At 35.5% G+C, this 115,343-nt stretch carries 100 protein-coding genes and 2 tRNA genes (1 of these 102 running past the window's edge); 61 read left to right on the plus strand and 41 right to left on the minus strand.

The window, feature by feature from the left end:
• Positions 1–282 precede the first annotated feature (282 nt).
• The 4 genes from AAEU33_RS05720 to AAEU33_RS05735 all read right to left on the minus strand — a co-directional run bounded on the left by AAEU33_RS05720 (position 283) and on the right by AAEU33_RS05735 (position 7,197).
• Positions 283–2,808, minus strand: a complete 2,526-nt coding sequence (locus tag AAEU33_RS05720) for a DUF5686 family protein (RefSeq protein WP_345991334.1) — start codon at positions 2,806–2,808, stop codon at positions 283–285.
• Between the two features lie 225 nt (positions 2,809–3,033).
• A tRNA-Asn gene (locus AAEU33_RS05725) sits at positions 3,034–3,107 on the minus strand.
• A 128-nt stretch (positions 3,108–3,235) separates the two neighbouring features.
• Positions 3,236–3,961: an AAA family ATPase gene (locus AAEU33_RS05730; RefSeq protein ID WP_345991336.1), complete on the minus strand. Its 726-nt coding sequence runs from the start codon at positions 3,959–3,961 to the stop codon at positions 3,236–3,238.
• A gap of 74 nt (positions 3,962–4,035) precedes the next feature.
• The gene (locus AAEU33_RS05735; protein WP_345991338.1) at positions 4,036–7,197 is read right to left on the minus strand and encodes a S41 family peptidase; all 3,162 of its coding nucleotides are present in this window, start codon (positions 7,195–7,197) and stop codon (positions 4,036–4,038) included.
• A gap of 344 nt (positions 7,198–7,541) precedes the next feature.
• Between AAEU33_RS05735 and AAEU33_RS05740 the strand changes: the two genes are divergently transcribed.
• The 5 genes from AAEU33_RS05740 to AAEU33_RS05760 are packed head-to-tail and all read left to right on the plus strand — an operon-like array spanning position 7,542 to position 12,975.
• Positions 7,542–10,646 (plus strand): DNA methyltransferase, encoded by a 3,105-nt coding sequence (locus AAEU33_RS05740; RefSeq protein WP_345991340.1) that lies wholly within the window; start codon positions 7,542–7,544, stop codon positions 10,644–10,646.
• On the plus strand, positions 10,639–11,361 hold the full coding sequence (locus AAEU33_RS05745; protein WP_345991342.1) for a hypothetical protein: 723 nt from the start codon (positions 10,639–10,641) through the stop codon (positions 11,359–11,361). Before AAEU33_RS05740 ends, AAEU33_RS05745 begins: the two co-directional genes overlap by 8 nt.
• Before the next feature lie 10 nt (positions 11,362–11,371).
• A complete protein-coding gene (locus tag AAEU33_RS05750; protein WP_345991344.1) occupies positions 11,372–12,061 on the plus strand; it encodes an HNH endonuclease in 690 nt (229 codons plus the stop codon).
• A 3-nt stretch (positions 12,062–12,064) separates the two neighbouring features.
• On the plus strand, positions 12,065–12,706 hold the full coding sequence (locus AAEU33_RS05755; protein ID WP_345991346.1) for a hypothetical protein: 642 nt from the start codon (positions 12,065–12,067) through the stop codon (positions 12,704–12,706).
• Positions 12,697–12,975 (plus strand): nucleotidyltransferase domain-containing protein, encoded by a 279-nt coding sequence (locus AAEU33_RS05760; RefSeq protein WP_345991347.1) that lies wholly within the window; start codon positions 12,697–12,699, stop codon positions 12,973–12,975. The genes AAEU33_RS05755 and AAEU33_RS05760 overlap by 10 nt, the downstream gene beginning before the upstream one ends.
• Positions 12,976–12,981: 6 nt before the next feature.
• On the opposite strand, the gene AAEU33_RS05765 is transcribed toward AAEU33_RS05760, so the two are convergent.
• The 7 genes from AAEU33_RS05765 to AAEU33_RS05795 form a co-directional block, all read right to left on the minus strand.
• Positions 12,982–13,473, minus strand: a complete 492-nt coding sequence (locus AAEU33_RS05765) for a hypothetical protein (protein WP_345991349.1) — start codon at positions 13,471–13,473, stop codon at positions 12,982–12,984.
• A gap of 368 nt (positions 13,474–13,841) precedes the next feature.
• Complete coding sequence (locus AAEU33_RS05770) at positions 13,842–14,399, minus strand: DUF6705 family protein (protein ID WP_345991351.1); 558 nt, start codon at positions 14,397–14,399, stop codon at positions 13,842–13,844.
• Between the two features lie 16 nt (positions 14,400–14,415).
• A complete protein-coding gene (locus AAEU33_RS05775) occupies positions 14,416–15,726 on the minus strand; it encodes a hypothetical protein (protein WP_345991353.1) in 1,311 nt (436 codons plus the stop codon).
• Positions 15,727–15,914: 188 nt separating this feature from the next.
• Positions 15,915–16,094 carry a hypothetical protein gene (locus AAEU33_RS05780; protein ID WP_345991354.1) on the minus strand — a complete coding sequence of 60 codons (180 nt, stop codon included), beginning with the start codon at positions 16,092–16,094 and terminating at the stop codon, positions 15,915–15,917.
• An 801-nt stretch (positions 16,095–16,895) separates the two neighbouring features.
• Positions 16,896–16,969 (minus strand) — tRNA-Asn (locus tag AAEU33_RS05785).
• An 81-nt stretch (positions 16,970–17,050) separates the two neighbouring features.
• Positions 17,051–18,400: an RIP metalloprotease RseP gene (rseP, locus tag AAEU33_RS05790; RefSeq protein ID WP_273650145.1), complete on the minus strand. Its 1,350-nt coding sequence runs from the start codon at positions 18,398–18,400 to the stop codon at positions 17,051–17,053.
• A gap of 104 nt (positions 18,401–18,504) precedes the next feature.
• Positions 18,505–18,945: a DUF6646 family protein gene (locus AAEU33_RS05795; RefSeq protein ID WP_172281420.1), complete on the minus strand. Its 441-nt coding sequence runs from the start codon at positions 18,943–18,945 to the stop codon at positions 18,505–18,507.
• A 103-nt stretch (positions 18,946–19,048) separates the two neighbouring features.
• Between AAEU33_RS05795 and AAEU33_RS05800 the strand changes: the two genes are divergently transcribed.
• On the plus strand, positions 19,049–19,801 hold the full coding sequence (locus tag AAEU33_RS05800; protein ID WP_273650143.1) for a nitrilase-related carbon-nitrogen hydrolase: 753 nt from the start codon (positions 19,049–19,051) through the stop codon (positions 19,799–19,801).
• 35 nt (positions 19,802–19,836) lie between these two features.
• On the opposite strand, the gene AAEU33_RS05805 is transcribed toward AAEU33_RS05800, so the two are convergent.
• From AAEU33_RS05805 to AAEU33_RS05815, 3 genes are read right to left on the minus strand one after another with little or no spacing between them, the layout of a single operon-like run.
• Positions 19,837–20,136, minus strand: coding sequence for a thioredoxin family protein (locus AAEU33_RS05805; RefSeq protein WP_172281416.1), 300 nt, complete (start codon positions 20,134–20,136; stop codon positions 19,837–19,839).
• 17 nt (positions 20,137–20,153) lie between these two features.
• Positions 20,154–20,531, minus strand: a complete 378-nt coding sequence (locus tag AAEU33_RS05810) for a rhodanese-like domain-containing protein (protein ID WP_345991357.1) — start codon at positions 20,529–20,531, stop codon at positions 20,154–20,156.
• An 8-nt stretch (positions 20,532–20,539) separates the two neighbouring features.
• Entirely contained in the window at positions 20,540–21,949 is a 1,410-nt protein-coding gene (locus tag AAEU33_RS05815; RefSeq protein ID WP_172281412.1) for an MBL fold metallo-hydrolase, read from the minus strand.
• A gap of 340 nt (positions 21,950–22,289) precedes the next feature.
• Here AAEU33_RS05815 and AAEU33_RS05820 point away from each other — a divergent pair, with 340 nt between their 5' ends.
• The 13 genes from AAEU33_RS05820 to AAEU33_RS05880 all read left to right on the plus strand — a co-directional run bounded on the left by AAEU33_RS05820 (position 22,290) and on the right by AAEU33_RS05880 (position 37,308).
• Positions 22,290–23,816: a helicase HerA-like domain-containing protein gene (locus AAEU33_RS05820; protein ID WP_172281410.1), complete on the plus strand. Its 1,527-nt coding sequence runs from the start codon at positions 22,290–22,292 to the stop codon at positions 23,814–23,816.
• Between the two features lie 33 nt (positions 23,817–23,849).
• Positions 23,850–24,209, plus strand: a complete 360-nt coding sequence (locus tag AAEU33_RS05825) for a hypothetical protein (protein ID WP_345991360.1) — start codon at positions 23,850–23,852, stop codon at positions 24,207–24,209.
• Positions 24,210–25,433: a 3'-5' exonuclease gene (locus tag AAEU33_RS05830; RefSeq protein WP_273650136.1), complete on the plus strand. Its 1,224-nt coding sequence runs from the start codon at positions 24,210–24,212 to the stop codon at positions 25,431–25,433.
• A gap of 237 nt (positions 25,434–25,670) precedes the next feature.
• Positions 25,671–26,870, plus strand: coding sequence for a diaminopimelate decarboxylase (gene lysA, locus AAEU33_RS05835; protein WP_345991362.1), 1,200 nt, complete (start codon positions 25,671–25,673; stop codon positions 26,868–26,870).
• Positions 26,871–27,073: 203 nt separating this feature from the next.
• A complete protein-coding gene (locus AAEU33_RS05840) occupies positions 27,074–28,807 on the plus strand; it encodes a thiamine pyrophosphate-dependent enzyme (RefSeq protein WP_345991364.1) in 1,734 nt (577 codons plus the stop codon).
• Positions 28,807–30,048 (plus strand): MFS transporter, encoded by a 1,242-nt coding sequence (locus AAEU33_RS05845; RefSeq protein ID WP_345991365.1) that lies wholly within the window; start codon positions 28,807–28,809, stop codon positions 30,046–30,048. Before AAEU33_RS05840 ends, AAEU33_RS05845 begins: the two co-directional genes overlap by 1 nt.
• Before the next feature lie 45 nt (positions 30,049–30,093).
• Positions 30,094–30,456, plus strand: a complete 363-nt coding sequence (locus AAEU33_RS05850; RefSeq protein WP_345991367.1) for a hypothetical protein — start codon at positions 30,094–30,096, stop codon at positions 30,454–30,456.
• A gap of 363 nt (positions 30,457–30,819) precedes the next feature.
• On the plus strand, positions 30,820–32,259 hold the full coding sequence (gene miaB, locus AAEU33_RS05855; RefSeq protein ID WP_345991369.1) for a tRNA (N6-isopentenyl adenosine(37)-C2)-methylthiotransferase MiaB: 1,440 nt from the start codon (positions 30,820–30,822) through the stop codon (positions 32,257–32,259).
• Positions 32,260–32,321: 62 nt separating this feature from the next.
• Positions 32,322–32,735, plus strand: a complete 414-nt coding sequence (locus AAEU33_RS05860) for a hypothetical protein (protein WP_345991371.1) — start codon at positions 32,322–32,324, stop codon at positions 32,733–32,735.
• A gap of 99 nt (positions 32,736–32,834) precedes the next feature.
• Positions 32,835–34,118, plus strand: coding sequence for a sigma-54 dependent transcriptional regulator (locus tag AAEU33_RS05865; protein WP_345991372.1), 1,284 nt, complete (start codon positions 32,835–32,837; stop codon positions 34,116–34,118).
• A 2-nt stretch (positions 34,119–34,120) separates the two neighbouring features.
• Positions 34,121–34,819 carry a hypothetical protein gene (locus tag AAEU33_RS05870; protein WP_345991374.1) on the plus strand — a complete coding sequence of 233 codons (699 nt, stop codon included), beginning with the start codon at positions 34,121–34,123 and terminating at the stop codon, positions 34,817–34,819.
• Positions 34,809–35,360: an LptE family protein gene (locus AAEU33_RS05875; protein WP_172281388.1), complete on the plus strand. Its 552-nt coding sequence runs from the start codon at positions 34,809–34,811 to the stop codon at positions 35,358–35,360. Before AAEU33_RS05870 ends, AAEU33_RS05875 begins: the two co-directional genes overlap by 11 nt.
• 1 nt (position 35,361) lies before the next feature.
• The gene (locus AAEU33_RS05880) at positions 35,362–37,308 is read left to right on the plus strand and encodes a hypothetical protein (RefSeq protein ID WP_345991376.1); all 1,947 of its coding nucleotides are present in this window, start codon (positions 35,362–35,364) and stop codon (positions 37,306–37,308) included.
• A 217-nt stretch (positions 37,309–37,525) separates the two neighbouring features.
• Here AAEU33_RS05880 and AAEU33_RS05885 read toward each other — a convergent pair whose 3' ends face one another.
• The 4 genes from AAEU33_RS05885 to AAEU33_RS05900 all read right to left on the minus strand — a co-directional run bounded on the left by AAEU33_RS05885 (position 37,526) and on the right by AAEU33_RS05900 (position 39,939).
• On the minus strand, positions 37,526–38,134 hold the full coding sequence (locus AAEU33_RS05885) for a DUF4126 domain-containing protein (RefSeq protein WP_345991378.1): 609 nt from the start codon (positions 38,132–38,134) through the stop codon (positions 37,526–37,528).
• Between the two features lie 83 nt (positions 38,135–38,217).
• Positions 38,218–38,592 (minus strand): ribonuclease P protein component, encoded by a 375-nt coding sequence (rnpA, locus tag AAEU33_RS05890; protein ID WP_345991379.1) that lies wholly within the window; start codon positions 38,590–38,592, stop codon positions 38,218–38,220.
• Positions 38,592–39,317, minus strand: a complete 726-nt coding sequence (locus AAEU33_RS05895) for a tRNA threonylcarbamoyladenosine dehydratase (RefSeq protein WP_273650114.1) — start codon at positions 39,315–39,317, stop codon at positions 38,592–38,594. The genes rnpA and AAEU33_RS05895 overlap by 1 nt, the downstream gene beginning before the upstream one ends.
• Positions 39,310–39,939 (minus strand): TatD family hydrolase, encoded by a 630-nt coding sequence (locus tag AAEU33_RS05900; RefSeq protein WP_345991382.1) that lies wholly within the window; start codon positions 39,937–39,939, stop codon positions 39,310–39,312. Before AAEU33_RS05900 ends, AAEU33_RS05895 begins: the two co-directional genes overlap by 8 nt.
• A gap of 95 nt (positions 39,940–40,034) precedes the next feature.
• Here AAEU33_RS05900 and AAEU33_RS05905 point away from each other — a divergent pair, with 95 nt between their 5' ends.
• The 12 genes from AAEU33_RS05905 to AAEU33_RS05960 all read left to right on the plus strand — a co-directional run bounded on the left by AAEU33_RS05905 (position 40,035) and on the right by AAEU33_RS05960 (position 51,635).
• Positions 40,035–40,664, plus strand: coding sequence for a TetR family transcriptional regulator (locus tag AAEU33_RS05905; protein WP_172281374.1), 630 nt, complete (start codon positions 40,035–40,037; stop codon positions 40,662–40,664).
• Between the two features lie 98 nt (positions 40,665–40,762).
• Positions 40,763–41,758, plus strand: a complete 996-nt coding sequence (gene bamD / locus AAEU33_RS05910; protein WP_172281372.1) for an outer membrane protein assembly factor BamD — start codon at positions 40,763–40,765, stop codon at positions 41,756–41,758.
• A 41-nt stretch (positions 41,759–41,799) separates the two neighbouring features.
• Positions 41,800–42,123 carry a DNA-directed RNA polymerase subunit omega gene (locus tag AAEU33_RS05915; RefSeq protein ID WP_034681463.1) on the plus strand — a complete coding sequence of 108 codons (324 nt, stop codon included), beginning with the start codon at positions 41,800–41,802 and terminating at the stop codon, positions 42,121–42,123.
• 122 nt (positions 42,124–42,245) lie between these two features.
• Complete coding sequence (gene coaBC, locus AAEU33_RS05920) at positions 42,246–43,451, plus strand: bifunctional phosphopantothenoylcysteine decarboxylase/phosphopantothenate--cysteine ligase CoaBC (protein WP_345991385.1); 1,206 nt, start codon at positions 42,246–42,248, stop codon at positions 43,449–43,451.
• 36 nt (positions 43,452–43,487) lie between these two features.
• Positions 43,488–44,393, plus strand: a complete 906-nt coding sequence (locus tag AAEU33_RS05925) for a DUF4835 family protein (protein WP_172281366.1) — start codon at positions 43,488–43,490, stop codon at positions 44,391–44,393.
• Between the two features lie 73 nt (positions 44,394–44,466).
• A complete protein-coding gene (locus tag AAEU33_RS05930) occupies positions 44,467–46,116 on the plus strand; it encodes a DNA repair protein RecN (protein WP_345991387.1) in 1,650 nt (549 codons plus the stop codon).
• 48 nt (positions 46,117–46,164) lie between these two features.
• Positions 46,165–47,631 (plus strand): DUF5687 family protein, encoded by a 1,467-nt coding sequence (locus AAEU33_RS05935; protein ID WP_345991389.1) that lies wholly within the window; start codon positions 46,165–46,167, stop codon positions 47,629–47,631.
• 4 nt (positions 47,632–47,635) lie between these two features.
• A complete protein-coding gene (locus AAEU33_RS05940) occupies positions 47,636–48,343 on the plus strand; it encodes an ABC transporter ATP-binding protein (protein WP_273650103.1) in 708 nt (235 codons plus the stop codon).
• Positions 48,344–48,367: 24 nt separating this feature from the next.
• Positions 48,368–49,303, plus strand: coding sequence for a Dyp-type peroxidase (locus AAEU33_RS05945; RefSeq protein ID WP_345991391.1), 936 nt, complete (start codon positions 48,368–48,370; stop codon positions 49,301–49,303).
• Positions 49,304–49,408: 105 nt separating this feature from the next.
• Positions 49,409–49,969 carry an RNA polymerase sigma factor gene (locus tag AAEU33_RS05950; RefSeq protein WP_345991394.1) on the plus strand — a complete coding sequence of 187 codons (561 nt, stop codon included), beginning with the start codon at positions 49,409–49,411 and terminating at the stop codon, positions 49,967–49,969.
• Entirely contained in the window at positions 49,956–50,570 is a 615-nt protein-coding gene (locus AAEU33_RS05955; RefSeq protein WP_345991396.1) for a hypothetical protein, read from the plus strand. Before AAEU33_RS05950 ends, AAEU33_RS05955 begins: the two co-directional genes overlap by 14 nt.
• Before the next feature lie 27 nt (positions 50,571–50,597).
• Positions 50,598–51,635 carry an outer membrane beta-barrel protein gene (locus AAEU33_RS05960; RefSeq protein WP_345991398.1) on the plus strand — a complete coding sequence of 346 codons (1,038 nt, stop codon included), beginning with the start codon at positions 50,598–50,600 and terminating at the stop codon, positions 51,633–51,635.
• Between the two features lie 71 nt (positions 51,636–51,706).
• On the opposite strand, the gene AAEU33_RS05965 is transcribed toward AAEU33_RS05960, so the two are convergent.
• Positions 51,707–51,901: a hypothetical protein gene (locus AAEU33_RS05965; protein ID WP_172281350.1), complete on the minus strand. Its 195-nt coding sequence runs from the start codon at positions 51,899–51,901 to the stop codon at positions 51,707–51,709.
• A 112-nt stretch (positions 51,902–52,013) separates the two neighbouring features.
• On the minus strand, positions 52,014–53,408 hold the full coding sequence (fumC, locus tag AAEU33_RS05970; RefSeq protein ID WP_345991400.1) for a class II fumarate hydratase: 1,395 nt from the start codon (positions 53,406–53,408) through the stop codon (positions 52,014–52,016).
• Positions 53,409–53,545: 137 nt separating this feature from the next.
• Between fumC and AAEU33_RS05975 the strand changes: the two genes are divergently transcribed.
• Together AAEU33_RS05975 and AAEU33_RS05980 are read left to right on the plus strand one after the other, a co-directional pair.
• A complete protein-coding gene (locus tag AAEU33_RS05975) occupies positions 53,546–55,153 on the plus strand; it encodes a fumarate hydratase (RefSeq protein WP_345991402.1) in 1,608 nt (535 codons plus the stop codon).
• Positions 55,154–55,248: 95 nt separating this feature from the next.
• Entirely contained in the window at positions 55,249–55,527 is a 279-nt protein-coding gene (locus AAEU33_RS05980) for a hypothetical protein (protein ID WP_172281344.1), read from the plus strand.
• Between the two features lie 98 nt (positions 55,528–55,625).
• On the opposite strand, the gene AAEU33_RS05985 is transcribed toward AAEU33_RS05980, so the two are convergent.
• On the minus strand, positions 55,626–56,492 hold the full coding sequence (locus tag AAEU33_RS05985; protein WP_345991404.1) for an AraC family transcriptional regulator: 867 nt from the start codon (positions 56,490–56,492) through the stop codon (positions 55,626–55,628).
• A gap of 150 nt (positions 56,493–56,642) precedes the next feature.
• Here AAEU33_RS05985 and AAEU33_RS05990 point away from each other — a divergent pair, with 150 nt between their 5' ends.
• Complete coding sequence (locus AAEU33_RS05990) at positions 56,643–58,703, plus strand: T9SS type A sorting domain-containing protein (protein ID WP_345991406.1); 2,061 nt, start codon at positions 56,643–56,645, stop codon at positions 58,701–58,703.
• Between the two features lie 173 nt (positions 58,704–58,876).
• Here AAEU33_RS05990 and AAEU33_RS05995 read toward each other — a convergent pair whose 3' ends face one another.
• On the minus strand, positions 58,877–59,902 hold the full coding sequence (locus tag AAEU33_RS05995) for an alpha/beta hydrolase (RefSeq protein ID WP_228457007.1): 1,026 nt from the start codon (positions 59,900–59,902) through the stop codon (positions 58,877–58,879).
• Positions 59,903–60,130: 228 nt separating this feature from the next.
• Here AAEU33_RS05995 and AAEU33_RS06000 point away from each other — a divergent pair, with 228 nt between their 5' ends.
• The 12 genes from AAEU33_RS06000 to AAEU33_RS06055 all read left to right on the plus strand — a co-directional run bounded on the left by AAEU33_RS06000 (position 60,131) and on the right by AAEU33_RS06055 (position 80,367).
• Positions 60,131–62,968: an alpha-amylase family glycosyl hydrolase gene (locus tag AAEU33_RS06000; protein WP_345991408.1), complete on the plus strand. Its 2,838-nt coding sequence runs from the start codon at positions 60,131–60,133 to the stop codon at positions 62,966–62,968.
• A 187-nt stretch (positions 62,969–63,155) separates the two neighbouring features.
• Positions 63,156–64,241 (plus strand): peptide chain release factor 1, encoded by a 1,086-nt coding sequence (gene prfA / locus AAEU33_RS06005; protein WP_172281336.1) that lies wholly within the window; start codon positions 63,156–63,158, stop codon positions 64,239–64,241.
• 321 nt (positions 64,242–64,562) lie between these two features.
• A complete protein-coding gene (locus AAEU33_RS06010) occupies positions 64,563–66,665 on the plus strand; it encodes a prolyl oligopeptidase family serine peptidase (RefSeq protein WP_345991410.1) in 2,103 nt (700 codons plus the stop codon).
• Between the two features lie 253 nt (positions 66,666–66,918).
• A complete protein-coding gene (locus AAEU33_RS06015; RefSeq protein WP_345991412.1) occupies positions 66,919–69,969 on the plus strand; it encodes a reprolysin-like metallopeptidase in 3,051 nt (1,016 codons plus the stop codon).
• 134 nt (positions 69,970–70,103) lie between these two features.
• Positions 70,104–72,227, plus strand: coding sequence for a methylmalonyl-CoA mutase (scpA, locus tag AAEU33_RS06020; protein WP_345991413.1), 2,124 nt, complete (start codon positions 70,104–70,106; stop codon positions 72,225–72,227).
• Positions 72,228–72,286: 59 nt separating this feature from the next.
• Positions 72,287–72,793 carry a hypothetical protein gene (locus AAEU33_RS06025; RefSeq protein ID WP_273650079.1) on the plus strand — a complete coding sequence of 169 codons (507 nt, stop codon included), beginning with the start codon at positions 72,287–72,289 and terminating at the stop codon, positions 72,791–72,793.
• A 556-nt stretch (positions 72,794–73,349) separates the two neighbouring features.
• Positions 73,350–74,741, plus strand: a complete 1,392-nt coding sequence (locus AAEU33_RS06030) for an RtcB family protein (protein WP_345991416.1) — start codon at positions 73,350–73,352, stop codon at positions 74,739–74,741.
• Between the two features lie 77 nt (positions 74,742–74,818).
• Positions 74,819–75,364, plus strand: a complete 546-nt coding sequence (locus AAEU33_RS06035) for a hypothetical protein (protein ID WP_345991418.1) — start codon at positions 74,819–74,821, stop codon at positions 75,362–75,364.
• Between the two features lies 1 nt (position 75,365).
• Positions 75,366–76,064, plus strand: a complete 699-nt coding sequence (prfH, locus tag AAEU33_RS06040) for a peptide chain release factor H (RefSeq protein WP_345991420.1) — start codon at positions 75,366–75,368, stop codon at positions 76,062–76,064.
• Entirely contained in the window at positions 76,051–76,536 is a 486-nt protein-coding gene (locus AAEU33_RS06045; RefSeq protein WP_273650071.1) for a hypothetical protein, read from the plus strand. The genes prfH and AAEU33_RS06045 overlap by 14 nt, the downstream gene beginning before the upstream one ends.
• 97 nt (positions 76,537–76,633) lie before the next feature.
• On the plus strand, positions 76,634–79,234 hold the full coding sequence (locus AAEU33_RS06050; RefSeq protein ID WP_345991422.1) for a T9SS-dependent M36 family metallopeptidase: 2,601 nt from the start codon (positions 76,634–76,636) through the stop codon (positions 79,232–79,234).
• 137 nt (positions 79,235–79,371) lie between these two features.
• Positions 79,372–80,367, plus strand: coding sequence for an enolase C-terminal domain-like protein (locus AAEU33_RS06055; RefSeq protein WP_345991424.1), 996 nt, complete (start codon positions 79,372–79,374; stop codon positions 80,365–80,367).
• A gap of 16 nt (positions 80,368–80,383) precedes the next feature.
• Here the strand turns inward: AAEU33_RS06055 and AAEU33_RS06060 are convergent, their stop codons facing one another.
• Positions 80,384–80,671 carry a cytochrome C gene (locus tag AAEU33_RS06060; RefSeq protein WP_172281318.1) on the minus strand — a complete coding sequence of 96 codons (288 nt, stop codon included), beginning with the start codon at positions 80,669–80,671 and terminating at the stop codon, positions 80,384–80,386.
• A gap of 20 nt (positions 80,672–80,691) precedes the next feature.
• Entirely contained in the window at positions 80,692–80,985 is a 294-nt protein-coding gene (locus tag AAEU33_RS06065; RefSeq protein ID WP_273650063.1) for a cytochrome c, read from the minus strand.
• A gap of 141 nt (positions 80,986–81,126) precedes the next feature.
• Between AAEU33_RS06065 and meaB the strand changes: the two genes are divergently transcribed.
• The gene (meaB, locus tag AAEU33_RS06070; protein ID WP_345991427.1) at positions 81,127–82,122 is read left to right on the plus strand and encodes a methylmalonyl Co-A mutase-associated GTPase MeaB; all 996 of its coding nucleotides are present in this window, start codon (positions 81,127–81,129) and stop codon (positions 82,120–82,122) included.
• On the opposite strand, the gene AAEU33_RS06075 is transcribed toward meaB, so the two are convergent.
• Positions 82,119–82,658, minus strand: a complete 540-nt coding sequence (locus AAEU33_RS06075; RefSeq protein ID WP_345991429.1) for a DUF4251 domain-containing protein — start codon at positions 82,656–82,658, stop codon at positions 82,119–82,121. The genes meaB and AAEU33_RS06075 overlap by 4 nt on opposite strands.
• A 106-nt stretch (positions 82,659–82,764) precedes the next feature.
• Here AAEU33_RS06075 and AAEU33_RS06080 point away from each other — a divergent pair, with 106 nt between their 5' ends.
• Together AAEU33_RS06080 and AAEU33_RS06085 are read left to right on the plus strand one after the other, a co-directional pair.
• The gene (locus tag AAEU33_RS06080) at positions 82,765–83,571 is read left to right on the plus strand and encodes a M48 family metallopeptidase (protein WP_345991431.1); all 807 of its coding nucleotides are present in this window, start codon (positions 82,765–82,767) and stop codon (positions 83,569–83,571) included.
• Between the two features lie 65 nt (positions 83,572–83,636).
• Entirely contained in the window at positions 83,637–83,948 is a 312-nt protein-coding gene (locus AAEU33_RS06085) for a hypothetical protein (protein WP_172281309.1), read from the plus strand.
• A gap of 38 nt (positions 83,949–83,986) precedes the next feature.
• Here AAEU33_RS06085 and AAEU33_RS06090 read toward each other — a convergent pair whose 3' ends face one another.
• From AAEU33_RS06090 to pgi, 7 genes are read right to left on the minus strand one after another with little or no spacing between them, the layout of a single operon-like run.
• Positions 83,987–84,604 carry an outer membrane beta-barrel protein gene (locus AAEU33_RS06090; RefSeq protein ID WP_172281307.1) on the minus strand — a complete coding sequence of 206 codons (618 nt, stop codon included), beginning with the start codon at positions 84,602–84,604 and terminating at the stop codon, positions 83,987–83,989.
• A complete protein-coding gene (locus AAEU33_RS06095; RefSeq protein ID WP_172281305.1) occupies positions 84,588–85,403 on the minus strand; it encodes an ATP-binding cassette domain-containing protein in 816 nt (271 codons plus the stop codon). The genes AAEU33_RS06090 and AAEU33_RS06095 overlap by 17 nt, the downstream gene beginning before the upstream one ends.
• A complete protein-coding gene (locus tag AAEU33_RS06100) occupies positions 85,403–86,155 on the minus strand; it encodes an ABC transporter permease (RefSeq protein ID WP_172281304.1) in 753 nt (250 codons plus the stop codon). The genes AAEU33_RS06095 and AAEU33_RS06100 overlap by 1 nt, the downstream gene beginning before the upstream one ends.
• A gap of 34 nt (positions 86,156–86,189) precedes the next feature.
• Positions 86,190–87,560, minus strand: a complete 1,371-nt coding sequence (locus tag AAEU33_RS06105) for an exopolysaccharide biosynthesis polyprenyl glycosylphosphotransferase (RefSeq protein WP_345991434.1) — start codon at positions 87,558–87,560, stop codon at positions 86,190–86,192.
• A gap of 43 nt (positions 87,561–87,603) precedes the next feature.
• Positions 87,604–88,233 carry a 7-carboxy-7-deazaguanine synthase QueE gene (locus AAEU33_RS06110; RefSeq protein ID WP_345991436.1) on the minus strand — a complete coding sequence of 210 codons (630 nt, stop codon included), beginning with the start codon at positions 88,231–88,233 and terminating at the stop codon, positions 87,604–87,606.
• Positions 88,234–88,240: 7 nt separating this feature from the next.
• On the minus strand, positions 88,241–89,125 hold the full coding sequence (locus AAEU33_RS06115; protein ID WP_172281290.1) for a bifunctional 5,10-methylenetetrahydrofolate dehydrogenase/5,10-methenyltetrahydrofolate cyclohydrolase: 885 nt from the start codon (positions 89,123–89,125) through the stop codon (positions 88,241–88,243).
• A 33-nt stretch (positions 89,126–89,158) separates the two neighbouring features.
• Positions 89,159–90,799, minus strand: a complete 1,641-nt coding sequence (pgi, locus tag AAEU33_RS06120) for a glucose-6-phosphate isomerase (RefSeq protein ID WP_345991438.1) — start codon at positions 90,797–90,799, stop codon at positions 89,159–89,161.
• Positions 90,800–91,149: 350 nt separating this feature from the next.
• On the opposite strand from pgi, the gene AAEU33_RS06125 reads away from it, so the two are divergent.
• On the plus strand, positions 91,150–92,889 hold the full coding sequence (locus tag AAEU33_RS06125) for a T9SS type A sorting domain-containing protein (protein ID WP_345991440.1): 1,740 nt from the start codon (positions 91,150–91,152) through the stop codon (positions 92,887–92,889).
• Positions 92,890–92,988: 99 nt separating this feature from the next.
• Here the strand turns inward: AAEU33_RS06125 and AAEU33_RS06130 are convergent, their stop codons facing one another.
• Positions 92,989–93,897 carry a DUF4349 domain-containing protein gene (locus AAEU33_RS06130; RefSeq protein WP_345991442.1) on the minus strand — a complete coding sequence of 303 codons (909 nt, stop codon included), beginning with the start codon at positions 93,895–93,897 and terminating at the stop codon, positions 92,989–92,991.
• A 197-nt stretch (positions 93,898–94,094) separates the two neighbouring features.
• Here AAEU33_RS06130 and AAEU33_RS06135 point away from each other — a divergent pair, with 197 nt between their 5' ends.
• Positions 94,095–95,453 (plus strand): acyl-CoA dehydrogenase family protein, encoded by a 1,359-nt coding sequence (locus AAEU33_RS06135; RefSeq protein WP_345991444.1) that lies wholly within the window; start codon positions 94,095–94,097, stop codon positions 95,451–95,453.
• Between the two features lie 25 nt (positions 95,454–95,478).
• Here AAEU33_RS06135 and AAEU33_RS06140 read toward each other — a convergent pair whose 3' ends face one another.
• From AAEU33_RS06140 to lon, 3 genes are all read right to left on the minus strand, one after another.
• Positions 95,479–95,856: a DoxX family protein gene (locus tag AAEU33_RS06140; RefSeq protein WP_345991446.1), complete on the minus strand. Its 378-nt coding sequence runs from the start codon at positions 95,854–95,856 to the stop codon at positions 95,479–95,481.
• Between the two features lie 123 nt (positions 95,857–95,979).
• Positions 95,980–97,092 (minus strand): AI-2E family transporter, encoded by a 1,113-nt coding sequence (locus AAEU33_RS06145; protein ID WP_345991448.1) that lies wholly within the window; start codon positions 97,090–97,092, stop codon positions 95,980–95,982.
• 246 nt (positions 97,093–97,338) lie between these two features.
• Positions 97,339–99,744, minus strand: a complete 2,406-nt coding sequence (lon, locus tag AAEU33_RS06150) for an endopeptidase La (RefSeq protein WP_172281276.1) — start codon at positions 99,742–99,744, stop codon at positions 97,339–97,341.
• A gap of 258 nt (positions 99,745–100,002) precedes the next feature.
• Between lon and AAEU33_RS06155 the strand changes: the two genes are divergently transcribed.
• From AAEU33_RS06155 to serS, 10 genes are all read left to right on the plus strand, one after another.
• The gene (locus AAEU33_RS06155; RefSeq protein ID WP_345991450.1) at positions 100,003–102,153 is read left to right on the plus strand and encodes a SurA N-terminal domain-containing protein; all 2,151 of its coding nucleotides are present in this window, start codon (positions 100,003–100,005) and stop codon (positions 102,151–102,153) included.
• Positions 102,154–102,283: 130 nt separating this feature from the next.
• The gene (locus AAEU33_RS06160) at positions 102,284–103,234 is read left to right on the plus strand and encodes an MlaD family protein (protein WP_172281272.1); all 951 of its coding nucleotides are present in this window, start codon (positions 102,284–102,286) and stop codon (positions 103,232–103,234) included.
• 12 nt (positions 103,235–103,246) lie between these two features.
• On the plus strand, positions 103,247–104,578 hold the full coding sequence (locus tag AAEU33_RS06165) for a (Fe-S)-binding protein (protein WP_172281270.1): 1,332 nt from the start codon (positions 103,247–103,249) through the stop codon (positions 104,576–104,578).
• A 92-nt stretch (positions 104,579–104,670) separates the two neighbouring features.
• Entirely contained in the window at positions 104,671–105,456 is a 786-nt protein-coding gene (locus AAEU33_RS06170) for a (Fe-S)-binding protein (RefSeq protein WP_172281268.1), read from the plus strand.
• Between the two features lie 32 nt (positions 105,457–105,488).
• Complete coding sequence (locus AAEU33_RS06175; protein WP_345991453.1) at positions 105,489–106,625, plus strand: hypothetical protein; 1,137 nt, start codon at positions 105,489–105,491, stop codon at positions 106,623–106,625.
• A gap of 23 nt (positions 106,626–106,648) precedes the next feature.
• Complete coding sequence (locus AAEU33_RS06180) at positions 106,649–107,137, plus strand: hypothetical protein (RefSeq protein WP_172281264.1); 489 nt, start codon at positions 106,649–106,651, stop codon at positions 107,135–107,137.
• 122 nt (positions 107,138–107,259) lie between these two features.
• Entirely contained in the window at positions 107,260–108,393 is a 1,134-nt protein-coding gene (locus AAEU33_RS06185) for a glycosyltransferase (RefSeq protein ID WP_345991455.1), read from the plus strand.
• 6 nt (positions 108,394–108,399) lie between these two features.
• Complete coding sequence (locus AAEU33_RS06190) at positions 108,400–109,662, plus strand: polysaccharide biosynthesis C-terminal domain-containing protein (protein ID WP_345991457.1); 1,263 nt, start codon at positions 108,400–108,402, stop codon at positions 109,660–109,662.
• Between the two features lie 23 nt (positions 109,663–109,685).
• A complete protein-coding gene (locus AAEU33_RS06195) occupies positions 109,686–110,189 on the plus strand; it encodes a hypothetical protein (protein ID WP_172281258.1) in 504 nt (167 codons plus the stop codon).
• A 72-nt stretch (positions 110,190–110,261) separates the two neighbouring features.
• Positions 110,262–111,530: a serine--tRNA ligase gene (serS, locus tag AAEU33_RS06200; protein ID WP_172281256.1), complete on the plus strand. Its 1,269-nt coding sequence runs from the start codon at positions 110,262–110,264 to the stop codon at positions 111,528–111,530.
• Between the two features lie 50 nt (positions 111,531–111,580).
• Here serS and AAEU33_RS06205 read toward each other — a convergent pair whose 3' ends face one another.
• The 5 genes from AAEU33_RS06205 to AAEU33_RS06225 form a co-directional block, all read right to left on the minus strand.
• Positions 111,581–112,318, minus strand: a complete 738-nt coding sequence (locus AAEU33_RS06205) for a hypothetical protein (RefSeq protein WP_345991459.1) — start codon at positions 112,316–112,318, stop codon at positions 111,581–111,583.
• Between the two features lie 17 nt (positions 112,319–112,335).
• The gene (locus AAEU33_RS06210) at positions 112,336–113,061 is read right to left on the minus strand and encodes a sulfite exporter TauE/SafE family protein (protein WP_345991461.1); all 726 of its coding nucleotides are present in this window, start codon (positions 113,059–113,061) and stop codon (positions 112,336–112,338) included.
• Positions 113,052–113,504: a FixH family protein gene (locus AAEU33_RS06215; RefSeq protein ID WP_345991463.1), complete on the minus strand. Its 453-nt coding sequence runs from the start codon at positions 113,502–113,504 to the stop codon at positions 113,052–113,054. The genes AAEU33_RS06210 and AAEU33_RS06215 overlap by 10 nt, the downstream gene beginning before the upstream one ends.
• A gap of 100 nt (positions 113,505–113,604) precedes the next feature.
• Entirely contained in the window at positions 113,605–115,059 is a 1,455-nt protein-coding gene (ccoG, locus tag AAEU33_RS06220; protein ID WP_172281248.1) for a cytochrome c oxidase accessory protein CcoG, read from the minus strand.
• A gap of 94 nt (positions 115,060–115,153) precedes the next feature.
• Positions 115,154–115,343, minus strand: partial view of a cbb3-type cytochrome c oxidase N-terminal domain-containing protein gene (locus AAEU33_RS06225; RefSeq protein WP_345991465.1) — the end only. The gene runs 692 nt beyond the window's last position; only the last 190 of its 882 coding nucleotides appear in the window; its start codon lies off the right edge, out of view; the stop codon is at positions 115,154–115,156.

Raw genomic sequence — 115,343 nt, forward strand, 5'->3', positions numbered from 1 at the left:
TCAACATTGTTGAGGCTTTTTTATATTTAAATGGTCTGGAATTTTTTCAATATCCTAATTTTGTCTTGAAAATCCGGGAAAGCCTACATAAAAGGATCTGAAAAAAATGATGTTGCTGATCTTGAGCTGTAATGATCTCCTCTAGTGTTTCTGGCTGTTCTAAACCGGCTTAGCTGTAGTAGCCTATATTGCCTTTAATCTATTTTGATAACGGAATAATGCGATATTCTTGAATGTTTTACTTGCTGATCAGATGGAAATTATTTGTCTTTCTAAAGTATTTTAAAAGCCTACCTGGAATCCTGCTTTTACACCAAATGTAGAAATGTCAGGCCTGTTGAGGTAGTTGCCTCTCCAGTTGAAATCTACCCTGAAGATCCTCAGGTTTCCAAATCCAATATTTTCAATTCCGAAACCGTATTCATAATAAATATGATCACTAGGAGCGGAATACTTAAAACCTTCAACGTTAATCTTTTTAGATGCATCGCTCAGTGTTCCGTATGCACTTCTGATAAATGCTATTTCTCTTAATTTGAGTTTCTTGATTAGTGGAATATAGGAAAGGATTTTACCATTGAAATGATGTTCCAGATGCAGCGTCGTATATGTATCTGCAACGAACTCATAATAATTAAGTTGTGCAAATGTATTTCCTACCAAACTATAAGATTGGTTTCCGGGAATTATATTTTGTAAGGCTAGCGGAACTGTATTGAAGTTTTTTCCTGCTTCAAAATTGATTAGTGTTTTTCCCCAGCTTCCGATTAATACCGGTTTGTAAAATAAGAATTGTAGTTTATTATAATTGAAATCAGCATTAAACAGGCCTTCCAGTCCTCTTGTGTACTTTAAAACAATAGTAGGAGCCAAGGTTCCATGTTCGTGTCTGTCAACTCCGGTTTGTGAAAATTTAGCACCAGGTCTTGCTATTAAGCTAAGGGTTACATGGGAATCATTAACGGTTTTTCTTAATTCTCCGTTTCTGTAATACATAAGGTTGAAGCCGTCAGGATTTGCTGATTTGATGCTTTGCATAGTTCCATCTACCCGTATTTGAAAGTTCTTCCATGGCTCAATAGAAGCAAATACATTAGTTTGATTCAGGGAGCTTAAAGAGGCATTATCTCCCCTTGCGAAGACTGTAGACGAGGCAAATGTACGAGACATGATTCCGTCATCAGTTGTTAGCTGAACACCGAGCTGCATAACATCTCTTCTGGTGCCAGCTCCGATCATAAACCGGTTGACTTTATTAAACATATATTTTGCTTCAACACCATATTTGAACTGCTGATCTTTAAATCCATATGCTGTATAAAACTGGATTCTCCAAGGATCGTTCATGGAAAAATAACTTCTCGCTCCCAGTCTTATTCTGTCTCCCTCTACTTCGTTTACTCCATAAACTGAAAAAATGGGACCCAAATCTATTCCCTTTGTTATGTTGTAGTATCCTGATCCAAGGGTTTCATATAACTTTACAATCCGGTTGAATTTCGGGACCTTCTGAAGCTTATCAAGCATATCATAGACTCCCTGTTCAGATTTGGATAGCGTATCAGGTCTCGCTTTAGCCCAGTAAGTATCATCCTTATCTACAAATTTATTGTCATACTCTTCCTCCTTTCGGGTGAAAACCGATGGAGCAAGTGGCTTGTTAAACTCATATTCCGAATAGTCTACAGTTCTTTTAGCGATGATACTTTTAGATGTTTTCTTTTTTGAGAAAGGGGTCAGCTCTACTACGGTTACAAATTTTCTAGGCAGGAAAGTATTTTCGTCGGGGTTGTCGTATTCCAGCTCTGTGGAAATCCCATTGACGAAATTTACATTCATTTTTTGTGTTGATTTTAACGTCGCTCCTAAAACTGCATAAGTGTCGGTATCAATATAAAGATAGCCCTGAAATGCTAAAATTTCTGTTCTTTTAGGCTGATACCTGATTTTATAAGCATTCTCACCATGTATAGCAATCGTATCGATCAGATTATAGTCATACGTACTAAAACCATCAGTTCCTACAGGACTTGGAAAACCAATATCAAAATAATTCAGGGTATTGTCATAGATATTGATGTCCCTGTAGAGATTTTTTGCCGTTAAAGTTACAATTTGATTATCCTGAAAACCAGATGTTTTTTGAGCTATTAAAAGCTTTTTGGTTTTCTTGCCGGGCTTATTTTCTCCGTAATTTTCATAAATTGATTCATTCAGGAAGATGGGCAGAGCCATTTTTCCACTTGCCGTTGAGTCGGCATAATCAAAGATAAAATCCAGCTTGTTGAAGATCTTTCTCTTCATAAAGGCGCTGTCCAGATTATTAGCGTCAAACTGTATTTTTTCGTATTCCTTATAAGTGTAGGTATCGAATTTACTTAGACCATTATTTCTTTTTCTTTTCCATACTTCCTGCATAATTGCATAAGCGGGATTTTCCTTCTTGTTTTTATATTTTGTTTTCTCGTTATGGATCACAACTTCTTCAATGTTTTCCACCTTTTCTTTGGAAAGCTTTACGAAGATATTATTGGCATTATCTGGAGTAACGTCTATACTTTGCAAGGCATAGCTTTTTCTTAAGAATTTTAATTTGTAAATAATACTGTCTGATTGAACGCTGAAGGCTCCCGTAGTTGTTGTTAAAAAAGGTTGATTACTATCATTGATAAATACATCCACCCCGGTAACTTCTTTATTGGTTTTGGCATCAACAATTTTGCCACTTGCAGCATTTTGTGCGCATACAATACCGGAAAATAAAAGAAAAAGGTAGAGATAGTGGTATTTAGAGTTATTAATTAACATTAGGTATTTCTTCAAGCATTTAGCATAAACAAAAAGTATGCTGTTTATTTAAAACGGATAAGATTTAAAAAAATTTCGTGTGTATTTACAAAAATGCAAATGTAACAAAAATAACAGGACCAATTTGATTAATTATGACCTATGATTTTAAAAGACAATAGGATAGAACAGAATTTATTCCGAATGAAAAATAAAAAAGACCTACATTTCTGTAAGTCTTTTTTGCTCCTCCTGCTGGGCTCGAACCAGCGACCCTCTGATTAACAGTCAGATGCTCTAACCAACTGAGCTAAGGAGGAATTTTCCTTTGTTTTAAGTGGTGCAAATATAATATGAATATTTATATCAAGCAAGTTTTACGTTGAATTATCAATGATTTTAAAGTAAATAGGTTGAAATTCAACAAGAAATATTTTGCTTGTCATTATTAAATGGGGTAATCTTCGAATAAATAACGGAAATACAATTCCGGGGATTCTAAAAAACTTTTTGTTAACTGATAATGCTCCGTTTCTTTATAATCAATCTGTTTAATTTTATCATCCAGTAAATAGACTTCAGCTTCCGGATAGCTCATCAAAATAGGTGAATGGCTGGAAATAATGAATTGGGCTTTTCCAGCTTTTTCCAGCTTGTGAATAATTGACAATAGGGAAAGTTGTCTTTGCGGAGAAAGGGCGGCTTCCGGCTCATCAAGGATATAAATGCCTTTCTGAAAATGGTTGTGAAATAATGATAAAAAAGCTTCACCATGGGATTGCTGATGAAGAGATTTTCCCCCGTAAGCATCTAAAACACTTCTGTCTTCTTCGGCTACTTCATCAATATATGTTGCGAAATTAAAAAAGCTTTCTGCCCTCATAAAAAAGCCTTGTGCTGTTTTGGTATCCCATGAAAGTTTAAGGTGTTCTGCCAGTTCGGATTCCGTTTTATGAAAATTATAATTATGATTTCTATTTCCTCCCGAGACATTGAAATCGCATTTTTCGGCAATAGCTTCTAGCAAAGTTGATTTTCCAATCCCATTTTCACCAACAAAGAAAGTGACATTGCTTCGAAGTCTGAGATTTAATCCACTACTCAAAAAAGGAAGGTTGAAGGGAAAATCCTTCGGATGGTCTTCGTTTAAATAAATCCTGGATAAATAAGGCATTTGTCTGTTTTTAGTTGATATTAAGCAAAATACATGCAAAAAACAAGACCTACATTTCTGTAAGTCTTGTTTTTTTATTTCTTTAAATCTTTAAGGATTTCCTGTACCGCTCTTTCCAGTTGCGGGTCATGATCTTGCTGTCGGTCTATGAATGTGTTTTTAATATAGATGTCCGGTTTTACACCTGTTTTTTCCAGGTTCTGGCCATCCAGAGTATACGTTCCCCATACAGGAAGCCTATAATAAGAGCCATCTACAAGACTTTTTCCGGAAGTGAAGATAATCCATCGATAGGTGTCCTGGCCAATGATTTTTCCTAATTTCAGAGCCTTGAAACCGGCAGCGGTCATTTCGGCATCACTCAGCGAAGCTTCGTTGATCAAAAGAACAATAGGCTTTCCGGAAGGTGCGAAATTGGGCTGTGTGGTCATTTTTCCTTCCCGGTATTTCCATTGTAAATAAGGTTTTTGAGAAAGGAAATTTAATACTTTATCATGAACGTTTCCGCCCGTATTATAGCGTAAATCGAGAATAACAGCTTCTTTTTGAATTTCCTGCTCCACCATATCCAGAAGGAAGCGGTCCAGTTCATCAGTAGTCATATTTTTCATATATGAATAGGCAATGCGGCTGTTGCTCATCTGATTTACGCGTTGCCGATTATTGAATATCCATTCGTCATACAAAAGTCCTTTTAATTCTGTATTTGAAATCGGATGTACCTTGGTGGTGATGTCCTTGCCATTGCGTGTGAAAGTAAGAATAACTTCTTCCTGCTTTTTAGGACTTGTAAAATAAGATTCACGATTTTCGTGTACGTCAATATTTTTTCCATTTACAGCAATCAATTGATCTCCTGCTTTAATGTCAACCCCGGAACGGAAAGCGGGTGATTTTCTTACAATACCTTCTACACTATAAGGCTGGTCCTTTTTAAAGATAATCCCTGTTTCATTGGTAAAATAATTCAGATATCTGGTTTCTTCCTTTCCTGTTGAGGAAAATCCCGTATGTGAAGAATTGAGTTCTCCCAACAGGTCATTCAATAAAATTCGCAGATCATTTCTGTTATTGATATACGGAAGATATTTAGCATACTGCTCCTTTTTTGCTTTCCAGTTGATGCCATGGAATTTTTCATCATAGAAATTTTCTTCAACCCCAGTCCATGTTTCATCATACATCTGGGTAAATTCAGAAGCGAGGTTTTTGTTAAAAGTATACTGGATATTTATCTTTTCTGGCTTTAATGTTGCTATGGCCATTTTATAAATGTTACCTTCTATTAATGTAAAAAAAGACTTGTCATTTTTGATGATATAGCTGGCTTCTTTATCGAAAACCTTTTCTGATTTAGCGGTTTCAAAATCCGTGAAAACCTTTTTGAAAAGTTGTTTCTTTCCATTATCCTGATTGGAATTAAAGAATAAAATTTCCTTTTTGTCGTCCATGAAAACGGTAGGATCTTCCTGGTATCCATACCTGTCTGTAATCAGCTCAATCCTTTCCAAAGTGTTTTCAGGATTAATTTTCAATTCTTTTACAACAATTTCTTTTTCTTCCTTTTTTTCTTTGTCTTCTTCTTTTTTATCCTTGTTTTCCTTTGTCGTTTCAGGTTTCTTTACCTCCTCAGTAAATAGCTTATCGAATCTTTCAGATTTGTAAGGCTCATCAAACCAATCCAGCGCCATTCTGTAAATATTAGATTTCTGCATACCTAGCGGATAAGAAGGGTTCGTTCGGTCACTTGTAAAATAAATATACTTACCATTGGGTGACCAAAAAGGATCTTCCTCTGAAACGCCGGTGTTGGTAAGATTTATGATTTTGCCTTTTCCGATATGATAAACAAAGATGTCCAGTTCAAAATTTCTTTTTGCAGAGAACAGTACGTATTCGTTATTGGGAGAAAAAGAAGGTTTTGAATTTTGAAAAGCCCAGATTTCATCTTTTACGATAGTTGTAGAGTGTAAACTCTTTAAGTCCATTAATCTTACTTCATCACGACCACTTAAATACACAGCTTTTGAAAGGTCGTTATTCAGGGTTATATTGCGGTTGTTACGCAAATCAGTAGTTAATTGCTTTACCTGGCCTTTTCCGTCTGCAGCAATACTAAACCAGTTTTGATATCCCTGGTAAGTCTGGTTAAAAAGTAATGTGCGATTGTCCTTCAGCCATTTTACTTCCATTACACGTTCCTTTCCGTCAGATATCTGTTGTGTAAACTTTCCTTCAATATCAGAAACAAAAAGAACACCACGGCTCACAAAAGCTATTTTCTTACCATCTGATGAAATATCATAATAAGAAATATTATTTTCTATATTAAAATTTTGTTCTTTCTCCAGTGTTTTATTTGTGTTAAGGCTTATATTAAGAGCTTTTATATCTTTTGTAGCTACGTCATAGGTGTAAAGCTGATAATCTTTTTCAAATATTACTTTGGATCCGTTAGCTGAAACAAATGGCTTTTTAATAGAGGTTTCAAATTGTGTTAAAGGTGCCTTTTTGCCATTTTTAAGTTCATAAAGATTATATTCATTGTTATTTTCATCAGAAATAAAATAAATAGTCCCATTTTTATCTACGCTCGGATTAAAATCTTTTCCTGCATAGTTCGTATATTGTTTAAAGGAATTGTTCTTGGGATTATAACCTAAAATATCAGGATTGTTTTCTCCTTTATAGTGTTTGCGATGTACCTGATTGGCGCTTTCTGATGAACTTGTGAAAAGATATTCACCCGCAGGAGTTTCTGCCAGGCCGTTTGTATTATTAAAGTAATTGTTGAAAAGCTTTTGTGGTGTTTTGCCTTCAATAGTAGTTTTAAAACTTCCAAAGTTATTATTCCTGTTTGAGGTAAAATAAATAGTTTTACTGTCCCATCCCCAGTTTTCTATTTCATCTTTTCCTGTGTGAAATGTTAACTGTTTAATGCTTCCTCCTTCAGCAGGCATCACATACACGTCATAATTTCCGTATTGATTGGAACTGAATGCAAGCCATTTTCCGTCTGGAGAAATGCGTGGATTAATTTCCTCTCCCTCCAGGGCTGTGATTCTTGAAGCGTTTCCGCCATTGGAGTCCACTTTCCAGATGTCTCCATCATAAGCAAAATAAGCGGTTTTCCCATCCGGGCTTAATGAAGGACTTGATAAAAAATAAGATTTTTCCTGTGCTGAAACTTGAATGCTAGCAAAGGCTGCTAATAACGAAATAAAGATTCTTTTCATGAGATAATTAGATATTCCTGGGGATATGTTGTCATACTTTGCGCTACAAAATATTTCCTCTTATAATTATTTAATAATAAGTTGCAAATATCTAGATTAAAAAATTATATTAAGGCTAAAAAGTTAGATAAAACCTTTATTTATCTTAAAAGTATGGTTATTCAGAAGTTTGATGAGTTATTTAAAGATTGTGATGAAAATTATCCAATTGTTATAGAGAATTAAAGAGAGTGATTGGTTTTACTATAGTGTAGTTGTAGTAAAACCAGTCATTTTCTTATAAAATTACACTTGATCTGAAAAAATAGAGAGTGTAAGATTTTACACGGAAAATGTGTAGAGGAATGAAACGATTTCAAGCAATTTATTGTAAATTTGCAAGTAAGGTGAGAAATTCTGAATTACATAAGTTATTGATAAAGTTGCAATTAGATAAGTCTGTTTTTTTAAAAAAAGAACATGAAAACTCTTATGGCTTTGATTTTCATCCTGATATATTAAATAAAATTAAAAGGATAAATCCAGATGCAATCTATGTTTTCAATAATCAACCTCTAATTCTATTCTTTGACTTAACGACAAACAAAGATTCAAATAAAGAATCTGAAATTCATAAACAAGTATGGTCTTTTGATAATTCGCCAATTGTATTTGTAATCAAAGATGAAGATGTTTCTGTTTATAATGCATTAAATTTTATTAAAGATAGAGACAATAAAGAAGGTTACCTTGAAAAACTAGAGCTTTCTGAAGAAGAAAGAAATGAGAAATTTTCTTTTTGGAATTTACAATCTGGTGAAACATGGGTTTGGTTTCAAGATGAATATTTGAGTAAAAAAAATGAAAACCAAAAACGTGTAAATCAGAGATTATTTCAAAATATAAAAGAAGTCAGAAACTATCTAACCGATGAAGTAAAACCTAATCATTTAGAAGAAAAGGCAGCTAATTCGTTAATTTTAAGATTAATTTTTATCAGGTACCTAATTGATAGAGACATTAAAATTGATGATAATTTTATATCAGGCAAAAACATAAATGATAAAAGAAAAAATTTTATTTTACTGATTTCTAACCCCAATAGATTAAATAAACTGTTTGAGCTATTGAATGAAAAATTTAATGGCGTTTTATTTAAAGAAACAGATATTAGATTAAATCAAATTCAATCAAACTATTTAGCCAATGTATTCAAAGGTGAATTAGAGCAACAAGGTTCACTGTTTGAAGGTTACTTTTTTGAAATCTTTGATTTTTCAATAATTCCTGTTGAAGTTATTTCAGGTATCTATGAATCTTTAATTGATGATGAGACAAAAGATTTAGATTCTGCAGTATATACCCCATCATTTCTTGTCGATTATATATTAACAGATACTGTTGATGAATATTTATGTAAGAAGAATGCCTCAGAATGCAAAATTTTTGAAGTAGCTGTAGGTTCAGGTATATTTTTGGTTCAATCTTTAAGAAGAATGATTGAAAAGGAGATTGAAATTAATGGTCTTGAGAACAAGAAAAAGTTTAGTAATAGAATTAGGGAAATTGCTAAGAATAACCTTTATGGAATTGATATAAATCTAGAGGCATTAAAGGTTACTTGTTTCTCAATATATATTGCATTATTAGATTATCAACAGCCAAAAGATATTGATAAATATCCTTTTCCAAACTTATTAGGGACTAATTTATTTGAAGCTAACTTTTTTGATACTACCCATGAGTTTAATAAAGTGGTGGCACAAAACACACCAGATTTCATATTGGGTAATCCACCATGGAAAAGTAAAAAAGAAGATAGTATTCATGTTAATTGGATAAAAAATAATAAAATAACGGTTGGTAGATTTGAAATAGCACAATCATTTCTTTTGAGAACTAAAGATTTTATGTCTGAGGAAACCAAATCGGCATTAATTGTTACAAGTACTATATTTTATAATGTTTCTGACAAAACGAGAAGTTTTAAAGACGAATTTTTAACTACATATTGTATTAAAAAGTTTTTCGATCTATCTCCAGTAAGAAGATTGATTTTTGAAAAGAAAAATAGCCCTGCAAGCATTATATATTATAAACTTTCTAAAAAAGAAGATTATTTAAATAATATTATAAAACATCAATCTGTTAAGTATAATCGTTTTATCAAATATTTCAAGATGTTAGTAATTGAAAAATTTGACCAAAAAGACTTGTTGCAAAAAGATTTTTTAGAAAATGATTGGATGTTTAAAGTAGCTTTGTATGGTAGTTACTTAGATTTAAAGTTTTTAAAAAAAATTAAACTTTCAAATATTAAATCCTTAATAGATAATAAAACTGTTTTTAAAGGAGCTGGTATTGAAAGAGGACAAAAGGCTCAGTATTTTCTTGATTTAATTGGAATGACCATAGTTGAAAACAGTCAAATACAACAGGGATTTACATATATTAATACAAATGAAACTTTAAAAAAAGAAGATGTTTTCTTATCAAGAGGGAGGGATAAAAATATTTTTTTAGGACATAAGATATTATTTAAAGAGCAAACACTAAATGAGACAGAACCTCTTATTTCATATTCTAATGATGATTTTGTTTTTAGAAAAGGAATATTTTCGGTTTCATCTCAAAATGAAAACTTGATAATGTTGCTTTATGCACTTTTCAAATCAGATTTTAGTAAGTACTATCTTTTTCTAATATCTGGAGCTTGGGGAGTAGGAACGAGACCTGCAATTAGATTTGATGAAGAATTATTAAACCTTCCATTGAAAGATTTTAAACAAGAAGAAGAGAAAATATTAATTGATAATGCAAAATTACTCATAAAATATTACATTGATTTTTTTAAAGATTTTAAACTAGGTGAACCAATTGGAAACCAATCTCTTCTTAAAATTATTAATGAAAGCGTTTATAAATCTTACGATGTTAAAGATTACGAAAAAGATTTGATAGATTATACTTTAAACATTTCTCGTTATCAGTTTCAACAAAGTAAGCAAAACCTTATAATTAATTTTAATAGTGCTGACCATAGAAATAAAGAAAATGTATTAGAAAGCTATGCTAATATTTACATTAAAGAATTTGAAAAAATATATTATGATGAATTTGTAAAAATAGAAATCTTCCCAATGAGACATTTCATTGCGATGAATTTTATTATTACGGACATAAAACCAAAAACAAAAATATATTATCACCAGAATTCCAACGAAAAAGAAGTTTTGGAAAAGTTAGCTAATAATTTGAGTATTGAAAAAATAACCAATAGTAGAGACCCCTCAAAAAATCTTTACATTCAAAAAGATATAAAAGGTTTTGAGAGTGATTCATTCTACATTATTAAGCCTAATGAATATAAATGTTGGCATCCTGCAATGGCATGGTATGATGTTGCTGAATTTAAACAAGCTATTCAAGAAGCGGAATTAGAACGATTAAATTCTTCTGCCGATGATTAATGGTGCTGTTGGTTTTAAGTCAGGTTCTAGTAGAGTAGTAGAATCTCATGTCAGAAAGATATTACAATATGTTGTTTCTTGCTATCAGCTCATGTTAAAAGATGGTAAAAAATATAACTACTCTACAAGAGGTAAAATAAAGCAAGAAAATTTTTTACGAAATGGCTTGGTTGATGATTATTTAAGGAAAAATATAAATTTACTTAACTCTGAAGGTATTAATCAATATACAATAATTAATCGAGAATCAACCGAGACTTATCATAGTCAAACAGATAGACTACTTCATGATGATCCAATTGACATAAAAATTGAATATTCACCATTGAAAAATGATTTGCAGGATGATTCCGTATATTTTGCTATTGAATGTAAAAGAATTACAATCGACAGTGATTCGAAAGACTATGTTTTAGATACTGAAAAGTTTTCAGATAGAATTTACACATCAAAAAGATTACCTTTCGAAGGACAAATAGGATTTATAGAAAATTCTAAGATAACTCATTCTTCTATTTGTATAAAGGTTAATGAATGCTTACAATCTTTACAGTCTTGTGAAAAATTAATTACGACTCAAGAACTAAAACTTATTAAAATTAGTTCAGATTTTGAAGGCTCCTATAAGTCCACGCATAAAAAATTAAATGAAAATAAAGATAACTTTTCTGTATTTCATTTATTTTTCGATTATTCAAATGTGGTGATAAACTAATATAAATAATATGGCTTGTTCTCGTGGTAAAGCAAATCCAAATCCTCACACTAAATTGCTTTTATTTGCTGATTCAGGAGGATATTGTCAAAATCCACATTGTAATGTTGGTTTGTTTTTTAATCTGGAAGAAACAAGCTTTCACATTGCAGAGATGGCTCATATCATTAGTGCGGGCGAAGATGGACCTAGGAAAAAAGGGATTTCTCAAGAAGAAAAAGGGAATTTTCAAAACTTGATTTTGCTTTGTCCATCTTGTCATACTGCTATCGATAAGGCTGAAAAAGATTATCCTGTAGAGTTATTAAAAGAATGGAAACAACAGCATTCAGATAAAATCAAAAAGTTGTTTGAAATAAAGGAAGTTGGCTCTCGTATAGACGCACATAGGTTGGTTTTACCTTATTTTGATGAGAATAAAGCAATCTTTGAGAACTATGGCCCGCAAAATGAAAATAATATGAATCCTGAAAGTGAAATCCCAGTATTATGGATAGATAAAGTTCATAAATATATTTTACCAAACAATAGAAAAATTCTTAACATAATTGAGGTAAATTATTCCCTATTAAATGAGGGCGAAAGAGTAACTTTCAATATATTTAAACAACATATAATAGACTTAGAAAATAGACATTTAAATAATGTTGTTATTGATGGTCAACAATTTCCCTCTGAAATAACTCAAATTTTTACGTAGATTATGGACCCTTTTGAATGGATAAAAAGCAAACTGCAGAATAAAAATTATATAGAATCTATTGATATTAAAGATGGTGTCTTGCATATCATGAGAAAAAATGGAGTTTTATTTAATGCTATTTGTATTAAAGATACTAATATTGATACTGGTAAAATTAAAACTAGGATTGAAAACATAGATGTCAATTTTGTCTTAGCAACAAATAAGGACGTTATTATCGATGGTAGTGTCTATACTTTTTTGGAGGAATCTGAAATTGTAATAGGTGATTTTAAAGATCTTTTTAGAGTAATTTCTCAAAATGATAATTTTCCTTATTTAAATCCAACAGTTAAATTTATTTTGCAAGGATTACGCCAGCACGATAGAGTTAAGAGTGTGGAAAGATTAGATAATAATAGATATTTAATTCACAGACATTTTGGAGATAGTATTACTATTTTATCATTGGAAGATTACAATATTACTATACAAAATATGAGAGATTCTATTGACAAATACAAAAATGCTTTTCAAGCAGTATTAAAAGCAAATCCAAATGGAGGAATTTCTGAAAGTGCTTCCATTTTTGCTGAATCTAAAAATCTAAAAATCCTGAAATGGGGTGAACTTCTAGGTGATTTAAACAGAGTATGGACTTAAACTTTATAATAGAGCTTTTCCAAAAAGAATTTTCAGAATTAGAATCTAGTGATAGAGTGCAAATTTTTCTTTTTGGATCTATTCTTATAACTCCAGATTATAATGATATTGATATATTATTTGTTTATAATAATTCTAACGATATTAAGGTATTACAAATAATCGTAGAGAAATTAAATTTTCTTCCTCTTGATGTAAATTATTATACACTTGATGAGGTGATAGAATTTAATTTTTTTAATAATTGGAAATATATAAAAATCTTGTGATCCTATCTATTCTTTGTGGTAGATCATGTTTATTTGCACTCCTGTAATTTTTGTGATTATTTCATAAGGAAACCGTTTTATTTGCATGGTTGGAGGATCTACATCCCCAAAAACTCTTAATTGACAAGGAATGCCTTTTCCCTTTATCTGTTTTTCTTCAATTAATTTAAGTAAATTCTCACCTTGATATTTGAGTTTTCGTAAAATTAACGAGTTCGTTTTAGGGTTAACATCTCTGAGTAATTCAGTTTTTTCTTCAAGTAGTGGAAGTATATCAAATTGGCTATCTTGATTTTGAAGATCAGGTTTTACATTCAACCTCCAAGATTCGAAGTGTCCTAATAAATCATCTCTAAGTAAGGAGAGTTTTAATTTGTATCCATTTACATTATCTGTCAAATTGATTGAGCCTGTTGATAATCCACAATGTTGAGTATAATTTCTAAGTTTTGATAAAAAGCGATATGAAAAATAATTATCGAAGCTGTAAATCTTCATGGAGATTGAAAGTTGTAATAAAAAAACCTTTACCAAAATTGATAAAGATTGATTTATGCTAAAATTTGAAAGTTCATTACTGCCTATTTTTAAGTCAGGATATAGTATAACTGAATTATCAATTAGCTTATTTCCTAAACTACCTGTTCCTGTACTTATTAATTTTTTACTCCCTCAATTAACATACTAGAGAATGTAAATTGTCATTAAAGCTTCAGCACCTGTTGTTGAAAACATTCTTATGGGTTGTATCTTACTATTATTTCCCCATTCGATCTATGTAATTATTCTTATGAAAGGTATAGCCCAGAAAAATATATTACTTTTCCCGTAATATAAAAATACCACCCCTTTAAGGTGGTATTATATTATTGTTTTGTTAAAATAATTTCTTTTGGTATTGGTTCTGGCCTTTGATCGCCCGGCTTGCCATAAAAGAAACAACTAGGCTCTATTAAATCACTCACTTCACTATATTTTAATATCATTTGCGTTTTGGTTGAATTAGTAAATGCTATTCTTATAAAACCCATTTTATCACACAAATCACTATCAAGATATGATAAGGAATAAGTACCATTAGTAAACATTCTACTTCCTTCTATTTTAGCTTGATTATCAGGGATATTTAAATTATCAAATAAAATGTTTCCATTTGCATCTTTCACTTGGAATTTACCGATTAATATATCTTGATAATAGGGGTTATTTTGCAAATGAGTAAAATAATACTTTACTTTTTTAAAGTTAACCAGAAAAGTTTTATTTTTCCAAGTTCCTTTCCATGAGCCATCAAATGCAGGAAGTTGATTATTAAGATCTTTTATGTAGGCGTTGGACGGAACTTCTGTTGTTGTTAAAGGGTATTCTTGAGCATTACAAGTAAGGCTGATAATAAAGATTGCGATTAAAATTATATTTTTCATTTTTTGAATTTTTAAGTTAAGGACAAGGTACAGAAGTGACAACTTTTGTTGTTGGGTTATATGTTAATTTTTCAGATGTGTTCGAAGTTACTTTAAAAATTTCTAAGCCCTCAATTTTGACAACATCATTTAAAAATTGCATAAATATTTGTTCAACCTTACTTTGATCAATACTTCCATCTTCAGGGCTTACAGCTCTACTCATCTCTCGTTTATACCATTCATTCCATATCTTACCTGTATCACGAGTTACCCCGGGAGGTGAAGTCATTAAAGAATATTTTAAAGTATAACTTCCTGAAGATGTAACAACAGTCGAATAAGCGTCTGCATAATTCCCCAAAAATACTTTTGCATTTGATACAAAAATATTCACAAAAGTTCTAACATCTGTAGGGGAAAATATTTTTACACTTCCTTCTACGTTATTATGAGTATGAAATAAGCCTGTAATACGATCGGTATTAGCTGGTAGATCTAATCCTGTACTTCCTGGAGGTCCGTCTACTTGGACAAAACCAGACTCGACATTAACACCAACTGGCGGTTGCAACTCATAAAATCCCCTTTCGCTATCTTTATTGAATATCTCTGACTTATTAAGAGCATCATATTTTTGACTATATTTAGTATTATTCTGTTTATCTTTTATTTTTTGGCAGGTGTTTGAACTGTTACTACCAGTTCCTCCACCACCGCCACCGCCCCCAGGATAAGGATAAGTAGGTCCTTCAGGATTAGGATTTGTAGGTGTGTCACCACCCCCAATTTCACTACATGTAGTAATATATTGAGTCTCCCAATGCCCACCTGCATCTGGATTTGTTTCACTATTAGGATACCACATTGACACGGTACTAACAGCACACTGTACAATACCCCTTGCGGATTCAGAACTCATTTGTTCTTGCTTAATAGCCTTTCTCTTTTGTATTGTCGTATAACCTTGGAAAAATTTGATATGTTCGGGATCGGTATCATTGATAAATGTGATATAATTTCCATTCCTAGGAACTTTTAAACAAGATACAATTGTTTTGCCGCTTGCAATAGGGACAATCAAAAAGCTTTCGTCAGTATGCCCCATTGTCATAGCATAACCCCAAAGAGGAGTTCCGTTTACTTTTTTAATTTCAGATTCATTTTCCTGATAAATTTTCATTACATTTTTAATGTAGGTCTCATCTTCTTTCCACACACTTTTAGAATTATATTTTTTTGAAGGTGAATTTTCGGCTGAAGAATTTAGATCATCATGCATACAGGAATACAGCAAGATGCTAAATGCTACTAAGAGAAGTAGCTTTGAAATAAATTTGTTTTTCATTTAATGTTTATAATTTTAAGTTAGCTAATATATAAATATTTTTTAATTCACAGTTTAGGGTTTTCCGTAATGTTTTAATTTACTTAATTTACAGGCGAATATACTTTTAATGAGCGTCAAAATATGTCGTCTTATATTTGTTTTTTTTCTCCAAAATTTCCCGTTTTGAATGAATTTGAAGGTTGGTCTTAATTATTTTTAAATGGATTGTTTCCTTCTCTCATAAAGATAGTTCCTATTTTCTGATATTTGATAGGTTGACCTTTTATACACGCTGTATAAATACCACTGCCAAAACCATTTTGTGCCCTGATAATGGTTACTTCCTTTTCTTCAATACCGTTGTCAATAGCTACAAACTTTTCCAAAGTGAAAGGTTAATAAAAGCAAACAGCGTGGAGGCTAAACTCAATTTGCTATAGGAGGTTCTGGTAAACCATACATCACAAACAGGAATAACCTACCACGCCTTAGGTGGAGGCATCAACTGTTTATTCTGTGATGTATTTGAAATGTACCAGATTTCCTATAACAGAATAAAAGCTACGCTTTATTTTCGATAAAATTTGAGCCACTAATATATGAATTTTTGTAATTGTGTGAGGGTAGTTTGATTTTCTCCTTCAATAATTTTTTAAAATATCAATACAGTATGAAGGGGAGTGGTGAATATATATCTACCCAATTGCCTAACATAAAAAGTTTGGAAAATCAAATCAATTCATTTATAGAAGAATTTACAGCAATTCTACACCAAAATATAGGAGTAAACATTCTACCTACTATCTGTTTACACCCTATGGGTCAGAGTGTTTTTTTTCTCTGTCCCCTCTTTTCTATACAACTTTTTCATACAGTTGTTTTTGTTTTGTGCGGTCTTGTGGTTTGCTTTTCTTTTTGTCAGTGGTTATTTGTAGATTTTAGTTTTATTTCTATCTGTGTTTCATGTAAGTTAAAGTTTTGACAGTGTTAAACAGTATTTTTAGGCTGTTTATTAAAAATTTGTAGTTATCTATTGTTCAAAGATTTAAATTGAAAATTTTGGAGTTTGTGCAAAGGTTGTGCAAATCGATGTTGAAAAAAATATTAAAAATGCTGATTTTTTATGCAAATTTTGTGCAAATAAAAAAGAGTTACAGTTTTCAATTCTGTAACTCTCTGATTTTCAGCTCCTCCTGCTGGGCTCGAACCAGCGACCCTCTGATTAACAGTCAGATGCTCTAACCAACTGAGCTAAGGAGGAATGTCCTTTGTTTTTAAGTGGTGCAAATATAGGACGAATATTTATACCAGGCAAATTTTTCTTTTGAAAATTTAAAAAATATTATAATTTTCCTGTGAATATTTTAAAGATATCGCTTCCGAAAATCAGTAACATTAAGCCTAACAGAAAGATAACACCAATCATTTGTGCATTTTCCAATACTTTTTGAGGAACTGGTTTTCCGAAAATAATTTCATACAATGTAAATAAAACGTGTCCCCCATCTAATCCTGGAATAGGAATAAGATTCAGGAATGCCAGCCAGATCGAAAACATTGCTGTAAAGCTCCAGAACGCAGGCCAGTTAATCGCAAAGCTACCATCTGCTGCCTTATTTACGGGCATAGATTTTACAATTGCAATAGGTCCACCTACATTTTTGTATCCTTGAATTTTAGAGTTGAACATAATTTTGAACTGCTTTACCTGCATGGTTAAAGCTTCAATGGTTCTTTCAAAACCTCTTGGAATAGATTCTCCGAAAGAGTATTTTTTGTCAGTAACTACACTTGCAAGACTTTTTTGGTCAACAGCAATTCCTAATTTACCATTTTTATCTACTGGTGCGGAGATAGTTTGCTTTTCAGTACCACGATTAACCTCAATGCTTACTGTTTTTCCTTTATTTTCAGCTAATGTCGAACTTACCTCGTCGAAGAAAGGAGTTGGTTTCCCATTGATGGCTACAATTCTATCGCCTTTCGCCAATCCTGAAGCTTTTGAAGAAGGAGTTGCTAAAGAATCAATGATCATCGGAATTCTGGGAGTGATATAAAGCTTTGCTTCTCTTTGTCTGATAACATCAGCTACACCATCTTCATTCACTTTGAATGTAATTTCCTTGCCCCCTCTAAGAACAGTAACATGATCACTAAAAAGTATATTAATAGCTGAATTTTCCAATCTTTCTGCTGGTTTTCCATCGATAGAGACAATTTTATCACCATTTTGGAATCCCATTTTTTTACCGGCATCTGTTACGCCGATACCATTGTCAAATTTTGTAAGATCTGTGTACATTTCTCCATTAAAAAGAGAAAGGCAGCTATAAATTAACCACGCAAGGAAAAAGTTTACCGTAACTCCTCCCAACATAATGATAAGTCTCTGCCAAGCCGGTTTTGCACGGAATTCCCATGGTTGTGCCGGTTGTTTTAATTGTTCGGTATCCATGCTTTCATCAACCATTCCGGCGATTTTCACGTAGCCTCCAAAAGGAAGCCATCCGATACCGTATTCTGTTTCACCGATTTTTTTCTTTGCGATAGAAAACCAAGGATCGAAAAATAAATAAAACTTTTCTACTTTGGTTTTGAACCATTTGGCGGGCAAAAAATGCCCCAGTTCATGAAGAACGACTAAGATAGAAATGCTTAATATGAATTGAAAAATTTTAATTGCTAATTCCATTAATAAATTTTAGATTTTAATTTGCAAAGGTAACAATTATCAAAACTATGCCAAATAAAAAAGCTCCTCATATAGAGAAGCTTTGTCATATATTAAGACTGTTTTTACAAATTAAGGGAAACCCCCAGGCTGCCATTGTTTCCAACTTCTGCAAATACACCGATTCTCTCAGTGAAAAAGTAACGGGCACCGATATGGGCGCCGATTCCAAAATCTTTTCCGAGAACCCCAAGATCAACTCCGGGATAAATGTCCAGCTTTTCAGGGAGCTGTAATGCTTCTTTTAAATGAAAATTAAGCCTTCCAAAGATGAAGACCTTGTTGTCATTGTCATTATTTTTATATCCGCTAAAGTAGCCGTTCAGCCCGGCACCAACTGATATAAGTTTATTGAGCCCGTAATCATAAGTCCCTGTAATTCCTGTTCCATATCCCCATGCACTGAATCCCAATTGCACTTTCTGATCACCCTTTCCTGTCCATGCCTGGGCATTTACGGCAGTTCCAAAGAAGAAGACCGCTAAAATAAAAACCAATTTCTTCATAAATATTACACTTTAGTTCTATTAATTAAGAATAATCAGCTACAAAAATAGAACCGAAACCGATTAAAAATCCTATTTTTATACAAGATTTTGAACGACTTTTATGAAAATTAAAGGATTAAATTTAGATATTATCTGGAAAGATAAGGAAAGTAACTTTCGTTTAATAGAAGAGGAATTAAATAATCAGGATGCTGATATTTTTCTTTTACCCGAAATGTTCTCAACAGGTTTTTGTATGGATGCTTCTGAGGTTTCAGACCGTAATGAGGAAGCTTTAAGTTTCTTACACAAGATGTCAAAAGAGAAAGGATCCGCTTTTTGTGGAAGTGCTCCTGTAGAACAAGATGGGAAATTTTACAACAGGTTGTATTTCGTAAAGCCTGATTCGTCAGTTGTTTTTTATGATAAAAGACATTTGTTCTCTTTCTCTGGAGAGGATAAGGTGTATACCCCAGGAAAAGAAAGGGTTATTGTTGAATATAAAGGATTCCGCATTTTGCTTCAGGTTTGCTACGATCTTCGTTTTCCTGTTTTTGCAAGAAATAATGATGATTATGATGCAATCTTTTATGTAGCCAATTGGCCGGAGAAGCGAGTGGGAGCCTGGGAGCACTTGCTGAAAGCCAGGGCTATTGAAAATTTATCATACGTTTTTGGATTGAACAGGATAGGAACCGATGGAAATAATTTATTCTATCAGGAAAGCTCACATTGTTTTTTTGCTGATGGAAGAGACATTGCCCAAAAAGAAAAGAATATTGTGTCTGCAGAATTGAATATGAATGAGCTTTTGGATTTCAGAAAGCATTTCCAGTTTTTGAATGACCGGGATCAATTTTCAATTCAGATGTAATTATCGAAATAAAAAAGCTGTGAAATTTCACAGCTTTATTCATATTGTTTCAGCAATTGGGTTAAAGTATTGACGTCATGTACGCCACTTTCTTTCCACAAAAGTTCTCCGTGTTTAAATATAGCCAAAGTAGGGACACCACGAACTCCATATTGTGAAGCAATAGCCGGATACTGGTCTACGTCTACTTTAATAATTCTTGCTCCTTCACCTACATTTTCTTTAACTGTTGTGAGTACTGACGACTGAACCTTACACGGTTGGCACCAGGTCGCAAAAAAGTCAATTAAAACAGGTCTTTCGGAATTAATTAATTCTTTAAATTTTTCTGACATGATTTTTGGTGTTTTTATTATTTGGGGCTATCAGCCTCTTTCTGGATTGCCTTTACATTTTTCCAGCTTGTCCCGTCATAGGCTTCCACTCCGTTTTTCTTTAAAATCTCTACTGCCTGGTCCGCCTGGATTCCTTTGTTGCAAAAAACCACTACTTTTTTGCCTTTTAAGGACTCAATATTATTTTGAATCTCAGCAAGCGGGATGTTGATTGCATCTTTTGCTGTTCCTTCCTTATACTGCTCCGGAATTCTAACGTCTATCAAAGTAACATCACTACTGTTTACTATTTGTTTAATATCAGCTGGGGCATTATTCTTCGATATGCTTGAAGTTTTACATGCACTTAACGTTACAGATACAGCAAAAATAAATCCGCAAACCTTATTTCTCATTCGTTAATTTACAATGTTTTCGACTGGCAGACAAAATCCGAAGTGGGTAGTTTTTCCGTTTTTTTAATTCCGTTAAAACCGCCTTCGATTTCAGTAAAGTTTCTGATTCCGTGTGAGTTAAGAATGCTTGCGGCAATCATGCTTCTATATCCTCCTGCGCAATGAAGGAAGAAATGTTCCGAGTCATCAATCGAACTGATCCAGTCGCTGATGGAGTCTAACGGCTTATTAAATGCGTTATCAATATGTTCAGCTGCATATTCAGTCAGTTTTCTGACATCAATAACCGTAGACTGATCATTGAATTCTTCTACAAATTCTGAAGGAGAAATCCTTTTAATCTCATCAGTTTCTTTATTGGCATTCTGCCATGACTGAAAACCTCCATTCAAATACCCTAAAACGTTATCAAATCCAACTCTGCTTAACCGGGTAATCACTTCTTCTTCGGTTCCTTCATCTGAAACCAATAACAGCGGATGTTTTACGTCTACGATCAATGTTCCTACCCAAGGAGCAAAATCTCCTTTCAGTCCGATATTAATGGAATTAGGAATAAAGCCTTTATGGAAATCGGCAGCGCTTCTGGTATCTAAAATAAGTGCTCCGGAATCTTCAGCGATGATCTCAAAATCTTCTACAGAAATTGGATTAAGACCTTTATCCATTACGGTATCTATGCTTTCATAGCCTCCTTTATTTAAAGCTACATTCATTCCAAAATATTTCGGTGGGGCAGTAAGGCCATCCAAAACTTCTTTTATAAAAGATTCTTTATCGGGTTGGTTTAAAGCGTAGTTGGTTCGTTTTTGGTTCCCAAGGGTGTCAACTGTTTCTTTCTGCATGTTTTTTCCACAGGCAGAACCGGCTCCATGTGCAGGATAAACAGTGATGGTATCTGCTAAAGGTATAATCTTGCTATGAAGACTCTCATATAATATTCCCGCAAGGTCCTCCTGCGTGAGATTAGTTGCTTTCTGAGCGAGATCCGGACGGCCAACATCTCCTAAAAATAAAGTATCACCCGTGAAAATTGCTGTTTCAACACCATTTTCATCTATTAAAAGATAGGTGGTACTTTCCATGGTATGGCCCGGAGTATGCAAAACCTTTATTTTTACTTTTCCAATTTCAAAAATTTGATAATCTTCAGCAATTGTTGCTTCAAATTCCGGCTTAGCAGTAGGTCCGTAAATAATAGGAGCACCAGTCTTTTTACTTAAATCCAGGTGTCCGGAAACAAAATCGGCATGGAAATGTGTTTCAAAAATATATTTTAAAGTTACATGGTCTTTCTCAAGACGATCCAGATATGGTTTTACCTCTCTTAGAGGATCTATAATTGCAGCTTCGTTTTCTGAGACAATATAATAGGCTCCCTGAGCTAGACAGCCCGTATATATTTGTTCAACTTTCATTTGCTTAGTTTTAAATTAAATTTCAGTTAAAGATACAAAGTATTAGATGAATTGTAAACGAAATGTTAAATCTGAATGATAGTTTCTTTCAATTTAAATGGTTTTGCCGGGTTTTAGGAATCGAAAGTTATTTATTTTCAACAAGAAAGGGCAGATTATTAAAATACTAAATTTGTAGACTGTTTTTTGTCATGCTTAAAAAACAAAAATAATTACGTACAGGAAATGGGTCTGTTTAAAAGAAATACGAAATAATTAATCAGAGAACTTCGCAAGAATACAAGTTTGTTGACTTAATATTTTGTAAAAAATTTTATATTTATAAGTTAAAAAAAATCAAATGGCAGATAAAAAACAATTTATTGATGAATTAAGTGCTAGGTATACTCCGAAAGGAGATCATATTATATTAGGAAAAGGTATGCTTGATGGGGAGGTAGTTACCGAAGTGAATGTAACCATTCCTTTAAAAACAATCAACAGGCATGGCCTTATTGCGGGAGCCACCGGAACAGGAAAAACAAAAACTCTTCAGGTATTTGCGGAACAGTTATCACATGCCGGGATTCCGTCTTTAGTTTTAGATATTAAAGGAGATTTCTCAGGAATTGCAGAAGCAGGTGAAATGAATCCCATTATAGAAGAAAGATATGCAAAAACCCAGCTTCCATATAATCCACAAGCCTTTCCGGTTGAATTAATGAGTATTTCCGGGGGTAAGGGTGTGAAATTGAGAGCTACCGTCACAGAATTCGGTCCGGTTTTATTGAGCAAGATTTTACAGTTGAATGATACCCAGCAGAGTATTATGTCAATTGTTTTTAAATATTGTGATGATAAAGGGCTTCCTTTAATCGACCTAAATGACCTGAAAAAAGTCCTGCAATATGTGACGGATAATGCAGAAGGCAAAGCAGAATTATCTTCCAATTACGGATCAATAGCATCTGCTTCTTTGGGAACTATTCTAAGATCGATAGTCGCTTTAGAACAACAGGGAGCAGCTGATTTCTTCGGTGAGCTGAGCTTTGATGTTCAGGATTTACTTGAGACAAGGGATGGAAAAGGAGTTGTAAATATCTTAAGGGTTGCCGATATACAAAATAAACCACAGCTGTTTTCAACATTTATGCTTTCTCTCTTTGCGGAAATTTATATGACATTTCCTGAAGAAGGAGATAGCGGAAAACCTAAATTAGTTTTATTTATTGATGAAGCGCATTTAATTTTTAATGAAGCTTCTAAGGCATTGCTTTCACAAATTGAAACAATGGTTAAATTAATCCGTTCAAAAGGGGTGGGTATTTATTTTATTACCCAGATTCCCGGAGATGTTCCTGAGAATGTTCTTTCTCAGTTAGGATTAAAAATTCAACATGCTTTGAGAGGATTTACTGCAAAAGATAAAAAAGAGATTTCAAAAGCAGTGGAAAACTATCCTACAACAGAATTTTATAATGCTTCTAATCTGATTCAGAATCTGGGAATTGGAGAAGCTTTTGTAACGGCGTTGGATGAAAAAGGAATTCCTACTCCTCTGGTTCAGACTTACCTGATTTCTCCGGAATCGAGAATGGATGTCTTGAATGATGCTGAGGTTTCGGAATTAACAGGAAATTCTGCTTTGGTTGCTAAATATGAAGAAGCGATAGATAAAGAATCGGCTTATGAGATATTAACGGCAAGAATGGAGCAGGCGGCACAGAATCCGGCTCCAACACAAAGAGCAAAGCCGGTAAAGGAAGAGCCAGGGATGTTTGAACAGGTATTACAGAGCAAAGCAGGAAGAACTTTTACCAGCACATTGATGCGTGAAGGAGCAAAAGCAGTTTTGGGAATGTTTGGTCTGGGAGGAAGAAGGAGATAATAAAAACATTAGTGCAATTCTTATCTAATAACCATGAAAAATGTATCATCTTTTTATTGTATCGGATTAGCTTCGGTTAATCTCATAATGGATACCATTCATAACCACTTTGGAATATTTGATATAATTTTTGTTATTTTAGCGGGATTGCCTTTACTGCTCAATAAAAAACGGATGTATGAATTGTTTGGAGGCACTATGGGCCTTATCAGTTTATATATTATTTTTGCCATTTTTGTGTCCATGGTTAAAGACGGTCAAAATGCGATGATGCAGCCTCTTTGGACGTATGGCATGGGTTATGTACTTAGTTTTTTAACGCTAATTTTCGGACTTTTAATGACAAAAATTATTAAAATCCGCAACAGAAGAAATATTATAACATCAGGTTAAATGTATTCAATTATAGATATAGAAAGTAATGGTGCAGGTTATAGACATGAATGCATTATAGATATTGCCATTTATCGGTATGACGGGCAGAAAATTGTTGACCAGTTCATTTCTTTGGTGAATCCGGAAAGTGATATTACTCCGTTTGTACAAAAGCTGACAGGGATTACTCCTAAAATGGTTAAAACGGCTCCGAAATTTCATGAAATTGCAAAAAGAGTCATTGAAATTACCCAAAATACTACTTTGGTCGGGCATAATATTGATTTTGATTACAGAATGCTTCGGCAATCTTTTAAAAGCCTTGGTTATGATTTTAAAATCAATACTTTAGATACTATTCCATTAGCTAAAAAGCTCATTCCTGATGAAGCAAGCTATTCGCTGGGTAAGCTTGTAAAATCTCTTGGAATTCCTTTAACCAATCATCACAGGGCAGACGGAGACGCGAGGGCTACTTTGGAGTTATTCAGGCTGCTGGTTTCAAAGGATACTGAGAATGAGATTATACAAAAACATCACGATGAATCCAATGCTAAGACTTATATCAACAAAATCAAGCTGTTAACGCAGGATTTACCTAATGAAAGAGGGTTTGTGTATTTTCAGAATGCAGCTGGAAAAATCATTCTTTCAGAGTATGTTCAGGATATCAATAAGTTTTCAAAAAAAGTATTTAATTCGAAATCCAAAAAATGGGAAACGATACAGAATGAGGTAGAACAGATTAGTTTCGAACTTACTGGAAATGATATTATTGCCAGATTGATACTCAATTCAAAAAATATCAAGAGGAGAGAAATTTTACCTTTTGGCCTTTATCATAGAAACGATAAATATATTGTTGAGAAAAATAAACTGAACAAAGAAGATAAACCTATTCTGAAGTTCAGGTCTTTTACACAAGGATCAAAAGCAATCCAGTTTATTGGCGGCCAGAGAGAATATGATGATATTAGTATTTTTAAAAGAAAGATTGATTTTAAAAACCGGAATGAGCTATGGCTTGGCTCAGGAAGGAAATTGGGTGAGAAATTATTTTTAATTATTGAAAATGGTAAAGTTGTTTCATACGGTTTTTATGAACTGTTTACACAGATTCAGACTCTGAGCAGGCTCTCCAAGCTGAAAATCGACCTGCCTTTACCTGCTTCTGACCTGATTAATGATTTACAGTTAGCACTGCTTCGCGGTGATTTTGAGACACTCCCGTTGCCTAAATGATAAAAAGTAAGGTGGAGGCTTTTCAAATCAATTTGGATAGAATAAAAAAATAAATAGTATTTTTGCAAAAATAAAAATAAGCAATGCAATATTTTAAGCAAATTAAAACTGGAAAAAAGGGAGCTATAAAGTTCTCTAAGGTTTGGAATATTTAAAAGAGTTGTCTTGCATAAAAAATAGTTAATGTGGCGGACTCTTGAGGAAAGAATCTGCTTTTTTTTATGTTAAAATGAAATTATGAATTCAAAAGAATTATTAAAGATTGCCAATGAGTTTGGCACCCCGGTGTATGTTTATGATGCTGAATCTATCAAAACTCAATATGAAAAACTTACATCTTCTTTTTTAAAACACACAAAGTTCTTTTATGCCGCAAAGGCATTGACTAACATCAACATTCTAAAGTATGTCAAGAACCTGGGTGCTTCTTTGGATTGTGTTTCTATTAACGAAGTAAAGCTTGGTTTAAAGGCAGGATTTACTAAAGAAAAAATATTGTTTACCCCAAATTGTGTGGATCTTGCTGAAATTGAAGAAGCGATGCAATATGGAGTGCACATTAATATTGATAATATCTCTATTCTTGAGCAATTTGGAAATAAATACGGAGATACTTATCCGATTCTCGTAAGAATCAATCCTCATATTTTTGCTGGAGGAAATTATAAAATATCCACAGGTCATATCGATAGCAAGTTCGGTATTTCTATTCACCAGGTTCGTCATATCGAAAGGGTAATGAAGAGTACCAACCTTAATGTTGAAGGTCTTCACATGGATACAGGAAGTGAGATCAAAGATCCGGATGTTTTTTTACAGGCATTGGATATTATGTTAGAGCTTTCTGAGCATTTTCCTAATTTGAAATACCTTGATATGGGAAGCGGTTTCAAAATTCCTTATCAGGAAAGTGAGATGGAGACAGACGTGAAAACACTGGGTAAAAAAGTTGAGAAAGTAATTGCCGATTTTTCTAAAAATACAGGTAAAAAATTTGAATTATGGTTTGAGCCCGGAAAATTCCTTGTTGGGAAAAGTGGTTATCTTTTGGTAAAAGCTAATGTTATCAAGCAAACTACAGCAACGGTTTTTGTAGGGGTTAATTCAGGATTCAATCACCTGATCCGTCCTATGTTTTATGATTCTTACCATACTATTGAGAATTTATCGAACCAAAAAGGTCCTGAAAGGATTTATACTGTGGTCGGAAATATCTGTGAAACGGACACATTTGCCTGGGATAGAAAATTAAATGAAGTGAAAGAAGGAGATATTCTAGCCTTCCATACTGCAGGAGCCTATGGTTTTGAAATGAGTTCGAACTTCAACTCCAGACTGAAGCCCGCAGAAGTACTTTTCTTAGATGGAAAGGCTCATCTTATTCGTAAGAGAGACGAGTTTGAAGATCTTTTGAGAAATCAGATTGAAGTAATTTAATTAAAATATGATAAGCTCCGCAAGAAATTGCGGAGCTTTTTTTAGATGTTAATTAAGGTAAATTAACAGACTATACCGATGGGGTTCCTAAAATAAATCATTAAATTTGATAGGGATATAGATTTTCAAACCCGAAAAATCTCAATCATCTATTTCCCTTTTTCTTTATTTCCAAAAATAATAAGTACCAAAAAATATTAATTATGGCAAAAAATATAGCAGAACAAATTGTTGAAATGCTTGAGAACGCAAATGTGAAAAGAATTTATGCAGTAACAGGTGATAGTCTTAATCATTTAAATATAGCGGTTAAAAAGAGCAGCATTGAATGGATTCATGTGAGACATGAAGAAGTTGGAGCATATGCCGCCGCCGCAGAAGCGGAACTTGATGGTTTTGCCGTTTGTGCCGGAAGCTGTGGCCCCGGACATGTACATCTTATTAATGGCGTTTACGAGGCGCACCGGTCCCATGTACCTATGTTGGTAATTGCATCTACGATTCCGAGTGAGGAAATGGGGATGGATTATTTTCAGGAAACGAATACGATAAAGTTATTTGACGATTGCAGCTATTACAATCAGATGATTACCAGACCTGAACAGGTTCAAAGAACAGTGCAGACCGCGATTCAGCATGCTATTTCCAAAAAAGGAGTTGCCGTAATTGGCCTTCCGGGAGATGTTTCTGAACTGGATGCAGAAGAGGCGACAACTTCCGCTCAGATATTTAGAACGAATCCGGTTATTCGTCCATCGGACGAGGAATTGAATAACCTGGCAAAACTTATCAACGAAAGCGAAAAGGTGACCATCTATTGTGGGATTGGAGCTGAAAAGGCGAATGCGGAAGTAATAGGATTATCACAATATTTAAAAGCTCCTGTCGGATATTCTTTCAGAGGAAAAATGGCGATTCAGCCTAATAATCCCTATGAAGTAGGACTCACGGGTCTGCTTGGTTTTCCTTCTGCTTATCATGCCATGCATGATGCGGATCTGGTTCTTCTCTTGGGAACAGATTTTCCTTATGAGAAGTTTATGCCTGTAAAAAATAAGATTGTCCAAGTCGATGAAAGTCCTGAAAGATTAGGACGAAGAGCTAAACTGGAATTGGGTCTTGCAGGAGATGTCAAAGAGACTATTAAAGCATTAATGCCCCTTTTAAAAGAAAAAACAGATGTTCATTTCCTGAATCAGCAACTTGAGTTTTACGAAAAAGTAAAAGAAAATCAACTTACTTATGTAAGAGATTCAGGAAAAGAAGATGCCATACAACCGGAATACGTTGCGCATACTTTAGACAGGATTGCAAAAAATGATGCAATTTTCACCGTGGATACCGGAATGTGCTGTGTTTGGGGAGCAAGATTTATAACGGGTACAGGAGAGCGTAAAATGCTGGGCTCTTTTAACCATGGATCCATGGCAAATGCGATGCCGATGGCTATCGGAGCATCATTGGCATACCCGGGCAGGCAGGTGATTGCCATGTGTGGAGATGGCGGACTGTCGATGTTACTGGGAGATATGGCTACAATTTTCCAATATAAGCTTCCGGTTAAGCTGATCGTTTTTAACAACAGGGCTTTGGGCATGGTAAAGCTGGAAATGGAAGTAGGAGGGATGCCGGATAACGAAACGGATATGATCAATCCTGATTTTGCAATGGTTGCGCAGGCAATGGGCTATCCTGGAAAAAATGTTCATAAACCGGAAGAGGTTGAGAGTGCTATTGAAGAATGTCTGAACTATAACGGACCTTATCTTTTAAATATCTTTACGAATCCTAATGCCCTGGCATTGCCGCCAAAAATAGATTTTGATCAGGTGGTAGGGATGACCAAGTCTATGGCTCAGCTGATGTTGGGTGGTAAAATGGAAGAAGTTCTTGAAACCGTAAAGAGTAATTATAAGCACATTAAAGGATTATTGTAATGGATAATTCTTTAAAGAAACTGTATGTTGTTGCTTGGATATTTGGACTTGTATTTTATTTTTTAGACTATGTGATCAGATCTGCTCCGGCAGTAATGATTCCACAGCTGATCAATAATTTCAATACAACAGAGTTGAAGCTGATCAGCATGGTAGGCACCTATTACTATACTTATTCCACCTGTAGTCTGATTGCCGGAATCGCTCTAGATAAATTCGGAGGAAAAAAATCCCTTTTTACCGGAGCGCTGATATTAGGGATAGGATGTTTATTATTTCTGTTGTCTTCTCAAATTGCCGGAATTTCAGGAAGATTACTGCAGGGTGCAGGTTGTGCTTTTGCCTTTCCTGGATGTGTTTATCTTGCAAGTAAGGGGTTTTCGTCAAAATCTTTGGCAACGGCAATCGGAGTTACCCAATGCGTAGGAATGTTGGGTGGAACTGCCGGACAGTTTGTGGTAGGGCCCTGGGTGGAAGAAGGAGTGAATATTGATAGCTTTTGGTTATGGTCGGGAATTATAACAGTGATTACAGCATTAGGATTATTCTTTGTTATTCCTAAAGAAAAAAGATCTGAACAATCATCGGGAGTGTCAAAACCGGTAGGTTATTTAGAACCGTATAAAATCGTGTTTACAAATCCCCAATCCTGGTTATGTGGAGTGATTTCAGGATTGCTATTTGCACCGACGACCATATTTGCCATGACCTGGGCAGTAGCGTTTTTCCAAAAAGATAAAGGGTTTATTTTTCATGAAGCCGCTATCACAAGTGCTATGGTTGCCTTTGGATGGGTTTTTGGATGTCCTCTTTTGGGATTTATAACCGATAGGCTAGGAAAAAGAAAGCCTGTACTTTTTGGAGGGGCCGCTTTGATGATCTTAAGTTTGCTTCAATTAATTTACTTACCGGACCTGTACCCGGCAAAAGTGAGTATGTTTATTTTTGGATTAGGTTCAGGAGCGGCAATGATTCCTTATTCTGTCATTAAAGAGGCTAATCCTGATTATGTTAAAGGAAGTGCTACGGGAGCAATTAATTTTATTACGTTTGGAGTAACTACCTTATTAAGTCCCCTATTTAGCCGATGGTTTGGGAAGAATTTAGGGATAGCACCGGGAGAAGAGCATTTCCATAATTCTGTGTTGTTTTGGATAGGTGGAATTGTTCTGGCAATTTTTATTTCAGTATTGCTTAAAGAAACCGGAAGTAAGGCTAAAGAAGATCTTGTGATGCAATAATAAAACGTTTGTGTTAATTTTATTTAGAGTTATAAATCTGGTCATATGAAGGTTTTGATTTTATTTTTATCGCTTTTAATATCTGTTTTTTTATTTGGGCAACAGGATGTTGAAGATCGGGATGATTCTTTTATTACGGAAACCAATAAGAATATTTTAAAAATTGATATCAAGGAATCCTTATTACAGATTGCAATTAAAAACTGTACTGACTTTAAAACGGCAGCCTATAAAGGAGGGGCATCAGTTTACAAAGAAACGCTGCGAAAATATATGTACAATTATCTTAATTCTGACTTTTATGTACTGAACGGGGATTTCAATTTTACCATAACCATCAATGAAACTGGCAAGGTTGTAGGGATAGATGGTTCTCCAAAGGTTGCGAACAGCGAAATATTTTTTTGATGATATGAAATATATTGTAAGGAGAATCAAAAAGAACTGGATACCTGCTACCTGTAATAATAGACCCGTAACTTCTCAGATAAAGATAAAAATGAATTTATCATCTATGGCTACGGATTTATAGTCCCTTTTTATTAAGGTTATTTTTATGGAGAATCATTGTGTATCTATTGTTTAAAGACAATTAAAATATTTATATAATCCAATTGATTGGCTGTATCTTGAAGCCCTTCTTTTTAGAAAAGATAATCCTGCCATTCTGTCACAATATTTTGTATCTTTGCAAATTGATTATAAAAGTTTAGCATTCTAAAGTTGAAGGGAGTGCTTTAACTTTGTGATTTAAAACTTAAATTGATTATTGTGCAGGAAAAATATATAGACGAAACGAAACAGGGAGAAGCTTTTGCTATTGCTGAAAAAGTTGGGAATTCTAAAAAATTATTTTTAGAAAGCTACGGCTGTCAGATGAATTTCTCTGATTCTGAGATTGTTGCTTCTATCCTTAATGAACAGGGATATAATACCACCCTTAAAGTAGAAGAAGCAGACCTCATTCTTTTAAATACTTGTTCTATACGTGAGAAGGCTGAACAGACCGTAAGGATGCGTCTTTCTCAGTTTAAAAGCCTCAAGAAAGAACGGCCAAATATGACGGTGGGTGTTCTTGGATGCATGGCGGAGAGATTAAAAACTAAGTTTCTCGAAGAGGAACAGCTTGTTGATCTTGTTGTAGGACCTGATGCCTACAGGGATCTGCCTAATTTATTAAAGGAAACAGAAGATGGCAGGGACGCGATCAATGTTATTTTGTCCAAAGAAGAAACCTATGCAGATATAAATCCTGTCCGTCTGGGTGGAAATGGAGTAACCGCGTTTGTAACTATTACAAGGGGTTGTGATAACATGTGTACCTTCTGTGTTGTTCCTTTTACAAGAGGAAGAGAAAGAAGCCGTGATCCACATTCAATTCTTGAAGAATGTAAAGATCTTTGGAATAGCGGATATAAAGAAATTACCCTTTTGGGGCAGAACGTAGATTCTTACCTGTGGTATGGAGGGGGCCCGAAAAAAGATTTTGCAAAAGCTTCTGAAATGCAGAAAGCTACGGCCGTTGATTTTGCTCAGCTGCTTGGTTTAGTTGCTCAAGCGGTTCCGGAAATGAGAATAAGATTCTCTACTTCCAACCCTCAGGATATGAGTCTTGATGTATTCAGGGTCATGGCTAAGCATGAGAACATTTGTAAATATGTGCATCTTCCGGTACAAAGTGGAAGTAATAATATGCTGGCTGCAATGAACAGACAGCACACCAGAGAAGAATATCTGGAACTTATCAGAAAAGCTAAGGAAATTGTTCCTGATATCTCTTTTTCCCAGGATATGATCATTGGTTTTTGTAATGAAACTGAAGAGGATCACCAGGATACCCTAAGCCTGATGAGAGAGGTAGAGTATGACTATGGATATATGTTTGCTTACTCTGAAAGGCCTGGTACTCCGGCCCATAAAAAGATGGAAGATAATATTCCTGCAGATGTTAAACAGAGACGTTTGGCGGAGGTTATCGCTTTACAGGGAGAGCTTTCTAAAAAAAGGATGAAATCCTATGTAGGAAGAGTGCATCAGATTCTCATTGAAGGAGTTTCCAAAAAGAATAAAAATCAATGGAAGGGAAGAAATTCCCAGAATGCTGTTTGTGTATTCGATATGCTGGAAGGTCAAAAGATAGGTGACATTGTGGATGTTTTTGTATTTGACAATACACAAGGCACGCTTTTAGGGGAAACAGTTAAAAACTAATCTACTTTTTACAGGAGTAAATTATAAACTATAAATTATTATCAATAACCATAAAATAGACAATGGAAAAGCTTCATAAATATTGCCTGAGTGTTTTATTGGTAATAATCTGCAGTAATATTTCAGCACAAAACACAACCTGTTCTGCTGAAAATACCAATATTCATAGGCTTTATGATGTCTATCATCAGTTTTTAAGTTCTCAGGATTGTGAAGGATCTCATCTTTCCGAGAGAAAGCATAAAATTCACTACACCGCAATCAGCCAAAAGCAAAACGCCGGAGATCTTAGTTCAAATAGAGATCATAATCCGGGTTTTAATGAGAGTGGAGGTAGAGGTGAAGCTGGAAAATATGATGAGATTCTAAGGAATTTTGAGAAAAAAGGGTCTGGATATGCATCTGCTAAAGCTTTCAACTTTAAAAGTAAAGTTTCCAAAATCAGAAACAAAGATTATTTGGATATAATAAGTTAAAATTAAAATTTAAACTTTTTTTATTTAAACAAATTAATGATGCTTACTAAAACAAAATTGAAGGTAGGCGAAATTTAAGATCAATAATCTAATTTACTTATGAGTAACGAGTTACAAAATATAAAAAACCGTTTTGGAATAATTGGTAATTTTCCTGCATTAAACCGTGCCTTGGAAAAATCTATTCAGGTGGCACCAACAGACATTTCCGTTCTGGTCATTGGGGAAAGCGGAGTAGGAAAAGAATTTATCCCTAAGATTATTCATTCAGAATCCAGAAGAAAACATCAGCCTTACATCGTTGTCAATTGCGGTGCTATTCCGGAAGGAACCATTGATTCCGAATTATTTGGACATGAAAAAGGAGCGTTTACCGGAGCTACAGCAACTAGAAAAGGTTATTTTGAAGTGGCAGATGGCGGAACAATATTCCTGGATGAGGTGGGTGAACTTCCTTTGCAAACACAAGTCCGCCTTTTGAGGGTTTTAGAAAGTGGAGAATTTATGAAGGTTGGATCTTCTCAGGTACAAAAGACCAATGTGAGGATTGTTGCTGCAACCAATGTAAATATGATGAAGGCGATCCAGGACGGACGGTTCCGCGAAGATTTATTTTATCGTTTGAATACCGTGCAGATCGATATGCCGCCTTTGAGAGATAGAAAAGGAGATATTCATCTGCTTTTCAGAAAGTTTGCAATCGATTTTGCTGAAAAATACAGAATGCCTGAGTTGGTTTTAGAGCCAAGTGCAGTTCATTATATAGAAAATTATAGCTTTCCCGGGAATGTACGTCAGTTAAGAAACTTAGTTGAGCAGATGACCGTGGTGGAAAGAGAAAGAAATATAAGCGTTGAAAAACTGGCGGAGTACATACCGACCGAAAGCCATTTGCCAATGGTTGTTAATACGCCTAACGCTCAGAAGCAGAGTGACTTCGGAAACGAAAGAGAGATTATGTATAAAATCCTGTTTGATATGAGGAATGATATCAATGATCTGAGATCTCTGACTTCTGAATTAATAAAAAACAGAGGAGCTGGCGATCTAAGTTCCCAGGAAAAAACTTTGATCAACAGACTTTATACTTCGGATTCACAGCAAAATACTAATGCTAATTCTCTACTCTATTTTGAAGATAATCATCCTGTAGTTCAGACTCCAACCATTATTTCGACTCCCGATGATAGTTATGAAGACATTCAGGATATAGAGATTGAAGAAAATAAGCCGGAATCGCTTTCGCTTCAAAATAATGAAAAAGATTTGATTATTAAAGCATTAGAGAAGCATAAGGGACGTAGGAATAAAGCGGCTGATGAGTTGGGCATTTCACAAAGAACACTATACAGAAAGATAAAACAATATAATCTAGAAGACTAAGTATGATGAATAATAAGGCAAGGCCTGTCGAATTTAAACTAAACGATTACCTGAGCAAAGGCCTGGAACTTTTAAAGAAAGATTTTGGGAATTTTATAGTAGCTTACATTTTGTGTATGGTAATGTCAATTATACCTTTTTGTGGACTACTGGCAATGGGTAATTTTTACAAATATTGCCGGAAAGTCAATAAAGGAGAACAGGTGAGCGCAGGTGAAATTTTTAATTTCGATGATTTTTTACCTTATTTTATCGTACAGTTAATCATTATAGGTGGAGTTTTCGCTCTTTATATTCCGATGTTTATTTTTATTCCTTTTACTTCTGTAGTGGATGGAGATGCTGTTCCGCCCGCATTCGGATTATTTATGGTCCTTTATATATTCCTCATTGTAATTGCTGTTTTTATTGTAGCTTTACTTGGGTTTTATATTCCGGGGCTCATATCTCTTAAAAAGGTTAATGATATAAAAACAGCATGGATCATGTCGAGGATTATGACCAGGAATAATCTCTTGACTATCTTTTTATTTGCGATTATTGTTTGGTTTCTGTCCCAGATAGGAATACTTCTTTGTGGTATTGGTATTTTTATCACAATGCCTTATTTTTATACAACCCATTACTTTGCGTTTGAGGATGCAATCCAGCAGATAGAATATGATGAAATAAAAGAAATCGGAACGAAAAATGAATTTTAACATTAAGAATATCAGTATAATGCGCCTGAAAATTGTTGGGTTTTTGTTACTTTGCTTAAGTACCCTAAACTCGTGTTATAGTTTTACCGGATCGTCTTTAAAAGACGAGAAAACGATTCAGATTAATGAATTTCCCAATAATGCGGCTTTAGTAAATCCTACTTTATCTCAGCAGTTTTCTACCGATATTCAAAATCGTTTTCTACAAAGAACGACACTAAAAGGAACAAAAGAGAATGCGGACATCTTAGTGGAAGGAGAAATTACAGACTATTCTATTACTCCTACTACTATTAGCTCCAATACTCAGACAACAGCTACGGGAGGAGTTATACAAGAATCTCAAAATAAGCTAACGATCACTGTAAAAGTGCATTATGAGAATAAACTTCATCCTGACCTGAGTTTTGACCGTACATATTCAGATGAAGCTGTATTCAACAGCAGCTTGTCTCAAAGTGCGATAGAAACCTCGCAGGTTAAAATTGTAAACGAAAGAATCATTAATAAGATATTTAACGATATTGTAGCGAACTGGTAAGATGAATAGCAGAGTTTTAGAATTATTAAAGAACCCCAAAAACATTCAATCGGAAGATCTTCATCTTTTGAAAGAAGAAATTAATTCTTTTCCCTACATTCAGAATATAAGAGCTTTACATTTATATGGTATCCATCTTTATGATCAGGAAAACTATCAGAAGGAATTGTCTACAACTGCAGCTTATACCACTGATAAGAAGATCCTTTATCAGCTTATAAATGGTAAAATTCAGGAAAAAACGAAACCTGCAGCTCCTGAAAATAAAGTGGTAACGAATAAAGAAAATGCTTCAAGGTATTTTCCTAAAAGTAAAAGCTTCCCGATCAAAAGGGAAGAGCTACCTGAGAAGATACAGGCTAAAGAAGAAGCAACTAACAAGCTGCCGGCACCACTTCCGGAAATTAAACATATTTATGTAAACGGTGAACGAAACAGAATTTTGTTTGAAGGAGAGGAAAACTTCCTAGATGATAACAATATCGAAACAATTGACTTAGAATCTACGCTGGAATCAGGAACGATAGTTACACAAAAGCAAATACTCCCTGAAAATTTACCTTTAGAAAAAGAAATTACTGAGCAATTACCGGCTAAAGAGGATAAAGTAGAAGAGTCCCCAGAAATAAATGCAGAGGAAATAGAAACGGCGACTTCTTCTGAAGCTGAAATTATTGAAGTTAGGGATACAGAAGAGACAGAGCTTACTTCGGATGAAAATCAGGATTTTACTGAACCTGAGTCACAAACTTATACCCCGGAAGAAATAATCAATGAGGATCAGATTACATCCCCTGTTGAAAAAGAAGAAATAACCGATGATTCGGAATTGAGTTTCCATGGTACTGATTCCTTTATGCCAGAAGTGAAGATTGAATCTGGCAGCAACGATGAGCTTGCTGTTGCTGAAGTTGCACAACAGGGATTCAATAAGCACGAAGAAGAAATGAGAAGGCTTATTGAAGAGGTAGAAAAGAAAATGAAGGCAACTAAGGCTGTCACTGAGGAAAAACGAGATCCGGAACCAGAAATTCTGAGTCGTGATATTAATTTTTCAGAAACGCAGAGTTTTCATCCTGAAGTTGAAAAAGGAATGGAAGCGGAAGAGATACAGAAAGCTGAACCGGTGCACGAAGTGACTAATCCTTCAGAAGAGATCAAAGCTGAAGCTCACCAGGAAGAATCAGAACCTCGAATTGCCACAGAAGTGAAATCAGAATGGAAGCCTATGAGTTTCGAATCCCATACTCCCGATTCACTTATCAATAAACCGGCACCTGTTTCTCAACCCAAAGAAGAAGTTGTACCGGCAGAACTTCCTGAAGAAGAACAAGCACCAAAAGAAGAGACAACGCACCATATTGTTAAAGAGGATATAGAAGAGCAGGAACCCGTTCAGGAAGAATCAGAAATATCTCAGGCAGCTTCTGTAGAAGAAAATAAAGAAGAAGCCCCTGTGATGAATGTTTCTTTCTTCAGCTCAGATATTTCAAGCTGGACGATGGCTACTAAGAATGATGAAGAAAATGATAACAATACGGAAGATCTTGCATCTGAGAAACCTCATGTGGAAGAGGCCACTGCGGATCCTGCTGACAGCAATGTTCCGGGATTTATCAATACATGGCAGAGTTGGTTAAAGATAGATCGTACTGAGAAAGATCCTGAAAAGGATAAAGCTGAGCTTAAAAATAAAGTGATTGAATCATTCATTGAGAATAATCCTAAAATAAGCCAGTTAAAAGATGAGAGCAACTTCGTTGTAAAAGAGAAAAACGATGATATCTCGCATTTAATGACAGAAACGCTTGCCCGATTATATATTGAACAAAAACTATATACAAAGGCAATAAAAGCTTTTGAAATATTAGCAGGTAAACATCCTGAAAAGAAATCGTATTTTGAAGATAAAATACAGGAAGTAAAAGATATAAGAGGGAAAAATTAAAATTTAAAAATGGATAAGAGAGTAATAGTACTGATTGTTAGATTTCTTGTTTTAGGATTCTTACTTTCATTTTTATTTTATCCCCCAAAAGAGTTTTATAAAGGGCTGAAAATGTCTTATGCATCGGTTTTTTTCCCTTTTGCTTACGCCATTTATAAAACAGTTCGTTCGAATAAAAATACAGAAGGCTGAATTCATATTCAGCCTTCTGTATTTTTTATACTTTATCAATAGTCTGTTTACTGCGTTTTAATTTTTGCCAGGCCTTACGTCCCACAACAATTACCATAATTACTAAAATAACAGCCAGTATAGCCGCAATAACAGGAACGGCCATGGCCAGAACGGACATAATTCCTGCTCCTGCTGTTTCAGTGGTCCCTACAATAGAATTGCCTAAGCCTCCTGTGGTGGCTGTGGAGGCAGCCCTGATTCCTGCAAATCCGGAACTGATTGTTGCGGCAGTTCCGCCTCCGGCAATAATAGCCAATGCCCATTGCGGAAATGTTCCAAAATCGGCAAACTGGCTTGCAAAAAGGATGGATCCTGCAATAGTTGCCAATGGAACAGACAGTGTATCCAGCAGATGATCAATAAATGGAATATAATAGGTTAAAATTTCTGCGATCGTAGCAATGCCTGTTGTAATAAGCGTTGGGAGCCCGGCAAGCCATTCAAATTGATCATTCATAGGGATCCAGTGTAAGTAGGATGCCAGGCTTACGGCAAACAGAGGAAGGAATACCCTGAAGCCTGTTGCTGCGGACAGGCCAATGCCAATGAATGCACTTAATACATAAGGGAGATAGGGAATATTGTCTAACATATTAATTTTCAAATTGGTTGTGTTCCCTAAAGTTACAAAAACTATTGTAAGCTTATCTGAAAATTACAGACAATATGAGGAGTTTACTGTTTTTTCTGAGCCTGGCATAGTTTGATGAACTGGGCTTCTACATCCTGGAACTTTTGCGGAAGTTCAGGGGAGATCCAAAAAAGCATGGCCATCGTCTTTTCTCCAAAAGATTCTTTAAAAAGATCTTTATGTAAGCGATAGCATTCTCTCAATAATCTTTTGATCCGGTTTCTGTGAACTGCTTTTTTAAAATACCTTTTAGATACGGAAACCCCGAATTTAGAAACTTCAACAGGTAAATTGGGTTTGTCCTTAAGTAAAATAATTCTCAGATTCCCATGGGTTCTCCATTTACCTTTTTCGAAAAGCAAGGTGATTTCAATGGTCTTTTTGAGTTTTTCCTCCTTTGGGTATCTGAAATTCTGCATTAGCCTTTTTTTACTAAATGATTAATAACTTCCGCCGCTGCATACAATCCAAAAATGGCTGGTATATAGCTGATAGTCCCATAAAAAGACCTTTTGTAATTTGTTCCATCTGTCATTTTCAAACTTTCTTCATTTTGAAGTTCATTAGAGAAAACACAACGGATGCCTTTATTTATTTTTTCCTTTTTAAGCCTTTTTCTAACCTGCTTGGCCAGATAACAGTTGTGGGTTTTGCTGATGTCTCTCACCATTACTTTGCTTGGATCTGTTTTTCCACCCGCTCCCATAGAACTTACGATCTTAATTTTTCTTCTTCTTGCAGCAATTAACAATGTAAGCTTTGGAGTTACGCTATCAATACAATCGAGAATATAATCAAATTTGTTTTCATCAAGGATCTGATCCATTCTTTCAGGATTTAAAAACTCATTGATAGTTATTAAATTAAGTTTTGGGTTAATATCTAAGAGTCTTTCAGCAACGATTTCAACCTTGTGCTTTCCGATAGTAGAATGTAATGCCGGTAATTGTCTGTTAATGTTTGTGATATCTACCGTATCGCCATCTACAATCGTCATATTTCCGACCCCGGATCTTGCTAAAAATTCAGCGGCAAACGAGCCTACTCCACCTAATCCTACTACAAGAACAGTCGCTTTATTCAACTTTTCGAGTCCTTCTTCCTTAATAAGAAGCTCTGTTCTTTCCAACCAATACTTATCCATTTTTTATCGTCTCTAAATTTTCTAAAATTTGTTTGTTTAAGTTTTCCCGAGAAATACCTTTTATTTCCGAAACTTTGCTGTACAATAACTCAATATTAAAATCATCGTTATCGGTTTCTAAAAAGATTTTATCTAAAGCAGTAATTTTCAAAATATTTTGCAAAGATAAATTATACAAAACAGCTTTTCCAAAACTCAAATAGAAATTATTCTTTAGGAGATCTTCAGCGATGCTTTGTTTTTTATTAAAACCATGAATAATCATAGGCTGTTCTGCCTTTTTTTTAAATGAAATGACTTCGTAGAATTTTCGGACACAATGAATAACCATCGGCTTTTTTAATTCATTCGCCAATTTGATCTGTCTTAAAAATACACTTTCCTGGATTTTCATATCAACCGGAACAAGGCTGTCAAGGCCACATTCTCCTATAGTAAGGCAATTGTCATGAATTACGGAATCCAACCAGTTGAACTGCACCTCAATCTTGTCCGGATCAATATCTTTTGGATGAATACCCGCAGAATAAAATATACTGGGTATAGTATCTCCGATATCCAGATTATAGATACCGTCGCAGACATTTTTTTTATGATGGTGAAAATCAAAAAATTCCATCATCAAAAATACTATAATTTGGAATTAATTTAAAATTCTTAAACAAACGTTTATAAATATGTTAAAAATTTCTTAACTTTACTCAAAAGCGACACTTTATGAAAAAAAAATTTACCGAAAAACAGATCCATATTTTGGATATTGCGGAGGAGCTTATTGCGAAAAAAGGGTATGAAGGAACATCGGTAAGAGACATTTGCTCTAAAGCAAACATTAATGTAGCCATGATCTCTTATTATTTTGGGTCCAAGGAAAAAATGATGTCTTACCTCTATCAGTACAGAGTGCTAAAGACCAGAGAAAATTTTTCGGAATTTGCTGATACCATTAAAGACGGTAAACCAGAGATGCAGATGAAAGAAATTATAAAATATATTGTATCACAATTATTTAAATATAATTATTTTCATGGCTTTGTTACTCAGGAGCTTCGACATACGGATAACCTGAAAGTTGAATTGCTGGATTTTTATCAGCTTTTTGTAAAAAAACTGGATGAGGTGATCAAAAAAGGAGTTGCGTCCGGAGTTTTTACATTTACTCCTAAGCCAGAAGATATCCTTACAACGATTCTGGGTTCCACATTATTTGTCATTAGAAATAAAAATTTCTATGAGCTATATGTGCCGAGTAAAAATGAGGAAGCTTATGCTAAAGAAGCGGAGAAAAAAATCAGAATGAACCTTTTATTGAGTGTTTTTGCAATATTAGGATACGCTGCAGACTAAAATTACGTTAAATAATCATAAAAAAAAATCTATTGATAAAAAAGTTATATTTTTGCAAATTAATAGATTGGAATAATCCAATAACGGTTGAATTTTTTATGAAAAAATATATTTTAGGTCTTTTTGCCATAGCTGTAATTTCATCATGCGCGAGTCAGCAGGAAAAAGCATTGAAAAGTGCTGATAAAGCCTTCATCTTAAAAGCAGCTAATGAAAATTTTGCTAAAAAGAAATGGAAAAACGCTTTGGCTCTTTATGACAGGCTTGCTAACCTAGTTGCAGGGACTGATGACTTTCCGAATGTTGGATTTAATACGGCTTATGCAAACTACTATGATAAGAACTATAAGTTGGCAGGACACCAGTTCAAAAACTTTGCAGTAAGTTTTCCAAAAGACCCGAGAGCTGAGGAAGCAGCGTATATGTCTGCACTATGTTACTATGAAGGATCTATGGATTACAACCTGGATCAGTCAAGTACTGAGTTGGCAGTCAATGAATTACAAGACTTCCTTAACAACTATCCAAATTCTGAAAGATCTAAAAATATCAACCAGCTTATTGATGAGCTGACTTATAAACTGGAATTTAAATCCTACGAAAACGCAAGACAATACTATAAAATGGGTGATTATAAATCAGCCACTGTTGCCTTGGAAAACGTATTGGAAGATTTTCCAAGTACAAAGCTTCGTCCGAAAATCTATGATTATATGATGAAGTCCCGTTATCTACTTGCACAGAATTCGGTATACGGACTTAAAGAAGAACGTATTGAAAGTGCAATAGCATTCACAAGGCAGGTAGAAAAAGAGCTTCCGAACACAGAATATTCTAAAACAGCAGTAGATCTTAGAGAGAAGCTGGATAAAGAAAAGCAAAACTTTGCAGTTGTTAAGAAGCAGACAGAAGCCAGATTGGCAACATTAACAGCAAGGCAAAAGAAAGAAGCTGAGAAGCTGGAAGCACGAACAAAGACCGATCAGCAGATCAAAGATCAGGTCGCTACAGAAAAGAAAGCATTGCAGATTCAGAGGGATAGTGCTGCGTTACAAACACCTCCTCCGGCTGCCACTTTCAAAATCAAAAGATAATTCGTAAATTTGCCACCTTATAAATAAATAATTTTCTCAAAATGAGTGTAAAAGATACAAAAGCAGAAGTAAATACAATTACTTACGATAAAGACAAGATTGAAGATAAAGTAGGTTCAATCTATGAAGCTATTGTTATCATGGGAAAGAGAGCAGAGCAGATTAATGCAGAAATTCGTACTGAATTGCATAATAAATTAGATGAATTTGCTGTTCACAATTCTACATTGGAAGAGGTTTTCGAAAACAGAGAGCAGATTGAGATCTCCAAACATTACGAAAAACTTCCAAAACCAACTTCTATTGCAATTGAAGAATGGTTGAACGAAGACGTGTACTTCAGAAAAACTGAAGAAAGAAAATAAAAATCATTTGTATTTTTTATAAATGAAGGTCATAAGGGAATAATTTCTTTATGACCTTTGTCGTTTGTAAACCTGTTGTGGGAAAAAATAAGTAATTTAGTGTTTTAAAAAATTAAAACTAAATGAGTGTTTCCGGAAAAAAGATTCTTATTGCCGTTTCTGGAGGAATTGCTGCTTACAAAATTCACTTTTTGATAAGAGACTTTATAAAAAATGGTGCGGAAGTGCAGGTTATTATGACACCTGATGCCGAACATTTTGTTACCAAACTAAGCCTTTCTACATTATCCAGGAAGCCTGTATTTACTGATTTTTATAATGAAAATGGGAGCTGGAACAGCCATGTTGAATTGGGATTGTGGGCGGATGTAATGATCGTTGCTCCCTGCACTGCAAATACGTTGGCCAAAATGACCCATGGAATGTGTGATAATCTGGTGCTGGCTACGTATATGTCTGCGAAATGCCCAGTTTTTATTGCCCCTGCAATGGATCTTGATATGTACGACCACCCAACTACAAAACAAAACTTGGAACTGGCTGAGGATTTCGGACACTTTGTTATTCCGGCAGAAAGCGGAGAGCTTGCAAGTGGTTTAGTGGGTCAGGGAAGAATGGCGGAACCTGACACTATTTTCAAAACCGTTGATAACTTTTTTGCTGCAGCCGGTGACAACACAATTTTCAAAGGAAAAACAGTTTTGATCACGGCAGGTCCTACCTATGAAGCTATTGATCCTGTCCGGTTTATAGGAAATCATTCTTCCGGTAAAATGGGGTTTTCATTGGCTGAAGAAGCCGCGAAGAGAGGTGCTAAAGTGATTCTTGTATCCGGTCCAAGTTCTCAGGTTATCCACTCCCCTAATATAGAGCTGCATAAAGTGGTTTCCGCGAAAGAAATGCTTGATAAAGTATTTGAATTTTATGAAAATGCAGACATTGCGATAGCAAGTGCTGCTGTAGCGGATTATGCCCCGAAAGAGGTCGCCAGCGAGAAAATCAAAAAGAACGATGAAAATCTTACAATAGAATTGGTGAAAAATCCAGATATCCTTAAAACGATGGGAGAGAAGAAAACTCGTCAGTTTTTGGTTGGGTTTGCTCTGGAAACTCAGAATGAAGAGGAAAATGCTAAAGGAAAACTGGAGAAGAAGAATCTTGATATGATTGTGCTCAATTCACTTCGTGATCCGGGGGCAGGGTTTAAAAATGACACGAATAAAATAAGGATATTTACCAAAACAGAGAGGAAAGAATTTGATTTGAAATCAAAAGAGGATGTAGCCAAAGATATTCTGAATTTCGTTGAGGATCAACTTTTAAAATAATTTTAATAAATTTCCGTTCTCAATTTTTAATAGATAATGAAAAAACTAATAGGTTTATTTTTACTGCTCTTCATATATAACGTCAGCTTTTCTCAGGAATTACTGTCTACCGTGCAGGTAAATTCCCAACAGTTGGGAGGAAGTAACCAGCAGGCGTTTAAAACGTTGGAAAAAAGTCTTAAAGATTTTATTAATAATACCAGCTGGACGGGAAAAAAGCTTCAGAATTTTGAAAAAATAAAATCCAATTTTGCGATTGTATTAACTTCCAAAGATGGAAACAAATATGGGGGAAATATTGTTGTTCAGGCAGTTCGCCCCGTTTATAATTCGAATTACGAATCTCCGCTCATCAACTTGCAGGATACCAATTTCGAATTTGAATATGTTGAAAATGAAAACCTGATATTCAACGAAAGGCAATTCTCAGGTAAAAATCTTATTGATGTTATCAGTTTCTATGTATATCTTGTTTTAGGTTATGATGCCGATAGCTTTCAATCAATGGGAGGGACACAATGGTTTGCGAAAGCACAGCAAATCGCGCAGAATGCACAAAACAGAGGATACAAAGGCTGGGCACAGATCGGAAGTGAGGGGCCAAGAACCAGAGGTGTTCTGATCAGTCAGCTAACAGGTCCTAACTTAAGTCAGTTGCGCTCCATATACTATACTTACCACAGAGCCGGATTAGATAACTTATACAACCAGGATCAGACACAGCCTAAGAAAATTATATACGATGCACTGATGCAATTGAAAACGTATGAAAATAGTTTCCAGCAGAATTATGCATTGAATCTTTTCCTTGAAGTAAAGAATGATGAAATTTTTAATATTTTCAACTCTAACAACAACGGAGGAATAGTTTTAAATGATCTTAAGCAGATGATGATGGTTTTTGCACCTAAGTTTAATGATAAATGGAATAAGTGGAAATAAATTTTAAGAACATAAATATCTTGAATTCTTAATTCTAAAATTTATATTTGCAGTACTAATCTGCTGGAAATTTATGCTTTCGAAAATCTTTATTAAAAACTTTGCTTTAATCGATACTCTTGAAGTTTCTTTGCACAACGGATTGCAGGTGATTACCGGTGAAACGGGTGCTGGGAAATCGATCATACTGGGTGCTTTGAGGCTTATTTTAGGAGAAAGAGCAGATCTGAAATCTATTTCTAAAACAGAAGAAAAAAGTATTGTAGAAACCGAATTTTCTCTGGATAACCAGTTTAAAAAATTCTTTATAGAGAACGATCTGGATTATGAGCATCAGACCATTATCAGAAGAGAAATCCTGCCATCCGGAAAGTCGAGGGCTTTCATTAATGATGTTCCTGTGACTTTGGATGTTTTAAAAGAACTTTCTTCCCAGCTGATTGATATTCATTCCCAATTTGAAACTTCCAATCTATTTACCTCGGAATATCAGTTTAAAATCATAGACGGACTTTCTGAAAACAAACAGCTGATTTCAGATTATCAATACGAGTTTTTAGAATTTCAAAGCTTAAAAGCACAACTTAAAAAACTGCAAATTCAGCTTTTTGAAAACAACAAAGAAAGTGATTACAAATTATTTTTACTGAATGAGCTGGAAGATCTGAAACTGGATGATATTGATTATGAAGAATTACAAAGCCAGCTTTCGATTCAGGAAAATGCGGAAATGATTTCTGATAATCTTGTTCAGATTTTATCAAGATTTCATCAGGAAGAAATAGGGATTTTATCCTTTTTTAATGAAGCTAAAAATAAGCTTTCAAAAATTGCAGATATTTCGCATAGCTTTTCTGAACTCGATAGAAGGCTTGATGAATCATTCGTGGAAATAAAAGATATCATCTCGGAGCTTGAAAATGAATCTGAAAAAATTGAAATCAATCCTGAAAATCTGGCATTGCTTTCTGAACTTAATAACAAGCTGAATGCATTGCTTTTAAAGCACAATGTTGCAGATGTCAGCGAATTGAAAGAAATCAGGGATCAGCTTGCAGGTGAACAAAAAGGAGCGTCCGAACTGGAAGGCCTGATCAGTGAAATTAAGGAAGATATATTAAAGAAAGAAAAATCGCTTCTATCCCTTTCTGAAAAACTTTCCAAGAACAGGAAAAAAAGTATTCCTGTATTTATCAAAAAAGCAGAAGAGCTTTTAAAGAAATTAGGACTTGAAAAAGCAAAAGTAGATATAGAGCTAGAGACAGTACCGGATTTTAATGCTTTTGGTAAAGAAAATATCCAGCTTTTATTTCAGGCTAATTCAGGATTTCCTTTACGTCCTATTCAGACGGCTATTTCCGGAGGGGAAAGATCAAGGGTGATGCTTGCTGTAAAAAAGATTATTGCCGAAAGTGATGATCTTCCTACGCTTATCCTAGATGAGATCGATACCGGAGTTTCTGGAAAAGTTGCTGAAGAGATAGGAAATCTGATGCGGGAAATGTCAAAAGACATGCAGCTCATTGTGATTTCTCATTTGGCACAAGTAGCGGCCAAAGGAAATAATAATTACAAAGTGGTAAAGCAGGATGTTGCAGGAAGGACACAATCTACAATTATCCCGTTAAATGAAGATGAAAAGCTAAATGAAATTGCCCAATTGCTTTCTGGAAGTAAGATTACCGAAGCGGCTTTAGCACAGGCCAAAGAGCTTATAGGCTGAGTTTTGTAACATTTTTTACATTATATTTACTAATGTAAAAAAAAGGTTATGTTTTTAAAATTCCTCAGGTTAGAAATCAAGAGTTTTTTTCGTGGTACTTCCGTTGGGATTAACATGGCAATGAAGATCCTTCGTTTTATGGGGATTCTTTATTTTATGGCATGTTTAGCAGGTGGAGCATTCGCAGCTTTCTTTTATGTACAGGAAGAGCTTCATCAGGATCCCTTAAAAATAGTTTCAAGATTTTTAATTATAGGATGGATTATCGACCTTGCTGCCAAATACATCTGGCAGGAAATGCCTACTCAGAACATCAAGCCCTTTCTTACCCTGAATATTTCAAAGAAAACATTGGTTAATTATATGCTGGTAAAGACATTTCTGTCTGCATTCAGCTGGTTTAATTCTCTTTTCCTGATCACCTTTTCTTTGATCGCCTTATTCAATGGATACGGGTTTTTAGAAATTTTTGGGTGGTTCATAGGGGTCTCTTCTCTTTTTTACCTAAATAATTTTATTAATATATTTTTCAATGATAAAGAAAAGGTTGCCATTGCAGTAGCGATTGTTTTTGGAGCTTTTGCTTTGTTGAACTATTACCAGATTATTCCTGTTTTATCTTATTCAGAAACGGTGTTTTATAGCTTTTATGAAAAACCGTATTATGCAGTAATCGCCTTTGTTTTGTTTCTAGTATTGTGGTGGTTATGCTTTAATCATATCCGTAGGGAATTTTATCTTGATCAGGGACTTGAAGCTAAAAAAACGATTGGTAAAACAGAAAATATCGCCTTTTTGAATAAGTATGGCGCATTAGGAACTTTTATTAATAATGACGTAAAAATGCTCAGACGAAATAAGGTAACAAAAGGTATTTTATTGGGAAGTTTCTTTTTTGTTTTTTATGGTCTTCTGATGCTGGTCTCTCCGGTATATAAGACTCCGGCTATGATGATGTTTATGGGATTGTTTGTAACTGGAGGCTTTCAATTTTTATTTGGACAGAGAGTTCCTGCATTCGACAGTTCTTATTATCCGTTGATGATGACCTTAAATGTGCCCTATAAAGAATATCTTAAAGCCAAATGGTGGCTCATGAATATTATAACCTCTCTGTCAATGGTGCTTGCAGCATTTTATGTGTATTTCGGATGGGAAATATATATCACCTTTTTAGCGGCAGGCCTATATAATATGGGAGTTAACTCACAATTTACATTATGGTCAGGAGCGTTTAATAAAACGCAGATCGATCTTAATTCAAAGGAAAAAAGAATCGGCCAAAAAAATAGTTTTAATTTAAAAGCAATGTTATTGCTGATACCTAAAATGTTGTTGCCCATGGCTGTTTTTGCTATCTCTAAATATTCTTTCGGGATCACAGGAGGCGTAATCAGCATTGCAGTTTTAGGCGTGATTGGCTTCTTGTTCAGAGAAAAGATCTTTGATATCATTGTCAGGCACTATAAAAGAGAAAAATACAGTACACTAGAGGCATTTAAAAATAAAGATTAACAGAATGATCACAATACATAATTTATCCAAAACATACGGTACAGCTACTGTTCTAAACATTGAAAACCTTGAAATCCCTCAGGGAGAAACTTTTGGGCTGGTTGGAAATAATGGTGCAGGGAAAACGACACTCTTCAGTCTGATGCTGGATCTTATTCAGCCGACAACAGGCTTTGTGAGCATTGATGGTATCAAAGTAAACGAATCTGAAGCATGGAAAAGTAAAGTTTCTGCGTTTGTAGATGATACGTTTTTAATTGGCTATCTGACACCCGAAGAGTACTTCTATTTTATCGGTGAACTGCGCGGGCAAAACAAAGCCTCTGTAGATGAGTTTTTAAAACCGTTTTATGATTTGTTTAATGGAGAAATCCTTAACTCCGGTAAATATGTCCGGGATCTGTCAAAGGGTAATCAGAAAAAAGTGGGAATCGTGGGAGCGATTATCGGAAGCCCGGAGATCATTATTTTGGATGAACCATTTGCCAACCTGGATCCTTCAACCCAAATAAAGCTTAAAAATCTGATCAAAGAACTCTCCAAGCAAGAAGGAGTTACTTTTTTGATATCCAGTCACGATTTATCGCATACAACCGAAGTGTGCAACAGGATTGTGGTGGTTAATAAAGGAAAGATGGTTAAAGACATTCAGACTAATCCGGAGACGCTGCGTGATCTTGAGCAGTACTTTGCGGATCAGGTTTCCCTATAATTTTAATTTAAAAACAAAATACAAATGAATCAAGAGTCTCAGAACGTTACTGATTATCCTAACAGTAACACTATTTTTATGGTGTGGAAGCTACATGAGGGGCCCCAATTGAAAAAAATATTTCAGCAACTATGCGCTTTGGTTTTAAATCTTAACAATTCTGTTTTCAACAGATTTCCGGATAGCAGAGCAAGCTGTATTATGGCGATTGGATATGAAGCATGGAAAAAACTGGATCTCCCAACACCACTTCCTAAAGAATTAGCCAATTTCGAAGAAATAAAAGGGGTAAAACATACTGCTGTTGCTACTCCCGGCGACCTGCATTTTCACTTAAGGGCAGATAATAAAAGTATTTGCTTTGATATGGCCATTGAGATATCAAAATTATTAAGCTCCGTTGCTGAAAGTATATTGGAAATTCATGGATTTAAATATTGGGATGCCAGGTCAATTTTAGGGTTTGTAGATGGAACCGAAAATCCGCACGGAGAAGACCGTGATTATTTTGCAAAAGTAGGAGACGAAGATTTAGCCTATAAAGGGGGAAGCTATCTTTTTGTTCAGAAGTACCTTCACAATATGGATGCATGGAAAGGACTTTCGACTGACGAACAGGAAAAAGTGATCGGAAGGTCAAAGGAAAATGACATTGAGATGTCTGATTCCGTAAAACCATCTAATTCCCACATTGCTTTAGCCAATATTGAAGGTGAAAATGGTGAAGAATTAAAAATCGTTAGAGATAACATGCCATTTGGGAATCCATCAGCCAATGAATTCGGAACTTATTTTATCGCATATGCAAGCACCTTTACAACAGTGAAAAAAATGCTTACCAACATGTTTATTGGCGATCCGGCAGGGAATTATGACAGGATTTTAGATTTTAGCACCGCTAAAACAGGGACATTATTCTTTGCTCCGACCCGAGACATGCTGGACGACTTTTCGGGATAAAATACGGATCAACTGTTATAATATTTATCGATTAAAATAAAAAAAATATTTTTTTGTGTAACCTTTTTGAAATCCTGTTGTCTTTAAAGTAGAAACTAATCTTAAATGAAACTTTTGTTTGGAAATAAAAAAGAGGATTTGCTTAGTCGCCTGAAAAAACAGGATGCGGCTGCCCAGAAATTCTTTTATGATCAAAATGTAAAAAAATTTCTGAGTGTAAGCAAAAGCTACGTCAGTGATCTGTATCAGGCAGAAGATTGCCTTATCAGAGCATTTTGTAAGATTTTTCAACATATTGAAAGTTTCAGAGGAGATGGCAACCTTGAGGGATGGGCAAGAAGGATTGTTGTTAATGAATGTTTAAACTTTATCAAAAGCCGTAAAACCGTTTTTTACCTCGATGAAATCAACCAACCTTTCATGGATGAAAGCAATGAAGAGGAGCTAGTATTTGATTTTAATGCCCAGGAGCTCTTGGATCAGTTGCCGGATGCATATAAAATGGTTTTTAACCTTTATGTTTTGGAAGGATACTCTCATCAGGAGATTGCCGATACACTACAGATCTCCATAGCCATGAGCAAGACGCAATTATTCAGAGCAAAAGAGAGATTAAGAAAGATTTACTTTCAACAACAAAAAACACTAAAAAATGAACACTATTAAAAATAATTTTGAAAATCAGATCAGAAAACAAATTGAAGAAAGAGAAATAAATCCTTCCAGAGATTTGTGGTCTGAAATTCAGAATCACACACAGAATAATCGTCCAAAATCAAAACTTAACTGGTTATTGGTTGCAGCGTGTCTTATTTTGCTTTTCAGTTTAGGCTCAGTTCTGGTATTTTACAATAAACAAAAGCCTTCAGAAGTTCAGATTACGGAAGGAAAAACCTCTTCCGGTGCAAAGAAAGTGATAAGAGAAGTGGTAAAAGAATCTCCGGCAATGGTGCTACAGGATGTAAAAAAGAAGGATGAGACAAAGAATACTGAACCATCTGAGAATTTAGGGGCCCCTGAGGCAGTTGTATCAAGAGATAACAAAAAATTACCGGTCATTAAAGAAAACACTTCTGAGTTAGTACCTGTTATTATAGAAACACCTCCTGCCAAAATTATTGCACAGACGGATTCTGCAAAGGTACCGGCTGGCAGGAAAAGATATGTTGACCCCTCAACATTGCTTTTTTCGGTTGAACATAAAGATGCCATTGAAAAGACCAAAGGCAAAAGTAATGTTGCGACTATCGATCTGAACGGCAAATAATAATTTTAACGATAAAAAAATAATACTATGATCAAGAAATTTATCCTGATAGGATTCGTGTGCCTTTTTTCAGCCACAGCATATGCACAGAAAAAACCTACGTTTAATCTTCCTTCAAAAGAAGAATCCGATGTGAGTCCTATGGTCAAGGAAAAAGTAGAAGAATATGCTACAGAGATTAATACAATTATTCAGGAGGAGAAAAAACTTATGGAAGCTGAGCTTTTAGATCTTCAGAGCAAAGGACTCGAAAAGAATGAGTTTAATAAGCAGAAAGCAGACATTGCAGATCGCTTTTCAGAAAAAATTGACCAAAGGATACGGGATTTGGGTTTTGACCTCGATATGGTGATTCAGAAACAGGTGAGGTATTCACTTCTCAATACTGATGTTACTTCCAAGGAAGAACTAAGGGTGAAGCTTTTGAAGAAGTTCAGGCCGACAAGAAGTTTAGATGGTTATTTCTCTTATGGAGTAATGACGCTTACAAATAATTTGTCCGATAATGACCTCGATAAGCATATGGGATATTCCAATAATCTGGAATTCGGCTTTAAATTTAACTATCAATTTAGCAGAACCAGCCCATGGGGTCTTATTTCCGGTGTTGGATTTTCCTGGAGAACACTGCGTTTGGATGATAATATGATTTTTGCAAAAGATGCCAATTCTAATGTCCATTTGCAGAAATATCAGGGAAGTATAGATAAAAGTAAGTTGAGAACGGGCTATATCATGATTCCTCTGGGTTTGCAGTATAATTTTTCAAAACTTAAAAGTGCAGGAATGGATATTCAGTACAGAGACTATAATAAGGGATTCAAGGTTGGAGCTAATGTGTATGGAGGGATAAAAATGTCGAGTAATAATATCTTCAAAGGAGACGGATTCGACTCGAGAGACCGTGCGAATTACCAGGTCAATCCTTTTGTATATGGTGGTCAGGTTACACTTTCCTATAACGATTTCAGTATTTTTGTAAAGAAGGATTTCAGCAATTTCTTTAAAGATGATACTTTTAAAAATGATAAAGCACTGATTTTTGGAGTAGCCCTTTGGTGGTAAGAAAACACATATATTTATATAAATCTATTGAACAAAGGCCGGAAAATCATTTTCCGGCCTTGTTTATGAAATTACATTGGCGGTTCTTCCGAACACATGTCTGCTTCTACAAAGCACATTCCAGAAGTACATGGATTTCCTGAAGGTGCGGATAAGCAGCAGCCATGATATCCGTTGTAAATGATGTGACGGGTTCCACTCGGACAAGTATGTCCACCCACTATTTTCTTTAAATTTTCTCTGTTAAGCTTTGCAAGATTTTTCATAGTTATTAGTTTAAATATTTATGTATCACTAATTTATGAAAAAATGATCAGAAGATCAGTGCTTAAATGCTTAAAACAAAAGCCTTAGATTTCTCCAAGGCCTTTCTGTTTGTTACTTTAAACTTCCGACCATGTCTTCCGGTTTTACCCACTCATCAAATTGTTCAGCGGTTAAAAGTCCTAGATTAACGGCTTCTTCTTTTAATGTTGTTCCGTTTTTATGGGCTGTTTTTGCAATTTTAGCTGCATTTTCATAACCAATATGGGTATTTAAAGCAGTTACCAACATTAAAGATTTATCAACAAGCTCTTTAATTCTCTCATAATTAGGTTCAATTCCAACGGCGCAGTGGTCGTTAAATGAAATGCATGCATCAGCAATTAACTGAGCTGACTGAAGAAAATTATACGCCATAACAGGCTTGAAAACGTTTAGTTCGTAATTTCCCTGGGTCCCGGCGAAGGAGATGGTAGTGTCATTTCCTAAAATCTGCGCACAAACCATAGTTAAAGCTTCATTTTGGGTAGGATTTACCTTTCCGGGCATGATAGATGATCCCGGTTCGTTTTCAGGAATATGAATTTCCCCAATCCCGGAACGCGGTCCCGAAGCTAATAATCTTACATCCTGGGCGATCTTAAATAGTGATACGGCCAATTGTTTTAAGGCTCCATGGGATTCCACGATGGCATCATGGGCCGCAAGTGCCTCGAATTTGTTTTCCGCAGTTATAAAAGGATGATTGGTAAACTTTGCGATATATCCTGCTACAGCTACATCATAACCCTTTGGCGTGTTAAGGCCTGTTCCTACTGCAGTTCCTCCTAAAGCTAATTCAGAAAGATGCGGAAGAGTATTTCGTAATGCTCTGAGACCGAATTCCAGTTGAGCGACATAGCCTGAGAACTCCTGTCCAAGAGTAAGGGGAGTAGCGTCCATTAAATGGGTTCTTCCGATTTTTACGACATCTTTAAAAGCTTTAGCTTTTTCGGCTAACGTATTTTTTAGTTTTTCAACCGCAGGAATGGTTACTTCAACTACTTTTTTATAGGCAGCAATATGCATTGCGGTAGGATAGGTGTCATTGGAAGATTGAGACTTGTTCACATCGTCATTCGGGTGAATTTCAGATTTATCACCAAGTGTTCCGCCATTATTAACATGAGCCCTATTTGATACTACTTCATTGATATTCATATTCGATTGTGTTCCGGAGCCTGTTTGCCAGATAACCAATGGAAACTGATCATTGAGCTTTCCTTCCAGAATCTCATCACAAACCTTCGCGATCATATCTCTCTTTTCAGCAGGAAGAACTCCCAGATCGGTGTTGGCATAAGCGGCTGCCTTTTTCAGATAAGCAAAAGCTTCAATAATTTCATGAGGCATTGAACCTTCCGGTCCGATCTTGAAATTGTTTCTGGATCGTTCGGTCTGCGCTCCCCAGAATTTATCAGCAGGTACCTGCACTTCACCCATGGTGTCTTTTTCTATTCTGTAATTCATTGTGGTTGAAATTTTTATAAAGTTAAAGATAAACTATAAAATTCACAATTTATAATGGTTATAAATATGAAAGGTTATTGGTGATTTTACTCATGTTTTTTTAAGTATGTTTTATTTTTGCATAAAGAAAAAATTGAATGGAATTTAGATATCAGGATCCGTATCCGATTCAGAAAGATGATACGGTTTACAAGAAGCTTACATCACACTATGTGAAAGTAGAACAACTTGGAGAAAGAGAGATTTTAACAGTAGATCCTAAAGGATTGGAGTTATTGGCTGAAGAGGCAATGGCTGATGTTTCTTTTATGCTTCGTTCTTCTCATCTTGAAAGCCTTAGAAGAATTATTGATGATCCTGAAGCTACTGATAACGATCGTTTTGTAGCGTACAACTTATTACAGAATGCTGCCGTTGCCGTAGAAGGAGCCCTTCCTTCCTGCCAGGATACCGGAACTGCTATTGTAATGGGGAAAAAAGGAGAAAATGTGTATACAGGAGTAGATGACGGGGAGTATTTAAGTAAAGGAATATATAATACATATCAGAAGAGAAATCTGAGATATTCACAAATCATTCCTTTGAATATGTTTGACGAGAAGAATTCGGGGTCAAATTTACCTGCTCAAATCGATTTATATACCAAAAAGGGAAACTCTTATGAGTTTTTATTTTTAACAAAAGGAGGTGGTTCAGCAAATAAGACCTTCTTATATCAAAAGACCAAATCTTTACTTAATGAAAAATCTCTTGAAGAGTTTATTAAGGAGAGAATTTCAGATCTTGGAACCGCTGCATGTCCACCTTACCACCTTGCTTTGGTCATTGGAGGAACATCTGCGGAAGCTAACCTGGCAGCAGTGAAAAAAGCTTCAGCTAAATATTACGATAATCTTCCTACTTCCGGAAATGAAGGCGGACAGGCATTCAGAGATCTTGAATGGGAAGCTAAAGTTCAGAAGATTTGTCAGGAAAGTGCAATTGGGGCTCAGTTTGGAGGAAAATACCTAACACATGATGTAAGGGTGATCAGACTTCCTCGTCACGCAGCTTCTTGTCCTGTAGGAATGGGAGTTTCATGTTCAGCAGACAGAAACATTAAAGGTAAAATTACCAAAGAGGGTATCTTCCTTGAACAACTGGAAGAAAATCCTAAAAGATTTTTGCCTGAAACAGCGCCCCACCTGGAAGAGGCCGTTGAGATCGATCTGAATAAGCCAATGCCGGAAATTCTGGCTGAGCTTTCGAAGTATCCGATCAAAACCCGATTAAAGCTAAACGGAACTTTAATTGTGGCAAGAGATATTGCCCATGCGAAAATTAAAGAATTGATCGACAGTGGAAAACCGATGCCTGAATATTTTAAAAATCATCCTATATATTATGCAGGACCGGCAAAGACCCCAGAAGGGATGCCTTCCGGAAGTTTTGGCCCAACAACAGCCGGAAGAATGGATGTATATGTAGATGAATTCCAAGAAAACGGAGGAAGCATGATTATGCTGGCCAAAGGAAACCGCAGCAAGGATGTAACAGATGCTTGTAAAAAGTACGGAGGTTTCTATCTCGGTTCTATCGGAGGTCCTGCGGCTATCCTTGCCAAAGAGAATATTCTTTCGGTAGATGTAGTTGATTTCCCGGAATTAGGAATGGAAGCAGTAAGAAAAATAGAGATCAAAGACTTCCCGGCGTTTATCATTACAGATGATAAAGGGAATGATTTCTTTGCAGATCTTGCGCATTAATTAGTTTAAAATCAAAATAAATAATAAAAATAGAGCCTGTATCTTTTGTTTAAAAAGGAAAAAAGTTCTATTTTTGCCTAAAATCTATAAGAAAAATGATGTTATCAGCATTTTGGCCGTTTTATCAGTTCCTTTGGACCATCTATTTTGTAACAATGTTCCTGGTAGGATTCTGGTGTATCTTTATGTTTTTTGGATTAGTAATCCCAATGTGGTTAAGCGAAGGTTTGATGGAATACTTCGGTAAAGTAAAGCCTTTCGATCCGGAAGATATCAGAAGAAAAAAAGTATATGAGCAGGAAGGAGTAGAGGTAATCTTCAGCGAGCCTAAAGGTAACGGTCCTTTCTTACACGATAGTCACGGACATCATTAATTGATTGTCATTGCTTTTCCGCCTTAATTCCGGGAAAGTGATATCAAAGCAAAACAACATATACAAAACCACTTAATCTGATTAGGTGGTTTTTTTATTTACTGGTTTCTCAATTTCTCCGGAGAAAGTCCGAATTTCTTTTTGAAGGCCCTTGTAAAGTTTTGTACATATTCATATCCACATTCTATAGATATTTCCTTGATCATGATCTCCTTGTTGATGATCATTTTTTTTGCCTTAAGCATTCTGAGGTCTGAGATATAATCTGTTATGGTCATATTATACTGGGACTTGAAGGCTTTTCGAATGCTATTCTGATTAATTCCTATAATCTTGCCGATTTCTTCTACCCTGATATTTTTATGGAAGTTTTCATCCACAAATCTTTTAATGGCTGATGCGGTTTTAGGAGAGATTTCATTTGTTTTTTTTTCAACAAACTGTTCAATCATTAAAATCAGGAGTTTGATTATTTTAGCTTCGATCAGTAATTTTTGCGTAATTCCTTTTTTGGGATTGCTTAATATTTCCTTGACGATCATATGCATTTCCACTGTCATAAGTGGTGGAGTTTCCTTATGGAGAAATATATAATTATTATTCACCATTTTTTTTAAGATATCTGCGCTTTCGTGGTCAGATTCAGGTTGAATCAGTTTTTCCATATACTGATAAGTAACCTGAATTTGGAGATATTTTAGTTTTTCGGGATTTTCTGTCCAGAGTAATGAGGTATTTTCCTGGGAGGAATAATGTAATATATATTGATTTTTTTTGAATAAAAACCTTGTTCTACAATCCGGGGCCTCCAGATAGATGCCTTGACTAAGTAAAAAGAGAAGATTGAAGGTATTTTGACCCTCAGTCATAATTGATTTCGAGGATTGTTCGGGGCAAACTTCTTCCTGTATTATTTTAAAGTCTGCGGATCTGAATAATAATCCTTTTTTAGATTGTTCCTTCATGTGGCAATCTCCTTACGATATGGTACGATTGATATTTAGTTAAACACCCGATAACAAAAAGTTTGAAAATGATAACTTCAGATTACCTGAGTAGAGTACTTTTGCGCAAAGTTAAATTTAAATTTAGAATAATTAAAAATAATATTCATTATGTTGAAAATTTTATATTTTACAATGCGAAAATTGGTGCTGGGACTAGGGTTGTTCATTGGTGGAAGTATCCTATATGCTCAGCAGTGGGAAAATGTAGGTTTGAGCACAATTGTTTCTGCGGGAGGGAGTAGTAATAATAATCTGGCTATAGATCATTCAGGGAACTATTATTTATCATATTATGATGTGTCTGTTGGGAAAGGCTCGGTTCAGAAATTTGACGGAACCGTTTGGTCTTACGTAGGCGGAAGTGCAGGGATAACAAACGGATCAGCCCTTTACAATTCGCTGACACTTGACAGTTCAGGAAATCCCTATTATACCAATCAGATCGGTTACCCGGGTTCCGGTCTGGAAGTACGTCAGTATACTGGTCTTGCATGGGCACAATTACCCAATGTTACATCGAATTCAGTAAATTATCATGCTTCGGCAGTATCATCCTCCAATGTTTTATTTACATATAGTAACGATGAATCCGGAACTGTTAAACGTTATGTAAACGGATCCTGGGAACAGGTTGGAAATAGTGGTTTTTCTAATGGAGCAGCATTTGCTGAAATGGTAATAGGATCAGATAATAAGGTATATACTTGTAGTGTAGCGAACGGAGTTAATGTATATCAAAATTCAACGGGGGCAACAGCTTCCGATAATTGGACATTGGTTGGTGGAAGTGTTGTTGATGCTTCTTCATCAGGAGAACAGTATTATTCAGATATTGCAATTGATAGCAATAATAATTTGTATGTTGCTTATGTTTCCAATGCTGCGAATGGAAGGAAAGTAAATGTTAAGAAGTTTAACGGAACTTCCTGGGTTCAGGTTGGAAATGCTTATTTTTCATCAGGAGCTGTTCAGTATACCGCAATTGCAGTAACACCTTCCGGTGAACCTTATGTAGCGGTTAGTCGATGGGAAAATGATAATCATTTAAGAAATACGGTTTACAAATTGGACAATGTAACTCAGTTATGGGGTGCTTTTGGAGGGGATTTTATTTCCGATGGAGGAGCTACATTTAATGATCTCGCGATCGATACATTGAACAAATATCTGGTTTTGGCTTATTCTCAGGATGGAACACGCGTAAAAAGAATTTCAATTGCCGGTTCATCTCAAACCTGTACCAATGCAGATCCGGGAAATAATCCCGGAGATACAGGATGTGTTTCTTTTACCTATAACGGAAGTCAGGTTTCTTATTCTACTGTTAGAGGTAAGGATGGGAAAATATGGCTTCAGCAGAATCTGGGAAGCATTCAGGTAGCTACCTCAATGACAGATGAAGATTCTTACGGAGACTTATTTCAGTGGGGGAGATGGGATGATGGACATCAGAAAAGAAATTCTCAAACAGTAGGCATTCCTACGCCGAATTCTCCAGATGGGTTAACCGGAATTACTTCTTTTGTAACCGGATCCTGGTGGAATGCCAATTCATTAACAGATCACTGGTCAGCAAACAATATGAATGCGGTAAACTCAGGAAACGGATATGATCCTTGTAAAGCAATAAGCCTGGATTGGAAAATGCCGAGCCAGGCAGATTGGGCTGCATTGCAAAGTGCTGAAGTAATCAATAATCCTGCAACCGCATACAGCAGTACTTTAAAATTGTCTGCGGGAGGATACAGAGGAGCTTCAACAGCTGACTTTACTTTTGTTGGGCAAAGAGGCTATTACTGGAGTTCCACCCCGTCAGCCTTCGGAGCCAAATACTTTTATATCGGGAATACTATTGGAAATCCAAATGCAGGCGGACCAAGAGGCCAAGGACAATCGGTAAGATGTGTCAAGGATGTATCTGCGCTAAGTACTTCCGAAATCAGACTTAATACAATAAGTGTATATCCAAATCCAACGAATGGAATTGTTAACATTGATGTGGATTCAGCAATAGAAAATGTGCAGGTAATGAATGCAGTAGGGCAAATTGTCAAAATTCCGTTTTCCAATAACAAGATTAATATGCAAGGAATTGCTAAAGGAGTTTATATGGTTCAGGTAAAGTTAAAGAGCGGGCAAACTTTTTCAAAAAAAATCATTAAAAACTAATACTTTACTATTGATTATTTAGAAGGTAATCGGTAAAGACCTTTGTTTTCAAAACTTATTCATATTCAATATATGACATTTTAAAAGATAGTTCATTTTTTAGTTAAATAAACCCGCAGTGTATACTATATTGTACATTGCGGGTTTTGTTTTAGGTTAAATTTTTGATTGATTTAATTTGCCATAGAATCTGCTTCAATAATAGCTTCAGCAAAAGCTTTCGGAGCTTCCTGCGGAACATTATGGCCTATTCCATTGAGGATTTTATGTACATATTTACCGGTAAATTGTTTGGCATAAGCTTTTCCATCTGCAGCGGGACCATCAAAATCACTTGCTATAGTAATGGTGGGTACATTAATAACGGGGCGTTTGTCCAAACGTTTTTCAAGATTGTCATATTTGGGCTCTCCTTTGGCCAGGGATAACCTCCAACGATAGTTATGAATAACAATTGCCGTATGATCGGGATTTTTAAAGGATTCGGCTGTCTGATCAAAGGTTGCCGTGTCAAAATTCCATTTTGGTGAAGCAGATTTCCAGATCAGTTTATTGAATTCATATGCATTTTTAGCATATCCTTTTTCACCTCTGTCGGTAGAAAAATAATATTGGTACCACCAGCCATATTCAGCTTCCGGAGTTAATGGATTTTTATTAGCTTCTAAATTTGTGACTAAATATCCGCTTACAGAAACAAGAGCTTTTACTCGTTCCGGCCATAACGCAGCCATAATGTCTGCTGTCCGGGCTCCCCAGTCGAACCCTCCAACTACTGCTTTGTTTATCTTAAGGGCATCCATCAAGGCAATGATATCCAGGGCAACTGCAGATTGCTGGGCATTTCTCATTGTATTTGGAGAGATAAAACGGGTCGTTCCAAATCCTCTCAGATAAGGAGTAATTACTCTGTATCCTTTTTGTGACAAAATCGGAACTACTTCATTGTAACTGTGGATATCATAAGGCCATCCGTGAAGAAGAATAACAGGAGTTCCATTGGCTGGTCCGGCTTCAGTATACCCTATATTGAGTACACCTGCATCAATCTGCTTTAAAACTCCGAGCGAACTTTCCTGATCCTGAGGATGAGCGGATGTTTGCTGTGCGTGGAGCGAGCCCGTTGTAATAAGAATGAGAAAAACGGCATTTAGAATCAGCTTTTCCATTACATTTTGAATTTTGAATCTTTGTAACATAGCTTTAGATTTTTGATTTTTTGGAGTGATTTTTATTTCTGATTCAAAAGTAGGACGATTCGTAAAGCCTTACCATTGTTACTCATTTCAACCGGGCATTATTAATCGTGAAGCGGTCATTTTAAATTGTGAATGATTAATTAGTAATTTTTGTGTATTATTTTGTTTAAAATAAATTGCTTTTAAGAAATTAAACTATTTTAGTATATAAATAGAAAAAAGACCCTTATGAAGAAATTTTACTTTTTTATATTGCTGTTGATCAATTTTTTTGTGTTCGGACAAATCAACTATACCATTACTCCCGGACAGTTTAACGAAACAGATCAGATCACACTGACGGTTCCTGGTGATCAGATTGATGAATCGGCCTGGAACGTTAGTAACCACGCGATTTATATTTGGTCATGGTCACTGGATACCAACTATATGAATAGTCAGAATTGTCCTACAAATGGGAACTGGAACAATTCTGATGATCAGAATAAACTGAATTATAATGCAACAACAGATACGTATTCACTGACTTTTACACCAACAACTTTTTTTGGAAGAACAGGAATCGGAAGATTTGGTTTTCTATTAAAAGACAAGGCGGGAACCCATCAAACTTCTCCGGATATTTTTGTAAATGTAGGAGTATTAAATCTCACGCTTACAAATCCACTGCCAAATAGCCTGACATCTGTACCTTCAGGAGGTTCTGTTTCTATATCAGCAACAACAAACGTCGCCGCTAATTTTCAGTTAAAAGCTAATGGAGTTGTTGTAAATTCAACATCTAGTCCTTCTGTTTCGTACTCTTACACCTATATGGTATCTGCAGATGCTGATATGGAACTCATTGCTACAGATAATTCCGGGACTAAAAATGCGAAATTCATAATACAGATTCCAAGAAATGTAATATCTCAGGCTATTCCTTCATGGATACGTCAAGGTATTAATTATCATCCTACCGACAATACAAAGGTTGGTTTAGCATTGTATGCTCCCCATAAAAACTTTGTGCATGTCATCGGAAGTTTTAATAATTGGACAGTAAATGATAATTACCTGATGAAAAGGGATACTACAAACCCTGATTTATATTGGATTGAGTTAGATGGGATTACCCCGCAGCAGCTTTATACTTTTCAATACAGAACGAATGACCTGAAAAAAGTAGCGGATCCTTTTTCTCCGCAGATTTTGTCTTCTTACGACGACCAATGGATTCCGGCATCCACATATCCCAATTTGCCACCCTTTCCTGCGGGACAGAATTTTGAAGTTTCTATGTTTAAAACAGGGCAGCCAAATTATAATTGGCAGGTTACCAATTTCCAGAGACCAGATAAAGAAGATCTGATTGTATACGAGTTGCTATTAAGAGATTTTACACAGGAAAAAAACTGGCAATCTCTTATCAATAAGATTACCTATTTGAAGAATTTAAAAATTAATGCGATTGAGCTTCTTCCTATTATGGAATTTGAAGGAAATCTTTCATGGGGATACAATACCTCTTTTCATTATGCATTAGATAAGGCCTATGGGACACCGGAGAAATTTAAAGAATTTGTAGATCTGTGCCATCAAAACGGGATCGCTGTGATTTTAGATGTGGCATTTAACCATGCTACGGGAAGATCACCACTCGTAAGATTATGGAATATTGATCCTGACGGGGATGGATATGGGGATATAGCAACTAATAATCCTTATTTTAATCAGGTTCCCAAACATTCTTACAATGTTTTCAATGACTTCAATCATACAAGTTCAGCCACGAGATATTATGTTGAACGGACCTTGCAGCAATGGTTGACGGAATATAAAATTGATGGTTTCCGTTGGGATCTCACCAAAGGATTTACCCAAAATTGTTCCGAAAATGATGAGACCTGCACGAATGCTTATCAACAGGACAGGGTAGATATTTTAAAGTACTATGCGGATAAACAGTGGGCAATTGACCCTAATTCATATATGATTTTTGAACATTTAGGAACAGATGCAGAAGAACAGCAATGGGCCAATTACAAAGTTGCTGAAGGAAAAGGAGTGCTGCTTTGGAATAAACAAACAGAGCCTTATAACCAGAATACAATGGGATATAAGGAAAACAGCAATTTTGACCGGATGAATCATCAGCTTCACGGATTCACCAAAATGAATGCTGTAGGATATGGAGAAAGCCATGATGAAGAAAGACTTATGTTTAAAAATTTAGAATATGGCGCGATAAACGGGGCTTATAGTGTGAAAAATCTTGATACAGCCCTTGAAAGGATGAAAGCTTTTGGAGCGACCTTCTTTACCATACCGGGACCGAAAATGATCTGGCAATTTGGAGAACTTGGTTATGAATTCAGTATTAACCGATGTGCCGACGGAACCATTAATAATGGTTGCAGAACCGACGAAAAGCCAATTGCCTTTACATTAGGTTACGATAACAACCCAAACAGAAAAGCGGTCTATGATACATGGGCGCAAATTATTACCATTCGAAATACATATCCCGTGTTTAAATCAAAAACCTATACAGTAGAATCCAATAACCTTTCTAATGATCCGGATGGATTGATAACCAGGATATTTGTTTATGACAATCTTCTTAATAACGGGATGAAAAATGTAGTAGTTCTGGCGAATTATAATACAATAACGAAGAATGTTATTCCTTATTTTCCATATACAGGTCAATGGCAGAACTTGATGGACCAAACTATTTCAAATATTACCTCGACTACAGCTCCTATTGTATTACAACCCGGAGAATTCAGGATTTTTGGGAATTATACAGGCAATTTATCTACTGTGGATGAAAATGCACCTCATAGACTATCTCTTCAGGTAATGGAGAATCCGGTGCATAATAAAGTAGTAAAACTAAAATATTATAAGGCTAAGAATGCAGTAATTGCATTGTATGATATGACAGGTAAAAAGCTGGAATCATTCGCGCTCAAAAATGAGAGTGGAGCTTATGAGTTTAAAATGGATTATCCTGCAGGAACTTATCTTGTTCATCTGAAGGCTGAGTCGGGAATTGCGATACAAAAGATCATCATTAAATAGTTTGAATGTTAAATGATTCTTTTGTACAATTGTATGCTATTTAGTTTTTTTTACTTTGTTGATCGTGCAAATTAGTACTTTAAAGAAGTTAATATGTATCAGGGGCCAAAGACTGTATAAATCAGAAACTAAAGGAGTTTCAAATTGAATTAATAATTCATATCTTTGCAGCCACAAAATTTCTATAATGTCCAAGTCATTAATTCCAAAACTGGAAGCTATAAAACAACGATATAATGAGGTTGCCGACCTTATTATCCAGCCTGATGTTATTTCTGATCAGAAAAGATATTCTTCTCTGAACAAAGAATATAGCGATCTGGGAAAAATCGTTAAAGTGTACGACCAATATAAAGCAGCATTAGATACAATTGAAGAATCTGATGAAATTATTGCTGATGGTTCAGACAGAGACCTGGTAGATCTTGCTAAAGAAGAAAAATTAGAAGCTCAGGCAAAACTTCCTGCTTTTGAAGAGGAATTGAAAGTATTGCTGATTCCTAAGGATCCTGCAGATGATAAAAATATCATTGTGGAATTACGTGCAGGAACAGGGGGTGATGAAGCAGCTATTTTTGTGGAAGATATTTACAGAATGTATACCATGTATTTCAAAACTAAAGGTTGGAGACATGAAGTAACAGATTCTAATGAAGCTGCAAAAGGCTATAAGGAATTGATCATGAAAGTGGAAGGTGAAGGAGTGTACGGAATCATGAAGTTTGAATCCGGAGTTCACCGTGTACAACGTGTACCTGAAACTGAATCCCAGGGAAGAGTACATACTTCGGCCATTACTATTGCCGTATTACCTGAAGCCGAAGAAGTAGATGTGGAGATTAATCCTGCAGATATTGAAATGCAGACTTCACGTTCCGGAGGAGCTGGAGGGCAGAACGTAAACAAGGTTGAAACAAAAGTCCAGTTGACTCACAAACCTTCAGGTCTTGTGGTGGTATGTCAACAGGCACGTTCTCAGCTGGCTAACCGTGAATTAGCAATGGAGATGCTTCGTGCAAAATTATACGACATCAAACTTCAGGAAGTTCAGGGAGATATCGCTGCACAAAGAAAAACAATGGTATCTACGGGAGACCGTTCAGCAAAAATTAAAACCTATAATTATCCTCAAGGTAGGGTAACAGATCATAGAATCAATAAATCGATGTATAATCTGGATGCCTACATGAATGGGGATATCTCTGAAATGATTGATGCTGTAATCATGGCTGAGAATGCAGAAAAAATGAAGGGAGAAGAAGATAATTATTAAATTTTTTAAAATTAAATAAATAAAAATAGCCTCTGTTTTAAGAGGCTATTTTATTTTTAATGTCTCATTCGTAACACCAATCTATATTATGAAATCTTACAGAGCTATCATTTTTATAAAACGGTATTTTCCAAATGATTAGATTATATGGTTTGAAACAAATGGGAGATGTCTTAATTGATAAACAGCCCGGATTGGATTGTCCCTAACCTTACCGATTTTATTTTGAAAGTTTTAATGTAAAATATTAATCAAATTGAGCCTGTATAGCAGGTTTTTTTTATTTGATGATATTATGTATTTTTGATAAAATCCTTTGAAATGAATTTTAAACCGATCTTATTAACAGCTGGAGTTTTATTTTCAGCATCTTTTTATTCACAAAAAATGACTTATCCTAAGGCCCTAAAAGGTAATCAGACTGATACCTATTTCGGAACTGCTGTGGCGGATCCTTTCAGAGATTTGGAAAATGACTCCCAGCCCACTAAAAAATGGGTGGATGAGGAAGTTGCTTTCAGCCAGAATTACCTTTCAAAAATACCCTTTAGAGAAAAAATAAAAAATCAATTGAGGGATATCTGGAATTATGAAAAGATTTCTGCACCTTCAAATGAAGGAGATTTTACTTATTATAATAAAAATGACGGGCTGCAGGCACAATCCGTGATATACAGAACAAATAATAAAACGAAGACTACAGAAGTATTCCTTGACCCCAATAAGTTTTCTGAAAAAGGAACCACTTCTCTTTCTCAGCTTTCATTTAATAAAAAAGGGAATTTAGCGGCTTATTCTATTTCTGAAGGTGGAAGTGACTGGAATAAAATTATCATTATTGATGCTATTACAAAGAAGCAAATCGATGATACATTGACGGATGTTAAATTCAGTGGTATTTCCTGGCAAGGAGATGAAGGATTTTATTATTCCAGCTACGATAAACCTAAAGAGGGAACTGTGCTTTCAGGGATGACCGATAAGCATAAAGTATACTTTCACAAATTAGGAACAAAACAATCTTCTGATCAACTGATTTTCGGAGGAGATAAAACACCAAGGAGATATATCGGAGCAAATGTTTCTGAAGATCAGAGATATCTTATCATATCAGCTGCTAATACTACAAGCGGGAACGAATTATATATCAAGGATCTTAAAAATGGAGGTGATTTCATACAAATTAATAAAGGATTTGACATTAGTGCGGGTATTGTAGATACGGAGGGAGATAACCTGTTTATTTTTACGGATAAAGACGCTCCAAATATGCGTCTTGTAAAAACCAGCATTAAAAACCCTTCTCCTGAAAACTGGATCGATGTCATTCCTCAGACAGAAAATGTATTGGGAATTTCTACAGGTGGAGGATATTTCTTTGCAACATATATGGTAGATGCGATTGATCAGGTAAAGCAATATGATAAAACGGGTAAACTTGTAAGGGATATAGTTCTTCCGGGAAAAGGAAATATTTCAGGTTTCGGAGGAAAGGAAGACGAAAAAGAACTTTACTTTTCTTTTACCAACTATATTACACCGGGAACAACTTATAAGTTCAACGCTGATACTGGTAAATCAGAGGTTTACCAGAAACCAAAGGTAAAATTCAATCCTGAGGATTATATATCTGAGCAGGTATTTTATACGTCAAAAGATGGAACGAAAATTCCTATGATGATCAACTACAAGAAAGGGATAAAGCTGGACAGTAAAAATCCTACTATTCTTTATTCTTACGGAGGTTTTAATATCAGCTTACAGCCATCATTCTCTGTTGTCAATGCGATCTGGATGGAGAATGGAGGAGTTTATGCAGTTCCGAATATCCGTGGAGGTGGGGAATATGGTAAGAAATGGCATGATGCGGGAACAAAAATGCAAAAGAAAAATGTATTTGAGGATTTCATTGCTGCCGGAGAATACCTGCAAAATAAAAAATATACTTCGAAAGAGTATATGGCGCTTTCTGGAAGGTCAAACGGAGGGTTGCTGGTTGGAGCTACGATGACCATGCGACCTGATCTCGCTAGAGTAGCATTTCCAGGAGTAGGTGTTCTGGACATGTTGAGGTATAATAAATTTACGGCAGGTGCCGGATGGTCTTATGACTATGGAACGGCAGAAGACAACAAAGAGATGTTTGATTATCTAAAATCTTATTCACCGGTACATAATGTAAAGGCCGGAACTTGTTATCCGTCTACTATGATTATTACAAGTGATCATGATGACAGGGTTGTTCCTGCGCATTCATTCAAATTCGGTGCTGAACTTCAGGAGAAACAAGCCTGTAAAAATCCAATCCTGTTAAGAATTGAAAAAAATGCAGGACATGGAGCCGGAAGATCGACCGAACAGGTTATTGGTGAAAATGCGGATTTAATTTCTTTTGCTTTGTTTGAAATGGGAATTAAATTGTAATTGATTAATTTTTTTTAATAAAATATACAAATTGTTAAACCGAAAGATCAATCTTTCGGTTTTTTTTGCGCGAAAAAATGTGTAATTATTTAATTTTTTTTGCATTTATGGTTTATTTTTTTAATATCAAATGTATAAGGAGGGGTTAAATTGATGCTTTAGTTGATTATTAACTTTTTTGATGTGTTATTAGTATTTTTTGTTTTTATTTTTGTTGAAATGCTTAACGTTTTTATTAAAATAAATGTAATTTATGAAAAAGAAAGTTCTACTTATTTGTGCACTAGCTGCTGGACTTACCAGTAGTTATGCTCAAAGATGGGAATCCGTATCTCAAAAGACTTCCCAGTTACGAAAAGAAGTAGAGGTTAAATATGCTTATAAAGTAGATTTAACTTCGCTTAGAAATTTATTAAAAGATGCTGTTGAAACAGGAAACAATGCCAAACCTGTTGTTATTAATTTGCCTACCGTAGAGGGAAAAATTGAAAAGTTTGCTGTGTACAGTAATCCTGTTATGGAGAAATCTCTGGCAGATAGATATCAGTTAGGTTCATATGTTGGGGTAGGTATTGATGATCCTTCCAAATATGTAAGATTCAGTACCTCGCCGACTGAAATGCAATCTATGATTATTAAGGATGGCGTATTTCAATTTATAGAACCTATTTCTACAGATAAGCAGACATATGGAGTCTTTTACAAGACCAAGAGGACTGAAGGAGATCATGGGTTTGAATGTACAAGTGAGGAAAAGAGCTTTAAAGATATAAAGACGCTGGAGGGTAACGGAAAAAAAAAGCTTTCTAGTGTAGGAATTACAAGTAGACCTTCCAGTACAAAGTATAGAACATATAAGCTTGCACTGTCTGTTACAGGTGAATATACCCAGCATTTTGGCGGAGTACCTGGTGCTGTTGCACAGATGAATACGACGATGACTCGTGTAAACGGAGTATTTGAAAAAGATTTTGGAGTTAAATTAATTGTTCAGGATTTGCCAACAATTGTTTATAGTGACCCTGCTACAGATCCATATTCTTCTGCTGCTGCTGGATCGGGAGGAGCTTGGAACTTAGAATTACAAAATACTTTAACAGCCAATGTAGGAAATGCTAATTATGATATTGGACACTTATTCGGAGCTGATGGAGGAGGGGGAAATGCAGGGTGTGTTGGATGTATTTGTGTAGATCCGTCGACTGCAGAGCCAGAAGGTAAAGGTTCCGGATTTACTTCTCCTTCAAATGGAAATCCAAGTGGTGATACTTTTGATATCGACTATGTTGCCCATGAAATGGGGCATCAGTTAGGGGGAAACCATACTTTCTCAAAAAGCACTGAAGGTTCAGGAGTGAATGTAGAACCTGGGGGTGGAACAACGATTATGAGTTATGCAGGAATTACACAGGACAATGTACAAATGAATTCCGATGCTTATTTCCACTATGCTTCAATCAATCAAATACTAACAAATCTTGAAGGTAAGCCGGCGGCTTGTGGTGTATCTCAAGATATTACAACGAATACTCCACCTGTAATTTCTCCTCTTATATCTTATAGCATTCCAAAAGGAACAGCATATTATTTAGATGCAGTAGCAACAGATGCTCAAAATGACCCATTGAAATATACATGGGAACAATATGACAGTGTTGATGACTTCGCTTCAATTTCAGGAGATAGTGGATGGGGATACAATACTCAGGGATCCTTAGCAAGATCTTTCTTTGGAACAGCAAGTGGAAGAAGATATTTTCCAAGTCTGCCTTTAGTAATGAATGGTACTCTTACCAATAAAGCAACATGGGAAACAGTTCCTTATGTGCCTAGAACTTTACACTATGCAGTGACAGTAAGAGATGAGAATAGTGTAAGACCAATGTTATCTTCTTCTGAGACTACTGTAACAGTTGGTAATGATGGACCATTTAAATTTAACGGATTAACTGCTTCCTCGGTATTATATAATAATGCTTCAAACACGATCCAATGGGAGGTGGCTAATACCAATGCAGCTCCTTATAATGTTACCAATGTGAAAATAGACTATACAACCGATAACGGAAATACATGGACTGATCTGGTAGCTACTACTCCCAATACAGGCAATTATTCCGCACAAATGCCAAGTAATTTAACAGGTGCTGTTAAGTTTAGAATATCAGCAATTGGAAATATATTTTATGCGGTGTCTCCTCAGGTTACTATTGGAACAGCCCCTACATCAACGACTAATGCTCCTACAGGAGTTTTCGTACTGTCTTCTGAAATTTTAAAGACCACGGCAAGAGTTTCTTGGAACAGTGTTCCCGGAGCTAATTCTTATTCTATTAACTATAGAAAAGTTGGTGAAGTAAATTGGGCTAATGCGTTAAGTAATACTAATTCTGTTTCTTTAACAGGTCTCGAAGACGAAACCAGTTATGAAACCCAAGTTGCAGCTGTAGTAAACAATGTACCTGGAGCATTCTCTACGAATTATACTTTCAAAACGAAAGGTTTAAGAACAGGAGTTGACTACTGTTTGATGACTACGGGGGGGAATAATCTTCTTGCGCCTTACTATAGCGGGCTTATTCAATTGAATCTGGCTAATGTTAATTATTTCTCAGGTAACTTGAATACTGCAGCTAGAACCTATTTGGATTTTAGTGAAGATGCCAGTAAATTAATCAACTTAACAAAAGGTACTCAATATACTATTTCATTTAGAAATTTAGGTCATGGTCTTGGAACTTATAATGACTGGTTAGAAATATGGATTGATTACAATAGAAATGGTACTTTTGAAGCCTCAGAAAAGATAGGATCTAGTGGTGCCGTTCCTGTTTATAATGCTGCAAATGATCTTAATTTCCATGATGGGACGATTGTATTTACGGTACCTGCAACTGCCTACTCAGGTGACAAAACATTAAGAATGAGAGTGGCAAGTACTTTCTTTAATCCTGCCACTGGACCATGTGGTACTTCCTCTATTCCGGTAGGTGGCGGTGGAGTAATTTCAACGGGTTCTTTTAGGGACTTTTCTGTGAAAATTACAGGAGCACTTGCTGTGGATGAAGTAAAAGGAACAAAATCTGAAATTGAGATTTATCCAAATCCTGCCGATACCTTTGTTGAAGTTAAAAATCTTAAAGGTAAAGCAGATTACAAGATCTACAGCGCTGAAGGAAGACTAGTACAAAGCGGTAAACTGGAAGGTCAAAGAATTAATGTAGCTTCACTTATTAAAGGAATGTATGTTATTACCATTACCGGTGAAACTAAAACATACAGTACAAAGCTGATTAAGAAATAATAAAGTTAAAAATTAGATCGGAGCCGGACAATTGTCCGGCTTTTTATTTGGCTATTGATTTTAATAACAGGTATTTAAGTGTAGTTTCATGTTTCATTCAAAAAAATTAACTTTACGGGGATAAAATTATTGAAATGCGAAAGACAATTTCTGTAAGAAAACTGGATCTGGATATTTTGCCTAAAGAAGGTGAGATTTATAATTTCGAAAAGGATGGGTTAGAATTAAAATCATCCTACACCCATGAAGATGTTAAAGATAAAGCTCTTACAGAGACATCTCCCGGAATTTCACCTTATTTAAGAGGGCCGTATTCAACGATGTATGTTCAAAAACCTTGGACAATACGTCAGTATGCCGGATTTTCTACCGCTGAAGAGTCTAACGCATTCTATAGAAGAAACCTGGCAGCAGGGCAAAAAGGATTGTCTGTAGCATTTGATCTTGCCACCCACAGAGGATATGATTCCAATCATGCAAGAGTTGTGGGAGATGTTGGGAAAGCCGGGGTTGCCATTGATTCCGTTGAGGATATGAAGATTTTATTCAATGAAATCCCTCTGGATCAGATTTCGGTTTCCATGACGATGAACGGTGCGGTCTTACCAATCTTATCGTTCTATATTGTTGCCGCAGAAGAACAAGGGGTTCAACAGGATCAGCTCTCAGGAACCATTCAGAATGATATTCTGAAAGAGTTCATGGTAAGAAATACGTATATTTATCCGCCTACCCCTTCCATGAAGATCATTGCGGATATCTTTGAATATACATCTAAATACATTCCCAAATTCAATTCTATTTCGATTTCTGGTTATCATATGCAGGAAGCGGGAGCAACCCCTGTTCTTGAAATGGCATATACATTGGCAGATGGTTTGGAATATGTAAGGACCGGAATTAAAGCCGGAATGAATGTGGATGATTTTGCCCCAAGACTTTCTTTTTTCTGGGCAATAGGCATGAACCATTTTATGGAAATAGCTAAAATGCGTGCTGCAAGATACATCTGGGCTAATCTTTTGAAACAGTTCAACCCTCAGAATCCAAAATCTTTAGCGCTGAGAACCCATTCTCAAACATCAGGATGGTCACTTACAGAGCAGGAACCTTTTAATAATATTACCCGGACTGCTATTGAAGCATTATCTTCAGCATTAGGAGGAACACAATCCTTACATACCAACGCATTGGATGAAGCGATTGCTTTACCTACAGATTATTCAGCAAAAATTGCCAGAAATACCCAGATTATTTTACAGCAGGAAAGCGGAATTTGTGATGTGGTGGATCCGATGGGAGGAAGCAATCTGGTGGAAAGTCTTACCCAGCAGATGATTGAGGAGGCAATGAGGTATATCGATGAGGTGGAACAGGAAGGAGGAATGACGAAAGCAATTGAGGCGGGAATTCCTAAAATGAGAATTGAGGAAGCGGCAGCCAGAAAGCAGGCAAAAATAGATAGCGGTGAGGAATTTATCATAGGTGTCAATTCATTTAAATCAGCTCTAAAACAAGAACCTATCGAGATCCTCGATATTGATAATACAGAAGTTAGAAGAAAACAGATTGAAAGACTGGACTCCATCAAGCAAACAAGAAATGGAGAAGCTGTTGAAGAGATCATAAATGAGATCAGGGAGAGCGCAAAAACAGGTAAAGGAAACCTTTTAGCTTTATGTATTGAAGCGGCAAGAAGAAGAGTGACACTTGGTGAAATGAGTGATGCGATGGAAGAAAGCTTTGGAAGATACAAAGCCAATATCAGAACAATTTCAGGAGTATATGCAATGAATGCGAGTAAAAATGAATATTTCGAAAAAGCTCTTCATCTCACTCAAAAATTTGAGGAAGAAGAAGGACGTCGCCCAAGATTAATGGTTGCCAAAATGGGGCAGGACGGACACGATCGTGGTGCTAAGGTAGTGGCAACAGCATTTGCCGATATGGGATTTGATGTGGATGTAGCTCCTTTATTTCAGACTCCGGAAGAAGTAGCCAAACAAGCTGTAGAGAATGATATTCATATTTTAGGAGTGTCTTCTCTCGCAGCAGGCCATAAAACCCTCGTTCCACAGGTCGTGGAAGAATTAAAAAAATTAGGGGCAGATGATGTAACGATTGTAGTAGGTGGGGTTATTCCTCAGCAGGATTATGAATTTCTTTACGCAAACGGTGCAGACTTTATTTTCGGCCCCGGAACCAATCTTCCTAAATGCGCTGTAGAGATCCTGGATAAGTTTCTAAACAAAAGTTAAATATTTTAATATTGGCCATTGTTGTATGGTTTTTGCACTTTTAAGTGAAAAATTTAGATATGGCTTATACAGTAATTTCAATATTCCCTGCTAATGCAGATGTAGAAGGAATAAAAAAAGAACTACAGAATCAAGGATTTAAAGAAGCGGATATCATTGTTTCAAAATCAAAATTAGAAAACGGAACATCGGCAGATGATTACGAAGAAGATGAGAAGACAAAAAGTTTTTGGGACCATATTTTTGTAAATGAAATAGAGCTGCTTACAGCTTATAGAGAAGGAAGTATAGGTAAAATTAATATAATCGTCTATACGGAAAATATAGAGGATGCAAGAAAAGCAAAGGTCATTTTGAATGAAAGTGGTGCTATAGAAGTTAAAAAAGAAGCACAGAATACGGATCAATCAACAGATAAAGATACTGCAGGTTTACCTGAAGACGTTTATAAAGGGATCATTGCTAAGGCAAAACACAATGTTTATTTTCTGGACCCGGAAAGAGTATACCGTCCTAACAGTAGAGGCATGGATGCAAGAATGGATACTTTCGGCTCTAAAGATTAAAGTAATACATGCAGATAAAAAGCTTCAACAGGTTTCCTGTTGAAGCTTTTTAATTTTTAAAAATTTATAATTAAATGATTACTTTTCAGAAAATTGTATATATTTGCACCTGAAAATAAAGTTTAACCAATTTAAAACAACGAAGCAAATGTTCAAATTTCAAAAGAATTCTACAGTTGGATTGCCCCTTATGGTGGTAAGGCTTCGTGGTTTGGTACACTCATAGAACAATAGTATATTGAAATATCATAACCCGGAGTCGTATAGATTTCGGGTTTTTTATTGCGCAATATTTCAAACCTAAGTTTCCCCGAAATCTTTTAATCATTTTTTTGTCTTCCAAATAATTTTGGAGAAATGAAATTTCATTAATACATAGAAATTTTTATTCAATCCGTTTTACTGGAAAGGCTACAATAGGATCATTCAGACGGAAGAAAAATCTCTGTCTGGTTATGATGTTATTACAAATCAACTAAAATAATAGTTGAATGGTGTCTGTATGCTTAGAAGTCTATGACTCAGTATCTGGCATCTCATAACTAAATTTAAAACAATGGGAAATTTAAAACTTAAAGGAAAAGATATATTAAAATTAGGCTATCCAAATAATCAAAGTGTCAATATAGCTTTGGAAGTCATGAAAAGAAATTTTGCAACAAAGAATATCCATTATGTTAAAGCACTTTTAAAAGAAATTATGCTTCATCCGGAGAACTTTGAGAAAGATTTGACCTTCGGACAAATTGCAGAGGCCTTACTTTCTTCAAAAAAGACAGAAAAGAGAATGCTGAATACACAAAGAGCATCATTTCAGATATTTGGTAACCATATTTCTGAAGAAGCAAAGAATCAGTTATATACTGCTTTAAAATTACCAATAGCAACTCAGGGAGCCCTGATGCCTGATGCACATAGTGGTTACGGACTTCCCATAGGAGGAGTGCTTGCCGTTGAAAACGCAGTGATTCCTTATGGAGTGGGAATGGATATTGGCTGTAGAATGAGCCTTAGTATTTTGGATACACCTATTTCATATCTGGACGGCGCTAAAGATAAATATGAAAAAGCGTTGGCTGATCATACCAAATTCGGGATGTATGAAACCCATAAATCTCATATTGAACATGAAATCTTTGATCGTGATACATTTGATTTAATTCCTATTTTAAGGAGATTAAAAGGAAAAGCAATCAAGCAAATGGGATCTTCTGGCGGGGGAAATCATTTTGTAGAATTTGGGGAGGTTGAAATTACAGAGGAAGAAGTACAGATAGGTCTGCCAAAAGGAAGATATCTGGGTATTCTTTCACACAGCGGTTCGCGTGGATTGGGAGCGGAGATAGCACAGTATTATTCAAGGGTTGCGATAGAGCAATGTCCTTTGCCTAAAGAAGCTCAAAATTTTGCATGGCTGGATCTGAATACCCATATGGGACTTGAATACTGGACAGCAATGAACCTTGCAGGAGATTATGCTTCAGCATGCCATGATGATATTCATAGAAGGCTTGTAAAAGCCGTAGGAGGAAGAGTGAAAGCAAGAATTGAGAACCACCACAATTTTGCATGGAAGGAAATTCATAATGGAAAAGAAGTAATTGTCCACAGAAAAGGGGCTACTCCTGCCAATGAAAATGAGCTGGGAATGATTCCCGGATCTATGACAGCAAAGGGATTTATTGTTCGTGGAAAAGGAAACCCTGATGCGCTCAATTCTGCTTCTCATGGTGCAGGAAGAGCGTATTCCAGAGGAGAGTGCAGGAATATGTTCACCCAAAATGATATTAAAAAAGAGCTCAAGCTAAAGAATGTTGTGCTTATGGGTGGAAATGCAGAAGAAGCTCCTATGGCATATAAAGACATCAATGAGGTCATGAACGCACAAAGCGGATTGGTGGATATTCTGGGAACATTTCAACCACGGATCGTGAGAATGGATAAATAATCAAATGATAGTTTTTAGTTGTCAGGTAAGAAATTTAGCTGGCAACTATTAACCCTCAATTTTATAAAAAAAGAGAAATGGGAGCACCACATAATATAAAAAGATACGGCGAAGTCTGGCCGGAATTTAGAATTCAATACGGACTTGAAATTTTAGAAAAATTAAAAAATAAAATCATTTTATCGGGAGGCTGGGCCTGGCACTTTATGTCTGAAAAAGGGCATACAGAGTATAAACACGCCCATGATCATAAGGATATTGATGTTTTTGTAAAGAAAGAAGATGTTGCGGATGTGGTAATGCTGCTTGTGAAAGAAGGCTTTCAGAAGGTATGGACGCGATATGACCATCTGCCAAGTGAGGAAAATTTTAGGAGATACGAAAAAACAATAGAATTGGAAAGCGGGAAGTTCCATAGAATTACCATCGATTTTTTTGAAAGGGATGACCTGGAAACCATATTAGCCAATGGATTTACGGTAGTAAAGCCTGAAGTGTTGCTTACTTTTTACAAAAATATTCATTCCAGTGACAAATGCTGGGCAGTGATAACCGCCAGGGATTTGTTGGAAAAAGGAATTGATACAGTGGGGCACCCCAGATTAAGTGAAATACCAAAATAAAATGGACAAACTTATACAAATCACTTCAGGAAGAGGACCTTTAGAATGCCAATGGGTAGTTGCTAAAGTTTTGAAAATATTCCTTCAAGAAATAAAACAGGAAAAAATACAATACGAAATCATCCACAGGGAAAACGGGGATGAAAATCTGACCCTAAAATCGGTTACCCTTCTTTTAAAAGGAAAGGATACATCCGGATTTTTAAAAAACTGGTTGGGAAGTATCTGTTGGAGCGGAAGAAGTACCTTTAGAAAACTGCATAAACGAAGCAACTGGTTTATTGGAATCTTTGAAATTGAAAATACTCACGAAGTGGGTTTTAGCGAAAAGGATATTCAGTTCCAAACGACAAGAAGCCAGGGAAGCGGAGGGCAAAATGTCAATAAGGTAAATACTGCGGTAAGGGCTACCCATATTCCGACAGGAATAAGTGTTTTTGCACAGGATTCAAGGTCGCAGTTGGAGAATAAAAAACTTTCTGTTATGAGATTAAAAGAAAAAGTAATGGAATTAAATATTCAACAAATGGCCAATAGGATGCAGGAAACCTGGACCCATCATCTGCAGGTACAAAGGGGAAATCCTATCCGTACTTTTTCAGGGACGGATTTTAAACATAATTATAAAGATAAATCCTTTAAAAAAACAAGGAGCAGTCTTAAGAATGAACTTAAAAATTTAAAAAATGACCTTAACTAAAAATAAATATTATTTTGAAGCATTGGATAACTATCCATATAATCTTCCTTCTTGTCTGGAAGCTCTGAACTATGCTTTATCCTACGATCCGGAAGACGCCGACAGCCTTTGCCTGATGGGGAGAATATACAGTGAAATGTTAACAGATTATGAAAAAGCAAAATTATATTTTGCAGAGGCAATGTTTCATAATGTTTCAAATCTTAATACTCCCCAATATTATATTAAATGTCTTTTAGATAATGAAGATCTTGATGAGGCAGAAAAATTGATTGAGTACGCTTTAAAGATCAAAGGGATTGATAAGTCCAGAATATTAATTCATAAATCTTTATTGTTTGAGATCAGATTGGAATATAGGAAAGCTTTGAAACCATTAAAAGAAGCCAGAAAATACAGCTATAATAAGGAAATGATTGATATTCTTGAAGAACGGGTTAAATTTATTAAATCAAAAATGCCGAAAAAATAAAGAATTTGAACATAAGAGTATTTTTTTGATTAAAAGCAGTGTTTGCATTAAGGATATTCTGTAAAAATTGTATATTTATTGCTTAAAAATTATATTTATGAGTAAAAAATTATTTTTATTGCCTGTGTCTGTGGTGATGCTTTTTTGTTTTGATAAAATGAACGCTCAGAATTCTGAAAATATCATTCATGATTTTTACAAAAGAAATGGACAGCTAAATTTAAAGAGCGGTAATAATAGCCAGGTTGGGATTGAGATTTTAAATAATGATTCTTCCAAAAGTTTGAACGCTAATATTTTGGATGTTCAACAAACTTACAATGGACTTAGGGTTTATAATGCTTTAGGCAAAATCATTATAAAAAATGATAAGATCATTTCCGAAAAAAATACCTTTAGTAGAAATATTGTTATTGCTAATCAGCCAAAAGTTTTGAAAAGCCTTTCAAAGGAGTTTCTCAAGCAGCAATTGGGATTACGCGAAATCGCAAACATAGATTATTTGACAGATGTATATTTTGAGAAAAATGGATTATATATTTTATCTAAAGAGTTATTTGTTTCAGATAAAAATACGTCAGATGTTTGGCATGTAATTGCCAATGCGAGTAGTGGAGAAATACTTAGTAAGGATAACCTGACACTTGATTGTAGTTTTGAACGGAATATCCATCCGCACGAAGCCTCTAACGGATTGGAGGCAACTGAAAAGATGAATAATGTACAAATGCTTCAAGGAGTGGCTAATAAAATCCCAAATACAAAGTTGGTTAATAGCTTGTTTCCTCCTTCCAATGCTTCCTATAATATTTTTCCTTTACCTCTGGAAGCTCCCACATTTGGTTCTCGTTCAACTATTAATAATCCATGGGATGTACAAGCATCTCCCGAGGGATGGCATTCGGATGGGACAAATAATTACACAAACACGAGAGGAAACAATGTTTATGCCTATTCAGATCAAAATAATGCCAATGTTCCAGGATATTCACCAGATGGAGGAAGCACGCTTAATTTCGATTTTCCTTTTGCAGATGGAAGGTATGATGATCCTTTTGCCTACAAAGACGCTGCTATCACCAATTTGTTTTATATGAACAATAAAATGCATGATATATTTTATAAATTCGGATTCACAGAAACGGCGAGAAACTTTCAGACGAATAACTTTAATAATGGTGGAATAGGGAATGATGCCGTGAGAGCAGAGGCTTTTGATGGAAGTGGACTTAACAATGCTAATTTTAGTTCAGGTTATGAAAGGGTTGTTGGAGGGCAGCCCCAGGTTTTAGCGCCAAGAATGCAGATGTATCTTTATGATAGAACACAGACTCCTGATGATCCTATCATAAGGTATCAATACAACACTCCTGCATCAATTACTAGCAGACCAAAAGTATTAACAGGTGGAGCAGGATTTGGACCGGTTTTTGGCCCGCCAGTGACAGGAGACCTCATTGTTTCATCACCTACAGATGCATGTACAGCGCCAGCGCCGGGTAGTCTTACAAACAAAATTGCAATTGTAACAAGTACAAGTTGTGAGTATGGTCTCAAAGTATTGAATGCTCAGAATGCAGGTGCTGTTGGTGTAATAGTCTATAGACCTTCTAATGATACTCCCACAAGCATGGGTGCTGGATCCTATGGATCTCAAGTCAATATTCCTTCTATAAACATTGGGAAAACAGAGGGGCTTTTTCTGGTTGGAGAGCTTAACAATGGCAATGCTATTAATGCCACATTGGACTTTGATTATGATGGATTTAAACATTCGAGTTTTGATAACGGAATTATTGCTCATGAATACGGTCATGGTATTTCAAATAGATTAACCGGTCAGGGATACAGTTGTCTATCGACAACTAATACCATTGAACAAATGGGGGAAGGATGGTCAGACTACTTTGCCTTGATGCTGACTACAAGACCAGGTGACACATCATCCTTAGCAAGAGGTGTAGGAACTTATCCGAAAGGGCAGCCAGTTACAGGAGTTGGGATCAGACCGGCTAAGTATTCTCCGGATTTTTCTGTAAACGGGTATACATATAATAGTACCAATACTGCTGTAGTTCCTCATGGTGTAGGATTTATTTGGGCTACCATGCTCTGGGATCTTACCTGGAAGTATGTTGAAAAGTATGGATATAATAGTGATGTATTGGCAAACCCAACATCCGGTAATGCAAAAGCATTACAGATTGTGGTTGATGGGCTTAAGCTGCAACCATGTAGTCCAACCTTTATTGATGGTAGAGATGCTATTCTTCAAGCTGATGCTATAGGAAATGGAGGAGAAGATAAATGTATGATTTGGAAAGCATTTGCCAAAAGAGGATTAGGAGTAAATGCTTCTGCGGGAAGTAAAACGGTGGGAACTGATCAAGTAGAAGATTTTACTATTCCATCGGACTGTGATAGTGTGCTTGCAACTAAGGAAAGTAACCTTGCCAATAATCAATTTATTATATTCCCTAATCCTACTTATGATGAGTTCTTTGTTGGAAATATAAATAAATCAAAAGATGAAGTGGAAATAAGGGTATTTGATATGTCGGGAAAAGTGGTGATTACTGATTCAAGAATGCCAGAATCTAAAAAAGCCATTTCTACAAAAAGTTTTCCTAAAGGAGTATATATGGTTCATATTAAACAAGGACTTAAAAGTCAAATTGAAAAGTTAATTGTAAAGTAAAAAACAATTGTTAAGATTAGAATAAGGTTGTTTCAAGAGCACTTTTACTTTCGAAATTCTGTCTGATGGCTTTGTCATTCTGGAGATTGGAGAGTATTGTTGATCTTTTGAGACAGCTTTTTTTGTAGCTTTAATGTATGGAACTGCGTTTTGAAATCAAATCCCTTCGATTAAAAGAAACTTTCTCAATAGCTTATGGTAATTATAACACCAGAGAAAGTTTGCTTATCGAATTATCTCACCATAATTGTAAAGGATATGGAGAGTGTGTTGCCATTGACTATTATAAGATTAATCTGACTATGTTGGTTTCAAAATTAAATGAAATCCGTTCCGGAATTGAAGCACGGAAAATTGAACACCCAAAAGAATTTTATCAGTTTCTTTCTTTTTCAGATTTACACCCCTTTTTAAAATCTGCCTTAGATTGTGCCTATTGGGACCTTTTCGGAAAACTTGAAAATAAAAGTTTTATGGAGCTCAATGATCTTTCTTCAACAAATTTAGTGGATAGTTCCATTACTATATCTGTAGGAACTATCGGTGAGCAAATCGAAAAAATCGAAAAAAGCAGCTGGAATAAGTTTAAGGTGAAATGCAGTGGTTTACAAAAGGATGGTGTGACCAGACTTTTACAATTGGACAGGAATATCGCTCTGGATTCGAATGCCAGCTTTACGGATGATGATTGTTTATGGCTTCAGGGAAATTCCGATGTGCGAAAATTCACATACCTTGAGCAGCCAAGACCTGTCGGTCATTATCAGGTTTTAGAAAAAAATGCTTATGCTAACTGGATGGCAGACGAGGACTGTCAGGAGATAGATTCTTTAGAAACTTTAATAACTTATTATAAAAGTGTCAATATCAAATTAATGAAATGCGGAGGTTTGACACCTGCTTTAGAAATGATAAGAAAAGCCAGAAGTTCAGGTTACAAAGTAATGATAGGATGCATGACAGAATCTACAGTTGGGATTTCTGCAGGGTGTGTTTTAACCGGACTTGTCGATTACGCTGATCTCGACGGAGCAAATCTGATCTCCAATGATTACGCTACTGGGAACTTTGTAGAAAAGGGTACCATAATTTTATCGGAAAAACCTGGATTGGGAATAGAGCTAAAAAAATAAGCTTTCATTTGAAAGCTTATTTTTTATTTACAGAAATCAGATAATCATACACCATTTGATGCTGATCATCAGTCAGTTTAGCTTTTGGAGCCATTCTGCTTAACGTTTTGATCCATCCCTGGTCGTCGTGTTTTGCAGGATCCGGTAATTGATGGCATTTGTTGCAGGAATTTTCAAAAATGGTTTTCCCCTGAGTCAGTTGTTCAGAAGCTGTATACTTCGGTCCTGTTACCGCTACACTTTTCGGTCCGCACGAAACCATAAATGCAGATCCTAAAACAATACTTAAAACTAACTTTTTCATTGTAATATTTTTAGATGTGATTATTTTTTTACAGAAACAATATAATCATATACCCATTGATGCTGCTCGTCAGTGAGTTTCGCTTTTGGAGCCATAGAGTTCATAATTCCTACCCATTGAACCGGATTATGTGATGTGGGATCCGGTAGTTTATGACATCTGGTACAAGAGCTTTCAAAAATGGTCTTTCCCTGAGCGATTTGTTCAGCAGTAGATACTGCAGGGCCTATAGCTGAAGTTGCTGTTGATGATTTTGAGGTGCATGATGATACCAGAACAGCAGTAAAAAATGCTATAGCGATTATTTTTTTCATTGTTTCTTATATTTGATTGATAACAAATGTAGCAAATTCCTTATGCTATTGATAAAATCAGGTGTAGTTTTAATTTAGAAGAAATAAAATTAAAAGAGCTTTATGAGGTAGTTTGATGCTTATTTTTATATTTTTGACCTAATGAAATTTTCAACAGAAGACTTGGTGGAAGGAATACGATCAGGAAATAAACGTCTGATCGCAAAAGCTATTACTTTAGTTGAAAGCAAAAAAGCCGAACATCGCCTCCAGGCAGACGAATTGCTGAAGGCAATTATGCCATTTACGGGAAATTCCATACGGATCGGAATTACTGGAGTTCCGGGGGCAGGAAAATCTACTTTCATTGAAAATTTTGGACGACTGGCTATTGCTCATGATAAAAAAGTGGCAGTTCTTGCTATTGATCCGAGCTCGGCAATTAACAAAGGAAGCATTCTTGGAGATAAAACAAGGATGGAAGAGCTGGCAAAAGAAGAAAACGCTTTTATCAGGCCTTCCCCGAGTTCCGGATTTTTAGGAGGTGTTGCCAATACAACCTTTGAAACCATGATGATCTGTGAAGCTGCAGGATATGATTATATCCTTATTGAAACTGTAGGGGTGGGACAATCTGAAGTTCTGGTTGCCGATATTACGGACGTATTCCTGTTTCTTAAGATTATTGGTGGAGGAGATGAGCTTCAGGGAATCAAAAGAGGGATCATGGAGATGGTAGATATTATTTTTATTAACAAAGTTGACGAAAGTAATTTACAAAAAGCAAAAACCACCAAACTTGAATTAAAAAGAGCGCTTGATTTTATTCCCCCAAAAGAAAAAGGCTGGAAAGTTCCTATTTTATTGGGTTCTGCACTTCATAATGCAGGCCTGGATGAAATCTACGGTACAATAGCTGAATTTATTGATCTTAAAAAAAAGGCCGGAACATTTGATGAAATCAGAATTCAACAGGCAGAAAAGCGGTTTGAATATTGGGTTCAGGAATATATTTTAGCCATGATGAAGAAGAGTGATTCCGTAGAAGAAGCTTATTTGCATCATAAAAAAAATGCTTCAGCAATGGTTTCCAACCCAAGTACTGAAGCTAAATTGTTTGTAGAAAGATTTTTATCTAACGGGACCCGTGAAGATTAAGGAGCAGGTTCAGGGTCGTTCTTAGAAACAAATCCATCATATGATATAGGCTGTCTGTCATTACTTCGTACAGAAGTAAATGCTTTTCCGTTTTTATAAACCTCAATAATGATCTCGTCTACATTGTTTACATCATTGGGCTTAACTCTTACAATCCAGTTTCCTTTTTTATTCTGAGATTTATTGACCGTATAATCTTTCGAAGTGAACCTGTAGCTGTTATTGCTGGTATTACCATAAGTAGGATTAAATAGTCTTCCGAAATAAGGAAGGGTAACTTCTAACTTGTTTTTTCTCAGTTCTACCGTGTAGTTGCCGTTAAGCTGAAGAATTCTTGTCGATGTTGAGTTGGGCATAGAATTCATAATGTTGATGACATCATAGTTGGTAGGGTTTGCCCGTTCTGCGTGGAACGTAAATTCCTGCGAATTAATCAGCAAATCCGTAGTTTTAGAATCGCCGGTATTTTGTGAAGAACAACTTTGAAAAAAGAAGATAAATCCCAAAATATATATAAGTGAAATATATTTTTTCATGACCTTAATAATTATTAAATTTAAATAGCAAAATGTATGCAAATATATAGGTTGTAAAACTTTTTGGAATAATAATTGTTAAAGTTGAATTATTAACACTTAAACTATGAAATTAACTTATCTATTAGGAATAGGAGCAATTGCTTTATCAGTTGTAGCTTGTACCACGAACCCTATTACGGGTAGATCTTCGTTGCAGTTGGCAAATAATTCTGAAATATTAACGATGTCATCTCAGGAGTATAGAACAACATTGTCCAAATCAAAGATTATAACAGGGACGGCAGATGCTAAAAGAGTGGTAAATGTAGGAACAAGAATAAAAGGAGCTGCTGAAAGATACTATCAGAGTATCGGAAGATCTGCAGATCTGGCAAACTATAGCTGGGAGTTTAACCTTCTTCAGAGTAATGAATTAAACGCCTGGTGTATGCCTGGTGGAAAGGTAGCTGTATATACAGGAATATTACCGGTAACTAAAAATGATAACGGACTGGCAGTAGTTTTAGGCCATGAGGTTTCTCATGCTTTGGCAGGACATGGAAATGAAAGAATTTCCCAGGCAATGGTAGCGCAATACGGCGGGACTATTTTAGGCGGAACTATTTCTAATTCCCAATGGGCTAATATTTTCCAGAAAGTATATCCGATTGGTTCGCAGGTAGCTTTGTTAAAATATGGAAGAAATCAGGAGTCGGAAGCTGATCAGATGGGATTGTATCTGATGTCTATGGCCGGATATGATCCAAGGGAGGCAATTCCTTTCTGGAACAGAATGGAAGCTGCATCTTCTGGAAGCAGACAGCCGGAGTTTCTTTCTACTCACCCAAGTCCGGGAACGAGAATATCAGATATTCAAAAAGATTTACCAAAAGCATTGGAATATTATAAAAATGCAGGTGGGAAAATTTAATCAAATTCAGCTTTGCTAAAATTTCACTACATTAGTAAAGACTAAATCACCAAAAACACAACATTATGAAAAGTATATCAATTACAGGCCTTATACTTTTAGCAGTATCAGCTTTACTTTTTTATTTAACAACAGACTTTGCTGTTGAACAGATCAAGCTTTCTCATATTATGGGAATTATGGGGGGAATCGGGATTGGGCTTATCATAGGTGGAATGGTAGGCTATCTGAGTAAAGGATCTGCTATTAAAGAAGAGCAAAGAAGAAGGGAATTTAAGCAGCTACAGAAAGAGAAAGAAGAGTTGGAAAAACACGCTGTGGAAATTGCAAAACGACAAACAGAATTAGAGAACCAAAATAAAAATCCTCAGGTATAATACCTGAGGATTTTTTAATAGTTGTTATTTTCTTTCGGTTAAAATTTATAACCCAAACCTACCATAAAGAGATTAGGGCGATTATCATATCTGATTTCTTCACCAGATACTCTGTTTACAAAATTTCTTTGATCTTTACTAAATGCACCTTCATATCTTGCGTTGATAAGAAGTTTTTTAATTTCAAGCTGAGCTCCGAACTGGTATCCTACAGTAAAATTATCTCTAGCATTTTCTTTAAAATCATTAAATGTATCCTCCTTAGCCAGGTTATAGCTGGCAACAGGCCCAATGAATACACCCAGCATGTCTCCTAATACTTTATGACCTACAAGTACCGGTAAATCGATACGGTTGTTTTTAACATCGAATGTAGTATTGGAAACAGGATCCGTAAATTCATTTTTAAAGGTGGTGTAATACAATTCCGGCATCAGGAAAAATGCCATCGGAAGGTTAGCTTTTAATGAAAGTCCAATATTAAATCCTACATTATTCTTTCCCTTATTGTCTATTGCCGCACTTGCCGTATTGGAGATATTTTTCCACGATGGAGATCCTGTTGGAAAAATTAAGTTTGCCTTACCTGCAAGAGAAATCTGTGCAGAAGCAAACATCGAAAGGCTTAATAGCGCTATACTAAATATTTGTTTCATTTTCGTCTAGTTTTGTGATCGTATTATCAATAGTTTTATTATTTTCAAGTAAATACACTCTCAATTCTTTAAATAGCTCTGAAGAATAAACGAAGTCAATAAGATTTTTATTGCCTGCTGTAATCAGAATGTCTTTATTTCCTTCCCACTCTTTAATTCCTAATCTCAGATAGACAATCTTTTCACCTATCGTCATTACGGAGTTCATATCGTGTGTATTAATGATCGTTGTTGTGTTATATTCTTTTGTTATTTCGAGCAGTAGATCATCTATTACATTGGATGTATAGGGATCCAGTCCTGAATTTGGCTCATCACAAAACAAGTATTTAGGATTGTTCACAATGGCTCTTGCAATGGCCACCCGTTTTTGCATTCCTCCGGAAATTTCGGATGGAAATTTTTTGTTGGCTTTATCGAGATGTACTCTTCCAATAACTTCAAAAACTCTTTTTTTCTTTTCCCTGAAACTTAAATTGGTAAACATATCAAGAGGAAACATAATGTTTTCCTCCACTGTCAGAGAGTCAAACAAAGCGCTTCCCTGGAATACCGTTCCGATTTCCGATCGCAGGTGCTGCTTTTCTTCACGGGTCATTGTATTGATGTCTTTACCATCAAAAAGAATTTCACCTGAGGAAGGCTGATATACATTTAATAAACTCTTAAGAAATACTGTTTTTCCCGATCCACTTTGCCCGATAATCAGATTTACTTTCCCTTTATCAAAAGAAGTTGAAATTCCTTTAAGTACTTCAACATCATCAAAACTTTTTTTAAGATTTTTTACCTCAATCATTAGCTTAATATTAATTGGGTTAATATTAATTCGGAAATGATAATAAATACCATTGTCCAAACCACGGCTTGTGTACTCGCTCTACCTACTTCCAGTGAACCACCTTTTACGAAGTAACCGAAGTATGAAGGAACTGTTGCAATAACAAAAGCGAAAACGATCGTTTTTATAAATGCATAGTAAACGAATAAATTAGGCATATACATCTGTATCCCCGTAATATAATCGGATTCCGTCCAGTTTCCTGTTAAAATTCCGGCAATATATCCACCGCCTATACCAAACACAATACTGATTGCAATAAGAAGCGGGTTAAAAATGATACACGCAATTATTTTAGGGAGTATCAGAAAATTGGGTGAGTTAACTCCCATGATATCCAATGCGTCGATTTGTTCTGAAACCCTCATTGTACCTATACTGGATGCAATATATGAGCCTACTTTTCCCGCCAGAATCAAACTGATAATGGTGGGTGAAAATTCCAGTACAAGCACTGCTTTTGTAGCGTATCCCACGAACGAAGTAGGAATGGGAAATGAAGAAGCATCAAAGTTGTTGAACATTTGGATGGCAACTACCGCTCCCACGAATATAGATGTAAAGATAACCAACCCGAATGAGTTGACCCCTAAATCATTGATTTCTCTCATGAACAGCTTCCAGAAAACCCTCATTTTCTGAGGTTTTTGCATAGATTTACCAAGAAGAATAATGTATTCCCCTACGGCTGTGAAAAACTTTTTTAACATTCTGCTAAATTAGACTTTTTTTATTAAGCATTCTTTATTTTGCGTTTTTATCTCCACCTAAAACCAGTAAAATAGTTTTCAAAATGATGATAAGATCCAGGATGAAGCTCCAGTTTCTCACATAGAAGGCATCAGCCAGTATCCGCTTTTTCATTTCAACCTCCACATCCCCGGAATCACCCCTGAGCCCGTTTACCTGTGCAAGACCTGTAATCCCTGGATTTACAGTACTTCTAAGACTATATCTCCCTATTTTGGGTTTATAATAATTATCTACTGCCAGCATATGAGGACGTGGTCCTACAATTGACATCTCTCCCCTTAATACATTAATAAACTGTGGCATCTCATCCAGGCTTGTTTTTCTGAGAAACTTACCAATCCCTGTGATCCTTGCGTCATTTTCCGATGTTGTTCTCGTTGTTGACTCATCATTCACCACCATTGTTCTGAATTTTATACAGCTAAATACTTCTTCATGAAAACCATATCTTTTCTGTATGAAAAAAACAGGCCCTTTTGACGTCAGCTTGATAAAAATTGCAATTATCGGAAATAACCAGAAGCAGATACCTATCATAACCACAAGTGAAAAAACGATATCAAACAATCTTTTTAAAAGGTAATTGGAATAATAATCCAAAGGATATTTTGCCTGATTGAGAACCGGCTGAGTCTCTACATATCCCAGGTCGTAAGTAAAAAGATCAGTCTGAGATATATTAGGGATCAGCGAAATATGCACCTTGCTTGCTTCAGCTAATCTGAAAATTTCATCCTCCATCTGAGAGGTAAATGTATTTTCCAGTGGCAGAAATAATGTATGTATTCCATTGCTCTTCCAGAAGGACTGAAGCTCTTGGGTCTGAATTATTTCAGTAGGGTATTCAAAAATTCTGTATCCGAAATCTTTCCTTTCATTCAATATGTTTTTCAAAACATTCGTAGAGCTGTTCTCACTTAGAAACATCACATTCCTGTTGTTAATTCCTATAGATCTCAGGTATTTTATACCAAAATAAATAATGGATTTTGTAATCAATATAAAAGAAAACAGGTACAGCGACAACCAAGAAAGCTCTGAACTGAAAAATTTATTATTACTTACCTTTCTTATCAATACAAGACCAATTACAAACAATATAAAATGAGTAACGATACGTTCTATAAAAGTAGTGTAGGTAAGGTTTCTTCTTATATTGTAAATTTTGGTTCTTCCACTCAGCAGAACCCAAAAAGAGATCAACAAAAGCAAGGGGAACGAATTTTCGTACCAGATATCCTTGTCGTGTATAAGATCCCGGTTCCTGCTTAAAAAAAAGAAAATAAAAACAGATGCAATAACCAAAAGGTCAAGCAAAAGGATGATCGATTTTAAATATCTAGAGTATCGAATTCTCTGCATCTATCGCTATATAAGGGATGTCAGGAGCTAAGATATGTAATTTTTACGGGATATTAAGATATTTATGCGTCTGAACTGAGGCCTGCCATTCCGGATTTGCTAAAATGAAATCAGTAATTTTCGGATACATTTCATCACGTTTACTCCATTCACTTTGAAGATATAGCTTACAATCTTTTGAAACCTTAGCCGCTTGCTCCTGTGCAAATGCAAAATCGTGATTATTGAAAATAATTACCTTCAGTTCACTGGCTTTCTCATATATATCTTCTTTTGGAAGACCTGTTTTCTTTGGAGAAAGGGTGATCCAGTCCAGTTGTCCGCTTACAGGATAAGCCCCCGAAGTTTCAATGTGTATGGTACATCCCAATTCCTTTAGCTTGGAGGTTAAAATATCCAGGTTCCACATCAAAGGTTCACCACCGGTTAAAACGATGGTTTTACAATGTTTTGCTGCTGTTTCTGCAATTTCTTCCGCATTCATCAATGGGTGAAGATCAGGATTCCAGCTTTCCTTTACATCACACCAATGGCAACCCACATCGCAGCCACCCAATCTTATAAAATAAGCGGCTTTTCCTGTGTGTGCTCCTTCACCTTGTAAAGTGTAAAAATGCTCCATCACAGGGAGCATTTTACCTTCATTTAATAAAATATCTTCTTCTTTATTCATTTTTAAATTAGTCGTTATAGACTGAAGTTTTATAAGCAATGATGGTGTTTTTCATCAACATAGCTCTTGTCATGGGACCAACTCCTCCGGGAACAGGTGTAATCCAGCTCGCTTTTGCAGCACAGCTGTCAAAATCTACATCACCTGCCAGATAATATCCTTTTGGAGAGTCATCATCCACTCTGGTAATTCCTACATCTACAATTACAGCACCGTCTTTAATCATTTCACCCTTTAAGAAATGAGGATCTCCCAAAGCTGTAATGACAATGTCTGCTTTTTTAGTATATTCTTCAATGTCCTTAGTATAAGAGTGTGTAAGGGTAACAGTAGAATTTCCAGGGAAGTCTTTTCTTCCCATCAAAATACTCATGGGTCTCCCTACGATTTTACTTCTTCCGATAATTACACAATCTTTACCTTTAGTTTCAATATTATATCTTTCTAACAATGTTAAAATTCCAAAAGGGGTAGCAGGTAAGAATGTATCCATTTCCAATGCCATTTTCCCGAAATTTTCAGGATGGAATCCATCAACATCTTTTCTTGGATCAATAGCATTAATGATTTTCTCCTGATCAATCTGATCCGGTAAAGGTAACTGAACGATGAATCCATCCACAGCTTTAGATTTATTCAGCTCATCGATTTTTTCCAGTAATTCAGATTCGGAAACCGTACTTGGGAATTTAATAAGGCTGGATTGAAAACCTACTTCCTCGCAATCCTTTACTTTAGCATTTACATAAGCCTTGCTTGCTCCGTTGTTTCCAACAAGGATGGCCACCAAATGAGGTGCTCTTCTTTTGCTTTCAAGAATCTTTTCAACTTCTGTCTTGATTTCTGCTTTTATTTCTTTGGATACTTTTAGTCCGTCAAGAATTTCTGCCATTTTACTTTTTTATTAGATATTTACTTTCTTTATTTATTTATTGTCCTTATAATAATTGATCAGCCCGTTAGTCGAACTATCGTGTGACCCAATAGTTGCATCATTCTCCAGTTCAGGTAGAATTTTGTTGGCTAATACCTTTCCAAGCTCTACTCCGAATTGATCAAAACTGAAGATATTCCAGATCACTCCCTGAACAAAGATTTTATGCTCATACATTGCTATTAACTGGCCTAATGAAAAAGGAGTTAATTCTTTGAATAATATGGAGTTAGTTGGTGTGTTTCCGTGGAAGACCTTGAAGTTTAACAGCCTTTCTATTTCCTCATCCGATTTTCCTGAATTTCTTAATTCTTCCTCTACTTCTTCTTCATTTTTTCCAAAAGCAAGCGCTTCCGTCTGAGCGAAAAAGTTAGCCAGTAGTTTGTCCTGGTGATCAGAAACCTTATTACTACTTTTTGCATAGGCTATAAAATCAGCAGGAATTAATTCCGTACCCTGGTGGATCAGCTGATAGAATGCATGCTGTCCATTCGTTCCTGGCTCTCCCCAGATAATAGGACCTGTTTCATATTCCACAAATTCACCATTTCTGTCTACGCATTTTCCGTTGCTTTCCATATCTCCCTGTTGTAAGTACGCAGCAAATCTGTCAAGATACTGGGAATAAGGCAAAATAGCATAAGTAGTTGCAGCATAAAAATTACGGTACCAGATGCCAATGAGACCCATTAAAACCGGAATATTTTCTGAAAAGTCCGTGTTCTGGAAGTGTTGATCGGTATCAAAAGCTCCTTTTAACAATTCTTCGAAGTTTTCATAACCTACTGCCAGAACAATACTTAGTCCGATAGCACTCCAAAGAGAATATCTTCCGCCAACCCAGTCCCAGAATTCAAAGATGTTATCTTCTGCGATTCCGAAGCTTTTAACTGCTTCGATATTAGTGGATAAAGCTACGAAATGTTTGGCAACGTCATCCTGCTTTCCAGCTTGTAAAAACCAATCTTTTGCAGAATTGGCATTAGTCATTGTTTCCTGGGTTGTAAAAGTTTTGGAAGCAACGACAAACAGAGTTGTTTCAGGATTTAAATTTTTAACGACTTCTGCAATATGGTTTCCGTCCACATTAGATACGAAATGAACGTCCAGCCTTGTTTTGAAGTGTTTTAGCGCAGAGCATACCATCACAGGACCAAGGTCAGAGCCTCCGATTCCGATATTAACTACATCCGTGATTTCTTTTCCGCTGAATCCTTTGTGTTCTCCGGAAATTATTTTCTCGGAAAAAGATTTCATATGGTCAAGGACTCTTCTGATGTGAGGCTTTACATTTTCTCCATCTACCAAAATTTCCTTATCCGAAAAATCCCTTAAAGCTGTATGAAGAACTGCTCTCCCTTCTGTTTCATTGATTTTGTCACCACTAAACATTTTAGAAATGGCGTCTTTTAGCTGGCATTCTTCAGCTAAATTCAACAACAATTCTTTAGTCCTTGAATCCATCAGGTTTTTAGAGTAATCAAAAAGAAAATTTTCTTTTTTTATTGAGAACTCTTCAAAACGATTTTCATTGTATGCGAAAAGGGTTCTTAAGTCGAAATCATTTCCTGCAAAGTGTTCATCAAGGGCTTTCCAGCTGTTGGTGTGTATGGGATTTATTTTTGATAGCATATGTTCAAAGTTAAAATTCTAGGTTGAAAATCAATAAATTTAATGGAATCTTGAGATTAAAATGCAAATTTAAGGAAAAATAAAACCTCCGGAAAAAATTGGCCATGGTAAAATGTAAAATTATGGTGATCATCCGGATGTTGTATCCTTTTCATGATTGTTGTGGCAGGAAGTGAGATTAATATTTGTTAATTTTCAATATATTATAAATTGATAATTAGTTTTTTACGGGAACCTTTGTATATTTATACGCCGTTACGTAATTCTGAATAATGCATCTCTCGCATTAACCACAAAGCCTTTTAAAAGAGGTGAAACCGTGAATACATATCACTTAAATATATCGTTAAATGAAAAAAATTATTAAAATTACAGTATTATTACTGGTGTATAACCTGGGATTCGGCCAGACCAATTATTATGTAGATAAAGCAAACGGAAGCGATAACAATAACGGAAGCAGCACTGCTCCATGGAAAACAATACAAAAAGCAGCCACTAAGGCTACTCCAAACAGTATTGTGAATATTAAGGCAGGTACTTATTACGAAAATGTTGTTATCAACGTAAGTGGAACCAGTGGAAACTATATTACTTTTAAAAATTATGCCAATGATAATGTAATCATTGACGGAACAAATACCCCGGGAAGTACTCTGTTGACGGTGACGAATAAAAGTTTTCTGAAATTTGAAAACCTGACCATCCAAAACAAAACAGTAAATGATGCGCAGGGAGTGCTTGTTCAAACAACGGGAATCGGTTCATCTACAGATCTCACGTTCAAAAACATAACGGTTACAAAAATTAATTGGAATGCAAATAAAGATATACCGGTTAATCCTAATAATAATGCGCAGGGCTTTATTGTGTATGGTCGTAATGGCGGAATTACCAATCTTACGATAGACGAATGTAAGGTGTTTAATAATATTTTGGGTTATAGTGAAGCATTGGCTGTAAATGGAAATATAGATGGATTTATAGTCAAAAATTGCAAGGTATACGATAATACAAATATAGGAATTGATATCCTAGGACATGAGGGTACAGCATCAAATACGTCATTAGATGAAGCCAGAAATGGAGTAGTGATTAATAATGAGTGTTATAATAATGTTGCAAAGTATGCAACTTCCGCAGGGATTTATGTTGATGGCGCGAGGAATATTACTATAGAAAGAAATAAAAGTTATCAAAATGGATATGGAATTGAGGTCGGAGCTGAGAGAGATGGGATTGTTCAGCAAATTACTGTAAAAAACAATTTAATATATAAAAATAAAGAAGCAGGGCTTTCGATAGGAGGGTTTGATGATAATACTACAGGTCAGGTTATTAATAGTGTTATCCGAAACAATACATTTTTACAAAACGACACTGCGAATAAAGGGTCTGGAGAAATTTCGATGAGCAAAGCTTCTAATTGTACTTTTGAGAACAATATTTTTTACACTGGTCCAGAAAATTTATTGATGTTTATAGATAACAAGAGTCCACAATCGAACAATACTTTTAATTATAATTGTTGGTATACTCCAAATAATGATCAAAATGATATCGCAGTAGATTGGAGAGGAACAACCTATGATACATTTGCAGCGTATAGATCTGCAACTGGCCAGGACGCCAATTCTCTTTATGCTAATCCAAGTTTGGTATCCATTTCAAGTACACCACCTATTGTAAAATTAAATGCAGCAAGTGTTTGTATAAATAAGGGAAAACCAATTACTGCTATTACTTCAGGAGAATTGGATTTTTATGGAGCTGGGAGAATTTCAAATACAATTATCGATATAGGGGCAAGTGAGTATAGTGCTACATTAGGGACTACAACCAATGAAATTTTAAATTTTGGAATGATTTCCCCTAACCCATCAAGTGGTATTTTTAATTTTGAATTAGATGCAGATAAAAAGCCGTATTTTATAACTGTATATAATATGGGTGGACAAGAATTAAAAAAATATAACTTTTTAACGAACCGGTTTTCCATAGACTTATCGGGGCTTACGGAGGGGACTTACTTTGTTAAAATGCAAAATAAGAATGGAGTGTCTTCTAAAAAAATTATAATAAAAAAATAGCGAGATCATATAAATAGAAGAAAACCTCCGAATAAAATCAGAGGTTTTTAAAATCTAAAATTATGGTGATAACCCAAAGGTTAGGATAGCATTGTGTTATTATGAAATGGGTGGGTTCGTCTTTTGAATAGGTTTTCGTCTTCTGATACAATAGATGATCACTGCTGCGATTAATAAAACCGGCCAAATGGTGATCAGTCCTACTGCAATTTTTTGAATAAGATAAAACCCTTCTACAAAGGCATTCTTAGCATCATAGATAAAATTGAATTTGTATTTATTATCAATATTTTTAGTATTCGTTATGGTAATTTCCGCAATCCGGTACTTAGGTTCTTTAATGTAAATGTCAATTGTACTATATTTCAGATTGTCAGTAACGTCAAGATTAGCGAATTGCTGAAGATTGCCTTCGGACATATTGTCGTCGTCCAGTTTTACCTTGTCCTTGTTATTCTTCAGCTGAGTGATATTTTCACTTGTTTTTTTGATCCTTCTTCCTTCTAGTTCTGCGTATTTTATGCTCGATGTTACATCTTCTGCATTGATTGATCGAAAGTTTAGGAATAGCTTTTTGTTGTTAATCAAGGTTAAGAATTCTCCTAATTTTGGCGTAGGAACACGTACCTGCATAGCATTTTCAGTCTGGTATTTTTTTACAAGTATGGCGTCTTCATTGGAAGTATTATAAGTGTCCTCTGAAATTATATTGCTTCGTAAGTTACTATGTGTAACAAATCCTCCCAGATCCTGCACTGATTTTTCAATTGAAACGGTTGCATCATAAACGTCTTTTACCTCCATATTGACATCTGCAGTTTTAATGAACTGTTTGTCTTTTATCTTCATTGTTGCAGCAGAAGATACACTATCGGATACCATGAACGAAGCAGAGTCTGTAGCATTTGCCGTTTCGTAATCTGCTGCTACCGCTTCTCCTTTTTTACACGAGTAAATACCTAATAAAAGAACAGCAGCCATAGATAATTTAATGTAAGTAGTTTTCATAATATTTATTTTTGTTGATACCAAAGTTCAGATGGAATGGTTTGTAAAGTTTGAAAATCACAAGTAAAAACTTTGTAAATAGAAAATGATGTTTAATTCATTGTAAGTCATGTATTTGTAAAATAAAGATGGTTGTAAGAATTAAATTTCGGAGTGATTTTTGTATATCTTTTACAAATTAAATCACAACTGTAAATATGTCGAATACTTTTTCCAAAATCAGAAATGCTATAGAATTATTCAGATCAATAGATTTTGATCAGTTAAGCGCAATATCCAGAAAAGTAGATCTTCCGAAGCTGATGCATAATTTCTCAAAATTAGATGACAAACAATTAGGAGGTTTAATGAAAATGCTGGATTCCGATAAAAAGAAGAGAGAGCTACCGCCCATTGACGGTGATTTTTACGATATTTATCATACGCTTACGCCTGAACAAAGAGAAATACAGCTAAAGGTGAGGGCATTTATGGAAAAGGAAGTTAAGCCTTTGGTTAATCATTATTGGTTAAGAGATGAATTTCCTTTTGAACTGATACCTAAATTCCAGAAACTGAATATTTGCGGGGTCACCTATGAAGGATATGGTTGTCCTGGAATGCCTTTTTTAATGGAGGGAGTTATTGCAATGGAGATGGCGAGAATTGATGCTTCAATAGCTACTTTTTTTGGGGTGCAGTCAGGATTGGCAATGGGATCCATTTATATATGTGGTTCTGAAGAGCAAAAGCAAAAATGGCTTCCTCAGATGCAAAAGTTTGAAAAAATAGGAGCTTTCGGATTAACGGAACCTGAAGTAGGATCCGGCGCAGCAGGAGGATTAACTGCTACATGCAAGAAAACGCCTGAAGGATGGATTCTTAACGGAGAGAAAAAATGGATTGGAAATGCTACGTTCGCTGACTTGGTGATTATCTGGGCAAGAGATGTCGATAGCGGAGAGGTGAAAGGATTTATTGTAGAAAAAGATAATCCGGGGTTCTCTGTTGAAAAAATTAAGGGAAAAATGGCTCTTCGTATCGTACAAAACGGATTAATCACTTTAAAAGATTGTCTTGTAACTGAAGAAAACAGACTTCAAAATGCAAATTCTTTTAAAGATACAGGTAAAGTATTGAGAATGACAAGGGCCGGAGTGGCCTGGATGGCGACAGGTTGCGCAAGAGGTGCTTATGAAAGTGCATTAGACTATACCAGGAAAAGAGAACAGTTTGGAAGACCCATTGCTTCTTTTCAGATGATTCAGGGGCATTTGGTAGAGATGTTGTCTAACCTTACTGCGATGCAGACGTTGGTTTTCAGGCTTTCTGAAATGCAGGACGAAGGGATTTTAAAGGATGAACATGCTTCACTGGCAAAGGTTTTTTGTACTCTACGTACAAGGGATATTGTATCCAGAGCCCGTGAGGTAATGGGTGGAAATGGAATCCTGTTAGAATATGATGTTGCAAGATTTGTAGCAGATGCCGAGGCGATATATTCTTATGAAGGAACTAAAGAAATCAATTCACTAATTGTCGGTAGGTCTATAACAGGCTTTAGTGCATTTGTATAAAAAAAGACTGCAATTGCAGTCTTTTTTAGCTTACTAAAGCTTTGTATTTTTTGCTGTTATCTGCGATTATCCAGATGTTAATTAGGAAAAGGACCAGGGAAATCGCAATCCCTGTTGAAGATGGGTCCCTGTAAGTATTATGCAATACAATACCCACCATGACGGGTAAAATTACAATTGCTCCTAAAGCTCTTGTTTTTGGAAAGATAAAAAGTAATCCCCCAATAATTTCTACTACACCCACTAAAGGCAGCAGCCAGCCGATTTCACCAAATGCAGTATATAACTTTATTTGTGCTTCGGTAAGTTTGGGTGCCGGATTGTAGTGCAGAAATTTGTCGAGCCCAGCATTCAGAAACATAAGTCCGAATAGAAGGCATAGAATGAATTTTATGATTTTCATGTTGGTGATTTTAATCAAATTTAAATAAAATTATAATAAATTGGTTATAAATGTCATTAAATTTGATTAAAGTCACCGTTTTATGCAGTATATGTTGATTATTTGTTAATGGTGGATAGATGCTCAATCCATTTCTTTTAACGTAATATTCTTTGAAATTTTGTAACTCTTTTTCTTTTTATTAGGCTTTTCGTCCTCACCCAGTAATTTTCCCCATGGCTTTAATCCATCCACTCTTTCAAAGATGATTTTAATAATAGCGATTGCAGGAATACAAAGGAACATTCCTGAAATTCCCCACAGATGTTCCCCAACAATAATTCCTATGAAAGAAAACAATGCGTTGATCTTCACTTTTGAACCTACCACAAAAGGAAGTACAATATTCCCGTCCACCACATGGACTCCTATGTAACCGATAATCACATATATACAAGTAGAAGGAGTGGTTGTTGCAAAAGCTATAAAACAAGAAATGACTAATGAAAGGCAAATTCCCAGATAAGGAATAACGTTAAGCAATCCTGTTAATACACCCAATAAAATAGCATATTTAACTCCTAAAATTGTTAGGATAATTGAGGTAAGGCTGGATACAATAATAATCTGTATGCAAAGACCGATAATATACTTCTTCGTCATAACGCGAACCTCAGATACCACTTCCTGTACACTTGCTTTATGTTTCTCACTAAAAACATTAACAATAAAGTTGTTAAGGATTCTTCTGTAATTTAAGATGAAAATGAAAAACAATATAAAAAATACAAGGAAACCTAAGCCTGTAGAAAAGATCCCAAAGGTAAATCCCAGAATAACTCCTGACGATGATAAAAGTTTATTTAAGGCCTGATCAATGTAGTCTAACTGTTCCTGGATTTTAACGTTAAAAGTATGATATACCCACTTTTGAAGCCCGCTGAAAACAGTGTCAAATTGCATTCTCAAATGCGGAAGATCTTTGGTAAAGCTTGAGAGTTGCGATCCAAAGAAGAATATTAATCCCGCTAAGATCACCAACATACAAAGAACAGATATCATTGTGGAAACAGAGCGTGGAAATCTTAATTTTCTTTCTAAGAATGTAGAAAAAGGCAAAAATAGCATTGCCATTAAAAAAGCAAGAAAGAAAGGGGCCAGGATGCTTTGTCCTAACTCTATAAGGTATCCGATACCTATAATTGAAATAATAACAAGGGTTAATTTTAGAAGGAAGGGAAGCTTAAAAAAATTCATAACTCATAATCTGTTTTATAAAATTAGTAAAACCCATTGAATTGAAAGGCTTTTTATTCAATTAACTTGAATTCTTTTCAGAATATAAATTAATTTGATTAAAGATGTGGTATCTAACTTCTGAATCCTGAGTAATTCTTTTAGGAAGACTTATAACTGTATGCCCGGACTACTGTATATTTTTAAACAAAAAACACATCTCAAAACTGAGACATGTTTTTTTTGTTTATTGATTATATGATAATATTACTTTTCTATGGCAATATCAATAACATCTTCCATTTTGTTAACGTAATGAACGTTAAGGTCTTTCAGATAATCTTTTTTGATTTCTTCCACATCTTTTCTGTTAGCTTCGCAAAGAATAACATCTTTAATACCGGCCCTTGTAGCTGCGAGAAGTTTTTCTTTGATACCTCCTACAGGAAGCACTTTTCCTCTGAGGGTAATTTCTCCCGTCATGGCCAGGTGAGGTTTAACTTTCTTGTTTTTAAAAGAAGAAACCATTGAGGTTAGCATGGCAATTCCCGCGGAAGGCCCGTCTTTTGGAGTGGCGCCTTCAGGAACGTGAACGTGAATGTTTTTCTTTTCGATATCTTCCTGATCGATTCCTAATTCTTTATGTTTTGCTTTGATATACTCCAATGCTATTGTCGCAGACTCTTTCATTACCGTTCCCAGGTTCCCTGTCATTGTCAGTGTGCCCTTTCCATTGCTGAGAATACTTTCGATAAATAAAATATCTCCTCCCACACTTGTCCAGGCCAATCCTGTAACTACTCCTGGAACTCCTGTGATCTCTGATAAGCTTTTAGGTCTTGGAACACCAAGGATCTCATCTATTTTTTCAACAGTTATCTTAGGATCGTAATCTTTAAGCAATGCGGTTTGTAATGCCACCCACCTTGCAATAGAAGCTATTCTTTTTTCTAATGTCCTTACTCCGCTTTCTGAAGTGTGAGCCTCTATAATATGTTTAAGTTCAGGATTTCCAAGCTTAAAAGATTTTGAAGTTAATCCGTTTTCTTCCTGTTGTTTTTTGATAAGATGCCTTTTTGCGATTTCTGTTTTTTCCTCCATGGTATACCCTGCAATCTGGATGATCTCCATTCTGTCAAGAAGCGGGGTTTGTATGGTAGAGAGAGAATTTGCTGTAGCAATGAACATTACTTTAGACAAATCATAACCCATTTCCAGGAAATTATCATAGAATGCATTGTTTTGTTCAGGATCCAGAACCTCTAAAAGTGCGGAACTCGGGTCTCCATGGATTCCCTGTCCTACTTTATCAATTTCATCTAATACAATAACCGGATTGGACGTTCCTGATTTTTTTATGGACTGAAGAATTCTTCCCGCCATTGCTCCTATGTAGGTTTTTCTGTGTCCGCGAATCTCACTTTCATCATGAAGACCACCTAAAGATAACCGTACATATTTTCTTCCCAGAGCATCGGCAACAGATTTTCCTAAAGAAGTTTTACCTACTCCGGGAGGACCTACAAGAAGTAATATCGGAGATTTCATGTTGTTTTTTAATTTTAAAACAGCCATGTGCTCAAGGATTCTTTTCTTTATGTCTTCCAGCCCGAAATGCGCTTTTTCAAGAACTTTTTCAGCTTTTACAATGTCGAAAACATCTTTTGTATAAGTTTCCCACGGAAGGTCCGTGAAGAAATCTAGATAATTTCTCTGAACATTATAGTCCGGAGAATTAGGGTTTTGTCTTTGTAGTCTGTTGATTTCTTTTTGAAAATGTTCTTCAACCTCCTTGCTCCATTTTTTAGTCTTTGCCTTGTTGATAAGATCTTCTACATCTCCTTCTGCTCCACCTCCAAGTTCTTCCTGGATCGTTCTGATCTGTTGGTTAAGGAAGTATTCTCTCTGCTGCTTGTCAAGATCTTTTGATGTTTTCTGATGGATCTGGTTTCTTAATTCCAGTTTTCGGTAGTCCTCATGCATCTTTTCATAACAGCTGTTGGCTCTTGCCATCAAGCTTTTTTCTTCAAGAAGCTTTTGCTTTTCTACAGAAGGGAAACTGGCATTGGTGCAAATAAAATTCAGTAAATCATCGTTATTGTTGATGTTTTTTATTGCAAAATTAGCTGCGTTTGGAATATTTGGATCAAGCTCAATTATTTTTAAAGCTAAATCCTTAATATTTTCCAGTAAAGCATCATATTCATCCTGGTTTTTGGCTTTGGTGTCTTTTAATTTAGAAATTTCAGCCTTAAAATAAGGTTGGGTTTCAATAAATTTTTTGACCTTAAAGCGGTGAAAACCTTTAGTAATGGCAGTAATATTTCCTTCAGGAAGTTTGATGATCTTTATGATCTTCGCCAGAGTTCCTGTTTGATATAAGTCTTTTTCAGTAGGCTGTTCTAGTTCTGAGTTTTTTTGACTTACAATCCCAATGAAATCTCCATTTTTCTGAGCCTCTTCAAGAAGCTGTATAGATGCTTTCCTTCCCGCGGTAATAGGTATTACTACATTTGGAAACATAACCATGTTCCTCACAGGAAGAATAGGAAATATTTTTTGTTCGGAATTTTTATCAGTTTCCGAAAAGTCGGAAAGATTTATCTCTTCCGCCACAATATCAAATCCATCGCTAATCATTTCCTCCAAACTAATATCTTCAAATTCTGTCATAGTAAATCAAATGACAAATTGTCATTCTCGTTTTAAATCGTTAAAGTGATTATGCATAATATGCTAAGAAAATACCTAGTATATTATGTTAATGTAAGATGCACAATACCTATGCCATTTGTTTTTCATTAAAAAATATGGTCAAAATTTCCTTTTTTATGAAATTTGAATTTTAAAAATTAAAAAAAGCACTTGGATTTCTGTAATTTCTTAAAAATGTGTATTTTCGCAACCTGATAAAAAACTATAATTTATAAAATGGCAATTTTAGGACAGATTAGGAATAGACCTTGGCTTTTGATGGGAGTAATTGCACTGGCGCTTTTAGCGTTTTTAGTTAATCCTGATAGCATTGATAAGGTTTTTGGAAAAAATCCTGATGTTTTAGGAAAAGTAAATGGTGAAAAGATTACCCGTGAAGAGTTTAACGATCAACTTTTCGTATTGCAACAGCAGGCAGAGCAACAAGGTCAGCCCAAAAATGGTCTTGAAGAACAAGCTTGGCAGTTGTTGGTTCAATCAAAGCTTATCAAGCAGCAGTTTGATAAGATGGGGTTTGAAATGACAGATGATTACTTCTGGAGTCAGATTCAGTATGATCAGATGTTTGCTCAAAACAAACAATTCTTTGATGAGAAAGGTAATTTTAAGACTCAAGAGCTTAAGAAACAAGTTGAGGAATTAAAAACAACAAGTGCTGAAGGATACAATCAGTGGTTGAAAACCAGAAAATCTGTTGAATACAGAATTATGGCAAGACAGGTTTTTGCTAATATTTCTACAGGGATCACTACAGGTAAGAAAGAAGCTGAAGAGTTGATGAGACAAAGAGATCAGATGGCTGATATCGATTTTGTGAAAGTAGATTACACATCTTACCTTCAGAAAAATAATATTAAAGTTAAGACAGAGGACCTTGCTGATTATATTAAGCAACATCCGGTGATGTTTAAGACTGAAGCAAGCAGAAATATTGGTATTGCTTTCTTTCCTTCTCAACCGAGTGCAGCTGATGATGCAGCAGCCTTAAAAGAAATCAATAAAATATTCTCAGGAGGAACTGATGCAAGCGGTGGGAAAGAAAATTTCCAAAATACAACCAATGACTCTATGTTTGTAATGGCCAACTCTGATATGCCTTTCAATAGCCAATATTTGAAGCCTAATCAATTGCCACAGACAATACAGTCACAGATTACAACTGCAGCTGTCGGACAGACTTTTGGTCCTTATAAAGAGCAAAATTTCTATGTGGTTTCTAAGCTTTTAGGTAAAAAGACTTCAGATTCTACACTATCAAGACATATCCTTATAGCATTCAAAGGAAGTCCTGCAGGAGAAGGTGTTACAAGATCCAAAGAAGAAGCTAAAAAATTAGCGGACTCTATCGGAGCTATCGTAAAAGCAAATCCTTCTAAATTCACAGAATTCTTAAAGCTTTCCAGCGATCCTAATTCTGCCGCTCAAGGAGGAAGTTTAGGATGGACTACTCCGGAAACTCCTTTCGTTCCTGAGTTCCTTACTTATTTGGCTAATAATCCAAAAGGAGCAACAGGTGTTGTAGAAACGCAGTTTGGATATCATATCATCAACATTGAAGATAAAAAGCCTGGTGCATTAGGATATAAAGTAGCGAATGTTGTAAAAGCAATCAAAGCTTCTGATGCTACGGAAGCAGATGTTGATAAAAAAGCAAGAAGATTCATTCAGCAGGTTCAGGGTAAATCTTTCAACGATTTCGTGAATATTGCTAAGAAAGGAAATTATCAATTCTCAAATCCTAAGGCTGCCAAAAGATTCGATGGTCAGTTACAAGGCTTAGGAACTGAAAAAGACGGTGATATTCTTGCGTGGGCTTTTGATAAGAAGAGATCTAAAGGAGATACAGAATTCTTTACAGTAGACGGAACGGGTGATAAAATTGTAGTATACCTTAACGGGAAACAGGAAAAAGGATTGGCAGATCCTGAGTCTGTAAGAGATCAGATCGAGGTGGTTGTGAAAAATAAGCTGGCTGCAAAACAGATAGCTGATAAGATTACGGCAGCTAAAGCTTCAAATCTTGATCAGATTGCAAAAATGTTTGCCACTACAAAACAAAGTGCTCAGGTGAATCTCTTAAATCCTTCAGTAGCCGGATCTATGGAGCCTAAAGTTGCCGGTGCTGCTTTTGGAGTTAAGAAATCTCAACTTTCTAAACCTGTAGAAGGAGGAACGGGAGTTTATGTTCTGATCAAAAAGAATGAGACTGTAAATAAACAACCTGGAGATCTTAAGCAATTTACAGAGTCTGTTACTCAAAGAAGTGCAGGAATGTTCGGACAGGCTTGGTTAAAGAGCTTGCAGGACAATGCTGATATCGATGATTACAGAATTGAAATCTGGAATAAGCTGGGAAATCAGCATTAATAAAAAAGTAATTTTATAGATACAAAAAGCGGCATTTTTTATGCCGCTTTTTTTGTATTTAACGCAGAGGAATAAACAGAAAGATTAATTTAAAATGTGCTATATTTGCTCATTAGAAAAAAATTAGCAAGTGAAGTTCAGTAAAGAATTAAAAGCTGGTGTAATTGCACTTTTAGCTATCGTAGGCTTTGTGTTATTATTTCAATTTATGAAAGGCCGTAGCCTTTTTACTACCGATAATATATTTTACGCGAAATATGATAATGTTGAAGGGTTGGCACAATCCTCAGCGGTATCCATCAATGGCTTGAAAGTAGGGCAGGTTGATAAGATCATTCCTCAGACAAGTAAAGATGGGAAAATCAATTTTGTTGTAAAAATTACGGTAGATAATAAATTTGAGTTTTCAAAGAACTCTACTCTTGAAATTTTTGAGCCGGGATTAATGTCTGGTAAAGAAATGCGTGTTAACCTTGTATATGGAGGGGCAACGGCAAAAGATGGGGACACTTTAAAAGGAGCTTTCAAATTGGGGACATTGGGAAGCCTTTCTTCACAGGTAGGACCGGTTAAGGATCAATTGCAATCTGTTTTACATCGTGTTGATTCTTTGATGGCCAATGCCAATATGATTGTCGATGGGCAAAACAGGGCAGAGATCAAAGCTTTACTATCCAATCTTAATAAAACTGTAGGCGCATTACAAACAACTGCAGGAAGCGTTAACAATTTAGTTGGACACAATGATCCTAAACTTCAGAAAGTTTTAGATGATGCGAGCTTAACCATGCAAAGTGGGAAAGTGACTTTAGATAAATATGGCAACCTGGCAGAGAGCATTGATACTAAAAGGTTGAATGCTACCATTGCTAATCTGGATGCTACCGTTGGTAAACTTAACCAGGTAATCGGAGGAATAGACAACGGACAAGGGAGTTTAGGGAAGTTGATGAAAGATGAACAGCTGTATAATAATTTGAACTCTGCATCTACGAATCTTAATTCGTTAATTGAAGACATGAAAGCCAATCCTAAGAGATATATCAATTTCTCCGTTTTTGGTAAGAATAATAAAGACTAATATTTACACCTTATGCAGTACATCGATAACGTTATTTTTCTGATTTTATTAATTGCTGGGTTTGGGTTGTTTGCTAAAAGCCTGATGAAAATTTACAGAAATATTCAGTTAGGCAAAGAAATCAACCGAAGTGATAAAAAGTCCGAGCGCTGGGAAACCATGGCACGGGTTGCAATGGGGCAGAGTAAAATGGTAAAGAGACCTGTAGCAGGTATTTTGCACCTTTTTGTTTATGTTGGTTTTATTATTATCAACATAGAACTTATCGAGATTATTGTCGATGGGATATTCGGTACTCACAGGTTCCTTGCTTCGGTTTTTGGCCATAGCTTCTATAGCTTCTTTACGGCAACCCTGGAAGTATTGGCATTATTGGTCATCATAGGAGTTGTTGTCTTTTTTATCCGTAGAAATTTTTATGGAGTAAAGAGATTAACAATGAAAGAATTGTTTGGATGGCCAAAACACGATGCCAACTGGATTCTTATTATTGAGTTTGCACTTATGATTGCTTTTCTTAAAATGAATACAGCAGATTGGGTACTTCAGCAAAGAGGGCTTCTTCCCGAGCATGGAAGTTTTCCAGTTAGTTCAACATTATTGGGACCTATCTTCAGCAATTTCAGTGATGGCTTTTTGTTTTTCACGGAAAAAGCAGCCTGGTGGTTTCATTTTGTGGGAATTTTATTCTTCATGAATTACCTTTATTATTCTAAGCACCTTCATATTATCCTGGCATTCCCAAGTACATGGTATGCTAATTTGGAGAAAAAAGGGAAATTCAACAATTTGGAATCTGTAACGAAGGAGATTAAACTGATGATGGATCCTAATGCTGATCCATACGCTGCGCCGGCAGAAGGCGCTGAAGCAGATGTCCCTTCCAAGTTCGGTGCTGAAGATATATTTGATCTGAATCAGGTTCAATTACTGAATGCCTACTCATGTACGGAATGCGGACGATGTACTTCTGTATGTCCTGCAAATATTACCGGTAAAAAGCTTTCTCCAAGGTTAATTCTAATGAAGACTAGAGACCGTATGGAAGAGGTTGGAAGAAATATTGACAAGAACGGAAAGTTTGTAGATGATGGCAAAAAGTTACTGAATGATTATATAACGAAAGAAGAGCTTTGGGCATGTACTACTTGTAATGCCTGTACAGAAGCTTGTCCAATATTACTGGATCCGCTTTCCATTATTTTTGAAATGAGAAGATTCCTGGTAATGGAGCAATCGGCAGCACCACAGGAACTGAATTTGATGATGACTAATGTGGAAAATAATGCTGCTCCTTGGCAGTATAATCAGGCAGACCGTTTAAACTGGGCAAACGAGAACTAGATAATTAATCAATTTGAAAATTTGAAAAATTGATTTCACTCAACCTATTTTCAAATTTCCAAATCCTCATATTTTTCAAATCATAAGAAAAGATGGATTTCAATATAAAAACAATGGCAGAATATGCTGCCGAAGGAAAAGCACCGGAAGTTTTATTCTGGGTGGGTTGCGCTGGTAGCTTTGACGACCGTGCAAAGAAAATTACGAAAGCTTTTTGTAAAATATTAAATAAGATAGGCGTTGAATTTGGGGTTTTAGGCCAGGAAGAAAGCTGTACAGGAGATCCTGCAAAACGTGCAGGAAACGAGTTTGTTTTCCAAATGATGGCATTAACGAATATTGAAGTCCTCAATGCCTATGAAGTGAAGAAAATTGTAACGGCATGTCCTCATTGCTTCAATACGCTTAAAAATGAATATCCAAGCTTAGGTGGACATTTTGAGGTAGTACATCATACTCAATTTCTTAAAAGTTTAATGGAGGAAGGCAGATTGAAAATTGAAGGTGGTGCCTTCAAAGGAAAAAAAATTACCTTCCATGATCCATGTTATTTAGGAAGAGCAAATAATGAATACGAAGCGCCAAGAATACTTTTGGAAAAACTTGATGCTGAGTTGGTAGAAATGAAACGTTGCAAAACCAACGGACTATGTTGTGGTGCAGGAGGAGCACAAATGTTTAAAGAACCTGAAAAAGGAAATAAGGATATTAATATAGAAAGAACTGAAGAGGCATTGTCTTTTGAGCCTAAAGTAATTGCTACTGGCTGTCCTTTCTGTAATACGATGATGACGGATGGGGTGAAACATTTCAATAAAAATGATGAAGTAGCCGTAAAAGATATTGTAGAGCTTCTTGCCGAGGCAGAAGATTTATAATGTCGGATCTATTGCTGATGTATTGATTCTTAATGAAGACAAAATGGAAAGTTTCCTTCCTTTTAGTAATTCTCATTTTATCTTACCTTACGTTTTGGAATTATAAAAACAGAATATACGATTGGGATATGCCAGGATATCTGGGGTGTTTATATACCTCCCGGTTTCCGGATTCTCCTGAAAAAGTAAGGAATCTTACTTTCGGTTTTATTGAAAAAGAAGCGCCCGCAGATCAGTATAGCGACATCATCGGATTGAAACCTGTAGACAGGGCAAGACAGGTTTTTAAAAACGATACGCAATCTTTTACCGAACAAATTCCGTACTTCCAGATAAAGGCCGGATATAACCTGGCGATTTCCTTTTTTTACGAAATAGGATTTTCTCCTCCTATGGCAGTTTTAGTAGCAAGCCTTATTTCTTATTTTATATCCGGACTACTGTTATTTTATATCGTTACAATTATATTTCCTCAGAAATATCTCATTGCAGCCGGGCTTACTATTGTAATAGCTCTATTACCTCCGATGACTTATATGTCCAGAGTTTCCACACCGGATATGTTTATATTTCAATTTTTACTTGTTTTTGCGATAGGTTGGATAAAACGCTGGAATAAATGGATTATGTTTTTGATTCTTTTAGGCATTACATTTACACGACCTGATTATATTCCTTTTACTTTGAGCTATCTGATGAGTGTTATTGTATTTGAATATTATAAGGATAAAAAGATTGATTTCTATATCCTGATCCAGGGAGCGGCACTTTTGTATCTGTATATGTTTATTATCAAGTTTTATAATTATCCCGGATGGAAAAATCTTTTTTATGACTCTTTTATCTACAGAAGACCAACAATATCAGCTCAACCTGCGGTGTTTACTATTGAGGAGTATCTTCATATCCTTTTAAATAAGATTACTTATTTTAAGAAAGTAAGTCTGATCTCTTTAAGTATGCTTGGTGCTGTTTTTTATCTTTCTAAGGATCAGTGGGTAAAATTATCTGCATGTCTTATTTTCGCCAATATTTATATTAAATTTATTTTTTTTCCACATTCTTCGGGTCTTAGGTTCTTTTTTGGATTCATTATACTCCTTTTTATAATATTGTTGTATGCCTTAAGTAAAAAATACAATGGTTTTAAACTGAATAAAATTGTGTAATTTTATACTTTAAATTTACAGCAATGAAGATTGAAGAATCCAATATAGTAGAAACAAGCGATTACAGAGTTATCATATATCCTGCGACAAGGCCTTTCACCACAAAAGAAGCTAAAGTTATTACAGAGAAACTGTACGACTTTCTGGCAGGGTGGGCAGCCCACGGGAAACCTCTTTCATCATCTTTTAAAATTGAAAAGAATCAGTTTATCGTGATCTGTGTAGATGAAGAAAAAGAAATGGCTTCAGGATGCAGCATCGATGCTTTGGGAAAGGTAATGAGAGAAATCGATGCGGAGTATGAATTGGGGTTATTTGACAGAATGAAGGCGAGTTACGTTGAAGAAGGAGAAATCAAAACATTAAAATTGATCGATTTTAAGACAAAGCTTAGAAACGGAGAATTATCAAGGGATATTCAGGTATTTGATTTTTCTAAAAACACATACCTTGATTTTTTGAGTCATTTCCTGTTACCTCTTGATAAGAGCTGGGCTGCTGATATTAAATAAATTTATTGAAAGTCAAAAGAAAAGAAAAGCGGATTGTTCCGCTTTTTTTCTTTTTAAAGTATATTTGTATCCAACCGGATTTTTAACTCATTTTATTTATCCGGCTATCATTTTCCAGAACCATGCCTAAAATACTTTTTCTAACCACCGCACATAGATATGATGATGACAGGATCTTCTATCATCAGGCTAAAGAGCTTAAAGGGAAGGGTTTTGATGTGAAAATCTGTAGTTTGAGCTCCGGATACAAAGGAATTATTGACGGGATAGAAATTGAATCTTATCCGGTTTTAGACCAAAGCACGAGCAGTAAGATTAAGATTTTTAAAAGGGTTTGTGATAGTTTCCAGCCGGACAGTATCATAAGTTCAGAACCACTGGCGGTTATAGCTTCAAAAAAGATAAAGAAGGAACGGGGAATAAGTGTTATCTATGATATTACGGAATGGTATCCCTCCAAAAGAATGGTTGAAAACTTCTCATTTTTTCTAAAAGGGATTCATGCTTTTAAATTTTTGATGATTCAATTGTATGCAGGATGGATAAGTACTCATTTTATTTTTGGGGAGAACACCAAAAAATTTCCTCTGGCATATGTCTTTCCGTTTAAAAGGAATATTACTTTGCCTTATTTTCCCAATGATGTTTATATCCATCCGAATATTAAGAAATTAGATCCGAATAAAATGACATTGTGTTATACGGGGCAGATTTCCAAAGAGAAAGGGATTGAAAATTTTTTTAAAGCTATTGATACATTAAGAAAAAAAAGACCGGAACTGGAGATTGCAATTCTGATTATAGGGTCATCAAGAAAGGAAAAGGATAAAAAATATTTTTCTTACTTACTTTCAAAGTACAAGTGGGAAAATATAACCATTAAAAAGCCTGCTTCTTTTGAGACTTTTACAGAAGCATATGCTGAAGCTGATTTATGTTTTGACCTTAGGGAAATGAGCTATGAAAACCATCATTGTTTACCAATTAAAATATTCTATTACGCTGCATCAGGAAAACCTGTTATTTATACCGATTTAAAAGCTACCCGGCAGCACGTAGATGTTTCTGAGTTTGGGGTTTTGGTTGATCCTGAAGATGACGATGCTATTTCAGATGCCATTATCAATTACATAGATCATCCTGAGGTATATAACAGACATGCACTGAATGCCAGACAAGAGTATGAGAAGAAATACAACTGGAATCTCATAAAAAAGCGTTTTACAGACTTCGTCAAACAATCACTTCCTAATTGAATTGATATGATGAAGCAAAATACAATTGTGAAAACGTTTATTTCCCGCTTTTTAATATTGATATTAAATTTCGGGCTAGTCATTTATACAACCAATATGTGGGGCAGTGAAGGGAAAGGGACAATTTCCATTGTGATTGCCGACCTTACCATTGTAGGCTTTTTCTGTAACATTTTTGTGGGAAGCAGCGTCACATATTTTGCCTCAAAATATAAAACGGAACAAATTCTTTTGTATGCTTATCTATGGTCTGTTTTAATAGGGATAGCTGTTCCGCTTATTTTTAGTATTATTCGTCCAGTAGAATATTTATCCTATCTCATTGGACTGTCTGTTTTGTCTTCACTTCTTGCCGCTAATATTAACTTGTTTGTCGGGCAGCAGAATATCAGAATGTTCAATCTATATACTATTTTGCAGCAAGTGGTTCATATTGTTTTTATTATAATTATTGTATACCTTATTAACATTACGTCAGTTGTATCTTACTTTATAGCCCAGCTAAGTTGCTTTGCCGTTTTATTCATAACCAGTAGCTTTCAAATCTTACGTTATTGTGAAATTGGCCGTATTTCATTTTCTAAAAAAATCCGTAATAAGCTGTTTGATTATGGTTGGAAGACACAATTAAGTGCTTTTCTTCAGTTTTTAAATAACAGGTTATCATTTTACTTTTTAGAATTTTTTAATGGGATTACGAGTGTTGGTGTTTTTTCTATCGGAATTGCTTTTTCTGAGGCGATCTGGACTGTAAGTAAAAGTCTTTCTGTGGTTTTATATTCAGATGTGGTTAATACCAGCAATCATAACATCGCTATTGAAAAAACAAAGATATCTTTGAAGATCAGTTTTTTGGTTACCTTACTTTTTATTATAATCATTTTGCTTTTACCAGCCCAGTTCTATGTGATGATTTTTGGTAAAGATTTTAGCGAAACCAAACGGATCACCCTGTTTTTATCTCCCGGCATTCTGGCTATAGCCGTAAGTAATATAATAGGATATTATTTTGCCGGGGTGAATAAACTGAGAATATTAAATATTAAATCTGTAATAGGGCTTATTTTTACGATCATTTCATCCTTTTTTATCATTCCAAGGTGGGGAATTACAGGAGCTTGTATCATAACCTCTGTTTCCTATTGTATTTCATCCGGATTATTGTTCTGGAAATTTTATGAACTGACAGAGTTCCATATCCGTGATTTTATGATTTCAAAATCTGAAATTAATTTGTTGCTGAATAAAGTATTAAGAAAAAATAATTAAAATATGTTTTATCTTTGTTCGAAATGAGAAATGTTATATTCGGAATTCTGGTAGTTTTTTTTGCGCTTCTGAGCTGTAGAAGCGACGAGGATAGTATACAAAGGATAGATCAGATTGTTAATCTGTATATGAAGAACAGTGCCGGACAGGATTTATTGAATGCCAAAAAGAGCGGCTCATTTACCGCAATTTCAATGAATGATATCAATGGGATCAGCGATAATGCTCCGGTAAGTTTTGCATTAAAGGCTACGGCAGATTCTACACTTTATATTGAGTATATTGCGGGAGCCAGAAGAGTAACTGTAGATTCAATAAGCCCTGCAGATCGAACTTACGAATCCCGCATTACATTAGCACTTACAAAAAAGCTTACAGAAACCACCAATGATGTGACAAATGATGTTCTCAGAATCCAATATCATTGGACACCTTCCGTATTCGAAGTCTCCAAAGTATTTTATAATGATGAGCTGAAGTTTACAAAACAACCAGGTGCTCCAAATGTTGTTACCATTATAAAATAATTTTAAATTTGCAAAACTGTTAGCCTGGATGATCTATGGTTTAACATTCTAATCAACTAACATCCAAATAAAATGTTACAAGTTAATTTTTTACGCGATAACAAAGAGCGCGTTTTAGAAGGTCTGAAAAAAAGACAATTCAAAAATCTTGAGTTGGTAGACGAAGCTATTGCTACCGATGACGAAAGAAAAAAAATCCAGTTTGAATTAGATTCTCAACTTTCCGAAATCAATAAAATCTCCAAAGAAATTGGGCTTTTAATGAAAGAGGGTAAAAAAGATGAAGCAGAATCAGCAAAATCTAAAACAGCACAATTTAAAGAGTCGAGTAAAGAATTACAATCACAACTGGATGTAAAAGAAAAAGACTTATTAAATATCCTGTATCAACTTCCGAATATTCCAAATGAGCTTGTAAAGAACGGAGCATCAGCAGATGATAATGAAATCATTTATCAGTCTCATGAAGTTGAAGGTCTTGGAGAAGGAGCAATTCCACACTGGGAGCTGGCAAAAAAATATAACCTTATTGATTTCGAATTAGGGGTGAAGATTGCAGGAGCCGGTTTTCCTGTTTATTTAGGAAAAGGGGCAAGAATGCAAAGAGCATTGGTGCAGTATTTTCTTGATAAAAATGTAGATGCCGGATATATGGAGGTAAATCCTCCTCACGTAGTTAATGAGGCATCTGGATATGGTACCGGACAATTACCGGACAAAGAGGGGCAAATGTATCATATCGGTGCGGATGATCTCTATTTGATTCCTACAGCTGAAGTTCCGGTAACAAATTTATATCGTGATGTTTTACTGGAAGAAAAAGATCTTCCTATTAAAAATACGGCATTTTCACAATGTTACAGAAGGGAGGCCGGTAGTTATGGAGCTCATGTAAGAGGATTGAACCGTCTTCATCAATTTGAAAAAGTAGAAATTGTAAGAATTGAAAAGCCTGAAAATTCTTATGCCGTTTTGGAAGAAATGGTTGAACATATCAAAGAGATTCTTACGGATCTTGAACTTCCTTACAGGGTATTAAGACTATGTGGCGGGGATACAGGTTTTGCGTCTGCAATGACATATGATTTCGAAGTATGGAGTGCTGCTCAGGAAAAATGGTTGGAAGTAAGTTCTGTTTCTAATTTTGAAACATTCCAGGCGAATCGTTTAAAATGCCGTTATAAAACAGATGGCAAGTCTCAGCTGGTTCATACCCTAAATGGTTCTGCTATGGCCTTACCACGAATTATGGCTGCATTGCTTGAAAATAATCAGACCGAAGAAGGAATCAGACTTCCGAAAAAAGTGGCTGAATATGCAAAATTTGAATTGATTAATTAATTCAGAAATATATAATATGAAAACCACCGGCATACCGGTGGTTTTTGTTTTTATTCTGTTGTAATAATGATCATTTTATCATCATGTTTGAACTTAAATCCTTTATCATAAAGCGCTTTAATATCGTATTCTATCCTAATCGAATGATCATCAACCTGCTGTACCCAGTCATGCTTTCCGGTAATGGATTTTATTTTGTTTTCAAATTTCAGAGTAGTTCCGATCTTCTTAAAAAGCATAGGTAACAAACCTTCAGCACTCTCGATTTCTTCTTGTGGTGTTTTTGATTTGAGCGCTTCCTCAATATTTTTAAGATTAAGATTTTCTGTATTGATCGTTAAGGTTTTACCATTCCAGTCATTATATACATTTTGATCAACAGGGAGCTGATAGCCTACGGAAAGACGATGAAGTGCATCATAATCAGGTTTTGAGAAATGGTCTAGTTTTAAAGAAAATCCTGCATATTCATTATTTTCTTTATTGGATTTCATAAAAACCTTCTTTAATATTTTTATGGAATCCTGATCCTTGATTTTACCTTTGTTTTTTTCTTTATCCAACTCATACATGCTTGTCCAGGTTGTGGGAAGTTTATCCATTTCGCCAAGCTCCTTTTTCTGTAAAGAATCCGGTGTCATGGCTTTCATTTCGGCCATAAACTCACGCACATCGATATCCATAACCGTAGAGGACGCAGCATCTTTATAATAAACTATTTCAGAATTGATGGTACAGGATTGCAATGCCAAAAGGCACATCGTGAATAACAGGAATGTTTTTTTCATGGGTATAGTAAGATATTTTAATGACAGTTTACATCATGATTATGGCCTTTCTGGATTGTCATGGCTTCAGCTTTGGGAGAAAGGTAAGGAATTCCCAATTCAAGTCCTCTAACGATAAAGAGCCCGCCTAAAATAATCATGATAATAGGGATCGCTTTTAAAACCTTCATCCTGAAAGCCTGATTCATGAGATTTCCGACAAGAACTATCGCAAACATGAACGGAAGTGTTCCTAATCCAAATAAAGCCATATATAAAGCTCCCTGCCATATTCCTCCGCTTGCTAGACTTGCCGTAAGAGCCATATAAACCATTCCACAAGGTAAAAATCCATTTAAAATACCGGTTGTAAATCTTGAACGGTAGTCTGCTTTTTGAAGGAGCCTTCCTAAATTTGATTTTACTGAAAAAAGGAATTTGGAGAAAAATGGAATTTTGGACGCAAAATCTTTTCCTCCAAAAGAAAAAATGGCCATAATAATCAACAGGATCCCAACACCGATTGTTAAGTACCGCTGAAATCCTGCCATTTCAAATCCTTGCCCAATGATTCCAAGAATACCACCCAAAAGAGAATACGTAAATATTCTTCCAAACTGATAGGTGAGATTCTGAAGATAAAAATTAGTAGCCTGTTTCTTTGTTAATCCCATCGATAATGCAATAGGGCCACACATTCCGATACAGTGAAAGCCGGAAGCAAAGCCTAATCCAATTGCCGATAAAATAAGTGCTATTTCCATATCACATCATAATCCATTCTGTAGTTGACCTTGTCTCTTGTCCACATTAATCGTAGGGTATAACCTCCGGTTTTTAATACCTTTGAGGGAATAACAAACGATTGATTTGTATCCAATTGTTCAGATCTTTTGATATCTAAATTCTGGTCATCTGTTCTGTTTAAAACAAACTTTACAGTAGTATTGGAATTATTATAATCTTTTGGGAATACTATTTTAATTCCATTTGTATCTTGAGTGTAAGCAGGTTTTTCCTTAAGTTCATCTGCTCTCCTTTTAGCATCTATCACATCCTGGTATTGTAATTCTTCTTCATAATAATTATCAGTTACCATTTCTGAATTTTTCTGCCCGTTCGGGAAAAGAAATAACATAGATAAAATAAAGATAATAAATGCAGCTAATGCCAGTACAACACCGTGTCCCCAACTAAAGTTTTTCATTGCTTCCGGATTTTTTTATTTGTCTTATAGTATATCATTAAAAAACCTCTGTCATTTTCATTTGACTACATGAATACGAAAATATGGAGGTTTCTGAGAATTAAAAATCTAATTTAAATGGTCCTTCGAAATAAGTTTTATAAGAATCAACCAGTTTTCCTTTCATATCGTAAACACCAATTGTAATGTTTTGCTTAGATAACTTCATGGCATCTTCAGGAAAGCTTATGTTAATTGTCCCTTTCGATATCTTATCTCTTTCTACAGTAATTTTACTCGATGCACTGTAGATAATTTCACCTTTAGCAGGTTCTATTACTTTGATGGTTACAATTTTCTTGTCGTTTGTCTTATTTAAAAAAGTGTAATTATATGTATTGGTAATCTTACCATCCCTTACAAAAAATGTACTTCCTGCAGGTTTAATGAATTTAGCCTCCATTTCTCCGCGGTTGTACAGAAGGTAGCCGAGGAATCCAACAAGCAGTACGAGAACAACGGCAAATCCTTTCATCCTTCCCGTAAATTTGAATGGTGTTTGATTTTCAATCTCATTTTCAGATGCGTAGCGGATCAATCCTTTCGGAAGACCTACTTTCTCCATCACTTCATCACAGGCATCAATACAAGCGGTACAGTTCACACATTCCAACTGTTGCCCATCTCTGATATCAATTCCTGTAGGACAAACTACGACACATTGATGGCAATCTATACAATCTCCTTTTCCCGCAGCTTTTCTATCCTCGCCCTTTCTCCATTTTGACCTGTTTTCTCCTCGTTTGAAATCATAGAATACATTGATGGTATCTTTATCAATTAATACACCTTGTAGTCTTCCATATGGGCAAACTAGTGTACATACCTGCTCCCTGAACCAAGCAAACACAAAGTAAAATGCTGCTGTTAGAAGAATCATTACAATGAAATTGGTTGGATTGGCAAAAGGACCTTCAGAAACAATTCTGAAGACTTCTTTATATCCTACGATATACATAAACATAAAGTGGGTAATGATCAATGATATTACGATGTATACAAACCACTTTAAACTTCTTTTCCAGATCTTTTCGCTATCCCATGGCTGTCTGTCCAGCTTCATCTGCTTGTTTCTGTCACCTTCGATAAGGAATTCTATTTTACGAAATATCGATTCCATAAAAATTGTCTGAGGGCATATCCACCCGCAGAAAATTCTTCCGAACGCAATCGTAAAAATAATAATGAATATCAAAGATGCTATAGCACCCAAAGTAAGGATAAAAAAGTCCTGAGGATAGAAAGGCTGTCCGAAAATAAAGAACTCCCTATCGATAACATTGAATAAAAGGAAAGGGTTACCATTAATTTTTAAGAATGGAACAGCAAAGTATATAACCAATAAAGTATAACTTACAATGTTCCTATAGTTGGTGTATTTACCTTTAGGTTTTCTTGGGAACACCCATTTTCTTTTTCCGGATTGCTCCATAGTCCCTATAGAATCCCTGTAAGTCTCAGGGTCCAGAACCTGTCCCTGTCCGCCGCGTACTTCTATTTCTTCTATGTCTGACATTTTGTAGTGTATTTAAAAAAAGAAAAGCATAATCGGTTACTATTTTTTTTCTAATAACAAATTATGCTTTTCATATGTTTTAATTTTCTTTAAATTATTCTTTTTCCCAATGAGCTTCTGTTCCCTGAGGAGCTGCTCCACCTTGAGCCGGTGTAATTGGTGGTTGTTCCTGATTGATGTGATATACAAAAGCTGCAATTTTCTCAATTTCGGCACCTGAAACCTCACCATTTTTACCAAACGGTCTCATGGCAGGGTTCGTAGGAGAACCATTCCAGTCCATA

The organism is Chryseobacterium sp. Chry.R1 (genome assembly GCF_039645525.1).
Classification (GTDB): domain Bacteria; phylum Bacteroidota; class Bacteroidia; order Flavobacteriales; family Weeksellaceae; genus Chryseobacterium; species Chryseobacterium proteolyticum.

What these genes read in the sequence shown, in the direction of transcription:
- AAEU33_RS05815 (WP_172281412.1), bottom strand. Translation starts at nt 21,949, where the DNA reads ATGAAAGTTGAACAAATATATACGGGCTGTCTAGCTCAGGGAGCCTAT.
- coaBC (WP_345991385.1), top strand. Translation starts at nt 42,246, where the DNA reads ATGAGTGTTTCCGGAAAAAAGATTCTTATTGCCGTTTCTGGAGGAATT.
- AAEU33_RS05925 (WP_172281366.1), top strand. Translation starts at nt 43,488, where the DNA reads ATGAAAAAACTAATAGGTTTATTTTTACTGCTCTTCATATATAACGTC.
- AAEU33_RS05820 (WP_172281410.1), top strand. Translation starts at nt 22,290, where the DNA reads ATGGCAGATAAAAAACAATTTATTGATGAATTAAGTGCTAGGTATACT.
- rnpA (WP_345991379.1), bottom strand. Translation starts at nt 38,592, where the DNA reads ATGCAGAATTTCAGATACCCAAAGGAGGAAAAACTCAAAAAGACCATT.
- rseP (WP_273650145.1), bottom strand. Translation starts at nt 18,400, where the DNA reads ATGGAATTAGCAATTAAAATTTTTCAATTCATATTAAGCATTTCTATC.
- AAEU33_RS06060 (WP_172281318.1), bottom strand. Translation starts at nt 80,671, where the DNA reads ATGAAAAAGTTAGTTTTAAGTATTGTTTTAGGATCTGCATTTATGGTT.
- AAEU33_RS05745 (WP_345991342.1), top strand. Translation starts at nt 10,639, where the DNA reads ATGATTAATGGTGCTGTTGGTTTTAAGTCAGGTTCTAGTAGAGTAGTA.
- AAEU33_RS06165 (WP_172281270.1), top strand. Translation starts at nt 103,247, where the DNA reads ATGCAGTACATCGATAACGTTATTTTTCTGATTTTATTAATTGCTGGG.
- AAEU33_RS06055 (WP_345991424.1), top strand. Translation starts at nt 79,372, where the DNA reads ATGGAACTGCGTTTTGAAATCAAATCCCTTCGATTAAAAGAAACTTTC.
- bamD (WP_172281372.1), top strand. Translation starts at nt 40,763, where the DNA reads ATGAAAAAATATATTTTAGGTCTTTTTGCCATAGCTGTAATTTCATCA.
- AAEU33_RS06035 (WP_345991418.1), top strand. Translation starts at nt 74,819, where the DNA reads ATGGGAGCACCACATAATATAAAAAGATACGGCGAAGTCTGGCCGGAA.
- AAEU33_RS05775 (WP_345991353.1), bottom strand. Translation starts at nt 15,726, where the DNA reads ATGAAAAACAAATTTATTTCAAAGCTACTTCTCTTAGTAGCATTTAGC.
- AAEU33_RS05955 (WP_345991396.1), top strand. Translation starts at nt 49,956, where the DNA reads ATGAACACTATTAAAAATAATTTTGAAAATCAGATCAGAAAACAAATT.
- AAEU33_RS05770 (WP_345991351.1), bottom strand. Translation starts at nt 14,399, where the DNA reads ATGAAAAATATAATTTTAATCGCAATCTTTATTATCAGCCTTACTTGT.
- prfH (WP_345991420.1), top strand. Translation starts at nt 75,366, where the DNA reads ATGGACAAACTTATACAAATCACTTCAGGAAGAGGACCTTTAGAATGC.
- AAEU33_RS05980 (WP_172281344.1), top strand. Translation starts at nt 55,249, where the DNA reads ATGATGTTATCAGCATTTTGGCCGTTTTATCAGTTCCTTTGGACCATC.
- prfA (WP_172281336.1), top strand. Translation starts at nt 63,156, where the DNA reads ATGTCCAAGTCATTAATTCCAAAACTGGAAGCTATAAAACAACGATAT.
- AAEU33_RS06100 (WP_172281304.1), bottom strand. Translation starts at nt 86,155, where the DNA reads ATGTTAAAAAAGTTTTTCACAGCCGTAGGGGAATACATTATTCTTCTT.
- AAEU33_RS06075 (WP_345991429.1), bottom strand. Translation starts at nt 82,658, where the DNA reads ATGAAAAAATATATTTCACTTATATATATTTTGGGATTTATCTTCTTT.
- AAEU33_RS05740 (WP_345991340.1), top strand. Translation starts at nt 7,542, where the DNA reads ATGAAACGATTTCAAGCAATTTATTGTAAATTTGCAAGTAAGGTGAGA.
- AAEU33_RS06090 (WP_172281307.1), bottom strand. Translation starts at nt 84,604, where the DNA reads ATGAAACAAATATTTAGTATAGCGCTATTAAGCCTTTCGATGTTTGCT.
- lon (WP_172281276.1), bottom strand. Translation starts at nt 99,744, where the DNA reads ATGACAGAATTTGAAGATATTAGTTTGGAGGAAATGATTAGCGATGGA.
- scpA (WP_345991413.1), top strand. Translation starts at nt 70,104, where the DNA reads ATGCGAAAGACAATTTCTGTAAGAAAACTGGATCTGGATATTTTGCCT.
- AAEU33_RS05730 (WP_345991336.1), bottom strand. Translation starts at nt 3,961, where the DNA reads ATGCCTTATTTATCCAGGATTTATTTAAACGAAGACCATCCGAAGGAT.
- AAEU33_RS05865 (WP_345991372.1), top strand. Translation starts at nt 32,835, where the DNA reads ATGAGTAACGAGTTACAAAATATAAAAAACCGTTTTGGAATAATTGGT.
- AAEU33_RS06140 (WP_345991446.1), bottom strand. Translation starts at nt 95,856, where the DNA reads ATGAAAATCATAAAATTCATTCTATGCCTTCTATTCGGACTTATGTTT.
- AAEU33_RS05965 (WP_172281350.1), bottom strand. Translation starts at nt 51,901, where the DNA reads ATGAAAAATCTTGCAAAGCTTAACAGAGAAAATTTAAAGAAAATAGTG.
- AAEU33_RS06010 (WP_345991410.1), top strand. Translation starts at nt 64,563, where the DNA reads ATGAATTTTAAACCGATCTTATTAACAGCTGGAGTTTTATTTTCAGCA.
- meaB (WP_345991427.1), top strand. Translation starts at nt 81,127, where the DNA reads ATGAAATTTTCAACAGAAGACTTGGTGGAAGGAATACGATCAGGAAAT.
- AAEU33_RS06145 (WP_345991448.1), bottom strand. Translation starts at nt 97,092, where the DNA reads ATGAATTTTTTTAAGCTTCCCTTCCTTCTAAAATTAACCCTTGTTATT.
- AAEU33_RS06000 (WP_345991408.1), top strand. Translation starts at nt 60,131, where the DNA reads ATGAAGAAATTTTACTTTTTTATATTGCTGTTGATCAATTTTTTTGTG.
- AAEU33_RS06095 (WP_172281305.1), bottom strand. Translation starts at nt 85,403, where the DNA reads ATGATTGAGGTAAAAAATCTTAAAAAAAGTTTTGATGATGTTGAAGTA.
- AAEU33_RS06190 (WP_345991457.1), top strand. Translation starts at nt 108,400, where the DNA reads ATGATGAAGCAAAATACAATTGTGAAAACGTTTATTTCCCGCTTTTTA.
- fumC (WP_345991400.1), bottom strand. Translation starts at nt 53,408, where the DNA reads ATGAATTACAGAATAGAAAAAGACACCATGGGTGAAGTGCAGGTACCT.
- AAEU33_RS06085 (WP_172281309.1), top strand. Translation starts at nt 83,637, where the DNA reads ATGAAAAGTATATCAATTACAGGCCTTATACTTTTAGCAGTATCAGCT.
- AAEU33_RS06180 (WP_172281264.1), top strand. Translation starts at nt 106,649, where the DNA reads ATGAAGATTGAAGAATCCAATATAGTAGAAACAAGCGATTACAGAGTT.
- AAEU33_RS05830 (WP_273650136.1), top strand. Translation starts at nt 24,210, where the DNA reads ATGTATTCAATTATAGATATAGAAAGTAATGGTGCAGGTTATAGACAT.
- AAEU33_RS05795 (WP_172281420.1), bottom strand. Translation starts at nt 18,945, where the DNA reads ATGAAGAAATTGGTTTTTATTTTAGCGGTCTTCTTCTTTGGAACTGCC.
- AAEU33_RS05800 (WP_273650143.1), top strand. Translation starts at nt 19,049, where the DNA reads ATGAAAATTAAAGGATTAAATTTAGATATTATCTGGAAAGATAAGGAA.
- AAEU33_RS05850 (WP_345991367.1), top strand. Translation starts at nt 30,094, where the DNA reads ATGAAGGTTTTGATTTTATTTTTATCGCTTTTAATATCTGTTTTTTTA.
- AAEU33_RS05900 (WP_345991382.1), bottom strand. Translation starts at nt 39,939, where the DNA reads ATGATGGAATTTTTTGATTTTCACCATCATAAAAAAAATGTCTGCGAC.
- AAEU33_RS05960 (WP_345991398.1), top strand. Translation starts at nt 50,598, where the DNA reads ATGATCAAGAAATTTATCCTGATAGGATTCGTGTGCCTTTTTTCAGCC.
- AAEU33_RS06195 (WP_172281258.1), top strand. Translation starts at nt 109,686, where the DNA reads ATGAGAAATGTTATATTCGGAATTCTGGTAGTTTTTTTTGCGCTTCTG.
- AAEU33_RS05905 (WP_172281374.1), top strand. Translation starts at nt 40,035, where the DNA reads ATGAAAAAAAAATTTACCGAAAAACAGATCCATATTTTGGATATTGCG.
- AAEU33_RS06210 (WP_345991461.1), bottom strand. Translation starts at nt 113,061, where the DNA reads ATGGAAATAGCACTTATTTTATCGGCAATTGGATTAGGCTTTGCTTCC.
- AAEU33_RS05720 (WP_345991334.1), bottom strand. Translation starts at nt 2,808, where the DNA reads ATGTTAATTAATAACTCTAAATACCACTATCTCTACCTTTTTCTTTTA.
- AAEU33_RS05895 (WP_273650114.1), bottom strand. Translation starts at nt 39,317, where the DNA reads ATGGATAAGTATTGGTTGGAAAGAACAGAGCTTCTTATTAAGGAAGAA.
- AAEU33_RS05935 (WP_345991389.1), top strand. Translation starts at nt 46,165, where the DNA reads ATGTTTTTAAAATTCCTCAGGTTAGAAATCAAGAGTTTTTTTCGTGGT.
- ccoG (WP_172281248.1), bottom strand. Translation starts at nt 115,059, where the DNA reads ATGTCAGACATAGAAGAAATAGAAGTACGCGGCGGACAGGGACAGGTT.
- AAEU33_RS06125 (WP_345991440.1), top strand. Translation starts at nt 91,150, where the DNA reads ATGAAAAAAATTATTAAAATTACAGTATTATTACTGGTGTATAACCTG.
- AAEU33_RS05945 (WP_345991391.1), top strand. Translation starts at nt 48,368, where the DNA reads ATGAATCAAGAGTCTCAGAACGTTACTGATTATCCTAACAGTAACACT.
- AAEU33_RS05860 (WP_345991371.1), top strand. Translation starts at nt 32,322, where the DNA reads ATGGAAAAGCTTCATAAATATTGCCTGAGTGTTTTATTGGTAATAATC.
- AAEU33_RS05765 (WP_345991349.1), bottom strand. Translation starts at nt 13,473, where the DNA reads ATGAAGATTTACAGCTTCGATAATTATTTTTCATATCGCTTTTTATCA.
- pgi (WP_345991438.1), bottom strand. Translation starts at nt 90,799, where the DNA reads ATGCTATCAAAAATAAATCCCATACACACCAACAGCTGGAAAGCCCTT.
- AAEU33_RS05825 (WP_345991360.1), top strand. Translation starts at nt 23,850, where the DNA reads ATGAAAAATGTATCATCTTTTTATTGTATCGGATTAGCTTCGGTTAAT.
- AAEU33_RS06110 (WP_345991436.1), bottom strand. Translation starts at nt 88,233, where the DNA reads ATGAATAAAGAAGAAGATATTTTATTAAATGAAGGTAAAATGCTCCCT.
- AAEU33_RS05735 (WP_345991338.1), bottom strand. Translation starts at nt 7,197, where the DNA reads ATGAAAAGAATCTTTATTTCGTTATTAGCAGCCTTTGCTAGCATTCAA.
- AAEU33_RS05880 (WP_345991376.1), top strand. Translation starts at nt 35,362, where the DNA reads ATGAATAGCAGAGTTTTAGAATTATTAAAGAACCCCAAAAACATTCAA.
- AAEU33_RS06050 (WP_345991422.1), top strand. Translation starts at nt 76,634, where the DNA reads ATGAGTAAAAAATTATTTTTATTGCCTGTGTCTGTGGTGATGCTTTTT.
- AAEU33_RS06080 (WP_345991431.1), top strand. Translation starts at nt 82,765, where the DNA reads ATGAAATTAACTTATCTATTAGGAATAGGAGCAATTGCTTTATCAGTT.
- AAEU33_RS06215 (WP_345991463.1), bottom strand. Translation starts at nt 113,504, where the DNA reads ATGAAAAACTTTAGTTGGGGACACGGTGTTGTACTGGCATTAGCTGCA.
- AAEU33_RS05875 (WP_172281388.1), top strand. Translation starts at nt 34,809, where the DNA reads ATGAATTTTAACATTAAGAATATCAGTATAATGCGCCTGAAAATTGTT.
- AAEU33_RS05760 (WP_345991347.1), top strand. Translation starts at nt 12,697, where the DNA reads ATGGACTTAAACTTTATAATAGAGCTTTTCCAAAAAGAATTTTCAGAA.
- AAEU33_RS05840 (WP_345991364.1), top strand. Translation starts at nt 27,074, where the DNA reads ATGGCAAAAAATATAGCAGAACAAATTGTTGAAATGCTTGAGAACGCA.
- AAEU33_RS06175 (WP_345991453.1), top strand. Translation starts at nt 105,489, where the DNA reads ATGAAGACAAAATGGAAAGTTTCCTTCCTTTTAGTAATTCTCATTTTA.
- AAEU33_RS06030 (WP_345991416.1), top strand. Translation starts at nt 73,350, where the DNA reads ATGGGAAATTTAAAACTTAAAGGAAAAGATATATTAAAATTAGGCTAT.
- AAEU33_RS05810 (WP_345991357.1), bottom strand. Translation starts at nt 20,531, where the DNA reads ATGAGAAATAAGGTTTGCGGATTTATTTTTGCTGTATCTGTAACGTTA.
- AAEU33_RS05990 (WP_345991406.1), top strand. Translation starts at nt 56,643, where the DNA reads ATGTTGAAAATTTTATATTTTACAATGCGAAAATTGGTGCTGGGACTA.
- AAEU33_RS05915 (WP_034681463.1), top strand. Translation starts at nt 41,800, where the DNA reads ATGAGTGTAAAAGATACAAAAGCAGAAGTAAATACAATTACTTACGAT.
- AAEU33_RS05870 (WP_345991374.1), top strand. Translation starts at nt 34,121, where the DNA reads ATGATGAATAATAAGGCAAGGCCTGTCGAATTTAAACTAAACGATTAC.
- AAEU33_RS05885 (WP_345991378.1), bottom strand. Translation starts at nt 38,134, where the DNA reads ATGTTAGACAATATTCCCTATCTCCCTTATGTATTAAGTGCATTCATT.
- AAEU33_RS06135 (WP_345991444.1), top strand. Translation starts at nt 94,095, where the DNA reads ATGTCGAATACTTTTTCCAAAATCAGAAATGCTATAGAATTATTCAGA.
- AAEU33_RS05930 (WP_345991387.1), top strand. Translation starts at nt 44,467, where the DNA reads ATGCTTTCGAAAATCTTTATTAAAAACTTTGCTTTAATCGATACTCTT.
- AAEU33_RS06170 (WP_172281268.1), top strand. Translation starts at nt 104,671, where the DNA reads ATGGATTTCAATATAAAAACAATGGCAGAATATGCTGCCGAAGGAAAA.
- AAEU33_RS06045 (WP_273650071.1), top strand. Translation starts at nt 76,051, where the DNA reads ATGACCTTAACTAAAAATAAATATTATTTTGAAGCATTGGATAACTAT.
- AAEU33_RS06025 (WP_273650079.1), top strand. Translation starts at nt 72,287, where the DNA reads ATGGCTTATACAGTAATTTCAATATTCCCTGCTAATGCAGATGTAGAA.
- serS (WP_172281256.1), top strand. Translation starts at nt 110,262, where the DNA reads ATGTTACAAGTTAATTTTTTACGCGATAACAAAGAGCGCGTTTTAGAA.
- AAEU33_RS05845 (WP_345991365.1), top strand. Translation starts at nt 28,807, where the DNA reads ATGGATAATTCTTTAAAGAAACTGTATGTTGTTGCTTGGATATTTGGA.
- AAEU33_RS06015 (WP_345991412.1), top strand. Translation starts at nt 66,919, where the DNA reads ATGAAAAAGAAAGTTCTACTTATTTGTGCACTAGCTGCTGGACTTACC.
- AAEU33_RS05950 (WP_345991394.1), top strand. Translation starts at nt 49,409, where the DNA reads ATGAAACTTTTGTTTGGAAATAAAAAAGAGGATTTGCTTAGTCGCCTG.
- AAEU33_RS06185 (WP_345991455.1), top strand. Translation starts at nt 107,260, where the DNA reads ATGCCTAAAATACTTTTTCTAACCACCGCACATAGATATGATGATGAC.
- AAEU33_RS06105 (WP_345991434.1), bottom strand. Translation starts at nt 87,560, where the DNA reads ATGCAGAGAATTCGATACTCTAGATATTTAAAATCGATCATCCTTTTG.
- AAEU33_RS06130 (WP_345991442.1), bottom strand. Translation starts at nt 93,897, where the DNA reads ATGAAAACTACTTACATTAAATTATCTATGGCTGCTGTTCTTTTATTA.
- AAEU33_RS05975 (WP_345991402.1), top strand. Translation starts at nt 53,546, where the DNA reads ATGGAATTTAGATATCAGGATCCGTATCCGATTCAGAAAGATGATACG.
- AAEU33_RS05805 (WP_172281416.1), bottom strand. Translation starts at nt 20,136, where the DNA reads ATGTCAGAAAAATTTAAAGAATTAATTAATTCCGAAAGACCTGTTTTA.
- AAEU33_RS05755 (WP_345991346.1), top strand. Translation starts at nt 12,065, where the DNA reads ATGGACCCTTTTGAATGGATAAAAAGCAAACTGCAGAATAAAAATTAT.
- AAEU33_RS05750 (WP_345991344.1), top strand. Translation starts at nt 11,372, where the DNA reads ATGGCTTGTTCTCGTGGTAAAGCAAATCCAAATCCTCACACTAAATTG.
- AAEU33_RS05985 (WP_345991404.1), bottom strand. Translation starts at nt 56,492, where the DNA reads ATGAAGGAACAATCTAAAAAAGGATTATTATTCAGATCCGCAGACTTT.
- AAEU33_RS06115 (WP_172281290.1), bottom strand. Translation starts at nt 89,125, where the DNA reads ATGGCAGAAATTCTTGACGGACTAAAAGTATCCAAAGAAATAAAAGCA.
- lysA (WP_345991362.1), top strand. Translation starts at nt 25,671, where the DNA reads ATGAATTCAAAAGAATTATTAAAGATTGCCAATGAGTTTGGCACCCCG.
- AAEU33_RS06205 (WP_345991459.1), bottom strand. Translation starts at nt 112,318, where the DNA reads ATGAAAAAAACATTCCTGTTATTCACGATGTGCCTTTTGGCATTGCAA.
- AAEU33_RS06065 (WP_273650063.1), bottom strand. Translation starts at nt 80,985, where the DNA reads ATGAAAAAAATAATCGCTATAGCATTTTTTACTGCTGTTCTGGTATCA.
- AAEU33_RS05940 (WP_273650103.1), top strand. Translation starts at nt 47,636, where the DNA reads ATGATCACAATACATAATTTATCCAAAACATACGGTACAGCTACTGTT.
- AAEU33_RS05995 (WP_228457007.1), bottom strand. Translation starts at nt 59,902, where the DNA reads ATGTTACAAAGATTCAAAATTCAAAATGTAATGGAAAAGCTGATTCTA.
- AAEU33_RS06155 (WP_345991450.1), top strand. Translation starts at nt 100,003, where the DNA reads ATGGCAATTTTAGGACAGATTAGGAATAGACCTTGGCTTTTGATGGGA.